Below are 115,343 nucleotides of genomic sequence, written 5' to 3' on the forward strand. Positions count from 1 at the left end.
TATTGAGGTTTGAGTAATAATAAAACATGTATATCCTACATGTAAATACAAACATCTCAATTCTAATTTTATATTTCTTCTGCTAACACCAATGCTTTTTTAAGTGCTGCTAACTTATTATTTACTTCTTGTAGTTCGTTTTCTTCTTTTGAATTGATTACAATTCCTGCACCTGCTTGGTAAAACAAGGTATTTTTTTTACTTACAAAAGAACGAATTGCTATGGCTTGATTTACATTTCCGTTCAGTCCAATAAAACCAACACATCCTCCATAAAATCCACGGGTTTGATTTTCGTATGTATCTATCAATTCCATGGCTTTGTATTTTGGTGCTCCACTTAATGTTCCTGCTGGAAATGTATCTCCTACAATTTCTATCGGGTTTCCTGTAATTTTACCTGTTACTGTGGATACCAAATGAATTACATGACTAAAATACTGTACTTCTTTATAGGTTTCAACTGTTACATTAGTTGCATGTTTACTTAAATCATTTCTTGCTAAATCAACCAACATTACATGTTCTGCATTTTCTTTCGGATCATTTGCTAACTCTTTTGCCAACTCCCTATCTTTTTCATCATCACCTGTTCTTCTAAAGGTTCCTGCAATTGGGTTTATAATTGCTTGTCCATCTGTTATTTTAATTTGTGCTTCTGGCGAAGATCCCATTAACTTAAAACTTCCATAATCAAAATAGAATAAATATGGAGAAGGGTTTATAGAGCGTAATGCTCTGTACACATTAAATTCATCTCCTTTAAATTTTTGTTGAAATTGACGTGATAAAACCAACTGAAAAACATCTCCTCTTTTACAGTGTTCTTTTGCTTTTGTTACACTTTGCTTAAATTCCTCATCCGTGATATTCGAAGTTTCTTCTCCTTCAAAAACGAAGTCATATTTAGCAAAAGATTGAGAGTTTACTAAGTTTTCTATTTCTGATAATCGAGATTCTTCTCCTTCTGGTATATTTTCTATCAAAATCATTTCATTTTTAAAATGATTGATTGCTACAATAAATCGGAAAAAGCTATACTGTAATACTGGAATTTCAGAAGGAGCTTTATTTGATTTTAACTGAATTTTTTCAAAGTATTGAACCGCATCAAAAGTTGTATAACCATACAATCCATTAAATGATTTTATTTCCTCTGAACAATTTATCGAAATAACATTGCTATACGCATCAAACTTCTTATAAAAATTTCTTTGAATAGGCTCTCTTTCTAATTCTTCTTTTCGATACGACAATAACAATTCATCATTTTCTGCCTTGATGGTTATCAAAGGTTCTATACACAAAAACGAATAACTATTTTCTTTACTATGATAATCTGAACTTTCTAACAGCAAACTATTCGCATACTTGTCTCTTGTTCTTAAATACAAGCTAACTGGCGTTATCATATCTGCCAATTGTTTTTTTGCTATTGTTTTAAAGGTAATTTTTTTCATTTTATTTAATATGTAAAAAACAAAAAAGGCTTATCATGAGATAAGCCTTTTCGTTGTATTATAGATATAACAAGATGGTCTCACTAACGTAAGTTATGAGTTTTCCACCACCAGTTATTTAATTGTTGTTTTATCATTATGCTACAAATGTATAAAGTGATTTTGATTTTACAAACTTTTTTGTATTAAAAATAAATAAACAATACTTAATTTACAGAAAAATCTTCTTTAGAGAAGAAAATATCTATTGGCGAGTTACCTATTCCTTTTACAGTTTTAAAAACAGATTTATCTTCATTATATATAGTAAGTATACTTTTTTCCGTATCAAAAAAATCTTCTGCGCCTAAAACATATACTTTTTCTGTAATAGGATGCTCTCTTATAACAGTTGTAAGCATTATTCCTTCTGTAGTTGGATTAATAAATTCTTCTGCTTTTTTTGTTTCTGTGTTAAAACGGTGAATCACTCCTGTTGACACTTCTGACCAATAAACATAACTACCTGACTCACTTAAAGAAAGCATACTATTCTTATATAAATTCACTCCTGTTAATGTAACCATTTCATCAATACCATAATCAGTTGTCAAACTTACAAACTTAGCATCTCCAATTCTTTTCTCAGTTCCTATCCAAATTTTATTGTTTTTATCTTTTAAGATTCCTGAAATTACATCATCAAATATTACTGTGGTTTTTATTGACTTATCTTTGATATTTAATACTTTCAACTCTTTATCGTCAGCAATCAATATGTTTTCTCCATCTACCAATACTCCTGATTTTGAAAACAATACTTTTGAAGAAACTCCATCAATTTTATCTTTCACTCCTTCACTTACATTAAAAAACGATAAATCATATGTTCTTCGTCTTCCTCTTCCACCAGTAGAAATGATTACTCCATCAGTTTCTGAGTACATGGCCAAGTACGAAGGGCTACTTACCTTAGATGTAGTCACTGTTACTTCTTCTGCAAGATCTTTTAAGTTTAATTTTGTAACAAAATTAGGTCCGTCTTGAGACACTATGAATAAACTATTTTCAAAGTTTGTAAAAGATATTGAATTTTTATTTAGAGACTCATATACATTTGGGGTAAAAACTTGACTTTCATCTAAATGCCCTACCACTGTTTTGTCCCCCTCATAACTTAGTATAAAAGAATTATCATAAATTGGAGTTGGTTCTTGTTTCGTTGAATCACTTGAACATGAAAAAAAAACTGATATTAAACATACCAATACAATACTATAATTACGTATCATTATTATAATTAAATTTAAAGTTTCTGAAAACAAAAAAATACAAACATTATATTTCAAATGTTCTTTACTGCTTCTTCTTTTAACCCGAAAGAAAAGCAATGAATTAAATTTTGGCAGGTCTCCTGACTAACATCTTGCTACTACCTTCCCGTAAAAACAGTGGCGTAAGAAATAACAAGTATCTATAATTTTAATAGACTAAGTTTACAGTTGCGGGTACAGTTTAGGATTCTCACCTAATTCCCTTTTAATTTTCTTTACAATAAAGAAAAACCGCGGCAAATATATTTTAGTCGTAGGAAAGAAACACTAATTTTACTGTTAAAATTATACTTCCTTCTTTTTCGATAAAAGTAAACTCTCATAATTGTTATAAGAATAATTAAAAAGTAGAATAATAATAGCTTAAAACGCAAATTAAAGTTAATTAAAATATGTTTTTCAACTTTTAAAGTTACAATATATAACCAAAAAAAGCATAATTGTTTAAAAACAAAAACATCATTCAGTTATTTGCATTATAATAAACAATAAAATTAAAATTATGTGTGGAATTGTATGTGCGTTTGATTTAAAACAATCTTCAGATAAATTAAGACCTCAATTATTAGAAATGGCTAAGAAAGTTCGCCATAGAGGTCCAGACTGGAGTGGAATTTATAGCGATGAAAAAACAATTATGGCACATGAGCGACTAGCAATTGTTGATCCTGCCTCTGGACAACAACCTCTATTTAGCCATGACCGTAGATTTGTCTTAGCTGCTAATGGAGAAATATATAATCATAAAGAAATAAGAAAACAACTTAAGGAACAACATGAGTTTTTAACTAAATCTGATTGTGAGGTTATCTTAGCTTTATACAAAGAAAAGGGAGTTGAGTTTTTAGATGATTTAAACGGGATTTTTGGTTTTGCTGTATACGATTCAATTACAGATGAATATTTAGTAGCTCGTGACCATATGGGAATTATTCCTTTATACATGGGATGGGATAAACACGGAACTTTTTATGTGGCCTCTGAGTTAAAAGCGCTAGAAGGAGTTTGTAACAAAATCGAAATTTTTCCTCCAGGACACTATTATACGCGTGAAGACGGATTACAAAAATGGTATTCTCGTGATTGGATGGAATACGAAGCTGTGAAAGACAATAAGACCTCTATAGATGAAGTTCGTGACGCTTTAGAAGCCGCTGTTCATAGGCAACTAATGAGTGATGTACCTTATGGAGTATTACTTTCTGGTGGATTGGATTCTTCCATTACCTCTGCTATTGCAAAAAAATATGCTGCTAAACGTGTAGAATCTGGTGATAAAGATGCTGCTTGGTATCCACAATTACATTCATTTTCTATTGGTTTAGAGGGCTCACCTGATTTAGCTGCAGCTAAAAAAGTATCGGAGTATATTGATACTATTCATCATGAAATAACCTTTACTATTCAAGAAGGCTTAGACGCAATAAAAGATGTTATTTACAACTTGGAAACTTACGATATTACAACAGTTCGTGCCTCTACTCCAATGTATTTAATGGCACGTGTTATTAAATCTATGGGAATAAAAATGGTCTTATCTGGCGAAGGTGCTGATGAACTTTTTGGAGGATATTTATACTTCCATAAAGCGCCTAATGCAGAAGAATTCCATAAAGAAACTGTACGAAAATTAGATAAATTGTATCAATACGATTGTTTACGCGCCAATAAAAGCTTAATGGCTTGGGGAATTGAAGGTCGTGTACCATTTTTAGATAAAGAATTTATGGATGTAGCAATGCGTATTAACCCAGAAGACAAAATGATTAATGGTGAACGTATGGAAAAATGGGTGTTACGTAAAGCTTTTGAGAGCTGTTTACCGAAAGAAGTAGCTTGGAGACAAAAAGAACAATTTTCTGACGGAGTTGGCTACAACTGGATTGACACCTTAAAGGAAGTTGTAGAAGCTGCTATTACTGACGAAATGATGGCAAATGCTCCACATCGCTTTCCTACACAAACACCAAGAGCTAAAGAAGAATACTATTATCGTTCAATATTTGAAGAGCATTTTCCAAGTGAAACTGCTGCTTTAACAGTTCCGTCTGTGCCTTCAATTGCTTGTAGCACTCCTACTGCACTGGCTTGGGATAAAAGTTTTCAAAACCAAAACGAACCTTCTGGTAGAGCTATCAAAGCTGTGCATGAAGACGCTTACTAAGAAAAATTCTTAGTTTTTTTTCAAATTTTAGTTGTAAAGAAAACCTCGCTTATTGGCGAGGTTTTTGTTATTCCTTTAAATTTATTTTTTAATTTGGAGCTACATAAAAAGGAGATAAGTTCACCTTTGCATTTCTTCTAGCCCCATAATAATTATAGTAACTCTTATTTTTTTCAATTGTATAAAACGAATCTACATAATCATCATTATTGGCATACCAGCTATCAGGCATCGCTTGAATTATTGCTCCAGCAACCTGACCCAAAACATTAACCCAAGGTTGTGTTGAAACTGTTCCTATAATTTGAAAAACTCCATTTACAATAGCAGAAACTAAGTCTTTATAATTTGTATTGTCATCTTTTTCAAATAACTGAATATTTGCTGCTTGATATTGATAATCATCCCAAAACAATAATATTTGATTCGGGTAATAATCAGTATCGTCATGATCTAAATAATACATAGGTATTATCTTAATTTCAGGGTTATTTTTATCATCTTTAATACCAGATGTTATTGCATATACCTCAGCAGCACCACTTATCCAAGGCTCTTCATCGTCATTTAATCTTATTTTATCTAACTTCGTGGTTTCCAATCCAGCATTTCTAACAGATTTAGTACTTAAATCTAATGAAGACTTTAAAAACCTGTTGTTTTGAACTCCATTTTCTTGAAGATACTCATTCATATAAATTACCTCTCTCTTCAAGGCTTCAAAACCATCAGTTTCAATAACAATAACTGTTTGACTTGGTGCTTCTTTAGGATCAAGATAAACAACTTCTTTATCTATTGTATACGCTTCAACTCTCTCCCAAGTTTTCTCATCTCCTTCAGGAGCAAAAGAAAATAATACATTAGAAAAATCTTCTATTCTCTCTCCATTGTGCATCCAAACTTCCAAAATCTCTATCTTTTCAGGAGCGGCTTCTTTAGACGCCTTACCTTCTAACATAGTGGTTTTAGACATTAACATTTTATATGACTCTTCATCACTTACAAACTCAGAAGTTTGGTTTAAAATTTTAGACATCGCTACACTTGGTTGCTGATTATTCAACAACTCAAGAGTCTTTTCTTTAAAGCTTTGATTCTTCATCAAATCAATAAATTGAAAAGTAGCTTCTTTCTTATTTGTTAAACTAGAAATTTGCTCTTCTGTCAAACTTTCTGAACCAGTAACTAATTCTTCAGAATTGTTACAGCCAATAAACAACATAGAAGCCAATAAAGCTCCTAATAAAATTCGGGGGGTTTTCATTTTAAAAAAAATTTAATTTATTAATATTAGCTTCAATATTAACAAAAAACACAACAAAAACCTTAAAAAATGTTAATTTTTTACAAAAGCATAAACAAAAAACCATTAAACACTAATTTAAATTCATTTATTTAACACCAAACAAACAATTTTATAACTTTACTTTTATAAAACATTTTTAAAGCCAAATAAGCTATTTTTATAAAAAAAGATTAGACCAAACTATCCATTTATCTTCAAATTCTAATTTAAAAGTGTTTTTAGCCGTTTTAAGGGCTTTTTTATTTCTTAAGCAATTGTTGATAAAACATCACAAAAACCTCTTAAAAACTTTATTTAAAGTTTATAAAATCGTAAATTTGTAATGTAACAATAATCGCTCCCGAGCGATTTTTTTATGATAAAGACTTTAATTTAATTCTCTTTATAATGAGCGAAGAAAAAAAACATAATTATTCTGCCGATAGTATCCAGGCGCTAGAAGGAATGGAGCACGTACGCATGCGTCCTTCCATGTATATTGGAGATGTTGGAGTACGAGGATTACACCATTTAGTATATGAGGTTGTAGATAACTCTATTGACGAAGCCTTAGCTGGTCACTGTGATGAAATATCAGTAGATATTAATGAAGATAACTCTATTACAGTAAAAGATAATGGTCGTGGTATTCCTGTTGGAATTCATAAAAAAGAAGGAGTTTCTGCCCTACAGGTTGTAATGACCAAGATTGGTGCTGGTGGTAAATTTGATAAAGATTCATACAAGGTATCTGGTGGACTACATGGTGTTGGAGTCTCTTGTGTGAATGCACTTTCTGATCATTTAACTGCAACTGTACATAAAGAAGGTAAAATTTGGCAACAAGAATATGAAAGAGGTAAAACTTTATACCCTGTAAAAACTATTGGAGATACAGATTTTACTGGAACTATTGTTAGCTTCTTACCAGATAAATCAATATTTCAACAAACAACAGAATATAACTACGACACCTTAGCTACACGTATGCGCGAATTGGCATACTTAAATAAAGGTATCACCATTACGTTAACTGACAAACGTAATCAGGATGATGAAGGGAATAATATTTCTGAAACATTTCATTCTGAGGAAGGTTTATCTGAATTTGTGAAATTCTTAGACGGGACAAGAACACAGATTATTCAAGATGTAATTTCTATGGAAGGTGAAAAGAATGGAATTCCTGTAGAAGTTGCTATGGTGTACAATGATTCGTATGCTGAGAATTTACACTCATACGTAAATAACATTAATACACACGAAGGAGGTACACACCTATCAGGTTTCCGTCGTGGTTTAACGCACACATTAAAAAAGTATGCTGATGAGTCTGGTTTACTTAAAAATGTAAAATTCGAAATTGCTGGTGATGACTTCCGTGAAGGATTGACAGCAATTGTATCTGTAAAAGTAGCAGAACCTCAATTTGAGGGTCAAACAAAAACAAAATTAGGTAACCGTGAAGTAAGCGCTGCTGTATCACAAGCGGTATCTGAAATGTTAACGGATTATTTAGAGGAAAATCCAAATGACGCTAAAACCATTGTTCAAAAGGTTATTTTAGCTGCACAAGCACGTCACGCAGCACGCAAAGCTCGTGAAATGGTACAGCGTAAAACAGTAATGAGTATTGGTGGTTTACCTGGTAAATTATCAGACTGTTCTGAAACTGACCCTGCTCAATGTGAAATATTCCTTGTTGAGGGAGACTCGGCAGGTGGTACTGCAAAACAAGGTCGTGACCGTAACTTCCAAGCTATTCTTCCTTTAAGAGGTAAAATCTTAAATGTAGAAAAAGCTATGCAACATAAAGTTTTTGAAAATGAAGAAATCAAAAACATGTTTACTGCATTAGGAGTTACTATTGGAACAGAAGACGACCCTCGTGAATTAAACTTAACCAAATTACGTTACCATAAAGTAGTTATTATGTGTGATGCCGATGTGGATGGTTCTCACATTGCAACCTTAATTTTAACATTCTTCTTCCGTTACATGCGTGAAATGGTTGAACAAGGATATATTTACATTGCTACTCCTCCTTTATATTTAGTTAAAAAAGGGCAAAAACGCGAGTATGCATGGGATGACAATCAACGTGATTTAATTGCTCAAAAAATGGGTGGATCAGTAACAATTCAACGTTATAAAGGTCTTGGAGAGATGAACGCAGAACAATTATGGGACACTACCATGAATCCTGAGTTTAGAACACTACGACAAGTTACTATTGACAATTTAACTGAAGCTGATAGAATATTCTCTATGCTAATGGGTGATGAAGTTCCTCCACGTAGAGATTTCATAGAAAAGAATGCAAAATATGCGAATATTGATGCATAAAACAATTTCTTAACGACAAAAAAGCTCAATAAAATTATTGAGCTTTTTTTTATTTTATATTTTTACCGCTTAAAACAACATCCTCATAATTATGAAAAAAATTCTTTTACCACTTTTAACTCTAATGGTAAGCTTTAGTGTTAAAGCTCAGGAATTAGAAACTATTTTATTAGCAAAAGAAGACGCTAGCAAACTAACAAATGCTTATTTAGATCCTGCTATGAAAGGTTTTATTTATAGCATGAACAATGGCTGGTATCATACTGCTAAAGTTCACAAAAAATTTGGCTTTGATATCACTATTGGTGCTAATGCTTCTTTTGTACCTTCTGAAGATGAAATATTTAATCTAACAAAAATAGGATTATCTAGTAATACTACCTATAACCAAAATACTACACCAACAGTTACTGGAAGCAATTCCCTAACTCCTGCAGAATTAACATATAGAACAACCGTTAATGGACAAGAAGTTGAAGCTAACTTTACAATGCCTGAAGGCGTTAAAGATGATCTACCTGCTAATGCCGTACCAGCTCCTTCTGTTCAAATTGGATTAGGACTTCCTTATAAATTTGAAGCAATGGTTAGATATGTACCAAAAGTAGGCTCTGATGATGTAAAAGGAGGATTGTTTGGAATAGGAGTAAAAAAAGAAATTACCAATTGGTTTGGTCCTATGGATAAAACACCATTGCATGTTTCTTTACTAGCTGCCTACACCAATATGAATGTTGATTATACAATAGGTGATGTTTCTGGTGATGTATCAACCGAAAATGCTTCTGCAGAATTTAAACTAAATTCATATACTGTACAAGCAATTGCATCTTTAAACTTTCCTGTTATTAATATTTACGGAGGTGTAGGATATAATGGAGGTAATACCAGACTAAATATGCTTGGAACCTACATTCTTAGATACGAATTCAATAATATTCCAGTAGATGAAGAAAGAGTTACTGACCCTTTATCTTTAAAGACTAATACGGGTAGCTTTAACACCACATTAGGTGCTCGTTTAAGTTTAGGTTTCTTTAAAATCTTCGGAAGTTATACCTTACAAGAGTATAACTCTGTTAATGCAGGTATTGCTTTTAGTTTTAGATAATTTTTACCAAAAATAAACTCTAGAACAAACCCGTTGAAATATCAACGGGTTTTTCTTTTATATCCATAGCCAAATCGCTATTTTTGTGCATCTTGTGCGGATTCCGCACTTATAAACATAATTAATTACAAAAAACATATATAAAATGAAAGTAACGGTTGTAGGAGCAGGTGCTGTAGGTGCTAGTTGTGCTGAGTACATTGCTATTAAAAATTTCGCTTCTGAAGTTGTTTTAGTTGATATTAAAGAAGGTTTTGCTGAAGGTAAAGCAATGGATTTAATGCAAACTGCTTCTTTAAATGGTTTTGATACTAAAATTACAGGAACAACAGGAGATTATAGCAAAACTGCTGGATCAGACATCTGTGTAATTACCTCAGGTATTGCTCGTAAACCAGGAATGTCTCGCGATGAGTTATTAGGAATCAATGCTGGTATTGTAAAATCTGTAGCTGCTAGCTTAGTTGAGCAATCTCCTAACACAATTATCATTGTAGTATCTAACCCAATGGATACTATGACATATTTAGTACACAAAGCGACTGGATTACCTAAAAATAGAATCATTGGTATGGGTGGAGCATTAGACTCTGCTCGTTTTAAATATCGTTTAGCTGAAGCTTTAGAAGCTCCTATTTCTGATGTTGACGGAATGGTTATTGGTGGTCACTCTGACAAAGGAATGGTACCGTTAACTCGTTTAGCTACTCGTAACTCTGTTCCTGTATCTGAATTCTTATCAGAAGAAAGATTAGAGCAAGTAAAACAAGATACTAAAGTTGGTGGTGCTACCTTAACAGGATTATTAGGTACTTCTGCTTGGTATGCTCCAGGTGCTGCTGTATCTGGTTTAGTACAAGCAATTGCTTGTGACCAAAAGAAAATATTCCCTTGTTCTGCTTTATTAGAGGGAGAATATGGTTTATCTGATTTATGTATTGGTGTACCAGTAGTATTAGGTAAAAACGGAATTGAAAAAATCGTTGAAATTAACTTAAGCGAGGAAGAAAAAGCTGCTTTAACTTCTTCTGCTGAAGCTGTTAAAAACAACAACACTACTTTAACTTTCTAGGAAGTTAAAAACGTAGAATCTAAAAGTCCTGAGTAAATTCATTACTCAGGACTTTTTTATAATTTTTTGTTAAAATTCAAATAGTGGTGTAAGATTCTGCTAATCTGAACGTCTTTATTATGGAGAAGCATTAGTAGTGTTTCTTTTCATAGTTTTTCATAGCAATTTTCCCACTTCATTTTTGAAGTGGGTTTGTTTTTTTTATAAAAAATTAAACTGCTTGCTGTACTACTTCAAACAATTCTCCACCTTCGCATTTAATTACTTTTTGTTTAAACTTTACAATCAATTGATAATCGTGCGTAGCCATAAGAATCGTTTTTCCACTTTGGTGAATTTCATTCAATAACTCCATCACCTCTAGTGAAGTTTTTGGATCTAAGTTCCCCGTAGGTTCGTCTGCTAAAATTAATTCAGGATTATTTAATAATGCTCTTGCAATTGCTACGCGTTGTTGCTCTCCTCCAGACAATTCAAAAGTTTTTTTATAGTACTTTTCCTTCATTCCTACCTTATCTAAAACTTCATGAATTTTATCTTTCATTTCAGTTTTATCTTTCCACCCAGTTGCCTTTAATACAAACTCTAAATTTTCAAATACGTTTCTATCATTTAATAGTTTAAAATCCTGAAAAACGATACCTAATTTTCTTCTTAAAAAAGGAATATCTTTTTCTTTCATTTTCTTTAAATCAAAATCAACGATGCTTCCTAAACCACGTTGCAAACGTAAATCACCATACAAGGTTTTTAACAAACTACTTTTTCCACTTCCAGTTTTACCAATTAAATAATAAAAATCACCTTTATTTAAGGTAAAGTTTACTTTTGATAACACTAAATTGTCTTGTTGATAAATATCTGCGTTTTCTAGGTGTAAAACAGGATTTTCCATGGAGTGTAGTTTTTTACAAATCTAAAATTTTATAACGTAATTCTCTAACATTTCTTACTTTTGATAAAAAGTCTCCCAACAAAAATAAAAAACTAACGTTATAGTTTCTAGATAACTAAAAAATATGAGATTTAACTGTTTCAAAAAAAGCTGCTACTTATTTCTTTTTTTAACCATTACAACAGCGGTAATAGCGCAAGAATCAGCTATAAATACTGATGTAAATGCCAATTTTCATAAAGCAATGCGCTTGTATAATAATAAAGCATACGCTGCTTCTCAAGAAGTTTTTCGTGAAGTTTCACTAAATTCTGAAAAACATCATAACTTAAAAGCTGATGCTGACTATTATGATGCTATGTGTGCAATAAAATTACAACAAGATGATGCTGATTATAGAGTTAATCAGTTTGTTGAAAACTACCCTTACAACAATAAAAAAGAAAAAGCATTTTTAAATGTTGGTAATTATTATTTCGCCAACAGAAAAGCTGCTCACGCCCTAAAATGGTATCAAAAAGTAAATGAAAAACTATTGAGTCCAGAAGAAAAAAATGAACTCAATTATAAAATGGGCTATGCATTATTAGTTTCTAACTATTTAAAAGATGCTAAATCTCGTTTTCAAACTCTGTTAGGAAATCCTATTTATGGTAACGACGCTCGTTACTATTACGGATACATAGCCTATAAAGAAGAAAACTTTGGAGAAGCAGAAGACAATTTAAGTCAACTAGCTAATGATGCTACTTACCAAGCAAAAGCAAATTACTATATATTAGATATTAGTTTTAAAGCTGGAAGGTTCGATAAATCAATTCAAATTGGAGAACAATTACTAAAAACTACGAAAGATCAAAAAGAGATTTCTGAAATTTCTAAAATTGTTGGTGAAAGTTATTTTAACCTTAAAAAATACGAAAAAGCTATTCCGTTTTTAAAAGCCTACAAAGGAAAAAATGGTCGTTGGACAAATACCGATTACTATTATTTAGGCTATGCTTATTATCAACAAAAAGATTATGAAACTGCTGTTAGTAATTTTAATAAAATTATTGGTGGAAATAACAAAGTAGCGCAAAATGCTTACTATCATTTAGGAGAGTGTTATTTAGAATTAGATAAAAAAACGGAAGCTTTAAACGCATTTAAAAATGCAAGTGAAATGGATTTTGATGCTCAAATTACTCAAAGTTCTTCTTTAAATTATGCGAAGTTAAGTTACGAAGAAGGAAATCCGTACGAAAGTGTTCCTGATGTTTTAAAAGGCTTTTTAGCTAAATACCCAACATCTCCATACGCTGCTGAAATTAGCAATTTGTTAGTGACTTCATACTTGCATCAACAAGATTATCAAGGTGCTTTGGACTTTTTAAATACTTCAGAGACTCCAGAAAGTAAAAGTATTATTAATGAAGTTTCTTTATACAGGGGAATTCAATTATATAACGAAACTAAAATAACAGAAGCCAAACCATACTTTGTAAATGCAACTCAGTCAGAGAACGCTACTGTGAGTAACAAAGCTGCTTACTGGTTGGCTGAAACCGAATATTCTTTAGGAAATTATCAAAGCGCTCTTAAACACTTCTTATCTGTTACTGATAAGGATATTAACGAGGCTAAGATGCTTAATTACCAAATTGGGTACACAAACTTCAAATTAAAAAGTTATCCAAATGCTGCAAAATACTTTCAGCAATTTTTAGAACAGAATCTTGATGATAACGATTTAAATGATGATGCTTCCAATCGCCTAGGAGATTCTTTTTATGCTTCAAAAAGCTACACAAACGCTATTAAGGCATATAATAAGGTAATTCAAGAAGGTGGTGTAGGATCTGATTATGCACAATATCAAACAGCTATGAGTAATGGCTTTTTAGGAAAAAATGATGCTAAAGTCCAAGATCTAGAAACTTTAATTAGTGATTACGATGGTTCTCAATTAAAAGACGATGCTTTATTTCAATTAGCAACTACTTACACAACCATGAATAACGTTTCAAAAGCACAAAAAACTTACGAACGCTTATTAAAAAATCATCCAAAAAGCAACTACGTTCCAAATGCAATATTACGCCAAGGATTATTATATTATAGCAACAACAATAATAGAAAAGCTATCGAAAAATATAAAGAAGTAGTTGCTAAACATCCAAATTCTAACGAAGCAAAACAAGCAGTAACCAACGTTAAAAATGTATATATCGATATCGGTAAAGTAGATGAATATGCTGCTTGGGTTAAAAACATACCTTTTGCTAATGTTACCAATGCAGAATTAGATAACGCAACCTATCAATCTGCTGAAAATAAATTCCTAGAGAACGATAACACTAAGGCTATTGAAGGATTCAATAAATACTTACAACAATTTCCTAACGGGATTAATGTCTTAAAAGCACATTTTTACTTAGCTCAAGCGTATAACAATACAAAGTTATTTGATAAAGCTATCCCTCACTACACCTATGTAAACAAACAAACAAAAAGCGAGTTTACAGAAGAATCTTTAACGAAGTTAGCTAATATTTATTTACAAAAAGAAGATTGGAGCAACGGTATTGTAGTACTCCAACAACTAGAAAAGGAAGCTAACTACCCACAAAACATCATTTTTGCTCAAAGTAATTTAATGAAAGGGTACTATAAAAAAGATGATTACACCAATGCTATTACTTATGCTGAAAAAGTGTTACTCAAAGGAAAGGTAGATACTAATATTGCTGAGGATGCTAAAATAATTTTAGCACGCTCTTCTTTCAAAAACAATGACTTTTTAACTGCTGAAGAATATTTTAACGAAGCTAGTAAAAAAGCTACTGGTGAACTGAAAGCCGAATGTTTATACTACAATGCTTTCTTTTTGCATGAGAATAAAGAATATGAAGCATCTACCAAAGCTGTACAAGATTTAATTGCCAACTACTCATCATATAAGTACTGGGGAGTTAAAAGTTATATAATAATGGCTAAAAACTATTATGCTTTGAAAGATGCATATCAAGCAACATACATCCTGGAGAACATCATCAAAAACTTTACACAGTATAAAGATGTAATTGAAGAAGCAAAAAACGAGCTTCGTACCATTAAAAATAAAGAAGCAAAAACAAACGAATCAGTAACTACCCAAAACTAAAATTTGTTAATAACAAACGAAAGTTAAATGACTAGATCGATGAAAAAGCACTTAAGTTTACTTGTTTTATTTGTAGTAGCATATGCAAATGCACAAGAAAAAAACGTCACTAATAAAGCTAAAGACACTATTATAAAAACCGAAGTTGTAAATGTAGTAACTTCATATGTTCCTAAAATTACTGATGCTTTTAAAATAAAGCAAAAACCTGTGATTGAACACACAAAAGAAACTCAGAAAAAAGCTTTAGAATATCAAATATTTTCGGTCCCTGTTGCCTCTACCTTTATCCCCAAAAGCGGAACAATGAAAAAAGTTGACTTGGGTAAAAGAGAAAAGTTATATCCTAACTATGTATCGGTTGGATTTGGAAACGTCCTTTCACCTTTTTTAGAAGCATATGTAAGACGTAGCGAAAGTTATAATAGCGAATTAGGAGCGCATTTAAAGTTTTTATTATCATCCGACCCTGTAGCTAACACAGAATTAAGCAGTACTTTTTATAATATTGACCTAAACATAAACTACACCCAACAAGAACGTTATTTTCAATGGTCAGCAGGTATCAGTGCTGAAAAAGACAAATACAACTGGTACGGTTTACCTACAAATATTACGTTTACAGAAACTACTTTAAGTGCTATTGAAGAAGCACAAAGTTACAATCACATAAAAATATTTGGTCAAATAAAACCAGATGACTCTTTTTTAGATGAAGCTAATGGGTCAATCGCTTTTTTCTCTGACTCTTTTGAAAGTGCTGAATTTTTAGTTGATGGTAATGCACAATTTCGTTTTCCTTTAGATAATTTTCATCGCCAATTAAACGATTTGTATATAAATACCACTATTAATTACTTAGGAGGTTCTTATGCTTACGCATACGATGCAATTACTCCGATAGATTATAACTTCATTACACTTGGAGTACATCCTACTTACAAATTCAATGTACAAGATTTAGCAATTCAATTAGGAGCAAAAAGTTACTTTTCAATGGATACAGAGAATAGCGAAAATAACTTTTTTATCTACCCTGATGTGGAGATTTCTTATCCTATCGTTAAAGAACTAGCAAATGTATTTGTTGGTGCTTCCGGTGATTTAACCATAAATATGTATCAATCTTTTACAGATGATAACCCATATTTGTCTCCTACTCTTGACATGAGACAAACTAATAAAAAGTTTGATGCTTTCGGAGGAATTAGAGGTAAACTAAATCATCAATTCAGTTATAATGCAAAAGTAAGTTATGCTGACATAGAAAATAATCCATTTTTTGTACTGAATCAATCAAAATCGGAGGGTGATAACATTGCTGGAACTAATGGATTTACATTCTATGGATATGAATATGGGAACTCTTTTAAAGTAATTTATGATGATATTAAGTTAATGACCTTCTTTGGTGAAGTTGCCTTTGATGGCATTAAAAATCTTACTATTGGAGCTAATGCTCAGTTCAATAAATTTACCTTAACCAATGAAGAAGAAGCTTGGAACACGCCTAAAATAAAAGGAGAAGTTTTTGGAACCTACAAAACCAATAAATGGTTTGCTGGTGCTAACTTATACTTCGTAGGAAATCGTAAAGGAAGAATTTATGACACTTTACCTGCTGAAACCTTTACTTCAGTAGACTTAAAAAGTTATTTTGATGTAAACTTTAATGGTGGGTATCATTTTGATGATTCGTTCTCTGTTTTCTTAAACTTAAACAATGTTTTAAACAACAGCTATCAACGATTCAACAACTTTAATGTACAAGGATTTCAAGCAATGGGCGGCTTAACCTGGAAGTTTGATACACTGTTCTAAAAATTAAAATATATAACTTACATTTAGGGTGTTAAAACTAATACCCTAAATGAAAAAACTAACTTTTTTATTACTTACAAGTATTACTTTTTTTGCTTGTAAAACAGAACAAAAACAACCTACAACAGCTTCAAACACCTACACAGAAGCAAACTACAAACAAGATTCAACACAAGTAAAAAAACTATTCAACACTGCACTTACCCAAGGTAAATCATATGAATGGCTACGTGATTTAACACAAAATATTGGAAGCCGTTTATCTGGTTCAGAAGGTGCAGCTAAATCAGTTATTTGGGGAGAAAAACTCATGAAAGAAGTTGGTTTAGATTCTGTTTGGCTACAACCCATTATGGTGCCTCATTGGGTTCGTGGAGAAAAAGAAATTGCTAATTATGAATTTAACGGAGAAAAAATAAATGTTCCTATTTGTGCTTTAGGTGGCTCAATTGCTACTCCAACTAATGGAATTACTGCAGAAGTTATTGAAGTTAAAAACATTGAAGAAGCTAAAAACTTAGGTGATAAAGCCAATGGTAAAATTGTTTTCTTTAACGGTGCTTTTGATAATACACTCATCAATACCTTTCAAGCTTATGGAGGTTGCGTAAGTCAACGCTATGGAGGAGCTTCTATAGTTGGAAAATTTGGAGCAAAAGCAGTCATTGTTCGTTCTATGACCAACGGAATTGACGATTATCCACATACAGGTTCTATGGGATATGGTGATATTCCAAAAGAGCAATATATCCCTGCTGCTGCAATTAGTTCTCGTGCTGCTAAAAACTTAAGCAAGCATTTAAAAGAAAACCCTAACTTACAATTCTACTTTAAACAAAGTTGCAAAAATCTTCCTGATGCTCTTTCTCATAATGTTGTAGGAGAAATTAAAGGAAGTGAATATCCTGATAAAATTATGGTTGTTGGCGGACATTTAGATTCTTGGGATTTAGGGGAAGGCGCACACGATGACGGAACCGGAATTGTACAATCGTTAGAAGTTGCTTATTTGTTTAAAAAGAACAATATTAAACCTAAAAACACAATCCGTATTGTATTTTTTATGAATGAGGAAAATGGTTTACGTGGCGCTACTGAATATGCTCGTTTAGCAAAAGAAAATAACGAATTACATATTGGAGCTTTAGAATCTGATGCCGGTGGGCATACTCCAAGAGGTTTCTCTATCGATGCTAATGAAAGAAACTTGCAACTAGTTCAAAGCTGGAAAAAATTATTAGCTCCTTACGGTTTACACGATATTACTGCTGGAGGTGGCGGTGCTGACATCGGACCTTTAAAAGACGACCATGTTACCTTAGTAGGCTACCGACCAGATTCACAACGCTATTTTGATTATCATCATGCAGCTACTGATACATTTGATAAAGTAAATAAACGTGAACTTGAGTTAGGAAGTGCTTCTATGGCTAGTATTGTATATTTAATGGATAAATATTTATATAACGAAGAAGCTTTAAAACCTTAAAAAGTATAAGATGAGCACTAGATTAAATAAAGAATACTTTGAAACTAAAAGAAAACACAAAGAAGGTTATGGAAAAAAGAAATTTACTTTAAAAAAAGTCATTTTTAATTTAATTATCACCTTTATTATAATTACCTTATATAATATTTTTAACAACTATTTATCTAAGAAGGCTGAACAGAATAAAAAAGAAAACTCTTCATCTTATATATTAATCCAGTAATAAACTCAGTTAATGAATATATTAATATTAGCATTAAGAATTATTTTCGGAATATTTTTCGCCTTTGCAGGTATTATGCGCATTGTGAAACCTAAGATTTTCAATCGCTTTATTCCTAATTTCCTTCCCAAATTAGTTGTAAACTACATAGCTGGTTTATTAGAACTGCTTATTGGTATTGGATTACTAATTAATCAAACTACCAAACAAGCAGCCTTAGCAATGTTTTTATTAATGTTAATTTTCTTACCTATTCACATTTGGGATGTTTTTAGAGAAAAACCTGCAATTGGATCTAGGAAAATAGCCATTATAAGAGTGTCTCTTCAGTTTTTGTTATTATATATTGCCTATTTAATTTACACACACTAATGAAAAAAACACTACTCCCTCTGCTCTTTTTTAGTTTCCTACTTTCTTGCAAACAAAAAGAAAAAGTAGATACTATTGTTATTAATTCCTATACATACACGGTAAACTCTAATTTTGACACCGCTGAAAGTTTTGCTATTAAAGATGGAAAATTTATAGCCATAGGAAACAATAAAGAAATACAAAAAAAATACACAGCAACTAATCTTATCGATGCTAAAAACAAACCTGTTTACCCCGGGTTTATCGATGCACATTGTCATTTTTACGGATTAGGTTTACAACAACAGAAAGTAGACTTAGTTGGAACTGAGAGTTATGATGAAGTACTACAACGATTAATTGATTTCCAAAAAGAAAAGAATACAACCTACATCACAGGTCGTGGTTGGGATCAAAATGATTGGGAAGTAAAAGAGTTTCCTACCAAAGAAAAATTGGATAGAATATTTCCAAACACACCTGTTGCTATTCGTAGAATTGATGGTCATGCAATGTTAGTCAATCAAGCTGCTATTGATTTAGCTGGAATAACTCTTGACTCAAAAATTGACGGAGGAGAATTTATAAAAAAAGACGGTAAGCTAACAGGGGTGCTTATTGACAATGCAATGAACTTTATTAACAATCCAAAACCGTCTAAAAAAGAACAGATTCAAGCTTTAAAAGATGCTGAAAAAATCTGTTTCGATTTAGGATTAACTACCGTTGACGATGCTGGTTTAGATAAAGAAGTTATTGAGTTAATTGATAGTTTACAAAAATCGGGGGATTTAAAAATGCGTATATACGCTATGATTTCTAACAATCAAAAAAACCTTGATTACTACCTCAACAATGGCATCATTAAAACGGATAGATTAAACATTCGTTCAGTAAAAGTTTATTCTGACGGAGCTCTAGGTTCTCGAGGAGCTGCTCTTAAAGACGAGTATTCTGATAAAAAAGGACATTATGGTGCTTTGGTAAACTCTTATGAGAACTTACAAAAATTAGCTAAGAGAATTGCTGCCTCCAACTATCAAATGAATACCCATGCAATTGGTGACTCTGCCAATTATGTGATGTTAAAAACCTATAACGAAGTATTAAAAAACAAAACTGACAGACGTTGGCGTATTGAGCACGCTCAAATAGTAGATGTAAAGGATTTTAATCTATTCAAAAATGTACTTCCATCTATACAACCAACACATGCCACTTCTGATATGTATTGGGCTGAAAATCGTGTAGGTGCTGAAAGAATTAAAGGCGCTTATGCTTATAATGATTTATTAAAAGAATACGGAAAAGTTGCCTTAGGAACGGACTTTCCTATTGAACATGTTAGTCCATTATATACATTTTACGCAGCAACCATCAGAAAAGATTTAAAAGGATATCCCGAAAAAGGTTATCAAATGGAAAACTCTTTATCTAGAGAAAATGCTTTAAAAGGAATGACCATTTGGAATGCTTATGCAAACTTTGAAGAAAAAGAAAAAGGAAGTATAGAAGTTGGTAAAGTAGCTGATTTTATCATTTTAGACAAAGACATCGTGAAAATCGACGGAAAAGAAATTCCGAATACAAAAGTTTTAGCAACCTATATTAATGGTGAAAAAGTAAATTAAAAATGCATCTTTTTCTATTCGTTGTAGTCTGATTTACAAAATCAATAAATCATGACACAACTACAACGAAAACAGGAGTTTTACAAGCAGTTAACTTTAGCTAAAAAGGCACTTAAAAGCAAAAGCTTTCAGGTGTCTTTTTATCATTTAGAAAACGCTCATGTATTAGGACAAAAACATGTTTATAGACACTCTATATCTCATTATTACATGCTAGTTTACGGAATAAAAACAAACAGCAGTAAAGAAATTATTGGCCAACTTTTTAGAATTATAGCCTCTATTTTATTTACTTTAATTTGGGTACCTACAGGAAACACAGGTGGCTCTAACATATCTGCAATTAAACCTATTCCTGTTAGAAAAGAACTTCAAAAATATTTTTAAAAATAAATGCATCTTTTTACCCTTTTCCTAGTCTATTATATGAACACACAAAACATATAATATCATGAAAAATAATAATCAATGTACCTGCACTTGCGAAGGATGTAAAACAAATGACTGCTCAAATTGTACATGTGAAAACTGCACATGCAACAACTGTAACTGTTAATTAAATCAATTTTTAAATGTTTTGTCACGCTGAATAAAATGAAAAACAAATGTTTATTTATTCACCGTGGCATTTTTCGTAAATTTATAGAATGACAACGCAACAAGTTTGGAAAAAATACGCAGATGATATAAAACACTTTATTTTAAGTAAGGTGAAAGACACTACTGTGACTGATGACCTCTTACAAGAAACATTTATAAAAGTTCACACTAAACTTCATACATTAAACGATATCACCAAACTAAAACCTTGGATTTTTACGATTGCTCGGAATACGATGATGGATTACTTCAAGAATACTAATCAAACAATTGAATTTAAAAATTTTGAAGTTCAAACAGACATAAAAGAACACGAGCATACCGAGAAAGATTGCTTACGTGGAATCTTACAAAGCTTGCCTAAAAAGTATAGAGATCCACTATTTTTATCAGATATAAAAGGCTTAAAACAGCAAGAAGTTGCTGACATTTTAAAACAAAATTTACCAACCACTAAATCTCAAATTCAACGTGCTCGTAAATTAATTGCTCAAGGTTTTATGGATTGCTGTGGATTTTCACTTAACGAAGAAGGAAAATTAGTAGGTGAAATTCAAGACAAAGAAGATTGTAAAGTTTGTAAGTAGATTTTATTATTCAAATTGCACAAGCTACATTAAAAAAACAATTAAAAAGTACCTTGTTTAAAATATAAATCTATAATTTTTAAAACTTTCGTAACTTTGTGTAAATTCAACACTAAATGAAGATATCACAAAATATAAAAGTTGCTGTAGATGCTGTTGTTTTTGGCTACCAACAAAAAGAACTTTCTGTCTTATTAATAAAAAGAGGCATCGAACCTTTTAAAGGAGCTTGGGCATTGCCTGGTGGATTGGTTTTAGAAAACGAATCACTAGAACATGCAGTTGAAAGAGAATTATTAGAAGAAACAGGAGTTACTATCGATTATCTTGAACAACTATATACATTCGGAACTCCCAAAAGAGACCCAAGAAACAGAGTTATTTCTGTTACCTATTTTGGTTTGGTAAGTCCCAATCATTTTAAAATTAGTGCTGATACTGATGCCGCTGAAGTACAATGGTTTCCTATTCATGAACTCCCCAAACTAGCATTTGATCACAATCGTATTTTAACCACAGCTTTACAAAGACTTCAAAACAAAATAAACTACCAACCTATTGGTTTTGAATTACTAAAAAAAGAATTTCCTTTTTCTGATTTAGAAAATTTATATCAAACAATCCTTAATCAAAAAATTGATAGACGTAATTTCAGAAAAAAAATTATGAGCTTTGGAATACTTACCGAAACCGACAAAATACACCAGCCTTCTAGTGGTAGACCTGCAAAACTTTTTAAGTTTAATGCTAAGAAGTATAAAGAACTAGAAAAGAAAGGATTCCACTTCGAAATTAAGTTTGCGTAAAAAAAACACTAAAACATTTTTTATTTTAAAAAACCGCATTATATTTGTGTAAAAATTACGCAATATGATTTTAAACTTAGATAAAAGCTTTACTCCTTACGGAACAGAAAACAATGTAGACTATAATTTCTTTACTTTTTCAGGAGGGGAACCACATATTAAAATCATTTCTGAACTTGAAAATGTGTCAGAAGTTACCATTACACATCGTATTCAGTCTTTTAATGATATAGGTACGCTTTTATTGGCTACTAATGCATTAAAAAACATGGGGATTACAAAGTTAAACGTTGTCCTTCCCTATTTTCCAGCCGCTCGTCAAGACAGATTAATGGTATCAGGTGAACCTTTATCGGTAAAAGTATATGCAGATATTATAAATGCGCAAAACTTTAAGTCAGTAACTGTTTTCGATCCACATTCTGAGGTAACTCCTGCCCTATTGAATAACTGTAAGGTTATCGATAATCACAAATTTATAGAGCTAGTTACACAACAGCTTTCAGAAGATTTGACATTAATCTCTCCTGATGGCGGTGCTTTAAAAAAGATATACAAAGTTGCTGCTTACCTTCAAAACTATGAAGTAGTTGAATGCTCAAAAAGCAGAAACGTAAAAACAGGTCAGTTGACAGGTTTTAAAGTATATACTGATGACTTACAAGGAAAAGATTGTTTGATAGTAGATGATATTTGTGATGGTGGAGGTACTTTTCTAGGGCTAGCTAAAGAACTAAAAGCTAAGAATGCAGGAAACTTATACTTAGCGATAAGTCACGGAATATTTAGTAAAGGTTTTGATGAACTTGAAAAACACTTCACCAAAATTTTTACAACAGATAGTTTTAAAACTATAGAAAACGATAATTGCATACAGATTGAATTGGGAAAATTGCTATAAAAATCATAAAAAACTACTATGAAAAATAACATTATAAAGTCAACATTTATTGGATTGGCTGTAGCTGATGCTCTAGGGGTACCTGTGGAGTTTAAAAACAGGCAAGAGTTAAAACAAAATCCTGTAATAGACATGAGAGAGTTTGGAACACATCATCAACCAAAAGGAACTTGGTCTGATGACAGTTCTCTTACATTTTGTTTAGCTGAAAGTTTATGTCAAGGGTACGATTTAGTGGATATTTCATATAAATTTATCCAATGGATGAATGCTGAGATATGGACTCCACACGGTAATGTTTTTGATATTGGAATCCAAACAAGAAAAGCGATTGAACAACTTTCAAAAATCATAAATAAAGAAGACTATAAAGAACTAGAAACTTTAAAATATTCTGATGGTGAATATACCAATGGTAACGGTTCATTAATGAGAATTATTCCTTTACTCTTTTACATAAAGGGTAAAAAAATAAAGGACCAATTTAATATTATTTGGCATGTTTCATCACTAACACATCCACACATAAGGTCGGCAATAGCTTGTTTAATTTATTTAAAATTAGCTGAATATATTTTAAATGGATTTTCAATTATAGATTCTTATAAAAAAATGCAAAATGAAGTTAATCTCTTTTTAACAGAAAGAAATATTTCTTCTTACGAGCAAAATCATTTTTCTAGAATTTTAAAGCAAAATATATCTAGCTTAAAAGAAAAAGATATCAATTCCAGTGGCTATGTTATAGATACTTTGGAAGCTTCACTTTGGTGTTTGCTCAACACTACTAATTATAGTGAGGCAGTTTTAAAAGCTGTAAATTTAGGGGATGATACTGATACTACAGCTACTGTAGTTGGAGCTATTGCTGGTATGTATTATGGAATTGATAATATACCTCAAAAATGGATAGATTCATTAGTAAGAAAAGATGATATTCTTCAATTAAGTCAACAATTCGCAAAAAAATATCGTCATGAAAATTAACCAATAAAAACGTAACAAACATTGCTTACGTTTTTGAATAAAATTGAAAAAAATGAATGAGAAGAACACAAAAAGAATAAGTAAGTTTTTAAGCCTGATATTAAGGCATCAGCCTGAAAAAATTGGGCTAAAATTAGACATCAACGGATGGACTTCAGTAGAAGAACTTTTGAACAAATCAAGTAACAACGGAGTTACTTTTACAAAAGATGAATTGGAGTTTATCGTAAAAAACAACGACAAACAACGATTTTCATTAAATGAAAATCAAACAAAAATAAGAGCAAATCAAGGACACTCTTTAAAAAATGTAACAATAGTAACTGAAACAAAAACTCCCCCTCCATTTTTATATCACGGAACAGTAGCTAAATTTATTCCTTCCATAAAAGAAAACGGATTACAAAAAATGAGTAGGCAACATGTTCATTTGAGTTCCGATGTAGAAACTGCTAAAAAAGTAGGCAGTAGAAGAGGTAAACCTATAATTTTAACTGTTCAATCAGGTGTTATGCATAAAAAAGGATATGAGTTCTTTTTATCTGAAAATGGAGTTTGGCTAACTAATCTTGTTCCTACTGAGTTCATTAATTTTGAAGATTTATAATAGATATGAGAACATTAGTCATTGGTGATATTCATGGAGGCTTAAAAGCCTTACCCCAAGTTTTTAAAAAAGCCAAAATCACTATAGAAGATACCTTAATTTTTCTTGGTGATTATGTAGATGGCTGGAGTGAATCTGCACAAGTCATTGATTTTTTAATAGAGTTAAACAAAAAGCATGAATGTATTTTCATTAAAGGAAATCATGATTTGTGGTGTGAAGATTGGTTGAGAACTGGTGAAGGTGAAACCATTTGGTTAGCACATGGTGGAGAAGAAACCAAAAAGAGTTACGAATCTTATTCAGAAGAACAAAAAAATGAACATCTAGCATTTTTTCAACAAATGAAACCTTACCATATCGATAGTAAAAATCGTTTGTTTATTCATGCTGGATTTACCTCTATGCACGGAGTTGAAAAAGAGACATTCAAATTAAATTATCATTTTGATAGAACCTTATGGGAAACAGCGTTGGCTACTGATAAAAACTTATCTGAAAAATCTGAACTATATCCTGAAAGGTTTACACACTACTCAGAAATATACATTGGTCACACCCCAACTATACGCTATAGTTCATCAATACCTATAAACGCCTTAAACTTATGGAACATTGATACTGGAGCTGCATTTACAGGGTGTTTAACAATCATGGATATCGACAACAAAGAGTTTTGGCAAAGTGACCAAGTAAAAAATTTGTATCCAAATGAAAAAGGGAGAAATTAAAAAGATCTTTTAACTTATCCAAAAAGTAAACATTCAATAATTTTACGAAATATCCTTAGAAGTAACATGCTAGAACAAAATCATTATCAAAAGCTCAACTTAAAATATAATCCTTTTTCATTTCTAAATGAACAAGAATTACTAAAGGTTACAGAAGAACGAATCAACCTTAACGATTTGGCTTTAAAAATAATGTCAACCAGTTCTTGTTTTATTGAGTTTTATGGTAAAAAAGGAAGGGGAAAATCAACTCTTTTACAATCATTACACTCAAAACACTTAGCTAACTCAACTTTCTTCAAACTAAAGAAGAAAGAACATTCATATATAAATACAATCCCTGGAATTCTCATTATAGACTCCTTTCAACTCTTGTCCACAAAAAACAAACTGGAACTACTTACAAATCAAGACAAGCTAATTATTGGTGCACACTACTCTCATAAAATTCCGTATTTCCCGAAAAGAAAATTATATAAAAAAATAAATTTTAGCAAACTAGAATTAAACATAAACCTTTTTAGAAAAATTGTACATAAAAGAATTGAACTCGCCTGTTTAGATTCTCAAAAAGAATCTATAAAAATTAAAGATGCACATCTTCAAAAATTATTAGAAGATCACGGTAATAATTTACGAGAAATTCAACTATCCTTGTATGATTTTTTCTTAAACCCCAATAACGAACTATATGAGTTATCAACAATTTGTAGATATTAAGGTTACAATTGACAAAAACGAGTTTCAAGCAAATGAGACAATTTCTGGTGAAGTTTTTATTAAAAACCATAGTCCTATTCACTTAGATATTGAAAACATTCAAATTAAATTATCTATAAAACACCAAGGCAAGGGGGAAACTGATGAAATTACCTTGGACTATTATTCCATAAACGATTGTGAAAAAATTTCTAAAGGCCAAACCATAGCTTCTACATTTACCTTTAAACCTGTTTATAACGTTTCTTTTATCGGGGAAAATATGACACAAACGGTTTTGCTAACAGCTAAAGTCGACATAAAAAAAGAAAGTGAAAAACAGTTACGAAAAGAAAAATTATCTGACTTTAAAATAGGAGGTTATTTAAAAGGGCTCATTCGTCCTGATTTTTATCATGAAATTCCCATCTTACTAATAAAAGGAAACTCCACTTATAAATTTAAAAAAACTTCAGGTAGCATCAAACCCGGTATAAAAAAAGCGCAAACAATTTTATTTTTTGGTCTTATAATAACAGGAATTATAAGTGCTATAATTTATTCACAACTAGGTAGATTAGAGGTTTTTTATGTCTTTTTAAGCATATATGCCATACTGTGCGGAATAGTTTATTTTTATAAAATACAACCTTCACTGGCTATTGGAGCAATTAACTACAAACTAGAAGCGTTAGATGAACACTACTACAAAACTAACTTCAGGTTAAAAAAAAGAACAAATACAATACAACATATAAACTGTCAGTTAATAGGAAAAGAAAGAGTTACCTATGATAACGGTAGTAGTAGATCAACCAGTATTAAAACTTTTTATAAAGGAGAAAAAACAAAAGTAACCCCTATAAATATTTCATCTTTTAAATCTAAATTCCCCGAAGAATCCCTCCCTATCTCTATTAAAAATAACGATTTTGAAATTATGTGGTATCTTAAAATAGAGGTGCTTACGAGAAACAATAAACGCATAGAGGGAGAAGACTTAATTCTTATAGACTTCGAAAAATTACTATAATTATTTATAAAAAAAATAAGATTCTATTGTGAAGTAAAATTAATTTGCGTAAATTTGACACAAACAAAATAACATACTATGAATCCATTATTATATACAGACGGTTACAAAGTAGACCACAGAAGACAATACCCTAACAATACTACCTTAGTATATTCAAACTGGACACCAAGAAAAAGTAGAATTCAAGGAGTTGAAAAGGTAGTCTTTTTCGGACTACAATACTTCATTAAAAAATATATTATTGAAGAATTTCAAACCAACTTCTTTAACAAACCAAAAGAAGAAATTTGCAAACAATACAGTAGAAGAATCAATAATTATTTAGGTGAAAATTCAGTAGGTATAGAACATATTGCTGCATTACACGATTTAGGGTACATTCCTATGACTTTTAAAGCATTACCTGAAGGTGTCGAGGTTCCTATTAGAGTACCCATGTTTACCATGTATAATACATTGCCAGAATTCTTTTGGTTAACCAATTACTTTGAAACCTTATTATCTACCACGGTTTGGTTACCATGTAATTCTGCAACTATTGCAAAACAATACAGAAAAATATTAGACAAATACGCACAAGAAACCTCATCTGTTCCTGAAATGGTAGATTGGCAAGGACACGACTTTTCTATGAGAGGAATGGCTGGTTTAGAAGCTGCTGAAATGAGTGCTGCTGGTCACTTATTAAGTTTTACTGGTACAGATACAATTCCTGCTGTAGACTTTTTAGAAAAATATTACAATGCAAATTCTGATAATGAATTGATTGGTGGTTCTGTTGCAGCAACTGAACACTCTGTAATGTGTATGGGAACCAATAGTGGTGAAGAAGATACTTTTAAAAGATTAATTACTGAGGTATATCCAAACGGTATCGTTTCTATTGTTTCTGATACGTGGGATTTATGGAAAGTACTTACCGAATACTTACCTAATCTAAAAGAAGAAGTCTTAGCCAGAGATGGAAAAGTAGTCATAAGACCAGACAGTGGTGATCCTGTGGATATTATTTGCGGAAATCCAAATGGTAAAACAGTAGAAGAACAAAAAGGGGTTATACAGCTGCTTTGGGAAGTTTTTGGAGGAACAACCAATACAAAAGGATATAAAGAACTAGATAGTCATATTGGAACTATTTATGGCGATAGCATTACCCTTGAAAGAGCCACACAAATTTGTGAACGTTTAAAACAAAAAGGGTTTGCATCTACCAACGTAGTCTTAGGAATTGGTTCTTTTACCTATCAATACAACACCAGAGATACCTTTGGATTTGCCATGAAAGCCACTTACGGAGAAGTAGATGGAGAAGGAAGAGAAATCTTTAAAGATCCAATTACTGATGACGGAACTAAAAAATCTGCTAAAGGGCTATTAAAAATAACACTAGAAGATGGAGAATATACATTACACGATCAAGTAAGTTGGAAAGAAGAACAAGAAGGCGAGTTACGAGAAGTTTTTAAAGACGGAAAATTGTTGGTTGATGAAAAACTAAGTGAAATAAGACTCCGTACTAAAAACAACGTATTAGAATTTTCAGAATAACAAAAAAGCAGGAATTTTACTCCTGCTTTTTTGTTATTTAAAAACCTACTAAAAACACTAAATACCAACACCTTACAAACTACTTAATTTGCTTAACTCTTGATTTTTTCATATCTTAATTGCAACTAAAAAAGAAACTTATGACAGATCAAGAACAGAAAAGACTCGATACAATGAACTCTGTTTTAGTTAAAATGGAAGACATTAAAAACACGCAAAAAAGTTTAATTGAAAAAATTGGTGTGGTTGAAGTTCAACTATTCGATATCCAGTCAAAAGACTTAGACAAAGAACTCGAAAAAGTAATGGTAAGAGCTTCTGACACCTTAAATATTATAAAACAAGCTACCGAAGCTTTTGAAATGAAACGAAACCGTTTAGAAAACGAAGCATAAATAAAAAATCCGCCTAACAGCGGATTTTTATTTTTATCGTCTCTTCTTTTTAAAACCTTTATTCTTTCTTCTAGAAGGCTTTGATGGTTTATACGTTACAGTATCATCAAAGGTATTTTTAGCTTTTCCTGCTTTATTTTTTCGCCAAGAAGTGTCTTCTGGAAGTAACTTTTTCAATAAATCTGTACGTCCAACTTTGTTTAACGTATCTTTAATCCATTGCTTATTTTCCTTTTTATACCAAAAGAAAAACTTGTGCTGATCTTCCTTCTCCTTTTTAGTTTTCGGAGTTTTTACCTCTTTTAAAGTATACGGATGATATCCACTGTAATAAATTACCGTAGCCACAGTCATAGGTGTTGGCGTAAATCCTTGTACCTGTTCTAGCTGAAAGCCCATATCTTTAGTCTCCGCAGCTAAGTTTGCCATGTCTTCTGCCTCACAAGCTGGGTGACTCGAAATAAAATATGGTATTAATTGAAGTTTTAATTTCTTTTTAATATTAATACGATCAAACCTATCTTTAAATAAATGAAAATACTTAAACGACGGTTTACGCATTAACTTTAGTACAGGATCAGAAGTGTGTTCTGGTGCTACTTTTAATCGCCCAGAAACGTGTTTTGTCATCACTTCTTCTGTATATGCATCTAACTCTTTAGGATCTGCATTTTTATTGAACTCAGGCACTAACATATCGTGTCTAATACCACTTCCAATAAATGATTTTTTAACCTTCGGATGTGCATCAACAGCTTGGTACAATTTTGTTAACGGCTTATGCGAGGTATCTAAATTACTACAAATTACTGGCGAAATACACGACGGAGCAACACATTTGTCGCAAATCGATTGTACTTTACCTTTCATTTTATACATATTTGCCGACGGTCCTCCAATATCAGATAAGTACCCTTTAAAATCATCCATTTGAGCAACTTGATCTACTTCTTTTAAAACAGATTCCTGACTTCTACTCGCAATAAACTTTCCTTGGTGTGCTGAAATAGTACAAAAACTACACCCTCCAAAACATCCACGGTGAATATTTATGGAAAACTTAATCATTTCAAACGCAGGAATAGGTCCGCGTTTGTTATACTTTGGATGCGGTAATCGTGTAAAAGGCAAATCAAACGAAGCATCAATTTCTTCCTCTGTCATTGTTGGAAACGGCGGATTAATCATCAACTTTTTATTCCCAACCTTTTGAAAAATACGACGTGCATATAATTTGTTTGACTCCTGCTCTATCACTTTAAAGTTAGAAGCATAGGCTTTCTTATCCTTCAAACAAGTTTCATGCGAATTAATTTCTACATCGTCCCAGTTCTTATTTTTCGGAGTTTTCTCACCTTCTTCTAATAAAACTGCTGTCTGCTTAATCGTTTTTAAGCTCGAAAACGGCACACCCTTTTGCAACAACTCAACAATTTCTCTTAGTGGCTGCTCTCCCATTCCGTAGACCAACATATCGGCTTTAGAAGTTTCTAAAATCGTTGGTAATAATTTATCAGACCAATAATCGTAATGCGTAACACGACGTAACGAAGCCTCAATTCCTCCAATTAATACAGGAACATCTGGGAACTTTTCTTTTAAAATTTTAGAATATACTGAAGTCGCATAATCAGGTCTAAATCCTTTATCTCCATTAGGAGTGTAAGCATCTTTATCACGACGGCGCTTACTAGCCGTGTAATTACTAACCATGGGATCCATACAACCACCGGTAACTGCAAAAAATAATCTTGGAGTTCCTAGCTTTTCAAAATCTTGTAAATTATCGTGTACACTTGGTTGCGGAACAATTGCCACACGCAAGCCATAACTCTCTAAAATACGTCCAATTACTGCAGGACCAAATGATGGATGATCTACATATGCATCTCCACTGAATAGGATTACGTCTAATTCATCCCATCCTCTTAACTTCACCTCCTTTTTCGTAGTCGGTAACCAATCTGAAAGTCGTCTAATTCTCATGCCGCTGCAAAGGTACGGGGTTTTATTTACACTACAATACAGTAAAAAACTGAAAACTAGCCATAAATAAAGAAAAAACTATACATCAAAACATCTCTTTAACAATTAATTAAGATAATTCTGGTAGTAGTTTTGCTAAATTCCGCACTTATTTATTCAATTAATTTTTACAATGACTAAAAAAATACTTTCAACTATTTTAGTGGTATTTCTTGCTTTAGGAGTTTCTTTGAATGCAGAAGCACAACGAAAGAAGAAAAAAAACACAAAAAAAGAGACTCCCGCTAAAAAAGACAAACCTAAAAAGGGCGGAATACAACCTTACGAAAAAGTTGTTACCAAAAAACACAAAACAGACGAAGGTTTGTTTAAAGTTCACTCAAAAGACTCAAAATATTTATTTGAAATTCCAGATTCTCTTCTGAACCGTGAAATGCTAATGGTTACTAGAATTGCCAAAACAGCTAGCGGTATTGGTTTTGGTGGTGGAAAACAAAATACACAAGTGCTACGCTGGGTAAAAAACAAGAAACAAATTTTACTAAAAGTAGTTTCTCACAATGTTGTAGCAGATACCATTTTACCGGTACACGAAGCCGTTGTAAATTCTAATTTTGAACCTATCTTATATGCTTTTCCAATTAAAGCATTTAGTAAAGACTCAACAGCTACTGTAATTGATGCTAGTCCACTTTTTGAAGCTGATGTAAAAGCAATTGCTTTCCCTCAAAGAAGTAGAAAACTCTATAAGATTTCTAAAATGGATAAAAGCAGGTCTTATATAGATAGAATTAGCAGTTATCCTCAAAACATAGAAGTTAGAAATGTAAAAACTTACATTGCAGGAAATCCGCCTTCAAATTCAAGTGTAGGTTCTGTAACTATGGAATTGAGTAACTCTATGATTTTACTTCCTAAAACACCTATGAAAAGACGTTATTTTGATGAGCGTGTAGGATGGTTTACGAGTTCTCAAACAGATTACGGTTTAGATGTTCAAAAAAGTAAATCAGTTACCTATTTAGACAGATGGCGTTTAGAAGTAAAAGACGAAGATTTAGAAAAGTTTAAAAGAGGTGAATTAGTAGAGCCTAAGAAACAAATCGTATACTACATTGACAGAGCTACACCAAAAAAATGGCGTAAGTACATCAAACAAGGTATTGAAGATTGGCAAATTGCTTTTGAAGCAGCTGGATTTAAAAATGCCATCATCGCTAAAGATGCTCCTACTAAAGAAGAAGATCCTGATTGGAGCCCCGAAGATGTACGTTACTCTGTAGTTCGTTATTTAGCTTCTCCAATTCCTAATGCGAATGGACCTCACGTTAGTGACCCTCGTTCAGGAGAAATTTTAGAATCTGACATTAACTGGTATCATAATGTAATGACCTTATTACACAACTGGTTTTTTGTACAAACAGCTGCAATCAATCCAGATGCAAGAGGAAATCAATTTAAAGATGAAGTTATGGGGCGTTTAATCCGTTTTGTTTCTTCTCATGAAGTTGGACATACATTAGGACTCCCTCATAACATGGGAAGTTCTGTTGCATATCCTGTAGATTCTTTACGTTCTGCTGAATTTACTAAAAAGAACGGAACAGCTCCTTCAATCATGGATTATGCTCGTTTTAACTATGTAGCACAACCAGAAGACAAAGGAGTTGCTTTAATGCCTAATATTGGACCTTACGATAAATATGCTATCAACTGGGGATACAGACCAATCTTAGATAAATCAGCTGAAGATGAAAAAACAATCTTAAATCAGTGGATTAAAGAAAAAGCAGGAAATCCTGTGTATAGATTCGGACACCAACAAGTTCGTAATATCATTGACCCTAGTTCTCAAACAGAAGATTTAGGTGACGATGCCATGAAAGCAAGTGCTTATGGTATTAAAAACTTACAACGTATTTTACCTCGTTTAGAAGAGTGGACTACTGAAGATGGTGAAACTTACGAAGAGTTAAAAACTATGTACGGACAAGTAGTTGGACAGTTTAACAGATATATGGGACACGTAAGTTCTAATATTGGTGGTGTATATGAATACTTTAAAACTGCCGATCAAGACGGTGCTGTATACATTCATGTTCCAAAAGAGCATCAAAAAAGAGCTTTACAATTTGTAAATAACGAATTGTTTAAAACTCCTACTTGGTTAATTGATGAAAACATCATCAGTAAAACACAACACTCAGGAATTATTGAGCGTATTAGAGGTTTACAAGTACAAACCTTAAATAGGGTTTTAAAAACTGGAAGATTAACACGTATGATTGAGAATGAAACTTTAAACGGAACTAAAGCATATTCTCTTATTGAAATGATGGGAGATTTACGTAAAGGTATTTGGAGTGAAGTATACGCTAACAAAACCATTGATCCGTATCGTAGAAATTTACAACGTGCACATTTAGACAGATTGGACTTTTTACTAAACAAAGCAAAAGACCAAAAAGCACCAAGAAGTGATAGAGGCTATTTTAAACAAACAGCGGTTACTATTAATCAATCAGATATTAAACCCGTGGTAAGAGGAGAGCTAAAACGTTTACAAAAAGATATTAAACGTAGTATTCCTTCTACTCGTAACACAATAACCCGTTACCACTTACAAGATGCAGCAGATAGAATAGACACTATTCTAAACCCAAACAACTAATTTTTCTTACATAACAGCAATCTAGTAGATTGCTGTTATTTTTATACTTTTATTATACATCAACAAAACCAAATGAAAAAAAACTTAATTCTATTCTTTATAGTTGCAATTTCATTTGCTAGTTGTACTAAAAAAACAACAGTAAAGAAAGCTGAAAAGAAAGAAAACACTTACGTTAAAGACCATTACACTAAAAAAGAGGTGAAAATTACAATGAGAGATGGTGTAAAACTACACGCCACTATCTATTCACCAAAAGACACTAGTAAAACCTACCCTATTTTACTACAACGTACTCCGTATAGTTGCCAACCTTATGGAGAAGATAAATTTAGAAGGAAAATTGGTCCAAACCCAGTTTTAATGAAAGAAGGAAACATCATAGTATATCAAGATGTTCGCGGACGTTGGATGAGTGAAGGAGTGTATGACAATATGCGTGCTTACATTCCTAATAAAACAGAAAAACAAACCGATGAAACTACCGATACCTATGACACTATCGATTGGCTAGTGAACAATGTAGCTAACAATAATGGTAAGGTAGGTACATGGGGAATTTCATACCCTGGTCATTATGCTACTGTTTCAACCATTGATGCACACCCTGCTTTAAAAGCTGCTTCACCACAAGCGTGTATTGGTGATTTCTTTTTTGACGATTTTCATCATAACGGAGCTTTTTCATTAAGCTATTTCAAAGCTATTTCTTTATTCGGAACTTACAAAGATCAACCAACTGATTCTGCTTGGTACTCGTTTCCTGACATGAAAACTCAAGACCAATATCAGTTTTTCTTAGATAAAGGGCCATTAAAAAACTTAAACGAATATTTTCAATACGATAAGCTAGACACCAAAGTTTCCGACAATAAGGAGCGTATTGATGATTTCTTTTGGAAGGAAATTGTAGAACACCCTAATTACGACTCGGTATGGCAAAGCAAAGGAATTATCCAACATTTAGATAAAGTTCCTTCTACCGTAGCAACAATGATTGTTGGAGGCTGGTTTGATGCAGAGGACTTATACGGGCCTTTAGAAACTTACAAAAACATTGAAAAAAATCAACCAAACAACTATAATACAATTGTTTTTGGACCTTGGGATCATGGCGGATGGTCTAGAAATAAAGTAGCTAACAAAGTTGGTAACTACTACTTTGGAGATTCCATCTCTTTAAAATTCCAAAAAGAAGTAGAAACAAAATTCTTTAATCACTTCTTAAAAGGTGATGGTACTAAAAACTCAGGATTACCAGAAGCCTATGTTTTTGATACAGGTAAAAAAACGTGGAAATCATACGATGTATGGCCACCAAAAAATGCTCAAAAACAAACATTTTTCTTATCTGATGATCAAGAATTAACAGCAGAGCAAAAAGGAAACAATAAAATTAGTTTTATTAGTGATATTAAACGTCCTGTACCTTATTCAGAAGACATAAAAACGGTATTCACTCCACGTAAATATATGACAGACGATCAGCGTTTTGCTGCTCGAAGACCTGATGTATTGGTATTTGAAACAGAGGTATTAACAGAAGATTTTACCCTTGCTGGTGATATTTTAGCAAAGCTACAAGTAGCTACTACAGGTTCAGCAGCCGATTGGATTGTGAAGGTTGTTGATGTACATCCTGCTGATTTAAAAAACGACAACAAAGAAATGCAACCCCATTTAAAACTAAGCAACTACCACTTAATGGTACGTAGCGAAGTAATGCGTGGACGTTTTAGAAATAGTTTTTCAAATCCAGAACCATTTACACCAAATAAGAAAACAGCCGTAAACATTAAACTACAAGATGTTTTCCACACGTTTAAAAAAGGACATAAAGTGCAAATACAAGTACAAAGTACTTGGTTTCCTTTAATTGATTTGAATCCGCAAACCTATGTAGATAATATTTACAAAGCAGACGAAAAAGATTTTAAAACACAAACACACTCAGTATTTACCGATTCTAGTATAGAATTTACAGTGTTAAAATAACAACAAGCTTTTTTCTATTTAAAAACTCACAACACTTAAGTATTGTGAGTTTTTTTTATTTTAGAATTTATAACTCTAAATAACAATACGTACCTTTATCTTTAAATAATAATGTATTTTATGAACTGGATTTATTTAATTATAGCTGGTATTTTTGAAATAGGATGGCCTTTAGGCTTAAAGCTTTCTCAAAACGTTCAATATAAATTCTTAGGCATTTGTATTGCTATTATTTGTATGGCTACCAGTGGATATTTTTTATGGTTAGCTCAAAAAACAATTCCTATGGGAACAGCTTATGCTGTTTGGACAGGTATAGGCGCTGTAGGTACTTTACTTGTTGGTATTATATTTTTAGGAGACTCAGCCAACATTTGGCGTCTTATTTCTGCATCATTAATTGTATTTGGAATAGTAGGACTAAAACTAGCCAATTAAATTATTATTTTATTCTCAAAAAAAAACTAACTGTGCCTAAAAAATATTTTTTCCTTCTTTTTTTAAACATTCATTTTATAACATACGGACAAGAGAATTACCCTGTTCCTCCTAAAAACTCTAATAGCCTTTTTTACATACAACACAGCAATAATTTTAACACATATGTATACGATGTTAATCTTAAAAACTCTAAGTTAAACACCAAAAAGCCTATCAAAGAATACAGAATACTATATACCAAAAATGCTGAAGTTAAGCCTCTAACTCCAACACAAAAAAGGCTTGCTTATGGTATGGTATTGCTTAATGCAGATGATAATTCTTTTAAATTTAGGCTAGCTGCTTCTTCAAAACTTGTTTTTAATTTAGAGAAAAAAAACAATCATTACAAAATTTTTGTAAACCATAATACAACAAAAATATACCTAGACAGAATGTTCTTAAATATTAATGGAACTGGTTTAAGTACTGAAATAAAATCGGTTATTCTTTACGGAAAAGACTACAATACCAATAAAAAAATTGAAATTAAAGTTGAAGACTTTTAAACGATAAAACAATCTTATATAAATCTAGACACAAAAATTGATCTTTGAGTTTAATTTAAAATACTAGGTGATAATCCCTCCTGTTAGAATTTTTTAACGCTACTACAGGAGAGGTGATTCACACCATCCATTCGGGTAGTATACAAATGCTGACCGATGTAGTAGTTGACCAAGTCGGGAACCTTTGGTGTGCTAATAACTGGAACCTACCTCAAACGGTGATGGAGGCAAAACCTGACCCTGCTTATTCTACTTGGGGTGGAGGCTCTGGTGTCGTAGTTGTTTACGGAATAGCCAAACCTGCTCAAACTCCGCTTGCTGGTGCTGTTAGTGGGGTTTAAAATATATAATGCTAAATAAGCGTCTTTAAAACAGGCGCTTATTTTTGTAACACAATTATTTTAGGTTCTTATACTCTTTTTATTTTTTTTATTTTTGGATGAAAAAGTGCTATTATACCTCCATATCATTCGTATAAAAACACTAAAAGTACTTATATAAACAAGTTGTAAGCATTTAAAAAAACGATATAAATTGAATGAATATAATAGAAAAAGAAGCTGAAGAATTTTATGAATATGGGTTTCTAAATTCTGGAATTTATGCAGATTTAGAGAACATTAAATCTTCTTTGACATCGAAACTTTACAATTTCAATCGAGACAGAGATAAGTTAGATTTTCTAAAAATTGTTCGAGAATTAGCCATAAAAGACAAAGAAGAACATATGAAATCTTGTAATGGTTGTGGATATGACAAGGTAAGAGATATTGCAGTGTTCACAGTCGACCAAGAAGTTGATGATATTAATCGTTTTTTTACTTATGAACCTAAATCCAATGACAAATTTAGTGTTGCAGAAGAATCAGAATTACATAATAAGCTGAACGACATTCTCGAAAAACTTGAAAAACACGGTTTTGGACAACAAATTATCTTTGAGGAAATAGAAGGTTTAAAAAATCATTTTAATCTTGGAAAGAAAAATTGGTTTCAACTTTTAAAAGGAAAAGTTGTCGATTTGACATTAAAGAAAGTCTTGAAGAAAACAATTGTTGAAGAAATATACAATCAATTAAGTGACGGCTTCGAACAAGTCGTAAAAATGATTGAATATAAATAACTTCTGTATTTAATAATAATTTTTAATTAACTAAAAACAAATGATAATAGATGTAAATATGTTCACCGAAAAGCAAAACTATATAATGTATGAGCTTTATAAAACAATGGAGAGTGAATTAGAAGCAAAAGATAATTTAACTGAAGAAGAAGAACTTAAATTAGCTCATACAAAAACAAATATAGCGTCAATTGAGGCTTATGCAGCAGCTAAAAGAGCAGAAGGTGTTAGATGGTCTTTAACAAGTCTATTCCAAGATTCTGGTATGAACCCAACATTAATTTTGGGGTTTTATCCAGGGACTGATAGTTACAATACTTATGGTAAAGAATTAGTTGTAAACGTTGAATATAGTGAAGAAGATTTAGTTCATATTTTTGAAAGTATTAGAGATAATGCAATACGAGTTACTGGACAATTAAAATTTAAAATTGTTCCAGAATTCATAGATGGTGAATTAAATACTGGTGACATTTATACAATAAAAAACTGCTTACAACAATGGTTATAAGTAATTGTTTAACCTTACAACTACTCTTAATTGAGACCTTTGTACACAATATCTAACACACAAAAATAAGATTGAAAAATAAAAATATTGATTGCCATAAAAATGACTTTATAGAAAGCTGGAATTCGGTTGAAGAATTTTATAGTTCTTTTTCTGATGATTGGAGTTCAAGTAGAGAAGATGCCGTAAAATTAATAAAAAAAATGCGAGAATTGGGGCTTGATGAAAAAGTAAGAGCTGGACAATCATTATGGTATTTTTTATTATCTAGAAATATAAATCATGGTTTAGATAAAGAACCTCATATCCAAATAACATTTCTAGGAAATAACAAAATGAATATCAAATCAAATTTTGACGGAGAAGAAATAAGACAAGAATCTGAAGTTGATTATAATGGATACCTCGAAAAAATGATTAATAAATTATTAGAACAAGAAATAATATTAAATCAATATGAAGAAGAAGATTTTGACTCCTTTTTTGCTTCTTTAGGTAATGATTAACACTAAGATAAGTATAGAAAGTACTGTGCACAACAATCTATAACCCCAATTACGGCAAATTTGACTATACCAAAATACACTCGGAATTGCTAATGTCTGTGCTAAACCAAAAATAAATGCTAATTTAACCCGTAACTAACGGTTATACGATACCGTTGTAGCTAATTAAAATGATAATCAAAAAGGAAATAAGAAATAGTAATGAGCTCTACCTCTACTTCAATGGAAAGTTGATTTATAAAAGATGGTTGAATTTAGGTTACGGAAAAGTTTTTGATAAACAAGCTTTTGGAAAATATACTGATTATAGTATTACTGATTTTGACCTTGATGAAACGCCTGAATTAATTCACGTAAAAGCAAATCTAAAATTAACTCCCTCCGAAAAAGGAGGACGAAAAACTGGCATTAAAAAGGGATACAGACCAAACCACGTTTTTGAATATCAACCAAATGGACAATTTAAATATGCATATATGGGAGATATTCAATTTGACCAAACAGAATGGATTATGCCTAGAGAAACTAAAGAGGTTTTAGTTAGATTTTTATCTAGACAACCTATCGATCCATACATGAATATTGGAAGAAAATGGTGGATTCACGAAGGTCTGAATAAAGTTGGGAAGGCTGAGATTATTAAAATTGAATTACCAAAAACAGAATGAAAAAATTTAATCTATTTTGGCATAATATTGAAATAGGAACTTTGATAGAAACGAATTGGGACATGCGAAGTTCAGGTAATATTCAATTCAAATTGAATTATAAACAAAAAGCAGATGAGAACACTCATTTATGTAATTTTATTAAGTATTCAATTCTAGCAAGTAAATATCTAGAAAACGGTGACGAGGAGAACTATAATAAGATATGTAAAGAAGAACTAATATACCTTGACCTTATTAATAGTTCGGAATGGAAGCTCATAAATGAGAAAAATGAAATAATTAAAATTTTATGTCCAATATTTCATGATAATAATGAAATAACGTGGCAACGGGATTATTAATAACAATTAAAAAATACATTTTACACAAGACATTAGTAAATGTTTGAAATGACAATCGAACAGAATATTGATAATTGTAGGTTTAACGGAAAAATTGACTCAACTGTAGTTAATGATATTGAAAAAACACTTAAAATAAATATCCCGAAAAATTATCGCGACTTTATTGAAAATTATGATTCTGGAAATAGCTGCTACAGATTTTAATGATTTAATTTAAAAAAAATTAAAAGAACAATTATAAGAACATTTGCAAACTATTATTAACTCCTTGCTCTCACAACCACCTCAAAAACTCCTCTCTAGGAATTTCTCTCGCACCTAAACTTGCCAGATGGTCATTATATACTTGGCAATCGATAAGTTTATAACCTCCCTTTTGTGCTAAATGGATAAATGCAACTTTGCTCATATTGCTTACTTTACTAAACATGCTTTCGCCGCAAAACACCCCGTTTCCTAAATCTACTCCGTACAAACCTGCAACTAATTTATCGTCCATCCATACCTCGATAGATTTTGCATAGCCTTTGTCGTGTAGGTTTATGTAAGCATCTTCCATTTCATCAGTAATCCAAGTACCTAATTGATCAAAACGATTGATGTGTCGGCAATTAAAAATAATATCGTCAAAAGCTTTGTTTTCTGTTATCGTAAAACCACCTTTTCGCAATACCTGTTTCATTGATTTGGAAATCTTCACTTCCTCAGGAAATAACACCATACGCTCCCATGGAGAATACCAAACAATCGGTTCCCCTTCATTAAACCACGGAAAAATTCCATGCTGATAAGCATACACCAATCGCTCAACCGATAAATCACCGCCTAAAGCCAGTAAACCATCATCAGTAGCCAACTCATACGGAGGAAACTCTATTTTTTCAGAAAGCCAAATCATTCGTTATATTCTTTTTTACAAAAATACTATATCCGTCAATTCAACATCAACGTTTTATCAATAAAACAAAGTATAGTCACCATCAGCGAAGTTCGCTGGCGTTTCCTCAACACAATGAAACCATCAGCGAAACTCGCTGACGTTTCCTCAATAAATTCCTAAAACAAGGTAAGCCCTAATAAATAAATTACGCTACCTACCACCATTGCAATTAACGTGTAGGGTAAAATTTCTTTTGCTTTTAGTTTTGTAATTCCTAATAAGGGTAATGCCCAAAAAGGCTGTAACATATTAGTTATTTGGTCTCCGTATGCTAATGCCATAATTGCCTTAGGTAACGGAACCCCTAATTTTAATGCACTTTCTACCACAATAGGACCTTGTACAACCCACTGTCCTCCCCCACTCGGCACAAAAATATTGACCAAACCAGCACTAAAAAAGGTAAATATGGGTAAAGTAGTTGCAGTTGCTATCGACACGAAAAAATCAGAAATTAAAGTAACCATTCCCGTACTTTTCATCACCCCCATAATACCAAAATACAACGGAAACTGAATTAAAATTCCAGAAACATCACTAATCGATTCTCCCACAGCATTGGTAAACTTTTTAAAACTTCCGTGTAGCATAATTCCTAATCCCAACATAAAAAAGTTAATCAGGTTAGGCGTAATTTTTAACTGCTGAATATCTGCCCAATAACGATAACCAAACGCTACTAAAATCAACACACCAAAAGCAATAGCTAACCATTGAGAACTATCTAGTTTTTCTGCTTGTGTGCTAACCTTTTCATCGGTATGCATTTTATATTCTGGTAAATTAATCGCTGTAGGAGTTGCTTTCTTCCCTAAAAAATAAAAGGTTGCCGATACCGCAGCTACTACCACGAAAAAAATCAGCAAATTCCACCAACTAAAAATCGTTTGAGAATAATCAATCACATCAGGTATTTGAGCTAAAACCTCATCCGAAGAAACCGACTGCATAATACTTTTAATATGTCCGCTTTCGTTAATTTTTATCGGTGCAGAACCTGAAATTCCACCATGCCAAACCATCAATCCCATATAACCCGCCGCTCCAATAATTGGATAATTTAGTTTGATATTGTGTTGTTGCGCATGTTCTGCTACTTTACGTGCCAATAAAGCTCCAAAGATGAGTCCTAGCCCCCAATTAAAAAAAGCTACCAACATGGTAGTACAACTTACAATGGCTGCACTATTTGCTGTGTTGGTACAGAATTTTGTTACTTTTAAAATTAAATTACTCACAGGTTTACTCAACACCAATACATGCCCTAATACCAAAATCAACATCATTTGGTAAGCAAAAACGAGTAATCCGTTAGACCAAATTCCGTTTTCCCAAAATTGTAACACCTCTAAAGAATAATTAACCACAGAACTTTCTTCTGGTTTTGTAAAAAACAGTGCTAATAAAAGAGTTAACAGTGTTAATAATATAGCGATGGTAAAAGGTGAGGGTAAATATTTTTTAAAAACATTTTCTATAACCTGCGTAATCTTCATTGTTTAAAGTTTGATTTGCTAAAAATAATCAAATAGAATAAATAGTTTTTTACCTAGTTTTGCAATATGGTAAAAGAACTTCAATTACGTGTTAATTTAGTAGAAGAACGCAAAGACAATATTTTACAGCTAAAAGCTGCTAAAAAGCTAGGTATTAGCATTGCTGATATTACTAGCGTAAAGGTGTTACGTAAATCGATTGATGCACGTAAAAAGGAAGTTATTTTTAATTATAAAGTAGCGGTGTACATTAACGAACCGCAACCTGATACTCCTGATTATATTTTTGAATATCAAGACGTATCAAATGCGAAAGAAATTCATATTGTAGGTTTTGGTCCTGCGGGAATGTATGCAGCACTTCGCTGTATTGAGTTAGGCTATAAACCTATTGTACTTGAACGTGGTAAAAATGTACAAGATCGTCGTAGAGATTTACGTGCTATTAATCAATTTCATGAGGTAAACCCAGATTCTAACTATTGTTTTGGTGAAGGTGGTGCAGGAACGTATTCTGACGGAAAATTATACACCCGTAGTTTAAAGCGTGGTGATGTTCGTAAAATATTTGAAAACTTAGTATATCACGGTGCTACTGATCAAATTTTGGTAGATGCGCATCCGCACATAGGAACTAACAAACTTCCGAAGATTATTCAAAATATTCGTGAAACGATTTTAAAACATGGTGGTGAAGTTCATTTTGAAACCCGTGTGACCGATTTTATCGTTAAAAACAACAAACTACAAGCCATACAGCTACAAAATGGTTCTGAAATGGCTGTGAATGCTGTTGTTTTGGCTACTGGGCATTCTGCAAGAGATATATACGAATTATTACATAAAAAAGACATTTTGCTAAAAGCGAAATCGTTTGCTATGGGGGTTCGTGTAGAGCATCCACAAGAAATTATTGATCAAATTCAGTATAGTTGTTCAGGTCAACGTGATGAGTTATTACCTGCTGCTGCATATAGTTTAGTACACCAAGTAGGAAACCGTGGAGTGTATTCATTCTGTATGTGTCCTGGTGGATTCATCGTTCCTGCTGCAACTGCTAATGGTGAAGTGGTGGTAAACGGAATGTCACCATCGCGTCGTAATAACAAGTTTGCAAATTCGGGTATTGTCGTTGAAATTAATGTTGATAAAGACTTACCGAAGTATGAGAAATATGGAGTTTTAAAAGGCTTACAATATCAAAAAGATTTAGAAAAGTTAGCGTTTAACGCAGGTGGAAGAAGTCAAGTTGCTCCAGCACAACGTTTAACCGATTTTGTGGAAGGTAGATTGTCTTCTTCTTTAAATGACTGTTCGTATCAACCCGGATTAAATTCTTCTCCGCTACATTCGTTACTTCCTAAATTAATTGGAAGCAGATTACGTAAAGGTTTTGCGGCTTTCGGACAAAAAATGCACGGGTACTATACTGCGGAAGCAAACATTGTTGGAGTGGAGTCTAGGACTTCATCACCTGTAAATATTCCAAGAAAAGAAAACCTTGAACATCCACAAATTGAAGGGCTTTTTCCTTGTGGTGAAGGTGGTGGTTATGCCGGTGGTATTATTTCAGCTGCTATGGACGGTGAACGTTGTGCTGAGGCTGCTATTACAAACCTGTAATAATTAACAACTATTTGTTAGTGTAATTTCTAATTACCTCGTACTTTTGCTATTCCTAAAAATTAGATGCTTTTTTTAGCGATGAGTAAAAAGAATAAAAAAAATAACAAAAAGAAAATAGATAAACCGCATTATAAACGTTTACACAACTATTATAATCGCACTGGTTTTTATATGTTTATATGGGTAAGCTTAAAAAAAGCTTTTTGGCCAATTGTAGGCGTTATTGTAGGGTTATTATTATTTAACAAGTATGTTTATAATATTAACGATGGTTTACAAACCATGACCGAAACCTTTTCTAGAACAGGAGTTTTAATTACTTTTTTTATCTCTGAAACAATTTTAGGATTAATTCCGCCAGAAATTTTCATCGCATGGTCTAAGAAAACTGAAGATCCTATTGTAAATATTTCTTTGTTAGCGACACTATCTTATTTAGGAGGTTTGTGTGCTTATTTTATAGGAAGAGCTTCTTTAAAGATTGACTCTGTAAGAAATTATTTAGAGGTTAAAATGGCTAAAAACCTTAAAAACACAAGTAAATGGGGAGGTTTTTTAATTTTGGTAGGTGCACTATTACCACTACCCTTTGCCATTAGCTGTTTAACTGCTGGTATGATTAAATATCCTTTTAAAAATGTAGTTTTTGTAGGCTTATTTCGTTTTGCTCGTTTTGCTATTTATGCATGGGCTATTTTTTCAGTAGTAAATTAACTTAAAATAATTATGGGACTAACTAACAACGATATTTTTAAAAAGCTACGAGTAGCACATAAATTAAGAGATACTGATATTATTGACATCTGCGCTTTGGTAGATTTTAAAGTTTCTAAATCGGAAATCAACGCTATTTTTAGAAAAGAAGATCACCCTAAGTATATGGAATGCGGTGATCAGTTTTTACGTAACTTTTTAAACGGATTAATCATTCATTTAAGAGGTCCGATGCCTGAAAAAAAGCCAACAAAAAAGTAACCACACCACTAGCACTTATAATTAAAAAACCTTCTGATTTAATATCAGAAGGTTTTTATTTTCCCCTTAAATTTTTCAATCAATAATTATTTATTGAATGATTATACTACAAATATATGACTGATTTTTAACTTATTAAAAGGGATAACCGTAAGTAAATATGTAGTTTTCCGCAAAACATAAAAAGAGCGCAAAATTTGCGCTCTTTTTTGTTGTATTCATATTTTTTCTAAGTATTCTTAGAAAGGTAGGTCATCTGGTTCGTTTGCAGATAAATCTGGAGCTGGTTCAAATTGATCAGCAGGTGGAATGTTTTGAGGAGCTGCTTGTGCTAAGTTTTCAATTCTCCATCCTTGAACAGAATTAAAGTATTTTGCTTCTCCTTGTGGGTTAATCCATTCTCTTCCTCTTAAATTAATAGAAACCTTTACATCTTGCCCTACTTGATAATTATTTAATAAATCACATTTATCTTGAATAAACTCAATCATTATCATTTGTGGGTACTGCTCATCAGTAGTTACAACCATTTCACGCTTTCTAAATCCGTTAGATCCAAATGTTTGCGTTTCGTTAATTAATTTGATTTTCCCTATTACTTCCATTTCTTATCTATTTAATTAAAAGTACCTTCCAAGCACTTTCTACATCATTGTTTTGTAAATACTCTTGTGCAAAAGTATGTTTTTTTTCAGTTGAAATACCCACAAATTGTGAATGTTCTTTTGCAAAGTTATTAACAGCTTCTTCTGTAGGTAGCTGTTCTACATTACCTAACATCCCTAAATTATTTCCTGTTAATATACTACTGTTTCTTATTTCAGCAGGTATTTGGTCTACTCCAATTCCTAAGGTAGTTAGTGGTTTTGGTATTTCAAAAAAGCCATCTCTAGCTCTACTGTAATAATTCCCTCCTGCTCTGGCTACTAAATCTATTTTATGTTGATCTATACTACCATCTTCTGCTAACACATTTTCGTTTACGTGTAGTTTTACTACTTCACACACAATTAAGTTTCCTGCTCCGCCTTCTTCACCTGTATAAATAATGTCTTTTACTTTACACTCAAATTGTACAGGAGATTCCGCTACTCTAAACGGCTTTACCTCATCTGATGGCAACATCGTAAAACCAGCTTTTATAAACTCATTTACTCCTTTTGGATACATCGTACTACTCAACGACATTTGCTGAACAATATCGTAATTCACAATATTAATAACCACTTCTTTTGTAGCTTCAGCATTATCTAACGTATGTTTGGTTTTATTTCCTCTTACACTACGTGCTGGAGAAAAAATCATAATTGGTGGGTTTGCCCCAAATACATTAAAAAAACTAAATGGTGATAAATTTGGGTTTCCATCTGCATCTACAGTACTTGCAAAAGCAATAGGTCTTGGTGCTACTGCTCCTAATAAATATCCATGCAGTTTAGAAGTTGGTATATCTTTAGGGTTTATTGATAACATTCTATATAATTTTAGTGTAAATATACTACCTATTTATAAATTTAGTTATTCTAGAGAATAGTTTATATTTGATTGATGGCTTTTTTTACAAACACTTATTGGATTAAGCGAATAGCGATTAGTATTTCCTTACTTATCGTTTTATTTATTTTATGGAATACCTATGTGTTTTTTCAAAAATTTAAAAAAGATGAACGCGCTAAAATGGAGATTTATGCTACTGCAATTAAGGAGGTAGCTTCAAACCCTGACTCTAATGGTAGCTTTAATTTAGTAAACAAAGTTTACGAAACCATAGAGAACATTCCTTCTATTTTGGTTGGTAAAGATGGCGAAATAAAACAGTTTCATAACTTAGACTCTATAAAGTCTACGGATCCTAAATACCTTCAAAAGCAATTGAGCATCATGAAAAATCAAAATGAGCCAATTGCGATAGAATACTTAGGAATTAAAGAACATATCTACTATAGAAATTCTGACCTTTTATACAAGCTCAAATACTATCCACTTGCCTTAGTACTAATTTTAGGGTTGTTTCTTACTATTATTTACATGGTATATAAGTCTAATAAGGTTGCTGAGCAAAATAAGTTGTGGACAGGAATGGCTAAAGAAACGGCACACCAAATAGGAACGCCACTTTCTTCATTATTAGGCTGGATAGCTATTTTACGTGCTGAAAATGTAAGTAACGATTATGTTGATGAAATTGAAAAAGATGTGCGACGCTTAAATACCATCGCAAATCGTTTTTCTAAAATAGGGTCTCTTCCTGAGTTAAAACCCAATAACGTTGTATCGATTACTAAAACTGCTTATGACTACTTAGAAAATAGAAGTTCTAAACAAATTTCTTTTTCTTTTACAACTGAAGCAGAAGAAATCCAAACCAACTTAAACACCGAATTATATGGTTGGGTAATAGAGAACTTAATTAAAAACGCTATTGATGCTATGCAAGGCAAAGGGAGCTTATCTGTTAGTATTAGTGAAAGTTCTAAAAATGTAAAAATCTTAATTTCAGATACTGGTAAAGGGATTCCTAAAACACAATTTTCACAAATATTCAACCCAGGATTTACCACAAAAAAACGTGGCTGGGGTCTGGGTTTATCGCTCTCTAAGCGTATTATTGAAGATTACCACAACGGAAGAATACACGTATTAAAATCTGAAATAGGAAAAGGAACTACTTTTGAAATCTTATTGAATAAGGTTTAACTGTCTCTCTTTAGTTTATTCATTAAAAACCCGTAAAACAATCCGCCAGCTCCCCATATAAGTGCCCCTACAAGCATTCTTTTTAAAGTTATTTCTTCTCCATCATACCACGGAAAGAATATTACCATTATTATAAACATAATTACTCCCCAGGCTATCCCCTCTTTTATCCACTTTTTCATAGCTCTTTTTTATTTATTCAAAATTCTTAGCAATATCTTCTGCTACTGCTACAAACTCTTCATTTGTTAATTTTTCTTTCTTTACAAATCGGATATCCTCCATCGTTTGCAACGGAATTAAGTGTACATGTACATGAGGTACTTCTAAACCAATTACGCTCATCCCTACACGTTCACACGGAATTGTTTTTTCAATAGCTTTGGCTACTCTGTAAGAGAAAGACATTAATCCGTCGTACTCTTCTTTCGATAAGTCAAATAATTTATTTTCTTCTCGTTTAGGAATTACTAACGTATGTCCTTTTGCATTTGGGTTGATGTCTAAAAAAGCAAAATAGTTATCATCTTCAGCTATTTTATACGATGGAATTTCTCCGTTTATAATCTTTGTAAAAATACTTGCCATGTCTTTATTAATTTAATTTTACAGTAAAAGTAAAAAAGAAATCGGGTTCTAGCGAAGCTAAAACCCGAATAAATCTTTACTCTTTTTGTATTTGTTTTTTCTCTTATCGAGAAATCTCCATTACTTCAAACTTCATAATTCCGTTAGGCACTTGTATTTCGGCGACATCACCTACTTTTTTACCTAACAATCCTTTACCTATTGGTGAGTTTACAGATAACTTTCCGTTTCTTACATCACTTTCGCTATCTGCTACTAGCGTATACGTAAACTCCATTCCGTTTACCGTATTTTTAATCTTCACTATTGAGTGGATTAAAATTTTAGAAGTGTCTAACTGACTTTCATCAATAATACGAGCGTTAGCTACTACGTTTTTTAATTTTGCAATTTTTGTTTCTAACAACGATTGCTCTTCTTTTGCAGCGTGGTATTCTGCATTCTCACTCAAGTCTCCTTTATCACGAGCATCTGCAATTTCTTGAGAAACACGTGGTCTTTCTACTTGCTCTAAATGCGCTAATTCTTCTTTAAGTTTCTTTAATCCTTCTTCCGTATAATATGATACATTACTCATCTCTTCTCTCTTTTTAAAATCAACAAACTTTTATACACTTTCTTTAACGTTTTGTAAGAAGCATATAACTTTTCTTCCTATAACCCTGTGGGTTAAATTTAAAAATCTCACGCCGTTAGGAATGAGATTGTCTTACAAATGTACAAAATATTTGTAACTTCGTTGCGTTACAATAACAACTTCTATACTAAAAAATGAAAAAAATATTTTATTTATTTCTTGTTATAATTTGTTTTAGCTGTAGTGATAACACTCCTATTAACAACTGTTTTTCTGGAATAAAAATGAATGCTATTATTGATTTATCACTTCCAGAATTTAGTGGTTTATTAGTTCCTGGAGGAGAATCGCAAAACGTGATACAAGGGCGAAATGTTTTTATTTTTAGAACAGGAACTTCTGGTTACAGAGCTTTTGATCAACAATGTCCTGAACAAAACTGTAACTCTTTAATGACTTTCAACGGAGTTGAAATAACCTGTCCGTGTGATGACAAAAAGTATAACTACCTTTCAGGTGGTACTCCTTTAGATGGTGAGGGCTGTAATGCATTAATGTATTTTGTTACTCCTATTAGTAACAATCAGTTAAGAATATCTCGTTAATACTATTTGTACTAACAATTAGATTCTTATTTTTGCAGCAACAACAACACAATTAACACATTTATCGTGAAAAATTACTTTTCTTCAAACTTTAAATTGGGTGTACTCGGAGGCGGCCAATTAGGAAGAATGTTACTTACCGAAACGCAAAAATTCGACATTTATACTGTTATTTTAGACGGAAACGCTGACGCTCCTTGCGCTCAGATATGTAACGAATTCCATCAAGGGGATTTATTAGATTATGATACTGTTTACAATTTTGGAAAGCAAGTAGATTTGTTAACCATAGAAATTGAAAACGTAAATATTGATGCTTTAGATGCTTTAGAAGCTGAGGGACTAACCATTTTTCCAAAGCCTAAAAACTTAAGAACTATTCAAAACAAAGCACATCAAAAGGTGTTTTATCACGATAATAACATCCCTACTGCTGACTTTTCTAGGTTTACTTCTTTAGAAGAATTAAAACATGCTATAAGTAATGAAGCTGTTAGTTTTCCTTTTGTATGGAAATCTGCTCGATTTGGATACGATGGTAACGGAGTAAAAATAGTTCGTGCCATCAGCGATTTAGAAAACCTCCCTACTGGTGAGTGTATTTCTGAAAAGTTAATTCCCTTTAAAAATGAATTAGCTGTTATTGTTGCTAGAAATGCAAGCGGAGAAACTAAAACTTACCCAGTAGTTGAAATGGAATTTCACCCAGAAGCAAATCAGGTAGAATATGTAATTTGTCCTGCAAGAATTGACGATACAGTTGCTAAAAAAGCGCGCGAGGTTGCTTTAAAAGTTGCAGATGCATTTGATTTCGTTGGATTGTTAGCTGTGGAAATGTTTCAAACTGAAAATGATGAAATTTTAGTTAATGAAGCTGCTCCAAGAACTCACAATTCAGGCCATTATTCTATTGAAGCAAGTTATACTAGTCAATTTGAACAACATTTGCGTAGTATTTTAAACCTTCCGTTAGGAAATACCAATAGTAAAGTTGCTGGAATTATGGTGAACTTAGTTGGTGCAGAAGGCTATACTGGTGATGTCGTATACGAAAACATTGAAGAGATTTTAAAGATTGACGGAGTTACTCCTCACATCTACGGAAAAAAGACAACCAAACCTTTCCGTAAAATGGGACATGTAACTATTGTGAATGAAGATATAAATGAGGCGAGAAAAGTCGCTCAACAAGTAAAAGAAACCATTAAGGTAATAGCAAAATAACCTCTCGACTACGTTCGAGATGACAAAAACATAAATTTATGGTAGGAATTATCATGGGAAGCGATTCAGATCTTCCAATTATGCAAGAAGCAATTGATATTTTAGAGAGTTTTGATATTCAAGTAGAAGTAGATATCGTATCTGCACACAGAACTCCTGAAAAATTATTCGATTACGCTAACAATGCACACAAGCGTGGCGTACAAGTTATTGTTGCCGGTGCTGGTGGTGCTGCTCATTTACCTGGAATGGTAGCCAGTATGAGTCCGTTACCAGTAATTGGAGTTCCTGTTAAAAGTAGAAACTCTATTGATGGTTGGGATTCTGTTTTATCTATTCTTCAAATGCCAGGTGGTGTTCCTGTGGCTACAGTTGCTTTAGATGGAGCAAAAAATGCAGGAATCTTAGCAGCTCAAATTATTGGAGCTTCAGACAAATGTGTGTTAGACAAAATTATCGCTTATAAAGAAGGCTTAAAACTGAAAGTTGAAAAAGCTTCTGAAAGCGTAAAAAAATAAGTACCTTAGTACAATATTAACTTGAAGGCCTCACAGATTTTTTTATTTGTGAGGTTTCTTCAATTTTTTAAACTAAATTTTCATGACTAAAAATCCACTTTTACAAGATTTTAATACGCCCCCTTTTTCTCAAATTAAAGAAGAAGATTATAAACCCGCTATAAAAGAAGCTATACAAATAGCTAAAGACGAAATTGATGCTATTGTAGAAAACTCTGAAACTCCAACTTTTGAAAACACTACAGTCGCTTTAGACAATACAGGTAATAAGTTAGATAGAGCTACTTCTATCTTTTTCAACTTAAACTCTGCTGAAACAAATGAAGAAATTCAAAAAATAGCTAAAGATATTTCTCCTTGGTTAAGTGAGTTTAGAAACGATATGATTTTAAATGAGGGGTTGTTTAAACGTGTAAAAACTGTATACGATCAATTGTCTGATTTAAACTTGACTCCTGAACAAGAAATGTTGTTAGATAAACAATACAAAAGTTTTGCACGTAATGGAGCGAATTTAAATGAAACTGACAAAGCTGAGCTTCGCAAAATTGATGCTGAGTTAGCAAAATTATCGTTACAGTTTGGGGAGCATGTATTGGCTGAAACCAATGCTTTTGAATTATTAATTACCCATGAAGATGATTTAGCTGGCTTACCTGAAAGCGCTAAAGAAGCTGCTAAAGAACTTGCGAACTCAAAAGGTAAAGAGGGTTGGATGATTACCTTAGATTACCCTAGCTATATTCCTTTTATGACCTATGCTGATAATAGAGAATTGAGAAAAAAGTTAGCAATAGCTTTTGGTAAAAAAGGATTTCAACAAAATGAATACAACAATGAGCAAATTGTAAAAGATATTGTAACCCTACGCCACAAACGTGCAAACCTATTAGGGTATAAAACCCACGCTCATTTTGTATTAGAAGAGCGTATGGCTGAAACTCCTGAAAAGGTTATGGAGTTTTTAAATGAATTGTTAGAAAAAGCGAAACCTGCTGCACAACGTGAATTTGATAATTTAGAGGCCTATGCTAAAAAACTAGACGGAATAGATCAATTACAAAAATGGGATGGTGCTTACTATTCTGAAAAGCTGAAAAAAGAGTTGTTTAACTTAGATCAAGAATTATTAAAACCTTATTTTAAGTTAGAGAATGTAATTGATGGTGTGTTTACTGTGGCTAACAAATTGTACAACTTACAGTTTGAAGAAATTGACACTATTGATAAGTATCATGAAGATGTTAAGACGTATGCTGTAACAGATACTGATGGTAATTTTGTTTCGTATTTCTATGCTGATTTTCATCCAAGACCGGGAAAACGTAATGGTGCGTGGATGACTTCTTACAAATCACAATATAGGAGTAATGGTACAAATGAAAGACCACAAGTCTCTATTGTTTGTAACTTTACCAAACCAACACAAACCAAACCTTCTTTATTAACTTTTAACGAGGTTACTACCTTATTCCACGAGTTTGGTCACGCCTTACACGGAATGTTGGCAAATACTACTTATAAGAGCTTATCTGGAACTTCAGTTTCTTGGGATTTCGTGGAGTTACCTAGTCAGGTTTTAGAAAACTGGTGTTACGAAAAAGAAGCCTTGGAATTGTTTGCAAAACATTACGAAACTGGAGCAATTATTCCTATGGAATACGTTGAGAAAATTAAAGAATCTGCGAGTTTCCACGAAGGAATGCAAACCTTACGTCAATTAAGCTTCGGATTATTAGATATGTCTTGGCACTCTGGAGATTCTCCTGAAACCATTACTGATGTAAAAGAGTTTGAAACGAATGCTTTTGCTGAGACTAAATTATATCCTGATGTAGCAGAAAATTGTATGAGTACTTCCTTTTCTCATATTTTTCAAGGCGGATACTCAGCTGGATATTATTCATACAAATGGGCAGAGGTTTTAGATGCCGATGCTTTTGAATATTTTAAAGAGGAAGGTATTTTTAATAAAGAAGTTGCAGATAAATTTAAAAACAATGTATTATCTAAAGGCGGAACAGAAGAGCCTATGGAGTTATACAAACGTTTTAGAGGTAGAGAACCAAAACCTGATGCTTTATTAAGACGTGCTGGATTAATGAGCTAAATCTCTTTATTACTTTATCTAACAAAAACAGCTTCCTCTTATTAGAAAGAAGAAGCTGTTTTTTTAATAAAAATTAACATAATTTAATATAAAAAAAATACAACAAGCATTTATTTTTGCCATTTATCAGTTATAAAAAATGAGCTTATATAAAAATAGCATATTTCGTAAAATCACCTCTTTATCATTGGTGGTTCTTCTTATGCTTCCTATTCTTATAAAAGCTACTCATCATCATGATAATGAAGCACACCACCATAACTGTAAAGAAAAATCTACTCACTTACACGAATCAGTAAACGACCATTGTGATATTTGTTATTTTTCTTTTGCTTCTTTTGATGTACCTACACAAAATTTCTCACCAGCTTTAGCTATTCTTCCTAGCAAGACGATAGTAGATAATTACAAGTCAATTATCTTACCTTCTTACCAATGTCTGAATAGAAAGCTTAGAGGACCTCCAACTTACTCATAACATACTAAATTTAGAACATACTTAACTTTCTTGTATTAAGAATTGTTGTAAATATATATGCATATAAACCTACTAAGTCTGTACTGTATTTACCACTTACTTTTTCTATTAGTTAACTATCTGTTCTATATTATTTAATCAATAGTTGAGCGCTTACAGTTCAACTACTACAATTCGTTTAATTCTATTTACAATGACAAAACAAAGCTTAGGTGCTTTATTTTGTGTATTGTTTCATACTATTCTTTTTGGTCAGAACACTAATTCTGTTACTATTAAGGTTATTGATGCAACAACACAAAGTGAGTTACCCAATGCTCACGTGAGTATCGGTTCAAAGCACGCATACACAAACACTAGAGGAAGTAGTACTTTTTTTAAACTTTTAAACAAAGAATACCTCTTAACTGTTACTCATGTTGGGTATGTTACTTATAAAGAAAGTATTTCTCCTACTAATTCAGTAATAGTTATTCCTCTAATACAAGACAATTCAGTATTAAATGAGGTGGTTATTGCACAAAACCCTAAAAAAACACTAACAAAGTTCTCTAGCAACACACAAAGGATTGATGTTGATTTTTTAGAGAAAAACAGGGATAATAGTTTAATGCAAACTCTTAAAGACATACCAGGAGTTAGTACAATAACTATAGGTTCTGGTCAATCCAAACCTACCATTAGAGGTTTAGGTTTTAATAGAGTTGTTGTTGTTGAAAACGGTATAAAACACGAAGCACAACAATGGGGAGCCGATCATGGTTTAGAAATAGACCAATATAATATTGACAATATAGAAGTTACTAAAGGAGCTGCTTCTCTACTCTATGGTTCAGATGCAATATCGGGTGTAATTAGCCTGAAAAACAATTTACTACCTGATGTTAATTCCTTTGCTGGTGAACTAAACCTTACCAATAGAAGTAACAACGATTTTTATGGAGTTTCTTTAGGTGTTAAACAACGTTATAATCATTGGTATTACAAAGCTAGAATAACTCATGAAGATTATGGCGATTATAAAGTTCCTACCAAAAAAATAACGTACGATAATTACATTTTTGATTTGCATAAAAATTACTTACGTAATACAGCAGGATTTAATCATAATGTTGGAGTTTCTATAGGTTATGTATCTGATAATATAAGCTCTATAACTTCTTTTAGTAATGTTAATTCTAAAAACGGTTTTTTCGCTAATGCTCATGGTCTGGAAGTGAGAACTTCTAAAATAGACTACGATGTTGACAATAGAGATATTGATTTACCATATCATAAGGTCAATCATTTTAAAATAACAAATAATACCAGTTTTCTATTCCCCAATTATACGTTAGATGTTGAGCTTGGGTTTCAAAATAATCATCGCGAAGAACACTCAGAACCTGTTCCACATGGTTATATGCCCAAGCCGTCATCTACAATGGAACGCTTATTTAAAAAGAATACCTATAGTCTTAATGTAAAAAGTCAATTACATAACTTTAATAAACATAAAGTTACTACAGGTGTTAATTTAGAGTATCAAGATAATACTATTGATGGTTGGGGGTTTCTTATTCCTGAATATACTCGTTTTACAGCTGGGGCTTTTGTGTACGATCAAATAAAACTCAACGACAAATTATATTTAGATGGTGGTGTACGTTACGATTATGGTATAATAAAAACACAGCCATATTACGAGTGGTTTTTATCTCCTGTTACTGACGAAAACGGAAACACTACTCAGCAACAACTACAGCGTTCAAAAAGAAAGAGCTTAACTTTTGGAAGTTTTAGTGCTTCAGCTGGATTAAGTTATGGACTTAAAAATACATCATATAAAATAAATATAGGCAAGAGTTTTAGAATTCCACTGGCAAACGAATTGGCTTCAGACGGAGTAAACTATCACATGTATCGATACGAAGAAGGAAGTCTTGACTTAGAACCTGAAAGTTCTTATCAAATAGATGGAGAGTTTAAAACTAACTTTAGTAGAGGATCTATTCAAATCACGCCATTTGTCAATTATTTTGATAATTATATTTATTTAAGTCCAACGTCAGAGTATTACGAAACACTTCAGAAGTATCAATACAATCAAAGTCGTGTTTTTAGATATGGTGGCGAAATTATGGCGCAATATGAACCTATTGATAAATTATCTATTACAGGTTCTTTAGAATATGTAAAAGCAAGACAGTTAAGTGGAAAAAAGAAAAACTTCACACTTCCTTTTTCCCCTCCATTAACAGGAGTTGTTTCGCTTGAATACACATTGAATCCTTGGTCTACTTTTGGAGAGACTAAAATATTCTCTAGTGTACGATTAGTTTCAGATCAAAACAATATTGTTCCTCCTGAAAAAACTACAGGAGGGTATTCTTTATTTAACATCGGTTTACATACTAGTGTAGATCTTTTCTCAAAAAAGCAGCCTCTTAAAATTCAAGGTAGGCTAAATAATATTTTAAACAACAAAGTATTCGACCATACAAGCTTCTACAGACTGATAGAGGTTCCTGAACCTGGAAGAAACTTTTCAATAACAATTATACAAACATTTTAATTATTTAATTTTTTTAATCATGAAAAACACATTTAAATCAGCAATCTTATTTTTCGTAAGTCTTTTAATCATTTCTTGTAGTGATGAAGATAACATCCCAGATACTTTTGATGAAAATATTAATACAGAAAATTTCAAAGGCTTGGAGTTAGGTAATTCTGATTTTGTTTTACCACAATCGAACATAGATGTTCATATTGAATTTGGTTATGAGGGTACTAGCAAAGTTTCTAAAATTTATTTTGACGTAGAAGCTTACGATGTTCCAAAAGTTAAAAACGGTGAACTAATTTGGGAGTTAAAAAACCATTTAGTACCTGTTGACCGATATGAAGGCCAATTAAACCCTCACATACATTACCATGTATATTTTGATGAAGAGAACAAGTACACTCCTTCTTTTACACCTGCTGAAGGGATTTATAAATTCAAAATTACTATTGAACATGAAGACGGAACTAAAAGTGCTATTACTAAAAAGTTACATATCATTCAAAAATTTAAAGACTTAGAAATTGGTGAGAACAACTCAATCGCTTTTGGAAAAGATGAGTTACACACAGAATTTGAATATGTTTCTGGTAATAATACTGTTACTGAAATTAAATATGAGTTTTGGTTCGAAGAATGGAGAGAAGGACAGAATGTTGAAGTTGGAAAGTGGGACAAAGTAATTACTGTTTTACCTAAAAATTTATATGAAGGAGTTAAAAACCCACACATACATTATCACTACGATTTAATTCCTGGAGCTCCTGTAGGAAACTACTGGTTAAACATTTACGCTAAAGAAAGTGGTGAAAGTGAAACAGTAAAGCTGTCTATTCCTCTTGAAATAAAATAATTATAACTAATTAAAGACTACTTGATTTTCTCAAATAGTCTTTTATAAATAATAAACTACCATGAAATTATTAAAAATAACAAGCGCTTTACTCTTCTTAACTTTGGTAAACTTTGGTTGTAGTAGTGATTCTGAAGAACCAGATACTGAAAAACCAACTATTACCATAAATTACAACGAAGGGTTTCCTAAATCGTGTGCTGTATTAGAAAAAGGAAAAGAGTACACAATACGTGTAAAAGTGTCTGACAACATAGCTTTGGCCACTTATGCTATTGATATCCACCATAATTTTGATCATCACACGCACGATGACCAAGGTTCTAATTGTGAATTGTCTCCTGTAAAAGATCCTGTTTCTCCTTTAATTTTTATGGAAAATTACGCAATTGATAATAATCTTAAAGAATATGAAATAGCACAAAACATTACAATTCCTACTGATATTGATTCTGGTGATTACCATTGTCAAATTTCTGTAATTGATGTTACTGGATGGCAAAGTAGAACCTCTGTAGATATTAAAATTGAATAAGTTCTATTTTTTATTCTTCTCTTCAATCCACTTGCTCATAAACTTAGTAGTCTGTAAGGTTTGATGTTGCAACAAACTTCCAAGAAAATTTTGTGTACGATGTATTTCAAAATTTTCTTGGATTTTTTTAATCCCCCTAATAAAAGAAACACCTAACTTGTCTTTATCATATAGTGAATTAATTATTTCTATACCTTTTTGTTGAGACTTTTTCCAAAGAATATCATAAGTATATAGCTCTATAGCTTTATTAGCAAACTTCTCAAAATTATCTTCTATAAATCCGTTCCAAGGTAAGTTGTCATACATTCCTTCTGCTCCTATCGAAGTAGTAACACTTGGAGTTCCACATTCCATTGCTTCGGTTAACTTTCCTTTAATTCCCGCACCAAAACGAATGGGAGCTAACACGACTCTAGCATTTTTAACTACTTCGAGCGCATCTTCTGCAAAACCTTTAATTATAAATCCTTCTTTTGGTTTATGCAATTGTTGAATTTGTTGCGTAACATAGGCTCCGTAAATATGTACTTCTGCTTTGGGTAGTTGTTTTCTGATCTGCTTCCATATTGTTTTTAATTGCAAAACAGCATCAACATTTGGAGCATGAAAAAAGTTACCTATAAACACAAAATGTTTTCGTTCTTCAAAAGATTTCCATTTCTGAGTAGTTTCAGCATCTATTGTATCCAACAAAAAAGGTAAATGATATAACAAAGCTTTATCAATCTTAAAAACTTCCTTCAAAATCTGGATTTCATAAGCTGAAATAATCAGGCTCATATCACAACGTAAAATAGCAGCTATTTCTCTCTTTGCTTCATCCGATTTCAACAAAGCTTCTGTTGAAAATTGTTTTCCTTTTTTTAATTGTTTATGGCGTGTTTTACGTAAAAAGTGTAAATCTTCTGTATCTAAAACCCGTAAAGCTTTCGGGCAATGTTCTGCAACACGCCAACCGAATTGTTCTTCCATCATAAAACGATCGAACAACACAACATCAGGTTGAAGTTCCATAATAAAATTATCAAAAGAACTTGAATTCAATTCGATAGATTTTTCTTCAATTCCTAATTCAGCTAAGTTTAAAGAGTTTTCAGTTTTTTGAGCTGGTGTGGCAAAAGTAATGGTATAATTATGATTTTTAAAAACATCAATTAGCTGTAACATTCGGTTACCAGCTCCTGTTGTTTTTTCTATCCAAACATACCCAATAATTAAAAGTTGTTGCATTAATTTAGTTCGCTAATTGCGTTTGGTAGTTATTTTGAACGCTTTTTGCCCACTCAGTGATTTGTTGTACTTCTTCTTTAGACAAACGAGCATCGGCATGCATCCAAGTATATGAATCTAATGGCATTTTTCCTTTTTCAACTTCTTCCCAAACCTCTTTCATTTTGTGTTCCTTTCTTTTTAAAGAATAGGTAGCCCATTCAGAAAAATTCAATTCTTCTTTTCCGTGATTTACATGATCTGCCAACCAATAATTCACAGGCGTAATACTGCTATACCAAGGATAACGTGTTGAGTTACTATGACAATCAAAGCAAGCCGTTTTTAAAATTTTATGCACTGCATCATTTGGCTTGGTTTCTTCTATAAAATACTGAACAGAAGTAATTTCTCCTTCATTTTTTTCTGGTTGAAAAAATTGTACTATTACTAACAATAGTAATAAAACTATGATTATTTTTTTTAAAATTTTCATACAATGCGTTTAAGTTTTAAAGATATGAAAACTAATTTTATCGACAAATAATTGTACTTTTGTACTTCATTTTTACGAAAGCCCAAAATGGGCAATTGCAAACAATGGTTAACATAAACACAAATAGTTGAACTATTAGTAATGGACATTGTGCAATATAAATAGATGAAATTATAAAACACAACTCATGAAATACGATTTAATCGTTATTGGTTCTGGTCCAGGAGGATATATCGCTGCTATCAGAGCCGCTCAATTAGGTTCTAAAGTTGCTATCATTGAAAAATACTCAACTTTAGGTGGAACTTGTTTAAATGTTGGATGTATTCCTTCAAAAGCTTTATTAGATTCTTCACACCATTACTATGATGCAGTAAATCATTTCGAAGAGCACGGTATCTCTGTAGAGAAACCTTCTTTTGACTTCGGAAAAATGGTAGCTCGTAAAGCAAATGTAGTAGAAACTACAACTGGAGGTATCAAATATTTAATGGATAAAAATAATATTGAAGTTTACGGAGGTTTAGGATCTTTTGAAGATGCTACGCACGTAAAAATCACTAAAAATGATGGTACTGAAGAAGTAATTGAAGGTACTAACATTATTATAGCTACTGGTTCTAAACCATCTTCTTTACCATTTATTACTATTGATAAAGAGCGTGTAATTACTTCTACAGAAGCTTTAAAACTTCCTGAAGTTCCTAAGCACTTATTAGTTATTGGTGGTGGTGTTATTGGTTTAGAGTTAGGTTCTGTTTACAAGCGTTTAGGTGCTGAGGTAACTGTTATCGAATACGCTCCTACGATTACTCCAACCATGGATAAAGATGTTTCTAAAGAACTGACTAAAGTTTTAAAGAAACAAGGAATGAAAATTAATGCTAGCCATGGAGTTACTTCTGTTGAAAGAAATGGTGACGAGGTTGTAGTAAAAGCTACTAATAAAAAAGGTGAAGAGGTTACTTTCACCGGAGATTACTGTTTAGTTTCTGTAGGTCGTCGTCCGTATACTGAAGGATTAGCTTTAGAAAAAGCGGGTGTAAAAGTTACTGAAAGAGGAATGGTTGAAGTAAATGATCATTTACAAACTAATGTTTCTAACATTTATGCAATTGGTGATGTAGTTCGTGGAGCTATGTTAGCGCATAAAGCAGAAGAAGAAGGTGTTGTGGTTGCTGAATATTTAGCTGGACAAAAACCTCATATTGACTATAACTTAATTCCTGGTATTGTTTACACATGGCCAGAAGTAGCGGCTGTTGGTAAAACTGAACAAGAATTAAAAGATGCTGGTATTGATTATAAGTCTGGAAAATTCTCAATGCGTGCATTAGGACGTTCTCGTGCAAGTGGAGATTTAGACGGATTTGTAAAAGTATTGGCTGATAAAAACACTGATGAAGTATTAGGAGTTCACATGGTAGGTGCTCGTGTTGCTGACTTGATTATGGAAGCAGCTGTAGCAATGGAATACAGAGCTTCTGCGGAAGATTTAGCTCGTATTTGTCATGGACATCCAACCTACTCTGAAGCTGTAAAAGAAGCAGCGAAAGCAGCTTGGGATGGTAAACCATTAAACGCTTAATAAAAAAGCTTTAAACATACTTTAAAAAGCAATCTCGTATGAGGTTGCTTTTTTACTTTACTTCAATTGGCTAACTTTTCTAAGTTTTACTAAATTCGTCTTTTTTATAAAAATATAGACAGAAAACACCTAACTTATAATTAATGAATAATGTCTTTGAAACTTTTAGACCAAAAAACCCTATAATAGCACAACATGTCCATTATTATTATTTGGATGTAAAACCACAAAATAAAAAAATAGAGTTTGATTGCTATCCACATTTCAATAATTCCATCTCTCTTTACAACTCACATTTTAGTCCTGAAATTGGAAAAATAGTTTTTAAAAATGATACTAATCCTCTTCAAATTTTCACTCCTTTAAGAGAAAATATTTTTAATGTCACACAAATTGGTAAAGTACATAGAATTGTAATAATTTTCAACCCTTTGGGTATTCATCAATTTTATAGGGGGTTATCTTTTACATATTTTATAACAAAATTCAATTTCTTTTCTGAACTTGAACTTAACGCTCTGTTTAGCTCACAAAATATTAACACTATTACAGGATTATTAGACCAATTTTTATTTCGTAGATATGTAGCCTATAACAATACTATTTTAAATAATGCTATCGAGGTAATTTTTAACAATTTTGATACTATAACTATTGAATGTTTAGCTTCTAAATTAAACGTGAGTAGAAGGCACTTAAATAGACTTTTTAATTCTCATTTTGGTGTTTCAGTCAAAAAGTTCAACAAAATTGTACTTTTTAGAAAAACTTTAGAAAAAAAACTCTTAATCGATTCGGAACAAAGTTTTACTTCTTTGGCACATGAGTTCAATTATTTTGATCAATCACACCTTACTAAACTTTTCAAGAGCCTTACTTTAAGTTCCCCTAAAAACCTTATAAAAAAAGGAACACAACTTGGTAATGAAGATACTTTTTGGCATTTAAAATAGCTACCGTCCCATTTTTACAAGTTTCATTTCTTTTTTGCAATTACATTTGTAAAAAAAACAATAATGAAATTACTATTTTACACCTTCTTCTTTTTAGCTTTTATATCAACTAATGCTCAGACCACATATTCTGAACTAGTAAAAAAAGCTATGAAAACAATGAATACTTCAAAAGACACTACCTCTTACAAAAAAGCATTAAGCTTATTTGAAAAAGCTTTTGAAAAGTTTCCTGATAGTATTACCGATACTGAATTATACTATTCTTCTATTATTGCTGCTGATTTAAAACAAAATAATAAAGCTTTCAAATACTTAACTCCTCTATCTGAATTAATAGAAGATGAAGACGGTTATCCTGGTTGGGACTATGTTGTTGGTGAATATGCAGATGAAGATTACAAAAATATTCAAAACGACAAAAGATGGACAAAATTAAAAACTAAGGCTTTAAAAAGAAAAACTAAATTCTTTAGTAATCTAAAAAAATCAGAAGTAGAGTTTTTCAATACTTTAAAAATAAGTATTCCTGAAACCTTAAAGAGCGAAACACTTTTTAAATATTTAAAAGAATTTAATCCCTATATAACAAAACAACAACAAAGTTATTCTATAAGCTTTAAAATAAACGATTCTTTAAAAACATCTTATTACGTTCATTTACCCCAAAACTATACTCCTAAAAAAGAATATCCTGTCCTTATTTTTTTACATGGAGCTGTAAGACATACTAAACTTTCTGACTTTGAAACAAAGAAAAACCTAAAGTATTGGAACAGATATTATACAAAGTATGCAGATAAAAATAATGTTATTTTAATTTTTCCTAAAGGAAACAAAAAGTATAATTGGATGACCTCTGATGCTGGTTTTTTTATGGTGCCTTCAATTGTAAGACAATTAAAAAAAGCTATCAATATAAACGATGATAAAATTTTTATTTCTGGACATTCAAATGGAGCCACTGGGGCATTTTCATATTTAATGAAACAGCCTAATATATTTGCTGGATTTTATGGTTTTAATACTGAACCAAAAGTGTATACGGGTGGAACTTATATTGAAAACATATTAAATCGTTCATTCATTAATTTTTCTACCGACCAAGATTACTATTATCCTCCAAACGCTAATGATAATTTAGTTAAGTTAATGAAAAGTATAGCCGCAGATTATAAGGATTATCGATATAATGGTTATCCTCATTGGTTTCCTCAATTTGATGCTTCTGAGTCTGCTTATAAAATTCTTTTTTCAGATTTAATGAAAAGGAAAAGAAATCCTCATCCAAGAAAAATAACTTGGGAGTTTGATGATAATAATTATGGAAGTATTGATTGGTTAACTAACATACAACTTGACACTTTACAAAAGAAAACCTCTTGGCATAATAATTTAAATTTTGACATTAAAAAGTGGCTTACATATAATGAAAAAGATAGCTTAATAGAAAAAATTGTAGATAAAAAAGCCTTTGACTTTCCAAGAAAATCAGGAAAAATAATTGCTTCATACCAAAACAATACCTTCACCATTAAAACTTCTCGAATCAAATCTTTTAGAATTAATCTTTCTCCAGAAATGGTTGACTTAAGTAAGAAAATAACAATTTATGTTAATGGCAAGTGTTACTTAAAAAAAAGAATTATATATGAAAGAGAGTTCATGATAGAAAATTTTAAAGAGAATATGGATTATAAACGGATTTGGGTAAACTTTATCAAAATCACCATATAAAAAATCCCGAACTGAATAGTTCGGGATTTTTTTATTGGTATGACGTTATTTCTTATTGAATTCCGTAAAAAGAACTCATGTTATCTTCAATTTCAGACGCTTTTTTAACCGCCTCATACATTTGAAATGTCTTATTCTGTCTTTCAGCAACAATACGCTTTCTATATGTGTCATAGTTAGGTAATGCTGTTGGCTCTTCTCTCTTTTCTACTACAAAAGCAAATACACCTTTATCTCCTGCAACATTTTTAACCACCTTGTTTTCTTTAGCGTTCATCATTGCTCCTACTACTTTAGGCTCAAATCCTACACCTGAAATTGTTGGTGATTGTAAGTTTACATCGGTTGCTGCTCTCACTGACTGACTCACAGATTTTGCGATTTCTTCTAAAGTAGCTCCGCTCATCTTATCTTCAATCATTTTGGCTTTTCTTTCGTTCGTTAATATAGGACGAACAGAAGTAATTGCCTTATCAACAGGCATTAAACCTTTAGCTGTTTTTGCTGTTAGTACCGCTACAATATATCCTCCTTCAACATCAAAACGCTTGTAACTTCCTTCTTCAGTCTCTGGTTCAAAAGCCCAAGTAATAATTTGTCTTTCGTTACCAACTCCTGGTACGTTTTCATCTAAAGATTTTAATCCTACTGCTGGTAGTGAAGTTAAGTTTTTTTCTTTTACAGCTTCTTCAAAAGCTTTTCCATTAGCTAATTCTAAAGCAAATGTTTCTGCATTTTGGAATACTGCATTTTCTGTTTCTTCTGAAGCTTCAATCTTACGTCCAAAAGTAGCTAATTTAACTACTGGCTGGAAGTTCTTTTGTCCATCAATTTTAATTACGTGGAATCCGAATTGAGATTTTACAACTCCCATATCACCTTCATTACCTTCAAAAACAAAGTCTCTGAATGATGGTACCATTCTGTTATAAGCAAACCAATCATAGAATCCTCCTTCTTCAGCAGAACCTTTATCTGATGACATTTCTTTTGCTAAATCTGCAAACTTAGATTTATCAGCTTTTACAACAGCTAATAAACTATCAGCTGTTTTCTTAGCCTCTTCTTCTGTTTGAACAACCGTTGCATCAGCACTAGCAGAACCAACAAAAGGAATTAAAATATGACTTGCTTGTGCAGAATCTGGCAATTGTTTTACCTCAGTAATTTTAGATAACTTAAAGAATCCTGCATCTTTGTATGGTCCAAAAACATCTCCTTCTTTTCCGTTGAAAACTTCTTCAGCAATTACTTGAGGAACTTGTACTTTAAACTTATAATTATTATCTAATCTTAAATCAGATTCGTTTTCTTCTAAAAACTCGCTATAATTTGTAGTGTTTTTTAATCCTTTAACTGGAGTATTGTTTACTTCAGAATCTTCAATTAATTTAGCTACATTAGCTTTAATAGCTTCTTCATCAGCTTCAGTAGGCTCTATATTAAACTTTACAAAGTTAATGTCTCTTGAAGCTTCAACCTGAAAAGCATCTTGATGTTGGTTTATATAATTTTGAATATCGCTTTTCTTTAAAGTTACTAAGCTATCTGCAATTATTGTATAAGGTACATATACATACCTACCAGATACTTTTGTGTTTTCAGTTAAATATCTAGACTCCCCTTCTTTTAAAGAAGCTCCTAAACCAGCAGCTACTAAGTTGTCGTATGTTGTTTTTTCTATGTTACTTTTAATAGAAGCCATGTAATTTTGCCATGCAGCCCATTCTTGTCCATTTTCTTCTTTTATAGTAGCTAAATGTTCTTTTAACTTGTTTTTATCGAAAATACCTGAAGTTTGGAATCTAGCATCATTTTGAACTACAGGAGTTTCATATAAGGCATTTAAAATATCTACATCTCCTACAGTAATTCCGGCTTCTTCTAATTGTTTTTTGTATATTTTTTGACGGATTAAATTATTCCATACTGCCTTTGCTGCTTGCATCTCAGACATACTATTTCCTGTTTGCGCTTTGTAAGCTTCTAGTGCTTCAGCAAACTCTTGACGAGAAATGGCTTCTCCATTTACTTCACCTATTTCGTTTACTTTACTTGCGCTGAAAAAATCTGATATTGTAGAAGGGTCTAATACAAAAGCAAAAAGTGCTAAACCAATTACAAGAATTAAGAACATTGAACGTTCTCTAATTTTCGATAAAATTGCCATACGTAATTTATTTTATTAACAGTGTGCGAAAATACAATTTCACATTAAATAATGCAATGTTTTTTTACGCTGTTTTTGAGGGAGTTCTAAGTAAAAGAGGCTAGCTTAATCTTCTTTGTAAATTACTTTAAAATAAATTTCATCAATCTTAGTTGCACTTACTTTTAAAATTTTGATTTGGAAGTTTTCTATATCTAATACCTCATCTTGTAATGGTATTGTTTCTGTATGGTTTAAAATAAAACCTCCTAAGGTTTCATAAGCTTCTTCTTTAGGAATTCCTAAACCATGTTCTTCATTTAAATAATCTACCTCTAAACGAGCAGAAAAATTAAATTCATACTCACTAATTCGTTCTTCTAATAATTGTTGCGTATCATGTTCATCTTCTATTTCTCCAAATAACTCCTCTACAATATCTTCAACTGTAATAATACCTGAAGTTCCTCCATACTCGTCAACTACAACTGCAATACTTTTACGCTTTTTTATTAAATTATTAAGTACATCATTAATAATCATTGACTCAGGAACAAACTCTACTGGTAACAAAATCGACTTAATAGTACGTGGTTTTTTAAAAAGCTCAAAGGCATTTACATACCCTAAAATATCATCTAATGAATTTTTATAAACCAAGATTTTCGATAACCCAGTTGTAATGAACATTTTTTTGAGATTACTTACCGTTTCGTGTAAATCAACCGCAACAATTTCTGTCCTAGGCACCATAATTTCACGAGATTTAACCTTATGAAACTCTAATGCATTTTGAAATATTTGAATTTCTGAATCAACTTCTTCTTCATCGTTTCCTGAATCTAATTGTTCTAAAATATAATTTCCTAATTCTTCTTTACTAAATTCGGTCTGAATTTCATCTTCTTTTGTTCTAAAAAATACATGTAGAAAAAAATCTGATATCCTGGTAATTACCCATGTAACCCCATAAAAAATAACATAAAAAATATAAGCTGGTAGTGCAAAGAACTTTAGCATTTCGTTTGCATAAATTCTAAAGATAGCTTTTGGCAAAAACTCTGCTGTTACCAATATAATTACAGTCGAAATAAGGGTTTGAGTTAATAAACTTACGTCTGATAACACATAGTTTACAACCGTATAATCTGATGGTAAAAAAGATTGAAACCATTTCATTAACAGCTCTCCCATAAAGTAACTATAAATAACTAAAGCTACATTATTACCTACTAACATAGTGGTAATAAACTTTGAGGATTTTTCAGTTAGCTTAGTTAGAATTTTAGAGAGCAAACCGTCTCCCTTTTTTTCTAACTCTATGTGAAGTTTATTTGCAGATATGAAGGCTATTTCCATCCCAGAAAAAAAGGCTGAAAATAAAATAGAAGTAAGAATTATTAAGAGTTCGGGTTGCATTAACGTTCTTTGTTTCTTTTTTCTACTTTTCTTCTAAAGTGTCGTTTGAAGAAGAAAATTAATATGATAAAGATAGCAAATCCAAACATAATAAATGCTTCTTGTCTGTCTGAATTCCATTTAAAGATTCCTTCAACAAAAAAGATTGTTCCTATAATCAAGTATCCGTATTGTAAATATTTCCAAAGTATGTTCATTATATATCTTTTTGTGTAGTTTCTACATCTCCAGTAATATCTTTAGCTATCCACTTAGTTAAGTCTTCGCTCGACTCAAATCCAAAACCATTAATTACAGATTCAGGTGTTGTAAATCGAAAACCGTCTTCTGTAAAAAAATAATGCTCCTTTTGATCCCAAAACAACTGGTTAGTTTCTAATTTTGTTTGATTGCTATGGTTAGTGATAACAACATTACCTCTAATTTCAGATATTTTTGTTTTATTATAGGTTAATGCATAATTACCAGAAATTGTTGTTGAATCTGCTCCTTTTTTTTCTATTGTTACTATTTCTATTCCTTTTGGAAACTCACTGTAAGGGTGTTCTTTTCTATTTGAATAGTCATAAAAAATAGGTGCTTTTGTTTTTGAACTTATTCTTCCAGAATCTTTGTGAACATGATAAATATTTACTGCCGAACCTACTGGTAAATTTTTATCAGCAAGAAAATCTCGCACCTCCTTTTTAGAATTAGTACAAGAAAAAAACATTGCTACCAAATAAATGGTAGCAATGCTATTGTATATATGTTTTGCTCTTTTAAGCATTAACTTCTATTAAGGTACACGAACAGTTTCTCCAATCCAACATCCTACTCTATAACTTGCACCTGAAGACATTCCTTTTTGGAAAATTAACTTTTTAGATGGTACATTTTTTTTGTAACTAGAAATATATCTTCCTGCTCCACATCCTGGATCAACTTTTTGTGCTTTTAAAGCTTTATTTAAGGCTGCTACATATACCATTCTTTTTTCAAACTCGTCGCTACCACATGAATTTGCGCTTCTTTGGTATAAACTTGCAATAAACAAATATGCTTTACCCATATTAGGATTGTATTTCAAAGCTTCGTAAGCTAAAGCTCTTCCTCTACTTCCACCAGCATTTTGGGCTTCTCTTAATTTATACTTGGCTTTTTTAAATGGATCTGTTTCTAAGTCAAATGCTTTTTTTCTCATCTCAGCAGCTCCACCTTTATCTCCATTTTTAGCCAAAACTCCTGCTAAGAAGTTATATGCATCTGCAGACTGTGTTACTTTAGCATACTCGTTTGCTAATTTTTCAAATAAAGGATCTGTTTGACACTCTTTGTTATACATTCTTGATACTGCTCTTTTTAACCAAACACCATCAGTTTTATTTTCTTCAAAATCTCTAGAATAAATAGGTATTAATCTCTCGCAAGTTGCTATCTTAGATATTTTAGCGTCTAAACCACCTTCTACTTGACCTAATGAAGAAGAGTTAATAGTATATGCTCTTAAAAGACTCTTTTCTCTTGATGTAATAGTACCCACAGAATCTTTCTCTTGTAACTTTGCTATCTTCTTACTGTAATCTTCCAGCTTTTCATCAACCGATTCCATTACATCATCATAAGTATCAAATACTTTTTGTGGATTTGTATCTTGATACTTATCAGCTATCATTTGGAAGTATCTAAAGATATTTTTTACCCCCATATCTTTAGGAGAAATATCATAAGCCTTTTTTAAGATTTCAAAAACTTCATCATCAGAAGCTAATTTATTATCTATTAAAAACTCAGCGTAATCACTATGCGCTTTTGCTGCCCCTTTCTTTGGATAATTAGCTAATCTTGTTTCATATACTTTTTTAGCTAAAACAGGATCTTTTAAGTTCTCTGCAACTTTTGCTCCATACTTGTATATGTTAATAGACAATGTAGCACAGTTATCTAATAAGTATTCTAAATTAGGTTTTGCTTGGTCATATTTTTTAGTTGTAGCATCTCCTTTAAAAAGATTGTATTTAATATGACACTCTTGACTTGCTTGCGCTTTCGCTCCACTTACGGCTACAAACAAAAATAATCCTGTTAGTAAATACGTAATTTTTTTCATCGTTCTCAGTTTATGTTAATCTATTCGTGTTTTTTGGAACCACTTAATACTATTTAAAGATAAACTTAATCTTACATTAAAGTAGTCTTCTTTTATTAAGTTATTGTTAGTAGTACCTCTTTGCCCATACTCAAACCCTATATTAACGTTTGATAGTTGTCTTGGCAACGGTAATCCTAATCCAACATTTATGCCAAAGTCTTTCACAGAAGTAAAATTATCGGTAGTTTTAACTAGCAATCCTGTATCTTCAAAACGCAAACCTACCCTATAAGTAACTCTATCCCAATAACTTGAAATAGAATTTATTTTCGGTATAAAATATCCTCCTATTGCAAATTTATTTGAATCTTCATATTTATGAGATGATCCATCTGCTATAAAAACACTATTACTTTCTAAAGCTGTTTGAAATTCTTGATTAATTCCTACATACCATTTATTTTCTTTTCCTAAACCAAAACCATAAATACTTTTTAAAGGCATGTTGATATTACCATTTAAAGTTCTATTGAATAGTTCATTTCTAGGAACTTCTTGCCCTGATCCATTAAATGACAATGAATACATTTTCTCAGATCCTTTAGCAGATAAATCTGTAGACAAAATAAATGATGCTCCTGTAGATAGTTGTAGTTTATTTTTAAGTTCTGTTTTATATTGTATACCTAACTTAAACTGTCCTCCTCTTAAATTGAAAGACTCTTCATGTTTAGTTGCTAATGCTACATCTGCTCTTTGATTTAAAACGCTATTATCTATGCTTCCAAAAATAAATCCCGCTTCAGCACCAATAGACAAGCCTTTATAAACATACATACCATAACTAGCATATATCTTATTGGCTCCTCCTTCACCTGTGAATAAAGTAACATTATCAGCATTTTCATCATTTAGCAAAGAGTAGCCTACAGATGAAAAAGGTTGCAAACCAATAGATAAACCTGCATTTTTTCCTACAGGAAAACCTAACGATATATATCTTAAGTTTGTTGAGTTACCTGTTTGAGAAGCATTTTGTTCTTTAACTGTTAAAAAAGTCAAACTACCACCTATTGCGTAGGTTGCTGCTTTTAAATCAGCATTTGAAGCTGGGTTTGTAAAATTTAGGTGATGATAATCTTTCATTGCAACACCTATACCTCCCATAGAAGCTTGTTCTACTGTTACTGCCTCAAAACTCTCACCAATACCAAAATAAGAATAAGGTGATGCACTATTTCTTTGTGCTATTATTACTGATGAAGTAAGTACAAAAACTCCTAATATAAATCTCTTAATCATTCGCTAAATTGTGTATCAAAATAGTATGTAACCCCTCCAAAACAAAATTTGGATGGGCAAATATGACACTTTTTAATTGTTTTGACAAAAAATATGTATCTCCTCCTGTTAAAACTACTGTTAAATGTGGATATTTTTTTTGATATTGTACTATAATCCCGTCTATTTCATTACAAACTCCATTGATAATCCCTGAATGAATTGAACTTTCTGTATCTGTACCAATAAAGTTTTCTAATTCTTTTGCTTTTAATAACGGTAATTTAGAAGTAAAAGTATGTAGTGCCTTATACCTCATAGTTATCCCCGGTGAAATAGCCCCTCCAAGATAATTTCCTTCATCTGTGATAAACTCATATGTTATACAAGTACCAGCATCTAGTACCAATACATTTTTATTTGGATATTTTTTTATCGCTGCTGATGCCAATGCTACCCTGTCTACCCCTAATGTTTTTGGCGTTTTATATAAGTTCTTAAATGGAACTTTGGTATTTGAGTCTAAAAAAACCGGATTCAAAAGTTCAGCTATTTTTTTCGTTTCCTCATCTGTAAAATTAGCTACAGACGATATAATACTATTCGAAATTGAAAAATTTGAAATTATTTTTTTTAGCTCTGAAATTATATTTGTTTTTTCAAAAGTAAAGACTTCTTTAATAGTATCTATTTCAAAAACAGCTACTTTAACTCTTGTATTTCCTACATCTATAATTAGGTACATATTTCATTTCTTAGAGCTTGTAAATTTACGTTACATTTTTTTAAAGTTTTTACTTTGTATAATTAAAAAACGATTGTATATTTGCATCCGCTTAACGAAAGTAGCAACTGGTGCCTTAGCTCAGTTGGTAGAGCAAAGGACTGAAAATCCTTGTGTCCCTGGTTCGATTCCTGGAGGCACCACAATAAAACTAGTAAAATTAGTTGCGAGTTTTATTTTAAAGATGTTACTTTTTAAGTTATGACTGGTGCCTTAGCTCAGTTGGTAGAGCAAAGGACTGAAAATCCTTGTGTCCCTGGTTCGATTCCTGGAGGCACCACGATAAAAACCCGAACAAAATTGTTCGGGTTTTTTAGTTTTAACAATAAATCAAAATGTTCTCATACATTTTTATTTTTAATACAAATTCTTGCAAAATTCTATCATCTAAGAGGCATTAAGGTTTATTTCAGTTTCAAAAAATCAGGATATATAAGTAAGACTATGCATCTACCGCTGAACACCTCACTAAACATGATTTATAAATACTTACTTTTTTAAAAAACTTATATATTCTTTAATTTTCTTTAATCGTTTTTGTAATTATATATTTGTTTATTTTTAAATTGGTCATGTTAAAACAAGACCAATAAATACTTAGGAACCTTATCGTATGAAAAGAACAATGAGTCATACTCTTGAGATACTTCTCAGGTAGTAGAGTATTGAAAGTGTGTTAATGAGTAAGGTTAAGGAAGAAGAAAAAATTGCAAGACATAAAAATATTAATCAGCTCATTAAGTTTCCAATCTAAATACAGTAAACGCTATGATACTTTAATTAACAAATTAAGCGATATATAACAGTTAATTTAGATTAAGCATTAAACGCTTTAAAAATTGTAATAAATGAGTTAAAACAAAAACAAGAATGAATAACACCAAACCTCGATGGCTACAAGATTTTAGAAGGTTTGTTCCTTTAAAAAGTCAATTTTTTCTTTCGGGTAATATTAAGGATTTTCAGTTACTGGAGAACGATTTTGGCAGTTACAGTTGGCATCGATTAGAAAATGTAATAGATTCTGAATTAAAAAACATAGGGTATACACATGTAGTTTACTATAACCCGTTGAGTGGTTTTGACATTCCCTTTTTTACAGGAAACTCAGATGAAAAAAAAGTGTTTTTTCAAAAACTTCAAATTCCTCTTCAGCAAGAAGGTATCTATAACGATTTACAAACCTTTAATACGGTATTGCAAAAGATTATTCACTATCCTGATGAACCCATTGGGTTGATTGTCGATTTCGCTTCTCAGTTTTTAATGAATCCTGAAAATTTGGTAAAAGCAGAACACGATTCTTTTAGTATAGCTCATATCTTATCTCAAACTACAGAAACCAAACCTTACGGTAACCCTCCTAATCCGTATTACAACATTGTAATATGGTTAGTTGATAAAGAGGGAGACTTACCTGACTGGATGGTGGTTAACAATCCAAAAATAAGACACATACCTATTGGAAAACCTAATCACATTGCTCGTAGAAGATTGGTTCACCCGATTGTGGAGAGCCTAAGTAAAGATAAAACTAATGTAGATACTATAGTTACCGAATTTGTAGAAGAAACCGAGGGTTTATTACTGTTAGACTTAGTCGCAATTATAGAATTAGCAAGATCAGAAAACATACCAATTTCCATGATTGCAGATGCAGTACGGCGATACAAAGTTGGTGTGACTGAAGACCCTTGGATGAAAATTCAACGCAGCAAAATTGAAAACGGAGAAGCTTTTATTAAAGAACGTGTTATTGGACAAGATCACTCTGTACAACATATCATGGATATTGTAAAGCGAGCCATCACTGGAGTGGGTAATTCTAAAAGAAATAATCGCCCAAGAGGTGTAGTTTTCTTAGCAGGGCCTACTGGTGTTGGAAAAACTGAATTAGCTAAAACCTTAACCAGTTTATTATTTGGTGATGAAAGTGCCTATATTCGGTTTGATATGTCTGAGTTCAGCGCTGAACATTCCGATCAACGGTTAATCGGTGCTCCTCCAGGATATGTGGGTTACGATGTTGGTGGCGAACTCACCAATGCTATAAGAGAAAAACCATTTAGTGTAGTCTTATTTGACGAAATTGAAAAGGCACACCCTAGAATATTAGATAAATTTCTTCAGATTCTAGATGATGGGGTTCTTACGAGTGGACGAGGAGACACCGTTTATTTCTCTGAGACTCTAATAATTTTCACATCAAACCTTGGAATTTATAAAAATTCAACTACTGGTGAACGATTACCAAATGTGACTTATAAAGATAGTTTTGAAACTGTTGAAAAGAAAGTACGACATGAAATTGAGCGCTATTTTAAGTTTGAACTCAATCGACCTGAACTCCTCAATAGAATTGGAGACAACATTATTATTTTTGATTATATACGTAAAGATGTTGGTGAAATGATTTTTGATATGATGATGAAAAATAATATAAAGGGGATTCAAAAACAATTAAATATTACACTAAATATTCACCCCACAGTGATGCAAACATTAAAAGAATTATCTGTTGCTGATTTAAACAATGGTGGTAGAGGCATTAGAAATAAAATTGAGTACCATTTTATCTCACCTTTCTCTAGAGCTTTGTTCTCTTTAAATCCAGACAAGGGAGAAACGGTAGAAGCAACTTCTATTTCTTTTGAAAACCGAAGTACTACCATTCATCTAACTAAAAAATAATTGAATGAAAATAGGAATCTCTCGTTTACACTTTCCAGTAACTACACTTGGTCCAGGGCAAAGAGTTGGCATTTGGTTTCAAGGCTGCTCTCTACATTGTGAAGGATGTATCTCAGCAGATACCTGGCAATTCAAAACCAATTCAATAAATATAGAAGAAGTAAAAAATCTATTAAAAAAGTGGCTTCCAACATGCGATGGAATTACTATTTCCGGCGGAGAACCCTTTGATCAAGAACCTGCTTTACAAAATTTGCTAAAATTTCTTAAGCCTTATAAACTTTCCTTGTTAGTTTACAGTGGATACTCTTTCCAAGAATTAAAATATAAAAAAGTTGTTCAGGAGAAATTAATCGATGTGTTAATTTCTGAACCTTATGACTATACAAAAGCCCAAACCCGAGCTTTATTAGGAAGTGACAATCAACAAATTCATTTTCTTACTAATTTAGGAGCGCAAAGCTTTGCTAAATATTTAAACAAAAAACCCGAAAGTAAATTAGACATTCAGTTTAATAATGAGACTCTTTGGATGGCAGGCATACCTATTAATGGAATGAATAAAATAACTGAAAGTTTTCGACAAAACAACGTTGAAATAACCAATACTCAAGCGGTGATAAAGCAACATAAGAAATGAAACACATACGACTTTGTCCTGCATGTAATACTGAACGACCAGTAACCGAAATGTATTGCCAAAACATAATCAGTAATTCAACATGTAGTTGGTTATTAATGAATGTACCCCAAACTCCAGTAGGCGGTCGAATCGAAATTCATCCTGAAGCTGAAGAATCAATCAAACGCCTTTGTGAAAACGGGCATGAAGTTGGAAAAGACGATTTTATGTGCATGGAATGTGGTGCTGACATTCAAGAATTAACAATTAAAGAAGAAGCCCTCAAGAAAATTGATGCATACACCATTATTGAACCTATCGAGATTTCAGGAGCTACCAAAGAATGTTTTTTAGTTAAAGACACTAATGAAAAACACTTTTTTTTAACTTATTATCATGAAAATTCTGAGCCTGATAAAACAATTTATGATGTACTGCACCGAGCGGATGTTGATCATATTGCTAGATTAGTAAAAACAGGTTATTGGAACAATCGATTTTTTGAAGTTTCTGAACATATCCAAGGAGGATCACTCAATGATTTAGGATATATAAAAGAAAACAGACTCGAAACTTTAGTAAACGAAATCGGTCGAGCACTACGAGATTTCTCAGAAGCTGGTTTTAGACATCGTAATTTATGTCCTAAAAACATTCTAATCCGTGATAATGAAACCTTCGATTTGGTAATTATCGATTACAGTTCTGCAAGGTTATCAGATTATGATCTTGATACCGATACCCCTATACAATTAACTCGGTATACAGCTCCGGAAGCTATCATTGGCGGAGTAAGTCCTGCCTCGGATTGGTGGAGTTTAGGAATGATAGTTTTAGAGCAAATTACCAAAGGAGCGTTCTTTGAAAACATTAATGACAAAGCGTTCATGATCCATTTGGTAACCAGAGGCGTTCAAATTCCAGAAGGTATTGATGAACGTATACTTTTATTGCTAAAAGGCTTGTTATGTAGAGATCCTCTTAAACGTTGGCGCTGGGAACAAGTAGAAAAATGGCTGAATAAAGAATATGTTGCTCCTCCTATAGAAGCTACTTCGGGGACTGATCAAAAAAAAGAAAAAACCATCCAACTTGGAGATACAACTTACACCAATGTAAGCTATTTTGCACTTGCGGCAGCAGAGGAAAATAATTGGAAAAAAGGTTTGACCTTATTTACTTCTGGTGAAATTTCAAATTGGGTAAAAGAAATCCTTGGAGAAGGAAAAATAGCTGCTACTATTAGAAACTTACGCTCTAAAGAAGATATCGATTTGGAGTGGAGGTTTTCCTTAGCTTTAATGCACCTCAATGAAGCTTTACCACTTACTTGGCGAGGACAAATTATTATTCCTGCATGGTTACTTGGCAACCCAACACTCGCTTCAGAGCTTATAGAAGGAAACATTCCTGATTATTTAAACACACTTTCACGTGAAAAATGGTTGGTTAACCTCAAGAGTAGAAAACAAAATGTTTTGCAAAAAGCAAAGAGTTTAGGTATTGAATTGGATAATGACAAGCTCAAGATTAATACACTAAGTACTTCTAGGGTACGATTAAAATCTGAATTGAATCTTTTACGTCAAATTTATCCTGATGCCAAAAACATCAGTTTATCTGATTTAATGGGAGACATCCGACTTAGTGAAGAAGATTTGATACTTATTTTAAGCGCTCAACAAGATCAATTTATCTCCTTAAATCAATTAGTAAAAGAAGCTGCTAATTTGGCAAGAGAAATAAAAATTGAATCTAATGAAAGTTTTTTTAGAGAAACTCTAATAAAATCCAGGCTAGAAATTTACGAATCTCTACACGAGCTTTTAGAAGGGTTTTCACTAAGTAATAACAATAACTTAAATCGTTGGGCAGATCGTTTCAGGATAGAAAGACGATTACCCATATTGCAATCAATTTTATGTTTATCCATTCCCAAAGACAAATGGATTACACCACCAAAGCATGAATATGCTTCTAGTTTATTAAACTTTTTTGAAAAAAAGATTATTCATACTTCCTCTAGAGGTCCTTTAGTTAGATTAGTTATTTCTAAACATTCACCTCGTTTAGATTTAAAGACATTAGGAACCTCATTAAAACCTTCAGAAAAAATACTCAATAGTATTATTAATCGCTCATCTAGTACGGAAAAAATAGATCCATTAAGTTTCAGCCAAAACCCATTACTTAGTTACCGAACAAGGAGGTTAGTTTTAAGAACAGCAAACTTTAAACGCGATACCGGCTTAGACTCTTTGTATTTAGGGTTTCCATTCCTAATTAGTCAGTTCAAAAAAAATAATCGTCCCCGAATATTACCTATTATTTTATGGCCTATTACACTGGAATTTAAATACCGATCAAACCCTACACTAAAAATTGGTTTCGACAAAGTTCGTGAAGAAATTCGACTAAACCCAGCTCTTTCAAGCTCCTTAGAACCTGAAAATTACAAAAGAATAACACAAATTTATAATGAGGTTTTAAGTAGGCAATCTCTAAGTGTTTCTGAGGTTATCGATGCCTTCGGTTCATTTGTAAAACACAAAACTTCAAAACTTGTTACTCATCCTGAAGTTACTTACATGATGGAAGATATAGGTCTTGAACTACATAGCTCTGGAGTAATTTTTAATGCCAATTTTACAGGTCAATCAATTAGTGAAGATTTGCGTTTACTTCAAAAATTACCACATTCGGGAACAGCTATGGAACCAATTTTAAAAATAAGCACGCCACAAACACCCGAATATAAGCCCATACAATCAGAAAATAATCGATTTACTGTCGTTAATGTAGATCCTTCACAAGAACACGCAGTAATGCATAGTCGATTAAAACCAGGTATTGTTATTGAAGGTCCACCTGGAACAGGGAAAAGCCAGACGATTGTTAATATTATTTCCGATTGTATTGGTAGAAAGGAAAAAGTATTAGTAGTCTCTCAAAAAAGAGCAGCAATTCAGGTAATTATGAAACGGCTAGAGGCTGTAGGTCTAGAAAAAAGAGCTCTTTCTATCACTGATATTGCTAAAGATAGACAAGAAATTATTCGAAGTATTCGTGAACAGGTTTCTTTCGATTTAAACAAATCTGAGCAACAAAATATTCTTGAAAAAATCACATTCAAGCGAAATAACCTGGCAAAACAAATTGATAGAATCGAATCGAAATTGAATATAATTTCTAAAGAGATTCATGTACTGGACGATCAAGCAGGCGCAAGTTATCGAAACATTTTATCTGAACTTATTGAAATTCAACATAGTGATTATATTGATATTCCTGAAGCCCGAAATTTTCTAGAAAATATTTCAGCAGATGATTTGAACATTCTTGAAACGGAAATCAGTACGTTAATGCGTGAATGGGTGCCTTCAAAATATGAAAATAATGCGCTTTCCAATTTAAAAATAACACAATATGATAACGCAACAAAAAAAGCAATTAAGCAAGATATAGAGCTTTTTAATGAGATTGAAGAAAAAAGAGTAGATTGTATAAAACAAACCACAGGAGTCTATGATAATGAACACGCTCAATTTTATAAAGCATGGCTGTATAAAAACGAACAAAAACTCCTAAATATTACTGATACAGAAGCTAAAAATACTAAAATTTGGCTTGATTTTATTTGGGATGAATTCAATGAAAAGTCCATTGGTGACGATATTCTTGATGAACTAAAACAATTACTATCAGACCTCAAAACACTGATTTTCAAATACAAAAAAATCTATTTTTCGAGTTGGTTAATACAAACTGATAATGAAATCCTAGAAGAAGTAATTCGAGCTTGTGACAGCTATCTAAATACATCCATTTTTAAGTTTCTTAATCCTTTAACATGGAAACATCAATTTCTATTGAAGAAAGTCTTAAAAGAACTTGAACTTCATTCCAATAAAGAAAATATAAAACTATTAAAAACAAATTCTGAGTACGAAATTACTTTTAGATCTTACCGAAATCACTTTAATAATGTATTAATAAAGTTAAACAACACAGTAGAAACCATTACAAACCCTAAGTTTCTTGCTGTGAAAATTAGTGATAAAATCAGCGAACTATTAGACACGATTGTTTTAGTAAAAGCATTAAAAAAATGCCCTTTAAAAGATGAAGCTAAAAAAGTTTTAAAATCCGGAAAAGAATCTGAATTTCAAAATTTCATAAAAGAATTAAGCAGTGCTAGTAATCGTTTTGAAAAAAGACAAGAATCCTACAAAAAACTAACTGACTTAAAACAATGGTTAATAGATTCTAGTTTTAATTTTTTCCATTCAAACATAAAAAATAACAATACCGATTTATCTGTCATTCAAAAAATGTCCCAAGACATAAACCACTTTATTCCATATCAAAAATTTAGGATAAGACTAGGAGATAAACTTCAAGAAGACAAAACATTACAACTTTTAGCAATTTTTAGGAATTACGAAAATAAAATTACTCAATACACCTCTGAACGTTGGCCTAAAATTATCCAAAAAACAATACGACGAGAAGGTTTATTGGGTTGGAAACAACGTATTGAAAAAGAAACACCAGCCTTACTAATGGCTGATAGTGAAATTGACCAAAATGTACGATTGTTAGAAAATAGTTTAGCTGAAATAAAAACATTAAACAAAGAACTACTTAACTTAAACTATGACTTTGAAAAAATTGGCTCAAAGTCACAATGGCATGGTATTACACGTCTACGAGGGCAGAACTATAAAAAACTACGAGAATTTATTCATTTAGGTGACAATTTAGGTTTAATGAATATTCGTCCAATTTGGTTGATGAGCCCAGAGGTCGTTTCACAAGCTTTACCTTTACAAGCAGGATTGTTTGATGTAGTAATTTTTGATGAAGCTTCTCAAATGTTAATTGATCATTCAATCCCTTCACTTTATCGTGCAAAACGTGTAATTGTAAGTGGTGATGAAAAGCAAATGCCTCCGGCAAACTTCTTTGGTCATAAAATGGATGATGACGAAAGTGAAGGCATAAATATCGAACTCAGTGAGGATAATTCCGAAGAAGAATTAACTCTATATGAAGAGGCTTGGAATAAAAAAGAAGTCAAAGATTGTCCAGATTTATTAACATTAGCCAAAACGGTTCTTCCCACCACAACACTTCAAATTCATTACCGTTCTCAATACAAAGCACTTATCAACTTTTCTAACCATGCCTTTTATGCTGGTCAATTACATATTCCTGCTTATCATCCTAAAAACGAAATTAAAAAAGTAAAACCTCTAGAAGTCATTCGAGTAAATGGTGTTTATAATGAACAAACCAACGAAACTGAAGCTGAAGTACTAATTGAATACTTATATAACCACTGGCAACTACCTGAAAATAAAACTTTAAGTACAGGTATTGTAACCTTCAATAAAAAACAAGCAGATCTTATTGAAGATAAAATTGAAGAAAAAGCGCTTTCAGATGATGCTTTTATGGAAGTTTTAAATCGTGAACGTAACAAACAACAAGAAGGAGAAGCCATGGGCTTTTTTGTTAAGAATGTAGAGAATGTTCAAGGAGATGAACGTGATATGATTTTATTTAGCACTACATTTGGTTTTAATAAACAAGGAGTTTTCCGCCGCAATTTTGGAGCTTTAGGGCATCGTGGTGGAGAAAGAAGACTCAATGTAGCTATTACAAGAGCAAGACATAAAGTAGTTATTGCCACCTCAATGCCCATCAAAGATATTTCTGATATGCTTTCTACAGGACGATCTCCATCAAAACCAAGAGATTATATTCAGGGCTATTTGAAATATACCGAAACACATTTTAGTAATCAAATAGAGGTTGCTAATCAATCGTTAAAAAGGCTTTCATCAAGAAAAATAGAAGAAAGTAAAACACTAAATAACGATGGTTTTAAAAATACTGTTAGAAATTACATTCACAGCTTGGGTTATGAAACCGTGGAAAATAATGATAACAATGTTTTTTATTTAGATTTAGCCATTGAAGATAAAAACACAGGACGATTTGTTATTGGAATTGAATGTGATGTACCTCAAAACTCATTACTTAAAGATGCAAGACATCGTGAAATATGGCGCCCATTGATTTTAAAAAAATCGATTCCTCATATACATAGAACTACCTCTTATAAGTGGTTACAAGATACAGATAATGAAAAATTAAGGCTGAAACACGCCATACAAAATGCTTTAAACAACACACCATGAGCGGACCAAAAGTTGTACGAATCGTTACCCCAGCTGAGCGAAAATTGATAAAGAAAAGGTGGTTAACTCGATTAAAAAACAAAATAGAACACGTGAAGGCTTATGCCATCAAACATAATATGTTTACAGAAGAACTTCAAGATGCTTTGGATGAAACATTGGAGTATTACCAAAATATCTCAGAAGATGATTATAGAAAAATAGAGCGAGAAGTTTCGGGACAAATCGAGTTTCTAGATAAGGAAAAAAAGAATTTGGTAAAAAAAGTAGTTAAAATTAGGACTTCTAAATGGGAATCTTTTAAGAACCTAAAGAGTACACATAACGAATTACGCTTTTTACTTAAAAACAAAAGCATTGATTTCCAAGATTTCGACACTCCTTCAAATATAAATGAAATAGAAGAATATCGTGAAAAAGTAGATTATTTGTACAGCCTTTTAAAAGAAGCTTCTTTTAATTCTCAAACACTGACAAATGAACAAAAAGCAATTCAAGAACGATTATCTTCTGGTGACAGTTTGCTGTCTGTACAAAAATGGCGTTCCAATCGTCCTAAAGTAATTTCCAGACTAAAAAAGTTGGAAAACGCGTTAAAGGAAATGTATATTTCTGAAATTCCTCAGAACAAAATACACGAATTTATGAATCGTTGTGCCGAATTAGAAGAAGAAGCTCCTAATTACGATTTGTTATTGGATTCATTAACTATTCAGGTAGCCGAGTTCAGTAAAAATCAATTGGCATTACGGGAAGCTAAAGAAAAGCTCAAAACAGCCATTGACCAATTAGAATCTTTAGAATTGAATCTGAGTTTTATTGATAAATGGATAGCCTTACTTAATTCAGATAATCTAAATGATGTAAAAGATGCCTTAGAAAAAGCCAAATACTTGTATACTGAAGTTTCGGAGAAAATCATTATTGAAACTCGACGAAAGGCTATTAAAAAGGCATTACAAAATGCAGGTTATGAAGTTAATGACACAATGGAAACTGCATGGGTTGAAAATGGGAGCTTAGTGGTAAAAAAAGCTAAAAATTCGTTATATGGTGTAGAGTTTATGAGTCCCAAAAACCTAAGCCGCATTCAAGCACGAGTTGTTGCCGATAAAAATAGAAATAATGAACGCAGTCCAAATCTAGACAAAAATCAGGAAGAAATTTGGTGTGATGAATTTTACGATATTAAAACTATTTTAGAAAGCCAAAATTTATCTATTGTTGTGGATAAAGCAGAAGAAGCAGGTGCAGTAAAAATGAAAGAAATTGCTCTAGGTAATGATTATGTAAAAAGAGAAAATCAATCCAATAAAAGAAAAAATGTTTAAATTCAATACAAAAATATGTATAACTACATACCACTATAGACAGTATCTTATTGTAAGGTAGCTTTGAAAACAACTCTATATTTAAATAAAGAAGCTTGGAGCTTTACCAAGCTTCTTTATTTTTTTAATTTAAACTTCATTTCAATAGGCAAATGATCTGATGCCTGTCCGAACTTTTTTAATACACTTCCCTCTACATACTCTATAAAATCCTTGGTGTAAAAAATATAATCAATACGTTCTTCTGGATTTTTTGTATCAAAAGTATTCTCAGGATTTTCAGTTGAGAAAGCAGCATTTCCTACTCCATCCATTGCAAACATTTTTTGAATAACGGCTTCACTATCTCTAGCTTTTGAGTTAAAATCTCCTAATAAAATTGTAGGGTATTGACTCTTATACTTATTAAAAAGATTCAATACGTACTCAAACTGTCTTACTCTCGTTGCTTTATCAAATGCTTCTAAATGTAAATTTATTACTACCACTTCTTTTCCTTCTACCTTAACTTTTACCACTTGTACCAACCTGTCTAAATACAAAGCGTCTCTATAAAAAGGGTTATCAGCTACGCGTTCTAAAACGATACGCTCATAATCTTTTAACTCATATTTACTTAAAATTGATTGACCTGAAACTATTTTACCAAAGTGCATACTTGGTGGCCAGTATGGAAAAGGCACATAATTCTCATCCCAGTTTACACCTCTTGCTACATAATTATAACCTAGTTCTGCTAATTTTTCTTCTTGGTTTACTTTATAAGATCTAGCTGCATTGTAATCAACTTCTTGAAGCGCTATAATATCTGGATTTACTTTTTTTATTTCAGTTAATACCTTTTTCATATTTCCCTCAAACAATTGCTTAGGTTTTGCTACTGCTCGGTTATTTGTCATCCCACTTAAGTACCCAATATTGTAGGTTACTATGCTATAGATTGAATCATTATCAGTTGTACTCGCATACTCATGCGTAATAATTTTAGCATACTCTGCTTCATCCATTGTTGGGGATGATGCCCAGAAAAAAAAGATTGCAAACAATCCCAAAACAAGTAGTAAAGACCTTAAGATAATTCTAAAAACTGACTTCATAAAAATTAAAAAAGTGTTAAATATAGTTTCAAATTTAAACTTTTTTAATCTGCAACGGTCTTAGAAGCGTAAATAATTAATAAACCTTAAAATTTAACAACATGAAGAAAGCACTAACACTCTTGATTTTAGCAGTTGGTTTTACTGTTACTACTCAAGCTCAAAAGAGAGATAAAACTAAACATGAAAAATTAACTGTAGAGCAAAAAACAGAATTAGCTGTAAAAAAAATGACCTTACAGCTTGATTTAACAGAGTCTCAACAAAAACAAGTGAAGCCTTTAGTAGCAGAGCAAATTTCTGAAAGACAGGAAATGTGGGCTAAAAGAAAAGCTATGAAAAAAAGTGGTACTAAACCTACTGCTGATCAGAAATATGCTATGAAAAGTAAAATGCTTGACAAACAAATTGCTTACAAAACTGAAATGAAACGTATTTTAAATGAGCAACAATATGAACGTTATGAAAAAATGGCTGCTCGAAAAATAAAGAGACATAGCAAGAAAGGTGATTGCAAAATACACAAAAAAAGAAAGCATCATAAAGAAAATAAAAGCGATAGGTAATATCGATTTATAGTAGATTAGTTTTTGATTGAAAAAAAAGCTCGGTTTTGGAAACAGAACCAGGCTTTTTTATTTTTTCATTACTCTTTAAACCAACTTGAATATTTCACATAATTATTGGCAATTCGATCAATTTCATCTGAAATAAGTTCTTTGGAAATATCTTTTACTTTTTTTGCTGGAACCCCAGCGTACACACTTCCACTTTCAATATGTGTATTTTTAGTAACTACAGCACCTGCTGCAATAATAGAATTTGACTCTACTACACAATCATCCATGATAATACTTCCCATACCTACCAACACATTATCATGAATAGTGCACCCATGTACTAAGGCATTATGACCAATAGACACATTATTTCCAATAGTTGTTGGTGATTTTTGATATGTTGCATGTATTACTGCACCATCTTGTACATTTACTTTATCTCCCATTTTTATATAGTGTACATCTCCGCGAATCACTGCATTAAACCATACACTACACGACTCCCCCATTTGTACATCGCCTACAATAGTTGCGTTTTCTGCAATGTAACAATCATTTGGAATTTGTGGGTGTTTTCCTCTTACTGGTTTTATAATTGGCATAAATTTTTATTTAAAATATGATAATAAATTTGCTTTTTTTGATGCTGAAACCATAATTTCTTTCTCGTTTGATAGCACAACACTTCCTCCTTTTCCTTTTTTATACTTTACTATTTCATTAACGTTGACTAAATACGATTTATGTACCCTAACAAAAGAACTGTCTTTTAAAGCTTCTTCAAAATATTTAAGTGTTTTACTTACCACTTTTTTAGAATTATCAAAATAGATTTCCGTGTAGTTATCATCTGCTTTGCAAAATAAAATTTCTTCAACAGCTACCACTTCAAATCCATCTTGTTGCGGAATCGTAATTTTCCCATTTACTTGATGAGTCATTTTGGGAGTTAACACATTAGTTTCTAACTCATTTTCTTTCTCTTTAATTTCAGTTACAATACCTACTGCTTTAATCAACTCGTCGATTGAAATTGGTTTTAACAAATAATAAGTTGCTTGATTATTTAATGCCTCAATCGCGTAATGATCGTAAGCAGTTACAAAAACTGTTTCAAAAGTTTGATTTTCTACTTTTTCTAACAAGTCAAAAGCATTTCCAAAAGGCATTTCTACATCTAAAAACACCAAGTCCAATTCGTGTTTTTCAATTAGTTTTAGTGCTTCTTCAATATTACTTGCTTCTCCTAACAAGGTTACATTAGGACAGTATTTAGTAATATAGTTTCGTAAAATATCTCTACTTATTTGCTCATCTTCAACTATAATTGCTTTTATTTTCATTGCTAATTTTTATCCTTTTTTAGTATCAATGCTACTTTAGTTCCGCTTCCATCTTCAAAAGCATTTAAAACCACCACAGATATTTTATCCTGATACATATTATTTAAAATAGCAATTCTATTTTTTATTGTACTCATTCCTTTTGATTTTTGTTTGAGTTGGTTCTTCGTCTTCATTTCTATTGATTTCTCTCTTCCAACCCCATCATCTTCAATTAAAATAGTAATAGAATCATTGTTTTTTGGAAGCATTGAAATTTGAAGTTTTCCCTTTTCTTGTTTGTATCGAAGTCCATGCCAAATTGCATTTTCTATATACGGTTGCAATAACATTGGTGGAATCGAATATTCATCTAAAGGTATACTTTTGTCTATATTAATAGTATAATCAAACTTATCTTTAAACCGGTTGTGCTCTAACTTCACATACAATTCTAACAACTCAATTTCTTTGGTTAACGGTATGAAATCTTCATCTGAATTTTCTAATACCGAACGCATTAATACCGAAAACTCTGACAAATATCTATTTGCGCTTCGCTCGTCACTTACTGCAATAAAACTGTTAACTGAATTCAATGCATTGAAAATAAAGTGCGGATTCATCTGTGACCGCATCGATTTTAAAGCCAATAAATTATTGGCTAACTTTTGTTGTTTATTCGTTCTAAACATAAAATACACCAACAAAACCATTAATAAAAAACCTCCAATTAATGAATAAATAATCCATTTTTGACGTCTATTACTCTCCTCTACCAATTGCTGGTCTTTGTATGCTAAACTTATTTTACTATCTGTTAATTCTTTGTCTTTTTCTAAACTTACTATTCTGTTTTGGTTATCTGAAATTCGTTTACTAAAACGTTTTACTTGTTGAATTTCCTGTTCTTTTCGTGAATATAAAGTATCTACCAATTTTACATAATCTTGATACGTTTTGAGAGCTTCTGTGTAATCTCCAACCGTAGCATATACTTCCGATAAACGCTTAGTCGCGTCTTTTTGAATAATTAAGTCTTTGTTTTTATCCGCATCTGCAATACTCTTTTTTAAATATGGAATTGCTTCTTCATATTCAGATTTTTGCATGTAGGCATTTCCTATTTTATAGTTGATTTTTTGTGAGGTAATTGAATCTACCAAAGATTCGTTGCTTTCCGCTTCTACAACTATATTATCTGCTTCTTTTAGGCTTTCTTTTCGTAACTGAATTTCTTCATCGTATCGTTGAGATTTATTATAAAAATCGGCTACTTTTTGCTGTTCTTTTAACGAGCGCTTTTTGTTTTCTTCGGATGCTAATTTTAATGAGTTTTTAAAATAGCCATCTGCTTTTTGTGTGTTTCCTTGGGCTGCAAAAACTTCTGCTAGCTTAGAGTTTAAGTCTGTTATTTTAGGTGTGATTAAATTCTTTTTCGCAATTTCTAATCCTTTTTCGTAGTTTGCTTTAGCCTTGTTATAGTTTTTTTGAGCTAAGTACACATCTCCCAATCCTTGGTATGCAGTTAAACGTAAGTAATTATTAAGCACCCCGCTTTGTAGGCTTTGTATATAGTTTTGTTCACTACTGTTATAATCTTCCGATAAAAATGCTGCTTTTGCCAGTTTCAAACGAACCCTAGGCGAGTTTACTTCTTGTAAGGAAATTTGATAATTCTCAACCGCTAAATCGTACTGTTTCCAATAAAAGTACACCTCAGCTAATTCTTTAAACACAGTAGCTCTTTGGCTTTTATTTGGGTCTATCAACAACGTCTTTTCAACAAAAGACAAGCTCTTATCAATATTTTTCTTTTTGTAAAACTGAACAGAATCTAAATATTGTGAATATAAACCTGTTTGTTTTCTTGTACTATAAGAGCTTAGTTTTGATTTTTTTTGGGGCGTAAAATCTTCTACTTCCACCTTTATATCTTCATCATCTCTAATTGTATAAAAAACACGATTAAAACTAGGATGTGATACTTCTAGTTGACTTCCCGCTGTGGCTTTTACAGTATAGCTTCCCGTTATTTCAGAAAATCGATATGTTCTTCCATTTACTTCTACACTCGCATCTTTTATAGGCTCACGCGTCTCTTTACTAACTACTTGAACTTTTACTAAAAACTCTTTAGCTGTATTTTCCTTTGTTTGAGAAAAAGCAGCGAATGAAAGGAAAAGAAATACTATGTATATTTTTTTAATCATTTACTGGAAAATATTCAACCACATTAAAATTTTCATTAGTTAAATCAACATAAAAATAATGTATTTGTAATTTATCTTCTTCTGATTTTATTTTTTCTGTTGTTTTAAAATACAATCTTTTATTTTCAACTAACTCCTTAACATTTATTACTTTTTGTTTTTGAGGTGAAATTTTAATAAAATTTGTACCATCAATTTTACTTAAGTACAAACTTATATCATCCTCATAACCGAGTTTTTTATCATCATTAGTATCGCTATCAATAACTTTATACATTAATATTTGCTGTTTTGTAACATTAAATATCTCTCTTAAAAAGCTTACAGAAGATATATGGATATTTTCTTTCGTTAATGATGTAAACTTATCTGACCCTAATTTTTGAAATTTAAGGTTAATCATCATTCCATTAATTTCATTATCATAGAAATCTGTCAAATGATATGTTTTTCCTCCTTTACTTAATGAAAAATAGCTTTTATTTACTTCCTTATTATTTCCATACCCTACAGGGTGTATAAGATAATTTGTACTATCAATATGTATAGGTAAATCAGCTATTTTAATTAAAGAAGTATCGACTTTAATTTCTTTTTTAGTTTTATCTAAAACAGTTATTTCATTAGTTTCATTTCTGGTTTTCGGCTCACAACTCAAACATATAATTCCTAAAAAAAGGAATATTAAAATTACTTCTTTTCTCATGTTTATTAATTTTTTATTTGTGTAAACATACTCACAAAAAGCCATACAAAAAAACACCTAAACCATTAAAACTCCACAAAAAACAGTCAAAAAATAGATGTTGCTCATTTAACTCATCATTTCCCTAAACGAAACAACCTGTTCACTCATTCTGGATTTTTTAAGAAAAAAGTTGGAAGTAGTTTTGAATAGAAATTAACACCAATCAAACTTTTACCCGATTAATAACTAAAAACAAAAATTATGAAAACGCACGCATTAAAAGTATTTTTCTTTTGCTTAGTACTACTAACAGCAACTACGTTTGCTAATGAAAATCAACCTACAAAAAAAGCTAAAAAGCAAACCGTAAAAGTTGCATTGTTATTGGATACCAGTAATAGTATGGATGGACTTATCAATCAAGCAAAAGCTCAACTATGGGAGATTGTAAATGAGTTATCATATGCTAAATGTAATGGCATTACTCCTAACTTAGAAATTGCTTTATACGAATACGGAAATTCAAGTTTATCTCCTAAAGAAGGATATATCCAACAGGTTTTACAATTTACGAGTGATTTAGATGAGATTTCTGAACATCTTTTTTCTTTAAGCACTAATGGCGGAAGTGAATATTGTGGTCAAGTAATACAAACTTCTTTAAACGAATTGGATTGGGGAACTAATAAACGTGATTTAAAAATGATTTTTATCGCCGGAAACGAGCCTTTTACTCAAGGAAAAGTAAACTATAAAGATGCTATTACTAATGCTAAAGAAAAAGATATTATAGTTAACACAATATTCTGCGGTGATTATAACCAAGGGATTACTGGAAGATGGCAAGACGGAGCTATTTATGGAGATGGTGATTATATGACTATTAATCAAAACAAACACATTATACATATTGTAACACCTTATGACAACGATATTATTATTTTAAACAAACGTTTAAATGCCACCTACATTCACTATGGTTCTTATGGATATTCTAAATATAGTAACCAAGCGAAGCAAGACATGAATGCTGAGAGTTTAGATGAAGCTGTAGTTGTAAAACGTGCCGTAACTAAAAGCTCTAAACTATATAAAAATGCTGAATGGGATTTGGTGGATGCTTCAAAAGAAAAAGAAATTGATTATGGTTCTTTAAAAAAGAAGCAGCTTCCTAAACAGTTACAAAACAAATCTGCCAAAGAAATTAAAATGTATGTGGAGAAGAAACGTAAAGAGCGTACTGAAATTCAACAAAAAATTCAAGAACTAAATAAAAAAAGAAAAACGTATGTAGCTAAAAAACAAAGGGAAAGTTCTAAAAAAAATGAGTTAGAAAGTGTTATGATTAAAGCTATTAAAAAACAAGCAGAAAAGAAAAATTACTCTTGGTAGTTTTAATTGGGGTTTGGTTAGTTAAAGCGGAGTAAAACTCCGCTTTTTTTATTTTACCAATAGATCTTGCCCAATACTAATGTTATTATCACTTAAACCGTTCATCTTTTTCAATTGTTGTACCGAAACATTATATCTTCTTGATATAGAGTATAGCGTATCTCCTTTTTGAACTTTATGTGAAGTTGTTTTATACGTTGGCGTTTTTACTGCTAAAGAACCATCTCTTCTAACTCGATCGTATTTATCTAAGTTATACTTTGTAATAATAGAAATTAATTTTTGAGGATATTTTCTGTCCGTTGCATATCCTGCTCTTTTTAACCCGTATGCCCAACCTTTATAGTCTGTATGCCTTAATCTAAATAAACTTGCATATCGTTTACGAGTTAGTAAAAACTGTGAGTGATCTTCATACGAAGTTTCAGGGTATTTATATTTTCTAAAACATTCTCCTTTTTCATCATCATCATGAGTTACACTATTACCTTGCCAACCTCTATGACATTTAATGCCAAAGTGATTGTTTGATCTTCGAGCTAAAGGGCTTCTTCCACTCCCCGATTCCAATACTCCTTGCGCTAAGGTAATACTAGCAGGAATACCATGTTCGTGCATTTTCTTCACTGCAATTGGTGCAAATTTTTGAATATAGGCCTCGGTATGGTTTGTAGTTGTTGATATTGGCTTTTGTATTTGCTCTAACTGTGGTAACTCAGGCATTTTTTCTTCTCTAGGTTCTAAAACCACCTCTTTTGGTGTATTTTTTACCACATTTTTACCCGACCCGCAACTTATAAATATTGCCGCACAAACTACTAAAAAAACTACCTTTATTTTCATTAAACCTTTATTAACTCTTTATTTTTATTCTTTAATTTCTGGTTTACTCCTGCTATTCCTTGTAAACCTCCTGTATGAATTACTAGTATTTTACTGTTTTTCGAAAACATATCTTTTGCTACTAAATCTAGTATTCCAAATAACATTTTCGCTGTATAAACTGGATCTAATAAAATACCTGTTTGCCCTTTAAATTCATTTATAAAACGGATTAACTCTTCAGTATATTTTCCGTAGCCTCCAAAATGATAGTTGGTTTGCAAGTTCCAATTTTTACTTTCTTTTGCATAAGGTGTTATTTCTTCTGCTAAGAAATCACCTTTTAGTGCAGGAAACCCAATTACCTTTTGATTCTTTTTGGCCGAATTTATCAATCCAGAAATCGTTCCTCCAGTACCTACTGCGCAGCAAATATAATTGAATTTTTCATCTTCATTTGTTAAAATCTCCTCGCAACCTTTTACAGCTAAAGCATTTGTTCCTCCTTCTGGAATTAGGTAAAAATTACCAAATTCTTTTTTTAACTGATTAATAAATTCTTCAGATGTTTTACTTCGGTAGGCTTCTCTAGTAATAAACTTAAATTGCATACCACTTTCGTAAGCTTTTCTCAAGGTTTCGTTTTGTAAAAGTGTTTTGGCTACATCCTTTCCAAGTTCATCACCTCTAATAATTCCTATTGTTTTAAAACCTGCCATTTTTCCTGCAGCAGCAGTAGCTGCAATATGGTTTGAAAAAGCGCCTCCAAAAGTTAATAAGGTTTCTTTTTTTTGTTGTTTTGCTTCTGCAATATTATACTTCAGTTTTCTGAATTTATTGCCTGAAACGAATGGATGAATAGTATCTTCTCTTTTTATAAAAAGTTCAACCTCTTTTGTTGTTAAAATAGGTAAGTAAATTTGTTGGTTTTCTGGTATGGGAATTTCTAGTTTAAACAGCATTTTAAAAAGTTATCAATGCAAAAATAAGCCTTTAATCTATTTTTAGCTTATCCCCTACTATACCAATAGTAATTATTAAAAAAAATAACAACATAGTAGTGAAAAATATTAACTAATCGTGCCGCGATGTCTTCGGAGCACGCCGTGATATCAGCGACCCATGCCGCGGTGTCTTCGGAGCATGCCGTGATATTAGCGACCCGTGCCGTAGTATCTTCGGAGCATGCCGTGATATCAGCGACCCGTGCCGCGGTGTCAACGGAGCATGCCGTGATATTAGCGACCCGTGCCGTGGTGTCTGCGGAGCATGCCGTGATATTAGCGCCCGATTAACGGGGAGTATTCAATAAAGTGTGTCAACTTGTTTAAAGTTGCTCCTATTACTGAAGAAGGAAGACAACCGATTAGGCTTCGTTTGTAGTCCCGATAAAAAAGTTGCACTTTTTTATCTTATTTCTTTATATTTGAAAGTGTTAATAAAATTGCTAAAAGTTCCGCATATCTTACCGTAAAAGGAATATATAAGTAATTTTATTACGTATATAAACTAGTTGCCAGTAATATTGACCAATCATACCGAATTAAAAAAATTGAAGAAAAAAGAGTATTTCTATTACGAAAAAAAACATAAAAATTGGTCTGAAAAAAGAGCAGAATATTCTTATAAACTAAAACAAAAAACACTTTCCTTTCTCACTAGAAATAAATATTTAAAAAAGAAATTAAACGTAATAGACAGACACACTGAATTAAGGAATGCTAAAGAACATCATATATATCTAAATTACTACACTGATAGAATAATCTCAAAAAACCAACCTGAACAATACAAAAAACTAAATCTAACTTATATTAGTTTTTTTGAGGTAATTGAGATAGATAAATTTGACCAATTCAAAAAAACTATTATTTCAAAATTTTCATCTAAACATGCAGGCTTTGGAAAAGAAATTAGATTTAAAGATGAATTATCAAAAAAATTGTCCAAAATAAAAATTGATTTCAATTCATCAGGATTTGGAAGACTAATCAGTTTAGATTTTGAAAAAATAAATAATTCGCATTCAGATTATATTGACCGATTAACTATATCTTACGTCAAAACAAATGAATCCTATTTCATATTACATATTGATGTTAAACCAAGTAAAGTGTTTAAAAAAGTTGCAACGAAAATTCTTAAATCATCCGAGACAAGTTTGTCAACACGACATTTTCACTCATTTAAAAACATATTGAAACATAGACTTTTCACTAGCTATACATCATTTAAAAGCAGTCTTTTAAGAGAGAATGTTGACAATTTAATTTCCGATTTAGAATATCAAATAACTAATAACATTTTAAAACCTTTGAACGGATATTTTTACACCTCAAAACTTACCTCTCAAATCCCTAAAATAGAACATTATACAATTAGAAAATTAAAAAAGCATAAAGACAATAATAGTTTACATTCGTTTTTTAATTTTTCAAGTATTGTTCAATTTACTTCTAAAGATGAATTAGTAGATATCTATAGCAACAAAGAAAAAAATACAATTCATATAATAAAAGAAGAAGAACACGGAAAAAGAGAAAGAAAAGGAAAAGACTATACAGATTACGATTGGATTGAAAGTTATTATTTAATTCAAAGTATGGCGTTTCCTTGTGTATTTGACTCAATTCTGAATCAAGAATTTTCAAAGTTAAATCACATAAAAAGAAAAATGTACGATTTTTTAGAAAGTACAAGCAAGTGGCAGTTTTACAAATATTTTCTACTATTTCACCAAAACAGTAAATATCTCAAGCTAAAAAAAGAAATAACTAAACTTAATCTTATTACCAATAGATACAAAAATGAATTTAATGATAGAGCTTTAAATTTTTTAATAAATCACAGTGGTAATATAAATGAATACGATTATTCAAGTAAAAATCGAAGAAAGATTAGTGAATCCAATTTGTTAAGTTATTATATAGAAAAATTTAAAAATGATATTAAATATTTGACAAAGAAAAAAGATGATGTTAATATAGTATTCAAGAACATTGAAGAATTAAATAGTTATAGAACAAATTTTATTTTGCAAATTGTATCATTGATTGTCGGAATTCTGGCTTTCATTTTCGCATTCGAAAAAGTTCGTGATTTTATATTATCGTTATTGAATAAATAAAAATACTACTGGCAACAATGTATAACCGCAATTACGGCGGATTCGACTACGTCCGAATCCACTCGGAATTGCTAACGTCAGTGCTTAACCGAAAATCATTAACTTTAATCCCGTAACTGACGGTTATACGAGACCGTTGGCGGTAATATAACAGAATCCGAGAATGCTAAATACGATAGAAAGAGAATTTCATTTAACAGAAATATTAGTAAAAACAACTTATCAAGTAATTATAAGTAAAGAATCTAGCTTTCAGAGTAATCCAATTGCTTTTGGTTCTGGTTTTTTCATTAACTATCGAGATAATCTATTTTTTATTACAGCCGACCACAACATTCATATTGATGACCACGAATTGAATGAAAGAACTGGAGTTGATAATTATTTAGCTATTTTGAATAATATTAGTGACAGGAATACACTTTCGACTATCTTAACGCCTATAGGTGGCTTTTACTTTATGGATAGTTTTGATATATCCAAAGAAGACCTAAACCCTGAACTTATAGACGTTGCAATAAGTCTAGTGAATAGAGAAAAAATTGAAGCACCATTTTTAACTGATGAAGACATAAAAGATGAAAATTCTGAACCCATAGTTTCACCTAAAGAGCAAAAGTTTGAATTTATGGACGAACATATAGTTTCACCGACTAAAACAGATTCTTATTATATTTTTGGGAAAATCAAACCAAACTTAAAGGGATTGTTCTTACATAGGAGTAATACATTTAAAAATGATTTGAAATATATTGACGCATATGGAAACTATTTACTTTTAAATACAACTGATATTATTTCAGACTATAAGGATTGGGCTGGATTAAGTGGTTCGCCTGTATTGAATCAAGAGGGTAAATGTATCGGTGTTTTATGTTCTGTAAATGAAGGCACAAAATCTGTTTATGTAAAACCATTCAAAAAAATTATACCTTTTTTAGATACAATAATTTTACAAGAAGAAATAAAAAAATAAAATACTACCGCCAACAATGGCTATAAGTAATTGCTTGTTCTCGCCTACTTCTGAAAATCCTCCCGGATTTTCAGTTTGGTGCGTACTTGCTAAAGTTAGTGATAACCCACGCAACTACTCATAGCCGAGACCGTTGCCAGTAATTTAAAATGACCGAAATTTTAAAGAAATATTTAGTTACAAAATGGTGGATTCCAATATTGCTTTTCGGAATTTCTATTATTCTTTTTATTAGTGGAGCGATTTTGCCAAATACCGATTTCGGATTTTATCTTCTCATATTTTTTGGATTTGTATTACTAATTTCATCGGTTTTGCAATTTTTCAAAAGAAGAATCTTAATTGGATTTTTTCAATTATCATTTTTGGCAGTACCAATTTTGTTCTTTGGATTTATGGCATATATGTTTGCTGGAATAATGAACAAACCTGATGGAGAATTAGCTTTGGACAGAATTGAACCGTTAATTGAAGAAAAAACAGACTTAATTATCCCAGAAGATTTTAAGGTTTTGGAAAATCTTATTGAACACACAGAAGGAGCTTTTGATTCTGATTATTCAATCGGACTGACAATCGAATACAAACAATCTGACGAGAAAAAAATTGTAGAACAAATTCTAAAAAGTACGGAACTGGAATCGAACAAAGGCTCGTGGAAAAAATACGATAGTGGATTTAATTTTGAACATAATAACAACGAAATAAATAGAGCTGAACCGTTTTATTTCAAAGTAGATACTTTAACCAACATAATGGAATTGAATTTAAGTCACTTATGAATAAAAAACTACTGGCAACAAAGAACTGAGGTAAAAAACAAGTAAATTTTATACTTTTTTAAACCAACGTACTTTTATATTTACTACTTTTTACTATGGCAAAAGATTCTTTTAGTAGCTTATTACACACCGTTATTAAAACAAGTTTTTACTTTTATTCTTAATATTAAAAATCAACTAACTGCTCCTCAACTTGTTCCCATTCTTCCATTAGTGCATCAACTTTCGCCTTTTTTGCTTTGTAGTTTTCGAAGAAGTTAGGACGTGAAGATACTTCATCGTAGTTCTGTGCTAATTCTAAATCTATTTTTTCTATTTCAGCCTCTAAATTTGCTATTTGTGTTTCAATTTTATTAAGCTTATTTTTTAACTTTTTTAATTCTTTTTCTTGCTCTCTTGATAATTGATAGGCTTCTTTTTTAGAAGTATCTTTTTCTTTAGTAACTACGGTTCTTTTCTCAGCATCGCGCAAACTTTCCATTTTGTGTTGCTCTAAGAAATAATCAATATCTCCTAAATATTCTTTTATTTCACGGTCTTTAAATCCGTAAACCGTTGTGGTTAATCCTTGTAAAAAATCACGGTCGTGAGATACGACAATTAGCGTACCATCAAAGTTTTGTAATGCTTTTTTTAATACATTTTTAGAAGCAATATCTAAGTGGTTGGTAGGCTCATCCATTATTAAGACATTAAATGGCGATAGCAACAACTTACATAATGCCAAACGATTTCGCTCACCTCCTGATAGTACTTTTGCTTTTTTATCTACTGCCTCTCCTCCAAATAAAAACGAACCTAACATATCTCGCACACGCATTCTATTACTATCGGTAGCAGCGTCTTCCATAATTTCTAACACTGTTTTCTCTGGTGGTAATTCTTCTGACTGATTTTGTGCAAAGTAACCTATTTCTACATTGTGTCCTAGTTTTAAGTTTCCTTCAAACGGAATTTCCCCTACCATCATTTTGGCCAAGGTAGATTTTCCCTGTCCGTTTTGTCCTACAAAGGCAATTCTACTATTACGTTCAATTAATAAGTTTACATCTTTTAACACCTCTTTTTCTCCATAGCTTTTTGCTAAATTTTCAGCCTCTACAATAATTTTGCCTGGTTCTTTTGATATAGCAAAACGCACATTCATTACCGCATTATCATCTTGGTCTACTTCAATACGTTCTACTTTTTCTAACTTTTTAATTAACGATTGTGCCATGGAAGCTTTGCTAGCTTTTGCACGGAATTTCTCTATTAATTTTTCGGTATGTTCTATTTCCTTCTGTTGATTTTTCTGTGTTTGCAGCTGCTTTTCTTTAATCTCTGCTCGCAGTTTTAGGAACTCAGAGTACGGTTTTTTATAATCGTAGATTTGACCTAACGAAATTTCTATAGTACGATTGGTTACATTATCTAAAAACATCTTATCGTGCGATACTAAAACGATAGCTCCTGCATAGTTTTTTAAAAAGTTTTCTAACCAAATAATCGACTCAATATCTAAGTGGTTTGTGGGCTCATCGAGTAATAAAATATCATTATTCTGAAGAAGGAGTTTTGCAAGTTCAATACGCATACGCCAACCTCCAGAAAAAGTATCAGTTAACTTATCAAAATCTTCTCGTTGAAAACCTAACCCTTGTAAAATCTTTTCGGTTTCTCCTTGGTAGTTATATCCACCAAGTAACTCGTAACGTTCAGTTTTCTCGTTTAAATCAATAATTAATTGATTATACGCTTCACTTTCATAATCAGTTCTTTCTGCTAGTTGACGATTAATTTCATCAAGCTCTAGTTCAATTTCTTTAATTTCAGTAAATGCTTGGTATGCTTCTTCTAAAATAGTTCTTCCATGTACAAAATCAATATCCTGTCGTAAAAACCCTATACGTACATCTTTATCAAATGCCAGTGTTCCGCCACTACTTTCAATATCTTTTGATAAAACTTTTAATAAGGTAGATTTTCCTGCTCCATTTTTTCCAATCAATCCAATTCTGTCTCCTTTTATTAATTTAAAAGTGATTCCAGAAAACAAATCTGTTCCCATAAATGAAACTGATACATCGTGTACGTTTAACATATTTTTAGCAAATTACTTTAGTTTTGTAACTAGAGTTACAAACGATAGTTTTATTTTTGTTGAAATTTGTACAAACTTACAAAAAGCAAATAGTTAATCGAACTTAATACCCATAAGAAATGTTTGGAAAAGGAAGTAAATTGTATAGTATTTTTAATAGTAAATGTCCTCGATGTCATGAAGGAGACTTCTTTAAATACAAACTTAACTTCAACCCTAAAAAAGTAACTACTTTACATGAAAATTGTCCCCAATGTAATTTTAAGTACATGATGGAGCCTTCTTTTTTCTTTGGTGCGATGTATGTAAATTACGCGCTTGCAGTAGCTCTTTTTGTTGCTATTTTTATTATTGCTAAAGTTTTTATTGGCTTATCTATTTTACATAGTTTCATAGCTATAATAGCTGTTTCTTTAATATTAACACCTATTACATTAAGACTTTCAAGAATTATTTGGATTAACCTATTTGTGGGTTATAAAAAGAACGCCAAAGAATTACAATCAGAAAAGTAACTCTACTAGGAATAAGTTTATTATTTCTTAAAATATAACAATATAAAAAGGTTCGTTATTCAACGAACCTTTTTATATTTATTTCTTTATCCAACTCTTCACCCTTTTCGAGATGATTATATAAGTTTTCTGCAACAGTTGGGGCAATCATTACACCACGTGTTCCTAAGCCGTTTAAAATAGCTAATTTTTGATATTCTGGATGTTTTCCTACTAAAGGCCTTCTATCTTTTACTGTAGGACGTATTCCTGCTGATTGTTCAATTACTGTATATGGAACTGATATTATCTTTTGTAATTTTTCTTCCAACTCTTTTCTTCCTTCTTCTGTTGGAACTGATGTTTTATCTGTCCAATTAAAAGTAGCTCCTACTTTGTATGTATCGTCACCTAACGGCATTATAAATACACTGCCTTTTAATAAAAAATCTATTTTTAGTTCGGGAGCATGAATTGTTATCGTTTCTCCTTTCGTTCCATTTAAAGGCAAATAATTAAAAAATGGATTTTTCTTTAAACCAAATCCTTCACTAAACACAATTCTTTTTGCTGTAATATTATCATAACTTACTTTATCTTCTTGAATAGTAACTTTTGAATAGTCAAAGGCTTGTTCTAGGAGACTTTTTAATGATTTTATATACTCTTTATAAGACTTTACTAATAAAGGGGTATCAATTCTTCCTGTTCCTTTTAATTCTCCAAATCCATAATTACCTATAATTCCTTTTATTTTTTTTTTTGATATTTTTGGATTCATATAGTAAGACAACATTGGTTTATCTGATGCAATGAACCAATTGTTTTCATCTCCTACACTTGAAAATACTTTTTTAGTAGTAAATTTATAATCTAAGGTAAGTTGTAACTTTTCTTCTAGTTCTTCATAAAAAGGGATTGCCTTTTCTAGTTGTTCATGTCCATTCCAAACTGGCGTAAATCGTTTTAAGATTACAGGATTGTATACTCCACCAGCAACTACTGAAGATACTTGTGAAGTATTTTCAAAAACAATAAAACTTTTATTGTTTTTAATTAATTGTTCTGTAAAGGCTATTCCTGATAACCCTAAGCCAACGATGATATAATCTACCTCTTTATTCATAATTCAAAAGTACTACTATTGTAATAAAAAAGAGCTTGCAATGCAAGCTCTTTTTTGTTTATACTGAAAAGGAATATTAATAATTCCACATATCCATTTCTCTATTACGAATACCTTCTTTAATTCTATTTGCTTCTAACAATTGAAATAAAGAATTACCACGAACATAATCTTTTATAGATCTATCTCCATAAATGTTTTCTTCTCTTAAAATGGTTGAGTTAAAACGTCTTGCATTTAACAAGTTGTCATAAGAAAGTGGTTGTGCTGAATTTTCTGGGTTGAATACTTTTGAATTGTGTAATGTTTCACGGGCATCTGGGAAAAACACCCAAAATAGTTCATACACATTTTCACTATCGTCAATTTCTTCAACTCCCATTACCTGTACATCTGGTCCCATAGGTGCTAAGGCTAATAAACGATATTTTAACTCACCTTGGCGTTTGTCAAAATACCAAATACCTTTTAACTTAAACCCCTTAATGTCTTGAGACTGTACATAATAAGGATCCACATAGTCTCCATTTTGACGTTCATTAAACGTCATCATATTAACTTCTTCCATTCCTATTTTAGTAGTAAAATAAGAGTCGTTATAGACCTCTGTTATTTCACCATTTTTAATACCTTTTAATAAGGTATCAAATAAAGAACGTCTTGTAAGACCTGCATTCATAGTATCAATTGGGTAATAATAAGGTAGATTTATTTTCTGGTTTAAATCTACATATTCCCACACCACCTTAGACCATAACACATCTCTATCACTAATGTAGCCATAAGGAAGTGGTTTGTCATCTTCTGAAGCTATTTGAGCTTCAGATTTAAATCCAATTTCATCTACCTTTTTAGCATTTAAAAGGTTAGCTTGTGCACTTGCATAGCTTGTCGCAGCAAATGCGAATAAAACCATATAAAAACGCTTCCAATTCATACTTTCTTATTTTTTACTTATTAATTTGTAATTTCTACGCTAACAGGTAATACTTTTTTAATTTTATAGTTAGAACCTGATACTGATGCTTTGATATCAAAAATTGTAATTACATCATTTCTTCTAGCCTTACTAATAGCTGCTTTAGCTCTAGAGTTTAAACCTCTACCACTTACAGGTATCGCTACTTGTCCTGGTACTTTAACCTTAAAGCTAGATACGTTTAGTTTTAAATCGAATAAGAAGTCTGGTAATCCTGCAGCTACGCTTATTCTTCCTAAACTAGCTTTTGGCATTTTTACGGTACCATATTGACCTCTAACCATACCTACTGCTGGTGGTATGTCTTTAATTCTAAATTTCTTAACAGAACGCACACCTTTTGATGCACCCGTTGGAGTTCCTGTAACTACGATGTTTACCTCACTACCTTTACCTGGATACATAGTATACTTGTCTCCTCTAACTCTTTTCAACCCTGGAGCTTTTGCAGAAACTTTATTTCCTGGTACTCCTGGAATAGAAATAGTTAACGGGTTAGCTAAACCACGGTATACTACATTCATTTTATCTGCAGAAACTAGAGCTTCATTTGGTCTAGGAATAACAGCATAAGCTCCTTTAATATCTATTTTTACAATAGAATCTCCTTCTTTAAATTGGAACTCTCCTTTTAATTCCTTATCTCCTACATTACCTGCTGGACCGTCTAGAATAACTTGTCCTGCTTGAATTTTTTCTTGCTCAACTTCTTTATCATTAATAATAACTTTCTCTGCAGTTAAATTAGGATCTTTTTTTCCTAATACAATTCTACCTGATAAGTTTTCTCCAGGATAATAAGCACTCTTATCAAAAACAACCATTGCTTCATATTTGGTCATAGATACAGCACTTTGTAATTCTCCTTGTAATAAAGCTGTTAAAGCATCAGATTCTGTAGCTTTAATGTCTGCTTGGATTTGAGTTAACTTAGTTAAAGATGCAATTAAAGGGAAACCTTCAAAATGATATTTTAACCAGTCAATTTTTTTACCGTCTTTATTTTCTACTTTACTTGTATTAAAACGAGCGGCTATTACATCTGCTACTTCTGTACCTTCTAAAGCAGCAACAGCATCATTTCTGAAAGCATCTATCTTAGCAACAAATTCTTGTCCTTTTTTTGATATTTTACCTCCTTTAAAGAACAATTCATCTAAAAATTTAGACTTATCCATTGTTTCATATGCTTTTTTATCTTCTAAATCACCAGTCATTTGGCTCTTTAAATCTCCTACGTAAGCATATAATTCATCAGCTGCTACTTTTAACTTATCTGTTTTCTCCTTAGCTTCACCGTATTGCTTAGCTTGTTCTGCTGCCTTTTGAGCTAACGTTTCGTAAGCTGTTTTATTTTTCTCTGTTGCTTTTTGGTTAGCTACTGTTAACTTTTCATTCATTAATCCAAAGGCAGATAATACTTCCTTACTCATGTTCATTGCTAACATTGCAATAAACACTAAGTACATAAGGTTAATCATCTTCTGCCTTGGTGATAGTTGTCCTCCTGCCATATTAATTAGTTTGTTTAGTTAATAAATTAGATTAAACTAATTAATTATTTGTTAGACATTGCAGTTAACATTCCTCCATATACTCCATTTAATGAAGATAGGTTTGTTGCTAACGATTGCATTTGCTCTTGTAAACGTTGAGAGTTCTCTACCATAGCTGAGTTTAAATCGGCTTGTTTACTAGCATTTTCTACTTGAGTTTGGTATAAACTATTTAATGATTCCATTTGAGCTGCTGCTCTAGACATTTGCTCATTGTAACTATTAGTAGCTGAAATTGATTGAGAAGCTGAAGCTAATGGCTCTACTGCTCCTTGAAAGCTTTTAATACTGTCTCCTAAACGAGATACTAATTGAGCATCTAATTTAGCTTCACTTAGTATATTGTCTAATTTTTGAGATAACATGCTTTGTGCTTCTTCTGGTGAAGCAGAAACTTTTTTATCTCTTTTGCTACCTGATGATTGTCCATCTGCTAACTCTGGGTATACTTTTGTCCAATCTAAATCGTCTTCAACTGCTTCAAACGCTGACAATGCGAAAACTGCTGCTTCAACAATCATACCTACCATTAATACTTCATTTCCAAAAGGCCAGTGTAAAATTTTAAATAATGCTCCAATAATAACTACTGCGGCTCCTAAACCGTAAGCCATGTTGAACATTTTTTTAGTTGATTTTGATTGTGCCATAATTCTTGATTTTTAAAATTTGGGGATTAATATTTATTCTTGTTTTCTTGTTTAATTACTTTTATTGGTACCTAAATAATCTTGTACGGTTCTAAATCCGATATAACTTCTTGCGGTATCAGCGTATTCCCAATCACGAGAACTTACCTCTAAGAAATATGCTACATCTTTCCAAGATCCTCCACGTATTATTTTTCTTCTATTTTCTTTTATTTCAACGTTAGGGTTCATGGTAGATCCCATATAATAAGACATTTGATTGTAAGCTGTATTTGTCCATTCTGAAACATTACCTGCCATATTAAACAATCCATACTCATTAGGATTATAAGACATTGCTTCAACTGTGTAAAGGGCTCCATCAGCTGCATAATCTCCACGAACTGGTTTAAAGTTTGCTAAAAAACATCCTCTATCACTCGTTGTACTAGGTCCTCCCCAAGGATATTTACCATAATCTAATCCTCCACGTGCTGCGTATTCCCACTCTGCTTCTGTAGGCAATCTGAAAGCAGGCACTAAACCTAACTTCTTTCTAGATCTTTGAAAATTATTTTTTGTTTGGGTTCTCCAATGACAGAATGCTTTTGCTTGATTCCATGTTACCCCTACTACTGGGTAATTCTCATACGCTTTGTGCCCAAAATACTCTTGATGCATTGGATCATTGTATGAATAATTAAAGTCTTTTATCCATACTGTTGTATCTGGATACACATTTATAACTTCGTCTTTTAAGAAATCTCTTCTATTCTTACCTGTTCTTGCTGCAGCTTCATTATCAAACCAATAATACCTATAGTTTAATAATTTTGTATTAAATGTTCTAATTCCATTTAAGGCCTCATCTTTTCTAATATATAAAGAGTCCATCACCTCTACATAATCAGCATCAGGATATTCTTGTGAATCCCAAATTAACTCTTCTTCCCAGTTTAATGGTTTTAGTGAATCTAACCCTTCTCCTAATTCGTAATAATTTTCACGCATGTACTTATCATACGGAGTTTCATTAACAGTATCTTTTGATGCAAAAGCATATAATTGTATTCCTTGTGCATTTTTACCTGTATTAGCTGCATCCTCTCCTCCTAAAGAAGCAAATTCTGCTTGATAAGCTAATTTAGTTCTTGTTATGGAATCTCTTACCCAATGAACAAAAGCTTTATACTCACTATTTGTTATTTCAGTCTCATCCATGTAAAATGGTTGTACCGTAACTGTTTTAGTTGGAGCATTCATAGCCCCCATAGGATCTTCATCTTGTTTTCCCATAGTGAAAGATCCTCCTGGGATTTTAGCCATACCATATGGTTTTTCAGCAAACCATTTCCTTTTAGATTTCACTCCTACTAACTCTCCCCTATCACCACTTGAACCACAAGAGTAAATGATAGATGCTAACAATGCAAGTACTGTTATTTTTTTCATATTAAATCTTTCTTATAAAAGAGGCGTAAACCTATTATTTTTTTTATTAAAAAACAATTACGAATTATTATTTTTTACAGAACATACAACTTTCTTTTAAACAAGCTTTTGCAAAGCCTTATACCACCTTTCTGGTATTTTTTGTTGTAATGCTTGTTCATAATCTCGATAGTTACATGGTATTAACGCATGTCTTTTGTGTTTATTATTTGATATTAAATTTATTTCCATCCACCAACGACCGCTTTTATCACTCTTATAAAAGTTTATTGGATCATCATCATTTAAAAGTACCGTAAACTTTTGGTAACTTTCTTTGGTTACAAATGGGTAATCTTTAGCTCTTGAATTTACTCCTTCTATGAAATACCAAATTACTTGAGCTATTAATTTTGCTGTTTGATGATTTAAATCTAAAAGGCTATTGTACTCGTATATTCCAAAAGATGTTACCTTATCACTTATCCCTGCATAACGTGCAACAGCACATAACTCTTCTCCATAAAATCCATTTGGCGAAGCATTTTTATTTGCAGGAGCATCGCTTTGACGTACACTGCCTATATCTACGCTTACAACATCTGCGTCACGCATTATTGGTTCTACCAATGTTATGTTTTTAACTTCTCCTAATCTGTAGGCTTCAAAATATAATTTATCTAATAGATTTATTTCTTCTTGAGAATTAAAGTAGGTTTGGTACCCTATATTACTGAAGTTAAACAGATTATTAGGCTCCTCCATTACAATTCTACTTAAATAAGATTGAGAGCTTAATTCTTCTTCTAATGAGCCTAGATCAAACCGACTATCAACAACTACTAAGTTAACTGTTTGCTCTAGTTCGTCGTAAGCTCTATAATTTGCGTAAGTTAAATCTTGTCCTCCCCCAATTATTACAGGAAGTATATTTTTTTTTAGTAAAAATGCTACTGATGATTTAACAGCAAAGTAGGTATCTTCTAATGTATTTCCTTTCTCTATGTTTCCGAGATCTGCTATACGAGTATGCCAGTTACCAGGAAATAATTGATACAAATGTTTACGAATTTCGTGTAATTCTTTACCACTCCCTAAATTACCTGCTGCTCCTCTATCATCTTTAACCCCTAAAATTGCGATAGTTACTTCTGTTAAATCTGGAAAACCATCTTGAACAGTATGTAGTTGAATAGTTCTTCCTAATACAGAAGAAGGCTGTAAAACTACACTAGTAGCTACAGAATCTTCAATAGGGGAAAAGAAGTCTATATTCATTTATTAGGGGAATTTTTGGAGTCGCAATATACTAAACTATTTTTTTTCTGAAAGCTTCTTTATTTTTTTTTGGCTGCTTTCTTTTTAGCTGTTTTTTTCTTAGGTGTTTTTGCTTCAATCATTTTAACAGCCTCTTCTTGTGTTAGTTTTTCTATCTCTGTTGTCTTTGGAAGTTCTACCTTTATCTTTCCTTTTATTACATTAAAACGTCCCCAGCGTGCTTTTTCTACACGAATACCAACCTCTTCAAAATTGTGGATTAGCTTTTCACGCTCTTTTCTTTTTTTATCTTCTATTAATTCTTCTAAATCTGTTTGACTTAAATTATCAAAGTCGTATTTTTTATTTACGTTGATAAAAATAGAGTTCCATTTAATAAAAGGGCCAAAACGCCCTACTCCCTTTTGAATTGGCATTCCTTCATATTCTCCAATAGGAGCATCTGCTTTTCTTTTTGCTTCAATCAATTCAATAGCTCTATCCATATCTACAGACATTGGATTTTCTCCTTTATCTAACGATACATATTTACCATCAAATTTAATATAAGGACCAAATCTTCCATTAGCTACAACTACTTCTTTCTCTTCATAGTCTCCCAATGTTTTTGGCAACTTAAATAAATCCATTGCCTCTTCATAGGTAATTGAATTCATTGTTTGGTCACCTTGTAAACTTGCAAAACGAGGTTTCTCTTCATCAGTTGCCTCTCCTATCTGCACCATTGCTCCGTAACGCCCTAAACGCACATACACATTCTTTCCACTTTCAGGATCTACACCTAATAAACGTTCCCCTTTTGCTCTTTCTGCATTTGCAGCAACATCTTCTACAACAACATGAAAGTTTTTATAAAAGTCTTTAATCATTGCTATCCAATCTTCTTTTCCTTCTGCAATTTCATCAAATTCATTTTCTACTTTAGCTGTAAAACCATAATCTAAAATTGCATCAAAATTTTCTACTAAGAAATCATTTACTATATTTCCTATATCTGTTGGCACGAGCTTTCCTTTATCTGAACCTACTCTTTCAGTTAAAATTTGCTCTGACACTTCTTGATTGGCTAAACTTAATTGAGTGTAATTTCTTTCTTTTCCTTCTACAGTTCCTTTTTCAATATACTCCCTTCTTTGAATAGTTGAAATGGTTGGTGCATACGTAGAAGGGCGACCAATACCTAACTCTTCTAATTGTTTTACCAAAGATGCTTCAGAAAACCTTGCTGGCGGACGTGTGTAACGCTCAGTTGCTGTTATCAACTCGTTTATTAATTCTTCATTTACTTCCATTTTAGGTAACATTCCTGCCTGTTCTTCCTCTTCGTTGTCTGTCCCTTCTAAATATACTTTTAAAAATCCTTCAAAAGTAATTACCTCTCCATTTGCAGTAAACTGCTTTTTATTCTTATTGTTATCTATTTTTACGACGGTACGTTCTAGCTTAGCTTCACTCATTTGTGAAGCTAATGTGCGTTTCCAAATTAAGCTATACAATCTTGTTTGATCATACTCACCTGTAATTTCATGATTCTCCATGTTAGTCGGACGAATTGCCTCATGCGCTTCTTGTGCTCCTTTAGACTTAGTTGCATAATTACGTGGCTTGCTATATTCTTCACCATAAGAAGCTATAATTTCTGCTTGAGCAGCTTTTTTTGCATCATCAGATAAGTTTACACTGTCTGTTCTCATGTAGGTTATTAACCCTGCTTCATACAAACGTTGTGCTACCATCATAGTTTTGGCAACTGGAAAACCTAATTTTCTTGACGCTTCCTGTTGCAACGTCGATGTAGTAAATGGCGGTGCTGGAGATTTTTTTGCTGGTTTTTTTTGTAAATCAGCAACAGAAAATTCTGCTCCTAAACAAGAATTTAAGAAATTTTCAGCTTCTTTTTTTGTTGAAAAGTTCTTTGCTAATTTTGCTTTAAACTTTTTTCCTTCTTCATTTACAAACTCCGCGTCAACACGATAAGAAGCTACTGGTGTAAAACCTTCTATCTCTCTTTCACGCTCCACTATTAAACGGACAGCAACCGATTGTACTCTACCTGCTGACAATCCTGGTTTTACTTTTCTCCATAATACAGGAGATAATTCATATCCTACAATTCTATCTAACACACGTCTTGCTTGTTGAGCATCAACAAGATTGTAATTAATTGTGCGTGGGTTTTCAATTGCTTTTAAAATTGCATTTTTAGTAATAGAGTTAAAAACAATACGCTTAGTGTTTTCATTTTTCAACTTCAATTGTTCCGCTAAGTGCCATGCTATAGCTTCTCCCTCGCGGTCTTCATCGGATGCTAACCAAACAGTTTCTGCTTTCTTTGCTAAGTCTTTCAGTTTTTTTACTACCGCTTTTTTATCGGTAGAAACTATATACTTCGGTTTGAAATCTCCTTCTACATTTACTCCCAACTCCTTAGATGGTAAGTCTGCAATGTGTCCAAAACTCGATTCAACCTGAAAGTCCTTTCCTAAAAACTTTTCTATTGTTTTCGCCTTAGCAGGTGACTCAACTATTACTAAATTTTTTGCCATACGTCTTATATCTCTTATCTCATTTTACACTTTTGTAATATAAGTGTAATTCAGTTTGCAAAAGTATATAGTTTTTTTTTAATGGGTCTTTTTTAACAAAATTTTACTTTTTCTTAAAAAAACAATCCATGTCAATTTGTCACAAATTACACTTTTTGGTTGTATCTTTGCAGCCTATTTTAGTACGATTTAAGGATTTATGGAACACGTAGAGAAAGTAATTGATGAAAAAAAACAAGGAAAAGCCCTTGTTACAGAACACAAAGAAGGAAACAACAAAAAACTTTTTATAGAAAGTTATGGTTGCCAAATGAATATGAACGATAGCGAAATTGTGGCGTCAATTTTAGCAGAGCAGGGTTTTAATACCACTCAAAATTTAGAAGATGCTGATTTAGTATTGGTAAATACGTGCTCTATTCGTGAAAAAGCAGAAACCACTGTTCGTAACAGACTCCAAAAATACAATGCTGTTAAAAAGGTAAATCCAACGATGAAAGTTGGTGTACTGGGTTGTATGGCAGAACGATTGAAAGAAAAGTTTTTAGAGGAAGAAAAAATCGTTGATTTAGTCGTTGGTCCTGATGCTTATCGTGACTTACCTAATTTAATTGAAGAAGTTGACGCAGGTCGTGATGCTGTAAATGTAATATTATCAAAGGAAGAAACGTACGCTGATGTTTCTCCTGTTCGTTTAAACTCTAACGGAGTTTCTGCATTTGTATCAATTACTCGTGGTTGTGATAATATGTGTACATTCTGCGTAGTTCCTTTTACTCGTGGTCGTGAACGTAGTCGTGATCCTAAGAGTATTATTGAAGAAATTCGCAGTATGCAAGAAAAGAACTTCAAAGAAATTACTTTATTAGGTCAAAATGTTGATTCTTATTTATGGTATGGCGGTGGATTGAAAAAAGATTTCAAAAAAGCATCTGAATTAGCACAAGCTTCTGCAGTAGATTTTGCTCAATTATTAGACATGTGTGCTACTGAGTTCCCAAAAATGCGTTTCCGTTTTTCTACGTCTAACCCACAGGATATGACGCTAGATGTGATTCATGTAATGGCAAAACACCAAAATATTTGTAAGTACATTCATTTACCTGTTCAAAGCGGGAGTAACAATATGTTAAAAGCTATGAATCGTCAACACACTCGTGAAGAGTACATGGAGTTAGTTGATAATATTTATAAAATTGTTCCTGAAATGGCTTTAAGTCAAGATATGATTGCGGGGTTCTGTGGAGAAACCGAAGAAGACCATCTTGACACTTTACACATGATGAACTATGTAAAATATAGCTTCGGGTTTATGTTTGCTTATTCAGAAAGACCAGGAACCTTGGCTGCTAAGAAAATGGAAGACAATGTTCCTTTGACTATTAAAAAACGTCGTTTACAAGAAATAATTAATCTACAACAAGAACATAGTTTATACAGAGCTAAAGAGCATGTGGGTAAAATTCAGGAAGTTTTAATCGAGGGAACTTCTAAAAGAAATGAAAACGAATGGAAAGGTCGTAATACACAAAACACTGTTGTAGTTTTCCCTAAAGAAAACTACAAAATGGGTGATTTTGTAAATGTAAAAATTGAAGATTGTACTTCTACTACCTTAAAAGGTACGGCTGTTGGATATTCTGACAATAATTAATTTATAGAAAAGAGTGTAAAGAGAAAAGAAAAAGGTATAAGCTTTTCTCTCTGCTCTTTTTTCTTTATTCTAAAAAAGAAATGGAAAATTTACAAGCTATAAAACAACGCTTTGGCATTATCGGTAACGATATGCAACTAAATCGTGCTATTGAAAAATCGATTCGTGTTGCTCCCACTGATATTTCGGTATTAGTTACTGGTGAAAGTGGTGTTGGAAAAGAAAGTATACCAAAAATAATTCATCAATTATCACACAGAAAACATGCAAAATACATTGCAGTTAACTGTGGAGCGATTCCTGAAGGAACAATTGACAGCGAATTATTTGGACATGAAAAAGGAGCTTTTACAGGAGCTACACAAACCCGAAAAGGCTATTTTGAAGTGGCTGATGGCGGAACTATTTTTTTAGATGAAGTTGGTGAACTGCCGTTAACCACGCAAGTACGTTTATTACGTGTTTTAGAAAATGGAGAATTTATAAAAGTAGGATCTTCACAAGTACAAAAAACAAATGTTCGTATTGTAGCTGCAACCAACGTTAATATGCACGAAGCCATTTCTAAAGAGAAATTTCGTGAAGATTTATATTACCGTTTAAGTACTATAGAAATTTCACTACCTCCTTTGAGAGAACGTGGTGAAGACATTCATTTATTATTTAGAAAGTTTGCTGCCGATTTTGCACAAAAATACCGAATGCCTACCATCAGGTTAAATGAGAATGCTGTAAAGGTTTTATTGAACTATCATTTCCCTGGTAATATTCGTCAATTAAAAAACATTGCCGAACAAGTATCAATAGTTGAGGAAGATAGGCTAATTACCCCTGAAAAACTAATTCAATATTTGCCTGAAAACCGTAGTAATCTACCTGCTGTTGTAGGTGACAGAACTACAAGTCAATCAGATTTTGCTAATGAACGAGATATCATGTATAAAATCTTGTTTGATATGCGTAATGACATTAATGATCTAAAAAAGCTAACGCTAGATTTAATGCAAAACGGAGACTCTGAACAGGTACAAGAAGACAATCATCGTTTAATTGAACGTATTTATCAAGATCAAGATTTATCAGAAGCTTCAAACATTGAGGTAGTACAAATTCCAAAATCAACTTCTCATCAAAATGATTATGATTATGCGGAAACCATTGAGGAAGATGAAAGTTTATCGTTACAAGAAAAAGAAATAGAAATGATAAAAAAGTCTCTCGAAAAAAACAATGGTAAGCGTAAATTAGCTGCCAAAGAATTAGGAATATCTGAGAGAACCTTATACAGAAAAATAAAACAATACGGCTTATAATAGTTATATTGTTTACTTTTAAAAATTATTCAACTTTAAATGAAAAAAACTCTTTATATAGTATCGTTACTTATTACTTTTACAACCATTATTGGTTGTGGAGCATACTCTTTTACTGGTGGAGATACAGGAAATGCAAAAACAATTCAGGTTGATTTTTTTCCTAACCAAGCACCTTTAGTTGAACCAATACTTAGTCAAAAATTCACACAAGATTTACAAGACTTATTTACACGTCAAACTAATTTAACCTTGGTTAGCACTAGTGGTGATTTACATTTTTATGGTGAAATTGTTGATTATCGAATTACACCAATGAGTGCCACAGCTCAACAAACAGCTGCTCAAAACCGATTAACAATTACTGTAAACGTAAACTTTATTAACAACTTAAATGAAAAGAAAAATTTTGAAAAGCGTTTTTCTTTTTACTACGATTATGGAGCCAACCAACAGTTAACTGGTACTGTCTTAGAAGCTGCATTAGATGAAATTTTAGAACGAATTACACAAGATATATTTAATGCTTCTGTTGGAGACTGGGGATAGATAATTTTGAAAAAAAACACGTACATACAATTATTAAAAAAGCCTGAATTAATTTCGCAAGAACATCTTTCAGACATCACTGATATTATTCAAGAATATCCTTTTTTTCAATCTGCTAGAGCGCTTCGTTTAAAAATTTTAAAAAATCAAGAAAGTTATAAATACAACAACGAGTTAAAAATAACGGCAGCTCACACCAGTGATAGATCTGTTTTATTTGATTTTATTACCTCTGAAGCTTTCAAAGAAGCTCCTATAAAAGAAGAAAAGATTAGTTTAAAAGACAAAATTCTTCCTAAAAGGAAACAAGTAAAAGTTTCAGCAATAGAAGAAGATTTAGCTATTGGCAAACCTCTTTCTTTCACACAAAACGAAACCTTTTCTTTTAATCAATGGTTGCAACTATCATCTAAAAAAACTATTGTTAGAACTTTAGATAATAAAATTTCAGAAAAACAAGCTAAAGAAGTGCCTGTTAAGTCTGAACATGAAGCTATTATTGATCGTTTTATTGAAACTGCTCCAAAAATTTCTCGTCCTAATAAAACAAATACTTCGGATATAAAAATATCCGAAAATCAACAGAACAACCAATTAGCTACTGAAACTTTAGCTAAAGTATATTTAGAACAAAAGAAATACGACAGTGCTATTCAAGCTTATAAAATATTAAGTTTGAAATATCCAGAAAAAAGTGGTTTCTTTGCAGACCAAATTAAAAGAATACAAATTTTACAAAACAATAAATAGATGACAACGTATACTTTACTTTTAGTTTTAATATTGATTGTTGCAATAGCATTAATCTTAATTGTAATGGTTCAAAATCCTAAAGGTGGAGGATTATCTTCATCATTTGGAGGCGGTGGAGCTCAAAATATTGGAGGTGTACAAAATACAAATAGCTTTTTAGACAGAACTACTTGGACATTAGCTATTACTATGTTTGCTTTAATTTTATTAGCAAACTTCGCTATTCCAAGAGGAAATGCAGCTGACGCTCCTCAATTAAATGAAACCTTAAACAATATTGAAACTACAACAACTCCTGCTACACCAGCAGCAACAGATACAGCTAAAGACAGCGCTCAGTAGTTTTTCAAAAAATAGAATATAAAATGCCAACGTAAATGACACGTTGGCATTTTTTTTATTTATTAATCTAATGTATTAGAAAAATTGTCAGCAAAAATCTAATGGCATAATTTCTGACAAAATACTACCAGTAAAATTAATTTAATCAATCAAAATATATAAAATGGGATTAAACATTAAACCTTTAGCAGACAGAGTTCTTGTTGAACCAGCTGCAGCAGAAACTACTACAGCATCAGGAATCATCATCCCTGACAACGCAAAGGAAAAACCACAAAAAGGTACTGTCGTAGCCGTAGGGAACGGAACAAAAGATGAGCCTTTAACTGTAAAAGTTGGTGATACTGTTTTATACGGAAAGTACGCTGGTACAGAGCTTAAATTAGAAGGAAAAGATTATTTAATTATGAGAGAAAGCGACATTTTCGCTATTATCTAAAATTTCTTTGCTATTAGCTTTTCGCTATTAGCCTATTAAACAAAAAATTTAAAACCAAGCCAACAGCTATATGCTAACGGCAAAAAACTTAGACAAACATGGCAAAAGATATAAAATTTGATGTAGACGCTCGCGATGGATTAAAACGCGGGGTAGATGCATTAGCGAATGCAGTAAAAGTAACTTTAGGACCTAAAGGACGTAACGTTATTATTTCTAAATCTTTCGGAGCTCCTCATGTAACTAAAGATGGAGTTTCTGTAGCTAAAGAAGTAGAACTAGAAGATGAGTTAGAAAACATGGGAGCTCAAATGGTAAAAGAAGTAGCTTCTAAAACTAACGATTTAGCAGGTGATGGTACTACTACTGCTACAGTATTAGCACAAGCTATCGTAAAAGAAGGTTTAAAAAACGTAGCTGCGGGTGCTAATCCCATGGATTTAAAACGTGGTATTGATAAAGCTGTAGCTGCTATTACTGAAGATTTAGCTAAACAATCTAAAGAGGTTGGTGATTCATCAGAGAAAATCAAGCAAGTAGCTGCAATCTCTTCTAACAACGATGCTATAATTGGTAACTTAATTGCTGAAGCTTTTGAAAAAGTTGGTAAAGAAGGAGTAATTACTGTAGAAGAAGCTAAAGGGACTGACACTTATGTTGATGTTGTTGAAGGAATGCAGTTTGACCGTGGATACTTATCTCCATACTTCGTTACAGATGCTGATAAAATGATTGCTGATTTAGAAAATCCATATATTTTATTATTTGATAAAAAGATTTCTAACTTACAAGAAATCTTACCTATTTTAGAGCCAGTTGCTCAATCAGGAAGACCTTTATTAATCATTGCTGAAGATGTTGATGGACAAGCATTGGCTACTTTAGTAGTAAACAAGTTACGTGGTGGATTAAAAATTGCTGCTGTTAAGGCTCCAGGATTCGGAGACAGAAGAAAAGCAATGTTAGAAGACATCGCTATTTTAACTGGTGGTACTGTAATTTCTGAAGAAAGAGGTTTCTCTTTAGAGAATGCTACTTTAGATTTATTAGGAACTGCTGAGACAGTAACTATTGATAAAGACAATACAACTATCGTAAACGGATCTGGTGATGAAGAACAAATTAAGGCTCGCGTAAACCAAATTAAAACACAAATTGAAACTACTACTTCTGACTACGATCGTGAGAAATTACAAGAACGTTTAGCGAAGTTAGCTGGTGGTGTTGCTGTATTATATGTTGGTGCTGCTTCTGAAGTAGAAATGAAAGAAAAGAAAGACCGTGTTGATGATGCTTTACATGCTACAAGAGCTGCTGTAGAAGAAGGAATTGTTGCCGGTGGTGGTGTTGCTTTAGTACGTGCTAAAAAGGTATTAGAAACTATTACTACAGAAAATTTAGACGAAACTACAGGTATTCAAATTGTGAATAGAGCTATTGAATCTCCATTACGTACGATTGTTGAAAATGCTGGTGGTGAAGGTTCTGTTGTAATTAACAAGGTATTAGAAGGTAAAAAAGACTTTGGATATGATGCTAAATCTGAAAAATATGTAGATATGTTAGAGACTGGTATTATCGATCCTAAGAAAGTAACTCGTGTAGCTTTAGAAAACGCTGCTTCTGTTGCTGGAATGATCTTAACTACTGAGTGTGCTTTGGTTGACATTAAAGAAGATGCTCCTGCAGGTGGTGGAATGCCTCCAATGGGTGGTGGAATGCCAGGAATGATGTAAGTCGAGAAGCTCGACACCTAGATAGTAAAAAACCTCGAGAATTTTTCTCGAGGTTTTTTACTATTTTTGTAGTATTAAAAATTGTATTTAATTTTTACTTTTTTCAAATGAAAAAGATCCTAAATCTAACTATTCTAATTTTCTTATTTTCAAAATGCTCATCTAATAACACTGATGAAATAACAAAAGATGTTTGTTCATCGAACACCAATTCTCCTACTGAAGAAAGTTTTCACATTGAAAACCAAATAGATCTAGAGAATTTTTCAACTCTAGGATATACTAAAATAAATAATACTTTAAGTATTAGTAAATCTGATGATTTATCCTCATTAAAGTGTTTAGAATATATAAAAACCTTAAGATTAAATCAAAATACATTTGAAAATCTTAATGGACTAGACCGTATAAAAGAAATTGAAACACTTCATATCATTGGGTGCAACAATTTAAAAACACTAAATGGATTGAATAATTTAGAGAATGTATCTGAAATAATTATTGAGAATAATTCTTCTTTACAAAATTTTACGGGTCTTAATAAAGTAAAAAAAATAAATCATTTAACCTTAGAGTATAATTCAAAAATACAAAATTTTGAAGGATTAGAATCACTAAAAAGTATATCTTCTCTAAACATATATGAAAACAATAATTTAAGGAATTTCGAAGGATTATACTCCCTTAAAAGAAATCATACTAATGATAACTTTGGTTCAAAATCAAATAGATTTTATATTGCTCAAAACAATAATTTAGAATCACTCAGTGGTCTAGATAATATTTATGGAAACTTGCATTCTTCCTTATTTATCACTCAATGCCCCAAATTAACTAGTCTTGGTAATTTCGATAATATAATTAATACTAGTGATATTTATATTTCTTTTTGTAAATCTTTAAAAGCTTTTGATGGGTTTTATGATACAATGCAAATAAAAAGTTTAGTTATAAGCTATTGTGAAAGTATAGAATATATAAACGCTCCTAAGATATTTAGAATAGGATATTTAAATATTGGAGACAACCCTAATCTAAACAGTTTAAAAGGATTAAAAACTCTTAATTCTATTTATTCCTCTAGCGGAGACTTTAGTTTACAGCTTGAAAACAACCCTAAATTAAAAACGCTAGAAGGATTTGA

The 115,343-nt window shown here is 31.9% G+C and carries 99 protein-coding genes, 2 tRNA genes, 1 pseudogene and 1 riboswitch (1 of these 103 only partly in view); of the genes and pseudogenes, 66 read left to right on the top strand and 36 right to left on the bottom strand.

The window, feature by feature from the left end:
* Positions 1-68: 68 nt before the first annotated feature.
* Positions 69-1,460 carry an anthranilate synthase component I family protein gene (locus NH341_RS06765; protein ID WP_047788471.1) on the bottom strand — a complete coding sequence of 464 codons (1,392 nt, stop codon included), beginning with the start codon at positions 1,458-1,460 and terminating at the stop codon, positions 69-71.
* A 206-nt stretch (positions 1,461-1,666) separates the two neighbouring features.
* The gene (locus tag NH341_RS06770; RefSeq protein ID WP_253056143.1) at positions 1,667-2,731 is read right to left on the bottom strand and encodes a hypothetical protein; all 1,065 of its coding nucleotides are present in this window, start codon (positions 2,729-2,731) and stop codon (positions 1,667-1,669) included.
* A gap of 94 nt (positions 2,732-2,825) precedes the next feature.
* Positions 2,826-3,024, bottom strand: a riboswitch (cobalamin riboswitch).
* 251 nt (positions 3,025-3,275) lie between these two features.
* Here NH341_RS06770 and asnB point away from each other — a divergent pair.
* Positions 3,276-4,937 carry an asparagine synthase B gene (gene asnB, locus NH341_RS06775; protein WP_047788473.1) on the top strand — a complete coding sequence of 554 codons (1,662 nt, stop codon included), beginning with the start codon at positions 3,276-3,278 and terminating at the stop codon, positions 4,935-4,937.
* A gap of 88 nt (positions 4,938-5,025) precedes the next feature.
* Here the strand turns inward: asnB and NH341_RS06780 are convergent, their stop codons facing one another.
* On the bottom strand, positions 5,026-6,204 hold the full coding sequence (locus NH341_RS06780) for a DUF3103 family protein (protein ID WP_253056145.1): 1,179 nt from the start codon (positions 6,202-6,204) through the stop codon (positions 5,026-5,028).
* 429 nt (positions 6,205-6,633) lie between these two features.
* On the opposite strand from NH341_RS06780, the gene gyrB reads away from it, so the two are divergent.
* From gyrB to mdh, 3 genes are all read left to right on the top strand, one after another.
* Complete coding sequence (gene gyrB / locus NH341_RS06785; RefSeq protein ID WP_047788474.1) at positions 6,634-8,571, top strand: DNA topoisomerase (ATP-hydrolyzing) subunit B; 1,938 nt, start codon at positions 6,634-6,636, stop codon at positions 8,569-8,571.
* A 91-nt stretch (positions 8,572-8,662) separates the two neighbouring features.
* Entirely contained in the window at positions 8,663-9,682 is a 1,020-nt protein-coding gene (locus NH341_RS06790) for a DUF6588 family protein (protein WP_073181637.1), read from the top strand.
* Positions 9,683-9,827: 145 nt separating this feature from the next.
* Positions 9,828-10,754 (top strand): malate dehydrogenase, encoded by a 927-nt coding sequence (gene mdh, locus NH341_RS06795; protein WP_073181642.1) that lies wholly within the window; start codon positions 9,828-9,830, stop codon positions 10,752-10,754.
* 372 nt (positions 10,755-11,126) lie between these two features.
* Here mdh and NH341_RS06800 read toward each other — a convergent pair.
* Positions 11,127-11,649, bottom strand: a pseudogene (locus NH341_RS06800) (cell division ATP-binding protein FtsE); the annotation flags it as partial.
* Positions 11,650-11,773: 124 nt separating this feature from the next.
* Between NH341_RS06800 and NH341_RS06805 the strand changes: the two are divergent.
* From NH341_RS06805 to NH341_RS06885, 17 genes are all read left to right on the top strand, one after another.
* Complete coding sequence (locus NH341_RS06805) at positions 11,774-14,794, top strand: tetratricopeptide repeat protein (RefSeq protein ID WP_253056147.1); 3,021 nt, start codon at positions 11,774-11,776, stop codon at positions 14,792-14,794.
* A gap of 27 nt (positions 14,795-14,821) precedes the next feature.
* Positions 14,822-16,615: a hypothetical protein gene (locus tag NH341_RS06810; RefSeq protein WP_253056148.1), complete on the top strand. Its 1,794-nt coding sequence runs from the start codon at positions 14,822-14,824 to the stop codon at positions 16,613-16,615.
* Positions 16,616-16,664: 49 nt separating this feature from the next.
* Positions 16,665-18,104, top strand: coding sequence for a M20/M25/M40 family metallo-hydrolase (locus tag NH341_RS06815; protein WP_253056150.1), 1,440 nt, complete (start codon positions 16,665-16,667; stop codon positions 18,102-18,104).
* 10 nt (positions 18,105-18,114) lie between these two features.
* Positions 18,115-18,327 (top strand): hypothetical protein, encoded by a 213-nt coding sequence (locus tag NH341_RS06820; protein ID WP_047788481.1) that lies wholly within the window; start codon positions 18,115-18,117, stop codon positions 18,325-18,327.
* A gap of 12 nt (positions 18,328-18,339) precedes the next feature.
* The gene (locus tag NH341_RS06825; protein WP_253056152.1) at positions 18,340-18,699 is read left to right on the top strand and encodes a MauE/DoxX family redox-associated membrane protein; all 360 of its coding nucleotides are present in this window, start codon (positions 18,340-18,342) and stop codon (positions 18,697-18,699) included.
* Positions 18,699-20,312: an amidohydrolase gene (locus NH341_RS06830; RefSeq protein ID WP_253056154.1), complete on the top strand. Its 1,614-nt coding sequence runs from the start codon at positions 18,699-18,701 to the stop codon at positions 20,310-20,312. Before NH341_RS06825 ends, NH341_RS06830 begins: the two co-directional genes overlap by 1 nt.
* Positions 20,313-20,363: 51 nt before the next feature.
* A complete protein-coding gene (locus NH341_RS06835; protein ID WP_047788484.1) occupies positions 20,364-20,699 on the top strand; it encodes a DUF3703 domain-containing protein in 336 nt (111 codons plus the stop codon).
* A gap of 260 nt (positions 20,700-20,959) precedes the next feature.
* Positions 20,960-21,499 (top strand): sigma-70 family RNA polymerase sigma factor, encoded by a 540-nt coding sequence (locus tag NH341_RS06840; RefSeq protein WP_173359890.1) that lies wholly within the window; start codon positions 20,960-20,962, stop codon positions 21,497-21,499.
* Positions 21,500-21,615: 116 nt separating this feature from the next.
* Entirely contained in the window at positions 21,616-22,305 is a 690-nt protein-coding gene (locus NH341_RS06845; RefSeq protein ID WP_073181655.1) for an NUDIX domain-containing protein, read from the top strand.
* A 64-nt stretch (positions 22,306-22,369) separates the two neighbouring features.
* Positions 22,370-23,206 carry a ribose-phosphate diphosphokinase gene (prs, locus tag NH341_RS06850; protein WP_253056156.1) on the top strand — a complete coding sequence of 279 codons (837 nt, stop codon included), beginning with the start codon at positions 22,370-22,372 and terminating at the stop codon, positions 23,204-23,206.
* An 18-nt stretch (positions 23,207-23,224) separates the two neighbouring features.
* Positions 23,225-24,193, top strand: a complete 969-nt coding sequence (locus NH341_RS06855) for an ADP-ribosylglycohydrolase family protein (RefSeq protein ID WP_253056158.1) — start codon at positions 23,225-23,227, stop codon at positions 24,191-24,193.
* 52 nt (positions 24,194-24,245) lie between these two features.
* Positions 24,246-24,800 carry an RNA 2'-phosphotransferase gene (locus tag NH341_RS06860; RefSeq protein WP_253056160.1) on the top strand — a complete coding sequence of 185 codons (555 nt, stop codon included), beginning with the start codon at positions 24,246-24,248 and terminating at the stop codon, positions 24,798-24,800.
* Positions 24,801-24,805: 5 nt separating this feature from the next.
* Complete coding sequence (locus NH341_RS06865) at positions 24,806-25,531, top strand: metallophosphoesterase (protein WP_253056162.1); 726 nt, start codon at positions 24,806-24,808, stop codon at positions 25,529-25,531.
* A gap of 66 nt (positions 25,532-25,597) precedes the next feature.
* Positions 25,598-26,251: a hypothetical protein gene (locus NH341_RS06870; RefSeq protein WP_167713237.1), complete on the top strand. Its 654-nt coding sequence runs from the start codon at positions 25,598-25,600 to the stop codon at positions 26,249-26,251.
* Complete coding sequence (locus tag NH341_RS06875; RefSeq protein WP_253056164.1) at positions 26,223-27,263, top strand: hypothetical protein; 1,041 nt, start codon at positions 26,223-26,225, stop codon at positions 27,261-27,263. The genes NH341_RS06870 and NH341_RS06875 overlap by 29 nt, the downstream gene beginning before the upstream one ends.
* A gap of 78 nt (positions 27,264-27,341) precedes the next feature.
* Positions 27,342-28,814, top strand: a complete 1,473-nt coding sequence (locus tag NH341_RS06880) for a nicotinate phosphoribosyltransferase (protein WP_253056166.1) — start codon at positions 27,342-27,344, stop codon at positions 28,812-28,814.
* Positions 28,815-28,954: 140 nt separating this feature from the next.
* The gene (locus NH341_RS06885; protein WP_047788492.1) at positions 28,955-29,209 is read left to right on the top strand and encodes a hypothetical protein; all 255 of its coding nucleotides are present in this window, start codon (positions 28,955-28,957) and stop codon (positions 29,207-29,209) included.
* A 33-nt stretch (positions 29,210-29,242) separates the two neighbouring features.
* Here the strand turns inward: NH341_RS06885 and NH341_RS06890 are convergent, their stop codons facing one another.
* Positions 29,243-31,195, bottom strand: a complete 1,953-nt coding sequence (locus NH341_RS06890; protein WP_159613506.1) for a YgiQ family radical SAM protein — start codon at positions 31,193-31,195, stop codon at positions 29,243-29,245.
* Positions 31,196-31,367: 172 nt separating this feature from the next.
* On the opposite strand from NH341_RS06890, the gene NH341_RS06895 reads away from it, so the two are divergent.
* The 10 genes from NH341_RS06895 to NH341_RS06940 all read left to right on the top strand — a co-directional run bounded on the left by NH341_RS06895 (position 31,368) and on the right by NH341_RS06940 (position 40,209).
* Positions 31,368-33,866 (top strand): zinc-dependent metalloprotease, encoded by a 2,499-nt coding sequence (locus tag NH341_RS06895; RefSeq protein ID WP_253056168.1) that lies wholly within the window; start codon positions 31,368-31,370, stop codon positions 33,864-33,866.
* Positions 33,867-33,938: 72 nt separating this feature from the next.
* The gene (locus NH341_RS06900; protein WP_253056170.1) at positions 33,939-35,861 is read left to right on the top strand and encodes a CocE/NonD family hydrolase; all 1,923 of its coding nucleotides are present in this window, start codon (positions 33,939-33,941) and stop codon (positions 35,859-35,861) included.
* Between the two features lie 120 nt (positions 35,862-35,981).
* Positions 35,982-36,299, top strand: coding sequence for a multidrug efflux SMR transporter (locus NH341_RS06905; RefSeq protein ID WP_159613500.1), 318 nt, complete (start codon positions 35,982-35,984; stop codon positions 36,297-36,299).
* A gap of 32 nt (positions 36,300-36,331) precedes the next feature.
* Positions 36,332-36,850, top strand: a complete 519-nt coding sequence (locus NH341_RS06910) for a DUF4833 domain-containing protein (RefSeq protein WP_253056172.1) — start codon at positions 36,332-36,334, stop codon at positions 36,848-36,850.
* A gap of 113 nt (positions 36,851-36,963) precedes the next feature.
* Complete coding sequence (locus NH341_RS06915) at positions 36,964-37,191, top strand: hypothetical protein (protein ID WP_253056174.1); 228 nt, start codon at positions 36,964-36,966, stop codon at positions 37,189-37,191.
* Between the two features lie 197 nt (positions 37,192-37,388).
* Positions 37,389-37,973, top strand: coding sequence for a hypothetical protein (locus tag NH341_RS06920; protein WP_253056176.1), 585 nt, complete (start codon positions 37,389-37,391; stop codon positions 37,971-37,973).
* Between the two features lie 106 nt (positions 37,974-38,079).
* Positions 38,080-38,484: a hypothetical protein gene (locus tag NH341_RS06925; RefSeq protein ID WP_253056178.1), complete on the top strand. Its 405-nt coding sequence runs from the start codon at positions 38,080-38,082 to the stop codon at positions 38,482-38,484.
* A 71-nt stretch (positions 38,485-38,555) separates the two neighbouring features.
* The gene (locus NH341_RS06930; RefSeq protein ID WP_253056180.1) at positions 38,556-38,990 is read left to right on the top strand and encodes a hypothetical protein; all 435 of its coding nucleotides are present in this window, start codon (positions 38,556-38,558) and stop codon (positions 38,988-38,990) included.
* 248 nt (positions 38,991-39,238) lie between these two features.
* Positions 39,239-39,658 (top strand): hypothetical protein, encoded by a 420-nt coding sequence (locus NH341_RS06935; RefSeq protein ID WP_253056182.1) that lies wholly within the window; start codon positions 39,239-39,241, stop codon positions 39,656-39,658.
* A 392-nt stretch (positions 39,659-40,050) separates the two neighbouring features.
* The gene (locus NH341_RS06940; protein ID WP_253056186.1) at positions 40,051-40,209 is read left to right on the top strand and encodes a hypothetical protein; all 159 of its coding nucleotides are present in this window, start codon (positions 40,051-40,053) and stop codon (positions 40,207-40,209) included.
* 70 nt (positions 40,210-40,279) lie between these two features.
* On the opposite strand, the gene aat is transcribed toward NH341_RS06940, so the two are convergent.
* Both aat and NH341_RS06950 read right to left on the bottom strand, forming a co-directional pair.
* Entirely contained in the window at positions 40,280-40,903 is a 624-nt protein-coding gene (gene aat, locus NH341_RS06945) for a leucyl/phenylalanyl-tRNA--protein transferase (RefSeq protein WP_253056188.1), read from the bottom strand.
* A 158-nt stretch (positions 40,904-41,061) separates the two neighbouring features.
* Positions 41,062-42,441: a short-chain fatty acid transporter gene (locus NH341_RS06950; RefSeq protein WP_253056190.1), complete on the bottom strand. Its 1,380-nt coding sequence runs from the start codon at positions 42,439-42,441 to the stop codon at positions 41,062-41,064.
* 66 nt (positions 42,442-42,507) lie between these two features.
* On the opposite strand from NH341_RS06950, the gene NH341_RS06955 reads away from it, so the two are divergent.
* The 3 genes from NH341_RS06955 (at position 42,508) to NH341_RS06965 (ending at position 45,042) form a co-directional block, all read left to right on the top strand.
* Entirely contained in the window at positions 42,508-44,064 is a 1,557-nt protein-coding gene (locus NH341_RS06955) for an NAD(P)/FAD-dependent oxidoreductase (protein ID WP_253056192.1), read from the top strand.
* An 81-nt stretch (positions 44,065-44,145) separates the two neighbouring features.
* Positions 44,146-44,781, top strand: coding sequence for a YqaA family protein (locus tag NH341_RS06960; RefSeq protein WP_047788676.1), 636 nt, complete (start codon positions 44,146-44,148; stop codon positions 44,779-44,781).
* Positions 44,782-44,793: 12 nt separating this feature from the next.
* On the top strand, positions 44,794-45,042 hold the full coding sequence (locus tag NH341_RS06965) for a DUF1456 family protein (RefSeq protein WP_047788507.1): 249 nt from the start codon (positions 44,794-44,796) through the stop codon (positions 45,040-45,042).
* Between the two features lie 239 nt (positions 45,043-45,281).
* On the opposite strand, the gene NH341_RS06970 is transcribed toward NH341_RS06965, so the two are convergent.
* Both NH341_RS06970 and NH341_RS06975 read right to left on the bottom strand, forming a co-directional pair.
* Entirely contained in the window at positions 45,282-45,647 is a 366-nt protein-coding gene (locus NH341_RS06970) for a DUF3127 domain-containing protein (RefSeq protein WP_047788508.1), read from the bottom strand.
* 7 nt (positions 45,648-45,654) lie between these two features.
* The gene (locus tag NH341_RS06975) at positions 45,655-46,515 is read right to left on the bottom strand and encodes a flavin reductase family protein (RefSeq protein WP_047788509.1); all 861 of its coding nucleotides are present in this window, start codon (positions 46,513-46,515) and stop codon (positions 45,655-45,657) included.
* A 75-nt stretch (positions 46,516-46,590) separates the two neighbouring features.
* Between NH341_RS06975 and NH341_RS06980 the strand changes: the two genes are divergently transcribed.
* Positions 46,591-47,739, top strand: a complete 1,149-nt coding sequence (locus tag NH341_RS06980; RefSeq protein ID WP_253056194.1) for a PAS domain-containing sensor histidine kinase — start codon at positions 46,591-46,593, stop codon at positions 47,737-47,739.
* Here the strand turns inward: NH341_RS06980 and NH341_RS06985 are convergent.
* The 3 genes from NH341_RS06985 to greA form a co-directional block, all read right to left on the bottom strand.
* Positions 47,736-47,921 (bottom strand): hypothetical protein, encoded by a 186-nt coding sequence (locus NH341_RS06985; protein ID WP_253056196.1) that lies wholly within the window; start codon positions 47,919-47,921, stop codon positions 47,736-47,738. The genes NH341_RS06980 and NH341_RS06985 overlap by 4 nt on opposite strands.
* Positions 47,922-47,934: 13 nt before the next feature.
* On the bottom strand, positions 47,935-48,327 hold the full coding sequence (locus NH341_RS06990) for an HIT family protein (RefSeq protein ID WP_159489784.1): 393 nt from the start codon (positions 48,325-48,327) through the stop codon (positions 47,935-47,937).
* 103 nt (positions 48,328-48,430) lie between these two features.
* Positions 48,431-48,904: a transcription elongation factor GreA gene (gene greA, locus NH341_RS06995; RefSeq protein WP_047788513.1), complete on the bottom strand. Its 474-nt coding sequence runs from the start codon at positions 48,902-48,904 to the stop codon at positions 48,431-48,433.
* A gap of 194 nt (positions 48,905-49,098) precedes the next feature.
* Here greA and NH341_RS07000 point away from each other — a divergent pair, with 194 nt between their 5' ends.
* The 8 genes from NH341_RS07000 to NH341_RS07035 all read left to right on the top strand — a co-directional run bounded on the left by NH341_RS07000 (position 49,099) and on the right by NH341_RS07035 (position 57,772).
* On the top strand, positions 49,099-49,509 hold the full coding sequence (locus NH341_RS07000) for a Rieske 2Fe-2S domain-containing protein (protein WP_073181714.1): 411 nt from the start codon (positions 49,099-49,101) through the stop codon (positions 49,507-49,509).
* A gap of 66 nt (positions 49,510-49,575) precedes the next feature.
* Positions 49,576-50,733, top strand: a complete 1,158-nt coding sequence (locus tag NH341_RS07005; protein WP_253056198.1) for a 5-(carboxyamino)imidazole ribonucleotide synthase — start codon at positions 49,576-49,578, stop codon at positions 50,731-50,733.
* A gap of 38 nt (positions 50,734-50,771) precedes the next feature.
* Complete coding sequence (purE, locus tag NH341_RS07010) at positions 50,772-51,251, top strand: 5-(carboxyamino)imidazole ribonucleotide mutase (protein WP_073181718.1); 480 nt, start codon at positions 50,772-50,774, stop codon at positions 51,249-51,251.
* An 82-nt stretch (positions 51,252-51,333) separates the two neighbouring features.
* Positions 51,334-53,361, top strand: a complete 2,028-nt coding sequence (locus NH341_RS07015; RefSeq protein WP_253056200.1) for a M3 family metallopeptidase — start codon at positions 51,334-51,336, stop codon at positions 53,359-53,361.
* Between the two features lie 139 nt (positions 53,362-53,500).
* Complete coding sequence (locus tag NH341_RS07020; protein WP_047788517.1) at positions 53,501-53,839, top strand: hypothetical protein; 339 nt, start codon at positions 53,501-53,503, stop codon at positions 53,837-53,839.
* Between the two features lie 193 nt (positions 53,840-54,032).
* Entirely contained in the window at positions 54,033-56,393 is a 2,361-nt protein-coding gene (locus tag NH341_RS07025) for a TonB-dependent receptor domain-containing protein (protein ID WP_253056202.1), read from the top strand.
* A gap of 19 nt (positions 56,394-56,412) precedes the next feature.
* The gene (locus tag NH341_RS07030) at positions 56,413-57,237 is read left to right on the top strand and encodes a hypothetical protein (protein ID WP_253056204.1); all 825 of its coding nucleotides are present in this window, start codon (positions 56,413-56,415) and stop codon (positions 57,235-57,237) included.
* Between the two features lie 61 nt (positions 57,238-57,298).
* Positions 57,299-57,772: a DUF4625 domain-containing protein gene (locus NH341_RS07035; protein WP_167713203.1), complete on the top strand. Its 474-nt coding sequence runs from the start codon at positions 57,299-57,301 to the stop codon at positions 57,770-57,772.
* A gap of 3 nt (positions 57,773-57,775) precedes the next feature.
* Here NH341_RS07035 and NH341_RS07040 read toward each other — a convergent pair whose 3' ends face one another.
* A complete protein-coding gene (locus NH341_RS07040) occupies positions 57,776-59,005 on the bottom strand; it encodes a glycosyltransferase (RefSeq protein WP_253056206.1) in 1,230 nt (409 codons plus the stop codon).
* 4 nt (positions 59,006-59,009) lie between these two features.
* Entirely contained in the window at positions 59,010-59,480 is a 471-nt protein-coding gene (locus tag NH341_RS07045; protein ID WP_159613469.1) for a heme-binding domain-containing protein, read from the bottom strand.
* Between the two features lie 187 nt (positions 59,481-59,667).
* Between NH341_RS07045 and lpdA the strand changes: the two genes are divergently transcribed.
* The 3 genes from lpdA to NH341_RS07060 all read left to right on the top strand — a co-directional run bounded on the left by lpdA (position 59,668) and on the right by NH341_RS07060 (position 63,758).
* Positions 59,668-61,068, top strand: coding sequence for a dihydrolipoyl dehydrogenase (gene lpdA / locus NH341_RS07050; RefSeq protein WP_253056207.1), 1,401 nt, complete (start codon positions 59,668-59,670; stop codon positions 61,066-61,068).
* A 143-nt stretch (positions 61,069-61,211) separates the two neighbouring features.
* The gene (locus NH341_RS07055; RefSeq protein ID WP_159613465.1) at positions 61,212-62,021 is read left to right on the top strand and encodes an AraC family transcriptional regulator; all 810 of its coding nucleotides are present in this window, start codon (positions 61,212-61,214) and stop codon (positions 62,019-62,021) included.
* Between the two features lie 63 nt (positions 62,022-62,084).
* Positions 62,085-63,758 carry an alpha/beta hydrolase-fold protein gene (locus NH341_RS07060; protein WP_253056209.1) on the top strand — a complete coding sequence of 558 codons (1,674 nt, stop codon included), beginning with the start codon at positions 62,085-62,087 and terminating at the stop codon, positions 63,756-63,758.
* 52 nt (positions 63,759-63,810) lie between these two features.
* Here NH341_RS07060 and NH341_RS07065 read toward each other — a convergent pair whose 3' ends face one another.
* The 7 genes from NH341_RS07065 to NH341_RS07095 all read right to left on the bottom strand — a co-directional run bounded on the left by NH341_RS07065 (position 63,811) and on the right by NH341_RS07095 (position 71,423).
* A complete protein-coding gene (locus tag NH341_RS07065) occupies positions 63,811-65,928 on the bottom strand; it encodes a peptidylprolyl isomerase (protein ID WP_253056211.1) in 2,118 nt (705 codons plus the stop codon).
* Between the two features lie 105 nt (positions 65,929-66,033).
* Positions 66,034-67,326, bottom strand: a complete 1,293-nt coding sequence (locus NH341_RS07070; protein WP_253056212.1) for a hemolysin family protein — start codon at positions 67,324-67,326, stop codon at positions 66,034-66,036.
* On the bottom strand, positions 67,326-67,523 hold the full coding sequence (locus NH341_RS07075; RefSeq protein WP_253056213.1) for a hypothetical protein: 198 nt from the start codon (positions 67,521-67,523) through the stop codon (positions 67,326-67,328). Before NH341_RS07075 ends, NH341_RS07070 begins: the two co-directional genes overlap by 1 nt.
* Positions 67,523-68,095 carry an LPS export ABC transporter periplasmic protein LptC gene (lptC, locus tag NH341_RS07080; RefSeq protein WP_047788526.1) on the bottom strand — a complete coding sequence of 191 codons (573 nt, stop codon included), beginning with the start codon at positions 68,093-68,095 and terminating at the stop codon, positions 67,523-67,525. The genes NH341_RS07075 and lptC overlap by 1 nt, the downstream gene beginning before the upstream one ends.
* Positions 68,096-68,104: 9 nt before the next feature.
* A complete protein-coding gene (locus tag NH341_RS07085; RefSeq protein WP_047788527.1) occupies positions 68,105-69,415 on the bottom strand; it encodes a hypothetical protein in 1,311 nt (436 codons plus the stop codon).
* Between the two features lie 15 nt (positions 69,416-69,430).
* Positions 69,431-70,699, bottom strand: coding sequence for a hypothetical protein (locus tag NH341_RS07090; protein ID WP_253056215.1), 1,269 nt, complete (start codon positions 70,697-70,699; stop codon positions 69,431-69,433).
* Positions 70,692-71,423, bottom strand: a complete 732-nt coding sequence (locus tag NH341_RS07095; protein ID WP_047788529.1) for a type III pantothenate kinase — start codon at positions 71,421-71,423, stop codon at positions 70,692-70,694. Before NH341_RS07095 ends, NH341_RS07090 begins: the two co-directional genes overlap by 8 nt.
* A 109-nt stretch (positions 71,424-71,532) precedes the next feature.
* On the opposite strand from NH341_RS07095, the gene NH341_RS07100 reads away from it, so the two are divergent.
* The 6 genes from NH341_RS07100 (at position 71,533) to NH341_RS07125 (ending at position 82,312) form a co-directional block, all read left to right on the top strand.
* Positions 71,533-71,605: transfer RNA gene (locus tag NH341_RS07100), tRNA-Phe, on the top strand.
* A gap of 64 nt (positions 71,606-71,669) precedes the next feature.
* A tRNA-Phe gene (locus NH341_RS07105) sits at positions 71,670-71,742 on the top strand.
* A 590-nt stretch (positions 71,743-72,332) separates the two neighbouring features.
* Positions 72,333-74,153, top strand: a complete 1,821-nt coding sequence (locus NH341_RS07110) for an AAA family ATPase (protein WP_253056218.1) — start codon at positions 72,333-72,335, stop codon at positions 74,151-74,153.
* Between the two features lie 4 nt (positions 74,154-74,157).
* Positions 74,158-74,793: a 4Fe-4S single cluster domain-containing protein gene (locus NH341_RS07115; protein WP_047788531.1), complete on the top strand. Its 636-nt coding sequence runs from the start codon at positions 74,158-74,160 to the stop codon at positions 74,791-74,793.
* On the top strand, positions 74,790-80,981 hold the full coding sequence (locus tag NH341_RS07120) for an AAA domain-containing protein (RefSeq protein WP_253056220.1): 6,192 nt from the start codon (positions 74,790-74,792) through the stop codon (positions 80,979-80,981). Before NH341_RS07115 ends, NH341_RS07120 begins: the two co-directional genes overlap by 4 nt.
* Complete coding sequence (locus NH341_RS07125) at positions 80,978-82,312, top strand: hypothetical protein (RefSeq protein WP_253056222.1); 1,335 nt, start codon at positions 80,978-80,980, stop codon at positions 82,310-82,312. The genes NH341_RS07120 and NH341_RS07125 overlap by 4 nt, the downstream gene beginning before the upstream one ends.
* 116 nt (positions 82,313-82,428) lie before the next feature.
* Here the strand turns inward: NH341_RS07125 and NH341_RS07130 are convergent, their stop codons facing one another.
* On the bottom strand, positions 82,429-83,409 hold the full coding sequence (locus NH341_RS07130) for an endonuclease/exonuclease/phosphatase family protein (protein ID WP_253056224.1): 981 nt from the start codon (positions 83,407-83,409) through the stop codon (positions 82,429-82,431).
* Positions 83,410-83,510: 101 nt separating this feature from the next.
* Here NH341_RS07130 and NH341_RS07135 point away from each other — a divergent pair, with 101 nt between their 5' ends.
* On the top strand, positions 83,511-83,975 hold the full coding sequence (locus tag NH341_RS07135) for a hypothetical protein (RefSeq protein ID WP_253056226.1): 465 nt from the start codon (positions 83,511-83,513) through the stop codon (positions 83,973-83,975).
* 80 nt (positions 83,976-84,055) lie between these two features.
* Here the strand turns inward: NH341_RS07135 and NH341_RS07140 are convergent, their stop codons facing one another.
* Genes NH341_RS07140 through NH341_RS07155 form a run of 4 tightly spaced genes read right to left on the bottom strand, consistent with a single transcriptional unit; the run spans position 84,056 to position 88,210 of the window.
* Positions 84,056-84,571: a gamma carbonic anhydrase family protein gene (locus tag NH341_RS07140; RefSeq protein ID WP_073181751.1), complete on the bottom strand. Its 516-nt coding sequence runs from the start codon at positions 84,569-84,571 to the stop codon at positions 84,056-84,058.
* A 6-nt stretch (positions 84,572-84,577) separates the two neighbouring features.
* Positions 84,578-85,312, bottom strand: a complete 735-nt coding sequence (locus tag NH341_RS07145; RefSeq protein WP_047788537.1) for a LytTR family DNA-binding domain-containing protein — start codon at positions 85,310-85,312, stop codon at positions 84,578-84,580.
* Between the two features lie 2 nt (positions 85,313-85,314).
* Positions 85,315-87,504, bottom strand: a complete 2,190-nt coding sequence (locus NH341_RS07150) for a tetratricopeptide repeat protein (RefSeq protein ID WP_253056228.1) — start codon at positions 87,502-87,504, stop codon at positions 85,315-85,317.
* Entirely contained in the window at positions 87,497-88,210 is a 714-nt protein-coding gene (locus NH341_RS07155; RefSeq protein ID WP_125064433.1) for a hypothetical protein, read from the bottom strand. Before NH341_RS07155 ends, NH341_RS07150 begins: the two co-directional genes overlap by 8 nt.
* A 243-nt stretch (positions 88,211-88,453) precedes the next feature.
* Here NH341_RS07155 and NH341_RS07160 point away from each other — a divergent pair, with 243 nt between their 5' ends.
* Positions 88,454-89,584, top strand: a complete 1,131-nt coding sequence (locus tag NH341_RS07160; RefSeq protein WP_253056230.1) for a VWA domain-containing protein — start codon at positions 88,454-88,456, stop codon at positions 89,582-89,584.
* Between the two features lie 48 nt (positions 89,585-89,632).
* On the opposite strand, the gene NH341_RS07165 is transcribed toward NH341_RS07160, so the two are convergent.
* Both NH341_RS07165 and NH341_RS07170 read right to left on the bottom strand, forming a co-directional pair.
* Positions 89,633-90,427: a glucosaminidase domain-containing protein gene (locus NH341_RS07165; RefSeq protein WP_047788541.1), complete on the bottom strand. Its 795-nt coding sequence runs from the start codon at positions 90,425-90,427 to the stop codon at positions 89,633-89,635.
* Complete coding sequence (locus NH341_RS07170; protein WP_253056232.1) at positions 90,427-91,368, bottom strand: 1-aminocyclopropane-1-carboxylate deaminase/D-cysteine desulfhydrase; 942 nt, start codon at positions 91,366-91,368, stop codon at positions 90,427-90,429. The genes NH341_RS07165 and NH341_RS07170 overlap by 1 nt, the downstream gene beginning before the upstream one ends.
* Before the next feature lie 590 nt (positions 91,369-91,958).
* Here NH341_RS07170 and NH341_RS07175 point away from each other — a divergent pair.
* From NH341_RS07175 to NH341_RS07185, 3 genes are all read left to right on the top strand, one after another.
* Entirely contained in the window at positions 91,959-93,533 is a 1,575-nt protein-coding gene (locus tag NH341_RS07175; RefSeq protein ID WP_253056234.1) for a hypothetical protein, read from the top strand.
* Between the two features lie 163 nt (positions 93,534-93,696).
* Positions 93,697-94,509 (top strand): hypothetical protein, encoded by an 813-nt coding sequence (locus tag NH341_RS07180; protein WP_253056236.1) that lies wholly within the window; start codon positions 93,697-93,699, stop codon positions 94,507-94,509.
* A gap of 149 nt (positions 94,510-94,658) precedes the next feature.
* Complete coding sequence (locus tag NH341_RS07185; RefSeq protein WP_167713164.1) at positions 94,659-95,291, top strand: hypothetical protein; 633 nt, start codon at positions 94,659-94,661, stop codon at positions 95,289-95,291.
* A 166-nt stretch (positions 95,292-95,457) separates the two neighbouring features.
* On the opposite strand, the gene NH341_RS07190 is transcribed toward NH341_RS07185, so the two are convergent.
* Positions 95,458-97,374: an ABC-F family ATP-binding cassette domain-containing protein gene (locus NH341_RS07190; RefSeq protein ID WP_159613983.1), complete on the bottom strand. Its 1,917-nt coding sequence runs from the start codon at positions 97,372-97,374 to the stop codon at positions 95,458-95,460.
* Between the two features lie 119 nt (positions 97,375-97,493).
* On the opposite strand from NH341_RS07190, the gene NH341_RS07195 reads away from it, so the two are divergent.
* On the top strand, positions 97,494-97,889 hold the full coding sequence (locus NH341_RS07195; RefSeq protein WP_253056238.1) for a DUF983 domain-containing protein: 396 nt from the start codon (positions 97,494-97,496) through the stop codon (positions 97,887-97,889).
* A 55-nt stretch (positions 97,890-97,944) separates the two neighbouring features.
* Here NH341_RS07195 and NH341_RS07200 read toward each other — a convergent pair whose 3' ends face one another.
* From NH341_RS07200 to topA, 7 genes are all read right to left on the bottom strand, one after another.
* Positions 97,945-98,994, bottom strand: a complete 1,050-nt coding sequence (locus NH341_RS07200) for an FAD-binding oxidoreductase (protein WP_253056240.1) — start codon at positions 98,992-98,994, stop codon at positions 97,945-97,947.
* Between the two features lie 76 nt (positions 98,995-99,070).
* Entirely contained in the window at positions 99,071-99,931 is an 861-nt protein-coding gene (gene gldN / locus NH341_RS07205; protein WP_082118617.1) for a gliding motility protein GldN, read from the bottom strand.
* A 20-nt stretch (positions 99,932-99,951) separates the two neighbouring features.
* Complete coding sequence (gldM, locus tag NH341_RS07210; protein WP_047788551.1) at positions 99,952-101,487, bottom strand: gliding motility protein GldM; 1,536 nt, start codon at positions 101,485-101,487, stop codon at positions 99,952-99,954.
* A 44-nt stretch (positions 101,488-101,531) separates the two neighbouring features.
* Positions 101,532-102,179 (bottom strand): gliding motility protein GldL, encoded by a 648-nt coding sequence (gene gldL / locus NH341_RS07215; protein WP_239179252.1) that lies wholly within the window; start codon positions 102,177-102,179, stop codon positions 101,532-101,534.
* A gap of 51 nt (positions 102,180-102,230) precedes the next feature.
* Positions 102,231-103,610, bottom strand: coding sequence for a gliding motility lipoprotein GldK (gldK, locus tag NH341_RS07220; protein ID WP_073181772.1), 1,380 nt, complete (start codon positions 103,608-103,610; stop codon positions 102,231-102,233).
* Between the two features lie 96 nt (positions 103,611-103,706).
* Positions 103,707-104,867, bottom strand: coding sequence for a formimidoylglutamase (locus tag NH341_RS07225; RefSeq protein ID WP_047788554.1), 1,161 nt, complete (start codon positions 104,865-104,867; stop codon positions 103,707-103,709).
* Positions 104,868-104,926: 59 nt separating this feature from the next.
* Entirely contained in the window at positions 104,927-107,413 is a 2,487-nt protein-coding gene (gene topA, locus NH341_RS07230) for a type I DNA topoisomerase (protein WP_253056242.1), read from the bottom strand.
* Positions 107,414-107,612: 199 nt separating this feature from the next.
* On the opposite strand from topA, the gene miaB reads away from it, so the two are divergent.
* From miaB to NH341_RS07270, 8 genes are all read left to right on the top strand, one after another.
* Complete coding sequence (gene miaB, locus NH341_RS07235; RefSeq protein WP_239179255.1) at positions 107,613-109,067, top strand: tRNA (N6-isopentenyl adenosine(37)-C2)-methylthiotransferase MiaB; 1,455 nt, start codon at positions 107,613-107,615, stop codon at positions 109,065-109,067.
* Between the two features lie 80 nt (positions 109,068-109,147).
* On the top strand, positions 109,148-110,380 hold the full coding sequence (locus NH341_RS07240) for a sigma-54-dependent Fis family transcriptional regulator (RefSeq protein WP_253056244.1): 1,233 nt from the start codon (positions 109,148-109,150) through the stop codon (positions 110,378-110,380).
* 39 nt (positions 110,381-110,419) lie between these two features.
* Complete coding sequence (locus NH341_RS07245) at positions 110,420-110,929, top strand: LptE family protein (RefSeq protein ID WP_239179257.1); 510 nt, start codon at positions 110,420-110,422, stop codon at positions 110,927-110,929.
* Positions 110,930-110,935: 6 nt separating this feature from the next.
* Positions 110,936-111,679: a hypothetical protein gene (locus NH341_RS07250; protein WP_239179258.1), complete on the top strand. Its 744-nt coding sequence runs from the start codon at positions 110,936-110,938 to the stop codon at positions 111,677-111,679.
* On the top strand, positions 111,680-112,024 hold the full coding sequence (gene secG, locus NH341_RS07255) for a preprotein translocase subunit SecG (protein ID WP_047788559.1): 345 nt from the start codon (positions 111,680-111,682) through the stop codon (positions 112,022-112,024).
* A 163-nt stretch (positions 112,025-112,187) separates the two neighbouring features.
* Entirely contained in the window at positions 112,188-112,463 is a 276-nt protein-coding gene (groES, locus tag NH341_RS07260) for a co-chaperone GroES (RefSeq protein WP_047788560.1), read from the top strand.
* 98 nt (positions 112,464-112,561) lie between these two features.
* Entirely contained in the window at positions 112,562-114,199 is a 1,638-nt protein-coding gene (groL, locus tag NH341_RS07265; RefSeq protein WP_253056246.1) for a chaperonin GroEL, read from the top strand.
* Between the two features lie 107 nt (positions 114,200-114,306).
* On the top strand, positions 114,307-115,343 hold the 5' portion of the coding sequence (locus NH341_RS07270; protein ID WP_159613993.1) for a hypothetical protein. Its footprint extends 199 nt past the window's final position; 1,037 of the gene's 1,236 nt are visible here — the first part of the coding sequence; the start codon lies at positions 114,307-114,309; the stop codon falls past the right edge of the window.

The organism is Tenacibaculum sp. XPcli2-G, from assembly GCF_024124505.1.
GTDB lineage: Bacteria > Bacteroidota > Bacteroidia > Flavobacteriales > Flavobacteriaceae > Polaribacter > Polaribacter mesophilus.

Coding starts and splice junctions, on each gene's coding strand:
- NH341_RS06895 (WP_253056168.1), top strand. CDS start 31,368: ATGACTAAAAAAATACTTTCAACTATTTTAGTGGTATTTCTTGCTTTA.
- NH341_RS07030 (WP_253056204.1), top strand. CDS start 56,413: ATGAAAAACACATTTAAATCAGCAATCTTATTTTTCGTAAGTCTTTTA.
- NH341_RS07115 (WP_047788531.1), top strand. CDS start 74,158: ATGAAAATAGGAATCTCTCGTTTACACTTTCCAGTAACTACACTTGGT.
- NH341_RS07055 (WP_159613465.1), top strand. CDS start 61,212: ATGAATAATGTCTTTGAAACTTTTAGACCAAAAAACCCTATAATAGCA.
- NH341_RS06885 (WP_047788492.1), top strand. CDS start 28,955: ATGACAGATCAAGAACAGAAAAGACTCGATACAATGAACTCTGTTTTA.
- NH341_RS07185 (WP_167713164.1), top strand. CDS start 94,659: ATGACCGAAATTTTAAAGAAATATTTAGTTACAAAATGGTGGATTCCA.
- NH341_RS06870 (WP_167713237.1), top strand. CDS start 25,598: ATGCTAGAACAAAATCATTATCAAAAGCTCAACTTAAAATATAATCCT.
- NH341_RS07200 (WP_253056240.1), bottom strand. CDS start 98,994: ATGAATAAAGAGGTAGATTATATCATCGTTGGCTTAGGGTTATCAGGA.
- NH341_RS07190 (WP_159613983.1), bottom strand. CDS start 97,374: ATGTTAAACGTACACGATGTATCAGTTTCATTTATGGGAACAGATTTG.
- purE (WP_073181718.1), top strand. CDS start 50,772: ATGGTAGGAATTATCATGGGAAGCGATTCAGATCTTCCAATTATGCAA.
- groL (WP_253056246.1), top strand. CDS start 112,562: ATGGCAAAAGATATAAAATTTGATGTAGACGCTCGCGATGGATTAAAA.
- gldN (WP_082118617.1), bottom strand. CDS start 99,931: ATGAATTGGAAGCGTTTTTATATGGTTTTATTCGCATTTGCTGCGACA.
- NH341_RS06975 (WP_047788509.1), bottom strand. CDS start 46,515: ATGTTATCAATAAACCCTAAAGATATACCAACTTCTAAACTGCATGGA.
- gyrB (WP_047788474.1), top strand. CDS start 6,634: ATGAGCGAAGAAAAAAAACATAATTATTCTGCCGATAGTATCCAGGCG.
- NH341_RS07160 (WP_253056230.1), top strand. CDS start 88,454: ATGAAAACGCACGCATTAAAAGTATTTTTCTTTTGCTTAGTACTACTA.
- NH341_RS06905 (WP_159613500.1), top strand. CDS start 35,982: ATGAACTGGATTTATTTAATTATAGCTGGTATTTTTGAAATAGGATGG.
- NH341_RS06890 (WP_159613506.1), bottom strand. CDS start 31,195: ATGAGAATTAGACGACTTTCAGATTGGTTACCGACTACGAAAAAGGAG.
- gldM (WP_047788551.1), bottom strand. CDS start 101,487: ATGGCAGGAGGACAACTATCACCAAGGCAGAAGATGATTAACCTTATG.
- NH341_RS07075 (WP_253056213.1), bottom strand. CDS start 67,523: ATGAACATACTTTGGAAATATTTACAATACGGATACTTGATTATAGGA.
- NH341_RS07130 (WP_253056224.1), bottom strand. CDS start 83,409: ATGAAGTCAGTTTTTAGAATTATCTTAAGGTCTTTACTACTTGTTTTG.
- NH341_RS06835 (WP_047788484.1), top strand. CDS start 20,364: ATGACACAACTACAACGAAAACAGGAGTTTTACAAGCAGTTAACTTTA.
- NH341_RS07070 (WP_253056212.1), bottom strand. CDS start 67,326: ATGCAACCCGAACTCTTAATAATTCTTACTTCTATTTTATTTTCAGCC.
- NH341_RS06845 (WP_073181655.1), top strand. CDS start 21,616: ATGAAGATATCACAAAATATAAAAGTTGCTGTAGATGCTGTTGTTTTT.
- secG (WP_047788559.1), top strand. CDS start 111,680: ATGACAACGTATACTTTACTTTTAGTTTTAATATTGATTGTTGCAATA.
- NH341_RS06925 (WP_253056178.1), top strand. CDS start 38,080: ATGGAGAGTGAATTAGAAGCAAAAGATAATTTAACTGAAGAAGAAGAA.
- NH341_RS07020 (WP_047788517.1), top strand. CDS start 53,501: ATGAGCTTATATAAAAATAGCATATTTCGTAAAATCACCTCTTTATCA.
- NH341_RS07140 (WP_073181751.1), bottom strand. CDS start 84,571: ATGCCAATTATAAAACCAGTAAGAGGAAAACACCCACAAATTCCAAAT.
- NH341_RS07035 (WP_167713203.1), top strand. CDS start 57,299: ATGAAATTATTAAAAATAACAAGCGCTTTACTCTTCTTAACTTTGGTA.
- asnB (WP_047788473.1), top strand. CDS start 3,276: ATGTGTGGAATTGTATGTGCGTTTGATTTAAAACAATCTTCAGATAAA.
- topA (WP_253056242.1), bottom strand. CDS start 107,413: ATGGCAAAAAATTTAGTAATAGTTGAGTCACCTGCTAAGGCGAAAACA.
- NH341_RS07165 (WP_047788541.1), bottom strand. CDS start 90,427: ATGAAAATAAAGGTAGTTTTTTTAGTAGTTTGTGCGGCAATATTTATA.
- NH341_RS07095 (WP_047788529.1), bottom strand. CDS start 71,423: ATGTACCTAATTATAGATGTAGGAAATACAAGAGTTAAAGTAGCTGTT.
- NH341_RS07045 (WP_159613469.1), bottom strand. CDS start 59,480: ATGAAAATTTTAAAAAAAATAATCATAGTTTTATTACTATTGTTAGTA.
- NH341_RS07180 (WP_253056236.1), top strand. CDS start 93,697: ATGCTAAATACGATAGAAAGAGAATTTCATTTAACAGAAATATTAGTA.
- gldK (WP_073181772.1), bottom strand. CDS start 103,610: ATGAAAAAAATAACAGTACTTGCATTGTTAGCATCTATCATTTACTCT.
- NH341_RS07120 (WP_253056220.1), top strand. CDS start 74,790: ATGAAACACATACGACTTTGTCCTGCATGTAATACTGAACGACCAGTA.
- NH341_RS06950 (WP_253056190.1), bottom strand. CDS start 42,441: ATGAAGATTACGCAGGTTATAGAAAATGTTTTTAAAAAATATTTACCC.
- lpdA (WP_253056207.1), top strand. CDS start 59,668: ATGAAATACGATTTAATCGTTATTGGTTCTGGTCCAGGAGGATATATC.
- NH341_RS06780 (WP_253056145.1), bottom strand. CDS start 6,204: ATGAAAACCCCCCGAATTTTATTAGGAGCTTTATTGGCTTCTATGTTG.
- NH341_RS06860 (WP_253056160.1), top strand. CDS start 24,246: ATGAATGAGAAGAACACAAAAAGAATAAGTAAGTTTTTAAGCCTGATA.
- NH341_RS06810 (WP_253056148.1), top strand. CDS start 14,822: ATGACTAGATCGATGAAAAAGCACTTAAGTTTACTTGTTTTATTTGTA.
- NH341_RS06880 (WP_253056166.1), top strand. CDS start 27,342: ATGAATCCATTATTATATACAGACGGTTACAAAGTAGACCACAGAAGA.
- NH341_RS06865 (WP_253056162.1), top strand. CDS start 24,806: ATGAGAACATTAGTCATTGGTGATATTCATGGAGGCTTAAAAGCCTTA.
- prs (WP_253056156.1), top strand. CDS start 22,370: ATGATTTTAAACTTAGATAAAAGCTTTACTCCTTACGGAACAGAAAAC.
- NH341_RS07025 (WP_253056202.1), top strand. CDS start 54,033: ATGACAAAACAAAGCTTAGGTGCTTTATTTTGTGTATTGTTTCATACT.
- NH341_RS06920 (WP_253056176.1), top strand. CDS start 37,389: ATGAATATAATAGAAAAAGAAGCTGAAGAATTTTATGAATATGGGTTT.
- NH341_RS07110 (WP_253056218.1), top strand. CDS start 72,333: ATGAATAACACCAAACCTCGATGGCTACAAGATTTTAGAAGGTTTGTT.
- NH341_RS06790 (WP_073181637.1), top strand. CDS start 8,663: ATGAAAAAAATTCTTTTACCACTTTTAACTCTAATGGTAAGCTTTAGT.
- NH341_RS06765 (WP_047788471.1), bottom strand. CDS start 1,460: ATGAAAAAAATTACCTTTAAAACAATAGCAAAAAAACAATTGGCAGAT.
- NH341_RS06940 (WP_253056186.1), top strand. CDS start 40,051: ATGACAATCGAACAGAATATTGATAATTGTAGGTTTAACGGAAAAATT.
- NH341_RS06840 (WP_173359890.1), top strand. CDS start 20,960: ATGACAACGCAACAAGTTTGGAAAAAATACGCAGATGATATAAAACAC.
- NH341_RS07015 (WP_253056200.1), top strand. CDS start 51,334: ATGACTAAAAATCCACTTTTACAAGATTTTAATACGCCCCCTTTTTCT.
- aat (WP_253056188.1), bottom strand. CDS start 40,903: ATGATTTGGCTTTCTGAAAAAATAGAGTTTCCTCCGTATGAGTTGGCT.
- NH341_RS06805 (WP_253056147.1), top strand. CDS start 11,774: ATGAGATTTAACTGTTTCAAAAAAAGCTGCTACTTATTTCTTTTTTTA.
- NH341_RS07150 (WP_253056228.1), bottom strand. CDS start 87,504: ATGATTAAAAAAATATACATAGTATTTCTTTTCCTTTCATTCGCTGCT.
- NH341_RS07245 (WP_239179257.1), top strand. CDS start 110,420: ATGAAAAAAACTCTTTATATAGTATCGTTACTTATTACTTTTACAACC.
- NH341_RS06830 (WP_253056154.1), top strand. CDS start 18,699: ATGAAAAAAACACTACTCCCTCTGCTCTTTTTTAGTTTCCTACTTTCT.
- NH341_RS07195 (WP_253056238.1), top strand. CDS start 97,494: ATGTTTGGAAAAGGAAGTAAATTGTATAGTATTTTTAATAGTAAATGT.
- NH341_RS07000 (WP_073181714.1), top strand. CDS start 49,099: ATGAAAAAAATATTTTATTTATTTCTTGTTATAATTTGTTTTAGCTGT.
- NH341_RS06825 (WP_253056152.1), top strand. CDS start 18,340: ATGAATATATTAATATTAGCATTAAGAATTATTTTCGGAATATTTTTC.
- NH341_RS07125 (WP_253056222.1), top strand. CDS start 80,978: ATGAGCGGACCAAAAGTTGTACGAATCGTTACCCCAGCTGAGCGAAAA.
- NH341_RS06985 (WP_253056196.1), bottom strand. CDS start 47,921: ATGAAAAAGTGGATAAAAGAGGGGATAGCCTGGGGAGTAATTATGTTT.
- NH341_RS06980 (WP_253056194.1), top strand. CDS start 46,591: ATGGCTTTTTTTACAAACACTTATTGGATTAAGCGAATAGCGATTAGT.
- NH341_RS07155 (WP_125064433.1), bottom strand. CDS start 88,210: ATGAGAAAAGAAGTAATTTTAATATTCCTTTTTTTAGGAATTATATGT.
- NH341_RS07065 (WP_253056211.1), bottom strand. CDS start 65,928: ATGGCAATTTTATCGAAAATTAGAGAACGTTCAATGTTCTTAATTCTT.
- lptC (WP_047788526.1), bottom strand. CDS start 68,095: ATGCTTAAAAGAGCAAAACATATATACAATAGCATTGCTACCATTTAT.
- NH341_RS07145 (WP_047788537.1), bottom strand. CDS start 85,312: ATGAAAATAAAAGCAATTATAGTTGAAGATGAGCAAATAAGTAGAGAT.
- NH341_RS07085 (WP_047788527.1), bottom strand. CDS start 69,415: ATGAAAAAAATTACGTATTTACTAACAGGATTATTTTTGTTTGTAGCC.
- NH341_RS06900 (WP_253056170.1), top strand. CDS start 33,939: ATGAAAAAAAACTTAATTCTATTCTTTATAGTTGCAATTTCATTTGCT.
- NH341_RS07240 (WP_253056244.1), top strand. CDS start 109,148: ATGGAAAATTTACAAGCTATAAAACAACGCTTTGGCATTATCGGTAAC.
- NH341_RS07135 (WP_253056226.1), top strand. CDS start 83,511: ATGAAGAAAGCACTAACACTCTTGATTTTAGCAGTTGGTTTTACTGTT.
- NH341_RS07060 (WP_253056209.1), top strand. CDS start 62,085: ATGAAATTACTATTTTACACCTTCTTCTTTTTAGCTTTTATATCAACT.
- NH341_RS07090 (WP_253056215.1), bottom strand. CDS start 70,699: ATGATTAAGAGATTTATATTAGGAGTTTTTGTACTTACTTCATCAGTA.
- NH341_RS06955 (WP_253056192.1), top strand. CDS start 42,508: ATGGTAAAAGAACTTCAATTACGTGTTAATTTAGTAGAAGAACGCAAA.
- NH341_RS07170 (WP_253056232.1), bottom strand. CDS start 91,368: ATGCTGTTTAAACTAGAAATTCCCATACCAGAAAACCAACAAATTTAC.
- NH341_RS06855 (WP_253056158.1), top strand. CDS start 23,225: ATGAAAAATAACATTATAAAGTCAACATTTATTGGATTGGCTGTAGCT.
- miaB (WP_239179255.1), top strand. CDS start 107,613: ATGGAACACGTAGAGAAAGTAATTGATGAAAAAAAACAAGGAAAAGCC.
- NH341_RS06965 (WP_047788507.1), top strand. CDS start 44,794: ATGGGACTAACTAACAACGATATTTTTAAAAAGCTACGAGTAGCACAT.
- NH341_RS07225 (WP_047788554.1), bottom strand. CDS start 104,867: ATGAATATAGACTTCTTTTCCCCTATTGAAGATTCTGTAGCTACTAGT.
- groES (WP_047788560.1), top strand. CDS start 112,188: ATGGGATTAAACATTAAACCTTTAGCAGACAGAGTTCTTGTTGAACCA.
- NH341_RS06875 (WP_253056164.1), top strand. CDS start 26,223: ATGAGTTATCAACAATTTGTAGATATTAAGGTTACAATTGACAAAAAC.
- greA (WP_047788513.1), bottom strand. CDS start 48,904: ATGAGTAATGTATCATATTATACGGAAGAAGGATTAAAGAAACTTAAA.
- NH341_RS06990 (WP_159489784.1), bottom strand. CDS start 48,327: ATGGCAAGTATTTTTACAAAGATTATAAACGGAGAAATTCCATCGTAT.
- NH341_RS06970 (WP_047788508.1), bottom strand. CDS start 45,647: ATGGAAGTAATAGGGAAAATCAAATTAATTAACGAAACGCAAACATTT.
- NH341_RS06820 (WP_047788481.1), top strand. CDS start 18,115: ATGAGCACTAGATTAAATAAAGAATACTTTGAAACTAAAAGAAAACAC.
- NH341_RS06960 (WP_047788676.1), top strand. CDS start 44,146: ATGAGTAAAAAGAATAAAAAAAATAACAAAAAGAAAATAGATAAACCG.
- NH341_RS06770 (WP_253056143.1), bottom strand. CDS start 2,731: ATGATACGTAATTATAGTATTGTATTGGTATGTTTAATATCAGTTTTT.
- gldL (WP_239179252.1), bottom strand. CDS start 102,179: ATGGCACAATCAAAATCAACTAAAAAAATGTTCAACATGGCTTACGGT.
- NH341_RS06815 (WP_253056150.1), top strand. CDS start 16,665: ATGAAAAAACTAACTTTTTTATTACTTACAAGTATTACTTTTTTTGCT.
- NH341_RS07040 (WP_253056206.1), bottom strand. CDS start 59,005: ATGCAACAACTTTTAATTATTGGGTATGTTTGGATAGAAAAAACAACA.
- mdh (WP_073181642.1), top strand. CDS start 9,828: ATGAAAGTAACGGTTGTAGGAGCAGGTGCTGTAGGTGCTAGTTGTGCT.